Consider the following 115,343-nt stretch of genomic DNA (forward strand, 5'->3'; position numbering starts at 1 on the left):
ATCAGAAAATGCAAATAGATTACGAGCAAAAGCCACTCACTTTTTAAAAACGGAAGAAGGGAAAAAGAAAAGTAAAATGAGAGGACATGATATTGAAACCGTTTTTGGCCATCTAAAAAAGAACTTGAAATTAGATTCATTTCTTCTAAGAGGAAAAGATAATGTAAATATAGAAATGCTACTATTTACTATATCTTACAATCTGATAAAGTTATTAAAGTCCGGATTTCTATTAAGGGGAGAACAACTCATAGTTCTTCTTTATGCTTATTTATATCGACGCAATAAATGGTTGAAAATAAAAAACTCTTCATTTTTAAACTGTTTATGTTCATACGATTTAAAAATGAAGAGTATTTGGAATTTTTGATGGTTTTGCGACAGCCCCTTTTTTTTTAAAAAAAAAGAATATATTTTACCAAAAACACTAATAATCCCTTAATAAATGATAACGACTACTAGAATCCATAAATAGCCCTATCAGTACGGAAAATGCATTTTGGAGGGATCTCGAGTAAAAAATTGTCTATTTAGTGGACTGGATACGTTTTCTTTCATTTTTTATTCAAAAATAATTTATTGTTTTCCAATTGGTTAAAAAAATAATACAAAAAACTTTATTTTTTCTTTTGCATTGTTCGAAAACAATCTGCTATATTTGCAACGCTTTCAAGGAAAAGCAGCTCCCATAGCTCAGTTGGTTAGAGCATCTGACTCATAATCAGAGGGTCACAGGTTCGAGCCCTGTTGGGAGCACTTAATGGGGCTAACAATTGTATTGTTAGCCTTTTTTTTGCTTTGTAGAAAATAGATTAGTTATTTAATTCTAATTTATACTGAATATGTCGATTTTATTTACTAAAATTGCATCTTGCATAGTATCTATAATGCATACAGGAAAAAATTTAATGTCAACACTTTAGTTTTACCAATCCCTATGGAGAATACCGTCGCCCAAAGAATCGAGGCGCTTTCGAAAGTTCAACAAATCGACAGCGAACTAGATGCAATCCGCAAATTACGCGGCGACTTGCCGGAAGAAGTTCAAGACTTAGAGGATGAAATCGTACGTTTTGAAACTCGTATCGATAACCTTAATGCAGATCTTGGTAGCACAGAGGCAAATATTGAACAGTTAAAAGGTAAAATTCAAGATTTCAAGAAGCGTATTACATATCTTGAAGAGCAACAAATGAATGTTAGAAATAACAGAGAATTTGATGCCATCAACAAAGAGATGGAAATGCTTGATCTTGATATACAAGTTGCACAAAAGAAAATTCGTGATAACGAGGCTGATGGCAAAGTGAAGCGTGATAAAATCGTTAATACGAAAGAAGCTTTAGAAGAACGTAGAAAAGATCTACAAGCGAAGAAAGCTGAACTTGACGAAATTATGGCGGAAAGTGAAGTGGACGAGCAAAAGCTTTTGAAGCAACGTGATAAGGCAACGAAACATCTTGATGAGAGATTATTAAGATCATATAATAAGATTAGAGAGAATTCTTCAAATGGATTAGCTGTAGTATCTGTAAAAAGAGGTGCTTGTGGTGGTTGTTTCGCAACTGTTCCTCCACAACGTCAAGCAGATATTCGTGAGAAAAAGAAACTAATCGTTTGTGAGCACTGCGGTAGAGTTCTTACTGAAGTAGAAGTGATCGAGGAAGTTGAAGCAGCTCCTAAGAGACGTTCTACAAGAGGTAGAAAAGCTACGGCTAAGAAAAAGTAATTTCATTACTGACAAAAATAGCCCGATAATTACCTATCGGGCTTTTTTTGTTTATTTACTGTACTGACCCTTATTTTTTATTATTATGAAAATCATTTGCATTGGTCGTAATTACGTAGACCACATTGAAGAACTAAACAATGAACGACCAACTCAACCTGTTATTTTCTCTAAGCCAGACACAGCTGTTTTGAGAAATAACGCTCCTTTTTATTATCCAGAATTTTCTGAAGATATACATCATGAGGTTGAATTAGTAATAAAAATCTGCAAAGAGGGAAAATACATTCAAGAAAAATTTGCTCATCGTTACTACGACGAAGTTGCCCTTGGCATTGATTTCACGGCAAGAGATGTTCAAAAACAATTGAAAGACAAAGGACTTCCTTGGGACCTTGCAAAAGGTTTTAATGGCAGTGCACCTATTTCGGCTTTCCAACCCATATCCAATTTCGAATCCATTCAAAATATTAATTTTAGTGTAAAACTAAATGGAGAAGAAAAGCAGAATGGAAATTCAAAGATGATGCTTTGGAATGTAGATGAAATCATTTCATTCGTCTCAAAATATATTACGTTAAGAAAAGGCGATCTCATTTTCACGGGCACACCAAAAGGTGTTTCTCCAGTGAAAATAGGCGACCGTATTGAAGGTTTTATCGAAGATCAAAAATTATTAGACTTCGAGGTTAAATAGTATTTCTTATTTGTGCGTACTTTAAATTCACTCTTTCTTTTACTTTTTTGTTTTTGGATTACTTTGGGGTGCCAAAAACAACAAGAAGTAAAGGAAGAAATAGTAGAAGATAATACCAGCGTCGACATTGATTCTTTATCGAAGGAAGAACTAGATCATTTTCAACATATATTCGACTCTACATTTACTAAACTCCAAAAAACAAGACGATTTAATGGTGTTGTTTTAGGAGCAAAAAATAAACAAATCGTCTACAAAAAGGCATTTGGTTATAGAGATGTTAGGAGAAGAACAAAATTAGAAGAAAGTGATATTTTCCAATTGGCTTCAGTCTCAAAACAGTTTACCGCTAGTGCTATTTTAATGTTGGAGCAAGATTCTTTACTATCTATCAACGACTCCATCAATAAATTCTTTCCCGATTTTCCCTATCCTGGAATCACTATTAAGATGCTTCTTGATCACCGATCTGGGCTACCTAATTACATCTATTTAATGGACAGGGAATTGAAAGATAAACACACTCCTATCGACAATCAATTGTGCATAGATTATATGTACGAGCACAAGCCTGGCAAATATGGATCACCAGACGGTAGGTTCAAATATTCCAATTCAGGTTACATGCTTCTTGCTTCTATTGTCGAAAAGGTATCGGGATATCCATTTTCAACCTTCTTAAAAGAAAGAATTTTCACACCTTTACAGATGGATTCTACATTTACTTTCGATCCTGTAAAAGTACAACAAGATAATATCCCTTATGGACATACAGGCCGGGGCAGAAAGTTTGAAGAATACATGTTGGATGGTGTTTTGGGAGATAAAAGTGTATATTCAAATGTTGAAGATCTTTTCAAATGGCATAAAGCACTTTTAGGAGATTCAATCTTAAGTGTTGAAAGTAAAGAAAAAGCTTTTACCTTTCATAGCCCTAAACGAAAAAGTAAATATAACTATGGTTTTGGATGGAGGTTATTTAAACCTTCTGATGGAACAAAAGTTGTTTACCATGGAGGTTGGTGGAGAGGTTATTCTACCCTCTTTGTACATTATCCTGAGTCAGAAGCATTTTTAATTATCCTAACAAATAGAGTAAATCACTCTTATGTTAATACTAACCATGTTTTTGATGCATTAGAAATTCCAGAATTTAGAAGAAGATAAATTAGATAAGCCAGTGAATAAGCGTTGGAGTAAAGAAACCAGAGCATTATTGCAAAAGAAAAAACGTAAAGAGACTAATCGTTTTATTGTTGAAGGATATAAAAATTTGGAAGAACTTTTTAGGTCGCCCTTAAAAATTCATGCCCTTTTTTATACTGAAAAGCTAAATGCATTACTCAATGAGAATCTTATTAGTTCAATTTCTGTTGTTGATGAAACAACACCTGAATTACTAAAACAAAATGGCAACCTACAAACCAACGACACTGGACTCGCTGTAGTTGAAACTCCTACTTTCGATCTTCCCACAGCTGAAGAACTTCCTAATTTCTGCTTGGCATTAGATGATGTACGTGATCCTGGTAACCTTGGTACTATTCTAAGAGTGGCTGATTGGTATGGCATTAAAGACATCTTCTTATCAAAACAATGTACTGATCCATTTTCTCCAAAAGTTGTCGCTTCTACAATGGGGGCATTCAGTAGAATACAAACACATATTGTAGACCTTCCAGAACTTTTGAGGAAGTATAAAAATGAGGGCATCCAAATTATTGGAGCAGACATGGATGGTAAAGACATTCACCAATTTATTCCTGATCAAAAGTCTATAATGGTAATGGGAAGTGAATCACATGGTATTAGTGAAGAAGTACATCAAGTGCTTTCGACCAAAATCACCATACCAAAATACGGAGAAGCGGAATCTTTAAATGTTGCAATTGCTACAGCTATTATCTGCGATAATATAAAACGTGTTTGACATTTATTGTGAATTCTAAATGAATCATTTATAGTACGATTTATGTTAATACTATAGAATTACTTATAACATAATCAATACTATGAATATCAAATACTTTATCACTATAACTAATCATGCACCAAATTTTGACAACTCAAACATTGTTTCATTCGCACCAACTGGAGGTAACAGTTTAGCAACTTGGGTAAAATTGGATAAGAAATTTAAATGGGTAGATAAAGTATTAAAGATCAACACTGACGTATGTTTATATACAAATGAGGAAATCTCACTTGAAACAGCCGCTCATTGGGTTTTGACTGAGTTTAGGGTAATGGAAAAATTCATTTGGAAAGATACTGTAGCCTATTCACATCAGGAATTAATTAGCATGGCCAACTTAGAAAACAAGCTTCCTTGGAAAGATGTTGCTTTTGCTGATCGTTTGATATTCGATGAAAAATATCCTGAAAATTATCATTTCGCCAAAAAAGTAAATCCCCTAGCATTGTCTATTGACAGAAATATCAATAAGATGCTTAGAAAAGCGGATCGTTCAATACTCGTAAATAAAATTAATGACGAGCTCAATTTATTTATCATACCCTTCCATGACAACCTTGTATTTGAAGAAATTTTACATGTCATGAACAACCTTCTGATAGGTGGTCAAGATGATATTTATAAATTAGAAGCTCGTTTTCAAGAAGCTCAACATGTAGTTGGATTAAAAAAAGTTGGTCAAAAGATTATTCAAAACATCAAAATTTCAAATAAGAAAACGGGAAACTATATTTTTGGTGTTATCAATGCCAATCATCATAAAACAAAAAACCTTCTTGATTTTGCAATTGAAGATCTAGATGATGTATCCAACCACATCCATCAAATTATTGATGAATCGCTCAATCAATAATACAAAGAAGATCTAATTTTATCTTCTTACAAAAATCCAAAAGATATGTACGTCACTATGATGCAAAACTATTTCGTGTATATTTGTAACGCATAATCACAACAAACAATCTTTATAAAAAGTTATACAATACTTTACAAAAATGATTACAGAGTCATCCTCAAATTATAATAACCTTGAGAAGATGGATGTAAATACCCTTTTACATAGCATTAATCAAGAAGATCAAACTGTACCTTTAGCTGTAGAAAAAGCAATCCCTCAAATTGAAGCCTTGGTAAATGAAATTGTACCAAGAATGAAAAAAGGAGGAAGATTATTCTATATCGGTGCAGGAACAAGTGGACGACTAGGAGTTGTTGATGCTTCGGAATGCCCTCCTACTTTTGGTGTTTCTTTTGACTTAGTTGTTGGGTTGATTGCCGGTGGTGATGGTGCTATTCGTAAAGCCGTTGAACATGCAGAAGATGATGATCAACAAGCATGGGTGGATTTAGAAAACGAAAATATATCTGAAAACGATACTTTAATTGGTATTGCTGCCTCTGGTAGAACTCCTTATGTAATTGGTGGACTTGAGAAAGCAAATCAAAATAATATTCTGACGGGTTGTATTGTCTGCAATCCAGGTAGTAAAATGGCAGAAGTTGCTCAATTTCCAATTGAAACGATAGTCGGACCTGAATTTGTAACTGGAAGCACACGAATGAAAGCGGGTACTGCTCAGAAATTAATCTTAAATATGATTTCTACTTCAGTGATGATTCAGCTTGGAAAAGTTGTAGGCAACAAGATGGTCGACATGCAATTGACCAACCACAAATTAGAAGAAAGAGCAATTAAGATGGTGATGGACGAAATTAATGTCGACAGAGAAGTTGCTCAAGAATTATTGAGTAAGCACCCTTCTGTAAGACAAGCTACAGAGGCTTATAAAAATAAATCCTAAAACATCAGCCATTCTTTTTGTCTTTTGTGTATTTTTGATTGAACAACACTCATAATGATATATAAAGTGTTTTACTAAAAATGATAAATAAAAATCTCAACTTCTCATTTTTGATAAAACACTTTAAACCCCAATTCAAAATTGGACTAAAATTTAAGTCTAAAAATCTAATTAGGTCTAAATTTCAAAATTGAAACAATTCCATTACAGCTATGAAGAGATTAATTTAAACAAATGGAAGTTCTATAGTTGAAAAAAATTTATGTACTCCTATCATTATAATAATGGATATTGCGAAAGTGCTGTTTCAATTCTACTCTATATGAGTAAAAACATTGATTTTTTAAAAAACAAAAATAATTATTGTGACATTCGATGATTTTGAGTTAAATGACGATCTTTTAGACGGCATTTACTCCATGAACTTCAGGGAGCCCACTCCCATTCAAGCTCAGGCTATTCCTGCCATTTTAGATGGAAAAGACTTGATTGCTTGCGCTCAGACCGGTACAGGAAAAACGGCTGCTTTCTTACTTCCTATAATGGACCAAATTCATATGTCAGATTATGATGGAACAGAAACGCACACCATTATCATTGTTCCCACTAGAGAATTAGCTTTACAGATTGATTATCAGATCCAAGGATTATCCTATTATACTCCAGTTACGTCAATAGCTGTTTATGGAGGTGATTCAAGTACATTTTCAAATCAAAGAAATGCACTAAAAACGGGCGTTGATATCATTGTTGCTACTCCTGGAAAATTATTATCACATCTCAATATTGGTGCTAACGTTAGTAAGGTTAAAAATCTAATTTTAGATGAAGCTGACCGAATGCTTGATATGGGATTCTATGAGGATATTTTACAAATTGCTTCTCATCTACCGAAGCAGAGACAGAATGTGTTCTTCTCCGCTACAATGCCTCCAAAGATTAGAACGTTAGCAAAAAAGTTATTGCACAACCCCGTTGAGATAACGATTGCAATTTCGAAGACTTCAAAAAATGTCACTCAAAAAGCTTTTCTGGTTTATGAAAATCAGAAAAACTTAATGGTTGACTTCTTGGTGCAACAGGAAAATTATGAAAGTGTCATTATTTTCACTTCCACAAAATCTAAAGTAAAAGAGATCACAGATGCACTTACAAAACGTGGGTTAAGTGTTGAGGGAATAAGTTCCGATTTGGACCAGAAAGAAAGAGAAGATGTTTTGTTGAGATTTAAAGGACAACAAACAAAAATCTTAGTTGGAACGGATATCATTTCAAGAGGTATTGATGTGGATACGGTTGAATTAGTAATCAACTTTGATGTCCCAAAAGACCCCGAAGATTATGTGCACCGAGTAGGTAGAACTGCCAGGGCATCTCGTGAAGGTGAAGCAATCACATTTATCAACGAAAATCCTAAAGAACAACAATCTTTTGCGAAAATTGAAAATCTGATTCAATTAGAAGTAGAAAAACCTCAGAATCCAGCCTTTTTAGGACCAGGTCCATCTTACAACCCCATTGTAAAAAGGAATAATAATAACAGAAGAAAATTCCACGGAAAAAAGAAGAACTTCAATAACAATACTTCCGGAGGTAATAATAGTAATTCAAAGAAAAAATATCACAAAAAACCTTTTAAGAAAGGTCCAAATCGAAATAAAGGTAATTAAATCCTATTTTGTATTTCTTTCAAAAAGTTGGGGTTGTTTTCAAATGCAGTACCTATTACTACTATGTCAGCCCCAGCATCAAATTTTTCCATTACGGTTTCAACATCTCTGATTCCACCTCCCACAAATAACAATCCCTCCACTGCTTTTCTCACACCTTGAATCATTGTATTCGAAACAGGTGTTTTTGCACCACTTCCTCCTTCTAAATAAAAACTTCTCATCCCCATTAATTCTCCAGCCATTGCAGTACTTCTTGCAATATCATCTTTGTTATGCGGAATGGGTTGCGTGTTACTCATATATTGAACAGAAGTAGTCGCCCCACTTTCCACCAAAATATATCCTAAAGGAATCGCCTCAAGATTGGCCTCTTTTACCTTATGAGCAGCATGAACTTGTTGACCAATTAAAAAATCTGGATTTCTTCCCGATATCAAAGACATAAATAAAATTGCATCGGCATCAGGTGTGACTTGCATGGCATTTCCTGGGAACAAAATCACTGGCTTTTTCAATTGTTTTAAATCATTAACAGTTTTATTAAGAATATTTGAAGATAAAAGGCTCCCTCCAACTAAAAATATATCTGGCAGATGATTTTTATTGCCATTTTTTAAGAAAAAAAATAGTTCATTTGTCCACCGATCCGGATCGATCAAAACTGCAAGCGTTTTTTTTTGTGATTTTTTTCGATCCAAAAGAGCTTTTTCTGTTTTTAATTGCATTTGTTAATATAAGATGATTAAACAGGATTTGTTCTATTGTATGAATTTGATAAATTCGCATGTGTTTCAAATATAGAGGACAAAAATAAATAATCAGCACATCTGATTTTGTTATTTTCCCTCGAACAATTTAAAATTATATATTCGTTAATTAAGAACTATGAGTATCGCAATCAACAAGACCAAAATCGTCGCTACGATTGGACCAGCAACAAGAGATAAGCAAAAAATTCTTGAGCTTATTCACGCTGGAGCAGATGTATTTCGTTTAAACTTCTCACACGACGTACATTCTGCACATAAGCAAGTAATCGATTGGGTATCAGAGTACAACTCAAAATTCGGTCATAACATAGCTATCTTACAAGATTTACAAGGACCAAAAATCCGTATCGGTGAAATCGAAGGTGGAGCTGTTGAGATCGTTGAAGGCGAAAAAATTACTATTACAAACAATCCAGTTGTAGGTACTAAAGATAAAGTATCAACTTCTTACACTAACATCGTGAAAGACGTTAAAGCTGGTGACAACATTCTTATCGACGACGGTAACTTGTGTGTTCGCGTTGTTGAAGTTAAAGCAAACGAAATCATTTGTGAAGTTGTTTACGGAGGTAAATTAAAATCACGTAAAGGTATGAACTTACCTGATACTGATATCTCTGAAGCTTCTTTAACTGCAAAAGATAGAAGAGACTTAGAATTCGGTTTAGAGTGTGGTGTAAACTGGGTAGCTTTATCATTCGTAAGAAACCCTGAAGATATCACTTCAGTAAAAGAAATCATCAAATCTAAAGGTTCAAATGCTAAGATCATCGCTAAAATCGAGCGTCCTGAAGCAATTGCTAACTTTGATGAGATCTTAAAAGTAACTGATGCTGTTATGGTTGCTCGTGGTGACCTAGGTGTTGAGATCAACTTTGAAGATGTACCAATGCTTCAAAAAGAAATGATCCAGAAGTGTAACAGAGCTGCTAAGCCAGTTGTTGTTGCTACTCAAATGATGGAATCAATGATCAACAACCCTCGTCCAACTCGTGCAGAGGTAAATGACGTTGCTAACGCAGTAGCTGACGGTACTGACGCAGTAATGTTATCAGCTGAATCAGCAGCAGGTGACTACCCTATCGAAACTGTTCAAGCAATGGTTCGTATCATCACTGCTATCGAGCGTCAAAACGAGAAAATCTACAACAAAACGTATGACTTCGACCCTGAAAGCTCAGCGTTTAGCGGTAACTTAATTGCTCAAGCGGCGTCTAGCATTTCTGCTGACCTAGGTGCTAAAGCAATCATCGGTTTGACTACTTCTGGATTCACTGCTTCAAGAATCTCAAGACACCGTCCTAAGACAAATATCTTTATTTTCTCATCTGACAAGCAATTAGCGGCTACGCTTAATATTGTTTGGGGTGTGAAAGCATTCCATTATGTACCAAAAGGTTCTTCTGAAGAAACTTTCAAAGAGTTAGAAGAGATCTTAGTACAAAAAGGTTTCCTTGCAAAAGGTGATAAATTTGTAAACATCGCTGCTTTACCTCTTACTGAAACAGGTAAAACAAACAGCTTAAAAATCGGTACAGTAGAGTAATTCATTATTCGCTGTAAATAGATGCTGAAGGCCTTTTGAGTGGTTTTACTCAAAAGGCCTTCGTTTTTTAAATAAAATTCATTTTAATTCTTTCTTCATTGATGTGAAACAACGTTAAAAGACACTATTTATATGTATTCTATTGCCTTTTACGTTGGAAAATTAATGAAGGAATTCTTTTTTTGTATTCGGTAAGGCTTTTGCCTTTTAGTCGAATTAAAACACTTACGACAGACAATATGAAACTTCTGGATAAGTATATTCTTAAAAAGTTTTTTAAAACATTTATTTTTGTAGTACTGTTACTAAACATCATTGTTTGTGTAATTGATTACACTGAAAAGCAGGACGACTTTTTAAAACACGGATTAGATTTTGGGTATGTATTCCAAGAATACTATATAAACCTATTTATACACTGGGTAAATACGTTGAGTCCACTTTCTATCTTTATTGCTGTTGTATTTATGACTGCAAGACTTGCAGCACATTCAGAAGTTATTGCAGTATTAAGTAACGGGGTTAGTTACCCAAGATTCTTATTACCTTATGTTGTTGGTGCGTCTGCAGTAGGATTATTAATTTTTACTTTAGTAGGTTATGTAGTCCCTTACAATGCAAAAACAAGAGTAGCTTTTGAGATTGAATACCTAAAAAGCCCCTACTACTTTAACGAAAGAGACATTCACTACAAAGTAAGTGATTCAACTTACTTATATGTAGAAAGCTATAATAACAGAATCAAAAGAGGTTACAGACCTACTTTAGAAACATTTGATGGCAACAAGCTATTAGAAAAAATCTCTGCTAACAGAATTCAATGGGATTCTGCCAAACAAGAGTGGAAATTTGACAAATACGAAAAATATACTTTCAACCCTGATGGCACTCAGAAATTTGCAAAAGGGACTTCATTAACGAAGAAGTTAAATTTAGATCCTAAGTATTTTGAGAGTAAGTACAATCTCCATGAAACGCTTACAAATACTGAATTATCAGATTATATTGAACAAGAAAAAAGTAGAGGAGTTGCTAATCTTGGTGTATATGAAAATGCACTTTATGAAAGATACGCTTATCCTTTTGCCATCTTATTGCTTACACTAATGGGAGTTTGTGTTTCATCAGTTAAATCAAGACATGGTTCAGGTTATCTAATTGCCATGGGATTTGTTCTTGCATTCATTTACCTCCTAATGGTAATTATGAGTAGAGCAATTGCTGAGGCTGAAACCTTAAGTCCATTCTTAGCAGCATGGCTACCAAATATTATTTTCACTTTTGTAACTATTGGATTATACTTTAGAGTACAGAAATAAAGAAAAATAATTTACATAAAGAAGAGTCTAACAGATATGAATGTTAGGCTCTTTTTTTTAGATCAAACCTGAATACCCACTTAATCAGTAAGTGATTTTTAACATAAGAAATACGTGAGGTAATTCATTTGAATAATAACAGATGATTCATTATTTACAGGTTGAAAAGAAATATTCGTTTTGATCTTCTATTTAAGAATTTCCTCTATGTATAGATAAAAATATTAATATGAAAAACGCTGTTGTACTTTGGACTGGTGGTAAAGATTCTGCCCTCGCTTACTTCGAATTAAAAGACAAATACAATATTGTCAAGTTTGTGACTTTTGTACCTAAAACAGACAAAAAATTTGTTGCTCATCCTGTAGAGTTAATGAAAGCCCAATCCTCAAGTATCGGAGCTCAACATGAATTTGTGAGGGTTGGAGAACCTTTCAAAGAAGGATATATTGACGCAATGAAACAATTGAAGAAAGAAGGAATTGAAGTGGTGATTACCGGTGATATTTCAACAATTAATGGTCAACCTAATTTCATTGAAGAATGCTGTAAAGGGCTTTTAGAAATCGATATGCCACTTTGGGAACATGACCGCAGAGCATTACTCGACAAGTTTATTGAAAACAACTTCGAAATTTTGATTTCTCTATCTTATAAAAAAGATTTTGAAGAACATATTACAGGTAGAAAACTCGATAAAACATTAGTTGAAGAACTGAAAGTACTTCAAGATAAAACCGGTATTGATCCGTGTGGAGAAAATGGAGAGTACCATACCAATGTTCTTGATGCCCCCTATTTTAACGATAAAATTGACTTAGATTTCACTGTTGAAGAAAAAGAACATTACCATTCTATCAATATTGTGAATATTACGGTAACTCCAAAAAACTAAATTATCACTCCTAAATTAACTTTCAATTTCACCATCAATCTAAAACATAATTGGGTTGATGGTGAAATAAATTATAAATACTAGCTATATTACAATCCAATTTCAAACAAAACACTAACCCAAAAGTAAACTCTCATTTTTTTACAATAAATATTTCATACACAAAATGAGCAAACTATACTTTAGGTTAATAATTACCTTAATCAGCATTTCAGGATTATCCTTTCATCTTGATGCACAATCATTACCTTTCCCTCAATCTAGTGATGTAAGTGAATTGCACTCCACCACTTTTTTATTCAGTGAAACAAGATCAGGTGACACTGTAATCAACCTCGGTGATATTAATGGAGACGGTTTTAGTGACTATGCAGTGCATAATTATAATTCTTATGAAAGTTACTATCTCGTTCTTGGAAAAGCTGATTACCCCTCCAATGTCAATAATGATCATTTTTCAAGATTCCGAAACACTAACTACTTTAATTTCAATAAAATATATGGTGGTGGCGACATTAATAACGACGGTTATGATGATATTGTCATCTCAGATAAGTGGGACAACGATTGCAATGGTACCTTAACCATTTTATACGGTGGACCCTATGTGCCAGAAGTGATTACAAGAGATAATGTTGGCTTACAATTCAAAACCATTTTAGCTGATGAAGAAGACTACAATGACATTTCAATTACTAGGTTTGCAAATCATGCAGAAATCATCAAGGATATTAATAATGATGGATTTGATGATATTATAGTTACAGAAAACACACGTGGCGCATCGAGTATCTGTCCAAATGAAGTAACCAATAGAACTGATGATAAAAGCTATATTATCTTTGGTAAAGAAAACTTTCCAGATAGTCAAAGGCATATCAGTGACATTGAAGACAAGGTTGAATTCCATAATAAACGAGATAACAGGTCTGTTGACAACCTTAAAGTTCTTGGTGATATAAATGCAGACGGTTTTGATGATTTTGTTTGCTTAATGAAAGAACTAAATGATGAAAATAATGATGGGCATGATGGATATATCGCATTATTAATATTCGGCAAAGAAAATTGGATAGCAGGCAAATACGATATTGCTGACTTAATAGATAAAAAAGAGGCCATCTATCTAAATATAAAATATAGCGACAACCTTGAGTATATCAATTTTAATTTCAGTAAAATTGGAGATATTGACAAGGATGGTTATGATGATTTTGGAATTACATTTGCCTTTAAAGTGGTCACTGGCTTCTGGCATGAGAGGAAATCTATAGTCCTCTATGGCCATAAATCAATTGGGGAAAGTCAAATTGATTTAAAAGATATAAAAAGAGTTCAAGGTTTTGAAATTACAACCGATAGTCAATTCAGCCCTCTTTTTTCTAATAGCAGAGGAGATATAAATGACGATGGTTATGAAGATATTTTATTAACGGACCATAAGGGATCAACTTTTATAATTTATGGCTCTAGTTCTAAATATCACTATCCAAAAATAGTTGATTTTGGTAGTCACTCTACTGAAGCGAATATAGACGGAAACAGGGCTTTCAGAATAGATAACAGTGACAGTGATACTCATCATACCGCAGGAATTACATTTCTCGATGATTTTAATGGAGATGGTGTAAATGATATTGTGCAAGGGGCGATGAGTGATCAAAGTAAACCTCTATTTATTGGAAGATGTTATGTCGTTTATGGTGTGAAAGATGGAATTATTGCTTCAAATGACATCCTTCAAACCAACGCCTCGACTATCAATTTATTCCCTAATCCCGCTTCTGATTTAATAGAATTAAATATCAAAAATGATTTCTTGGGTGATATCGAAATTGAAATCTTTACATTAAAGGGGCAGAACGTCTTATCTTTTATACAAAGAAAAAATAATGAAAACCATCAATCTACCATTGATATAAGACATTTACTCCCTGCAACTTATATTCTCAATGTAAAAGCAGAAGAGACTATTTTCACAAAGAAGTTTATCAAAAAATAAAACTATTTAATACAATTTGAAGTAGAATTAACTTTTCAATCTTTCTCTTATATTAAGAACCTAGACCTACTGATTTTCAAAGACTTTATAGTTCAGTAAGCTTTATTAGTTCTTATACTTTGATTGAATTAGTTAATTCTACTTCCTTTTTATACCTTTGCCGCACAATTATTTAACACCACCTATACTTCCATAAATAATGTTCAACGAACAACTTAAACTTCATATCATTGTTTTTGTCTGGGGATTTACGGCAATCCTTGGGGTATTGATTGAATTAGATTCCTTCCAATTGGTATTTTATAGAACACTCATTGCTGCAGTTTCAATGTGGATTTTCATGAAATTTAAAGGTTGGGAATTGAAAGTGAATTGGAAAGACGCTACAAAACTATTATTAACGGGTGGCTTAGTAGCCTCACATTGGATCCTATTTTTTGCTTCTGCAAAAATCTCAAAAGTCAGTGTTTGCCTAGCTGGCATTGCTACTACAGCCCTATTCACCTCACTATTAGAACCTTTGCTAACGAAATCAAGTATTAAGCCTTATGAAGTTGTATTAGGCCTTTTTGTAATAGTAGGTCTTTACATCATTTTCCAATTTGAATTTGACCATGCTTTAGGACTCACTTTATCGCTTTGTGCTGCATTTGTTGGTTCACTTTTTAGCGTTTTAAATGGTAATTATGTGAAGACCATCTCCTCTCCTAAAATTACACTATACGAAATGATTGGAGGCTGTATTACTGCTTTTATTTGCCTTCCATTTCTTTCTGAAAGCGAGACACTTTTAGCAATTCCTTCAACCCTTGATATCGTTTATTTATTTGTATTAGCTGTAATTTGTACTACAATTGCTTATGCTGTTTGCGTTGAAATTCAAAAAAGTCTAAGTGCCTTCCAAGTAAACTTAACGGTAAACTTAGAACCTATTTATGGTATTATTCTAGCTTTAATTTTCTTTGGAGAAGAAGAAACAATGACGCCAGGGTTTTATGTAGGAGCGGGAATTATTTTACTATCTGTACTCTCCTATCCTTTCTTAAAACAAAATTATAACAGAAGATCTTCCAATAGAAAAAAATTACACGAAGAAGTTATTCAGAATTAATGAAAACAATTCTTGTGTTTTAGAGGTCTTACTTTTAACTTAAAAAAAACAATTAAAAACATGACCTCTAACTTATTTTTTTTAAAGAAATACGCTCTCTATTTCGTCTTATTACTTGTCTCATTTGCCTGTTCAACATCGGATGATGGTGAAGAAATTACGCAAGTCAATAAGACTTTAGTTTCACATGAAGAAAAGAGTAGTTTTACAGAATCTGAAATCAATGTATTAGCACTTTTAGGTGGATTAGGTGAAGTAGCTCCTTTAATACAAAGCGGATTCACAAGCTATAATGTACAATACAATACTACTGATAGAGATGGTAAAACAATAATAGCATCTGGCGTAGTTGCTTTCCCAACAGTAGAAGATCAAATCGACTGGGTTATCCTTAGTCGTGGTACTATACTTGCTGATAGTGAAGCTCCTTCTGTTTCCACTCTACCTTCTTATGAAATTGGTGCAGCTTTAGGTTTTGCTATTGTGGTGCCTGATTTAGTCGGTTTTGGATCTACAGCAGATTATCCTCAATATTATTTTATCAAAGATAAAACAGGTGAACAAACCAATGATTTATTAAAAGCTGCTCAAGAATTAGCATCAGAATTAAATATTACCACTACGCAGAGAGCTTTCATTACAGGATACTCTCAAGGTGGTTATTCTTCGTTGGCTGCAACGGAATACATTGAAAAAAACAACCCAGATCTTGAAGTTTTAGCCATACTTTCTGGAGCTGGAGGCTATAATTTATTAAGAGTAATGGAAGAAGTGCTGCAACAAGAAAGTTATGATTCTCCTTCGTTTTTAGCTTTAATTACGCAAACCTATTATACTTATTACGGCTGGGATCTTAATACTTTCCCTATTTTTCATGAAAATATCACGAACATAGACCAACTTCTTGATGGTAGTTATTCAACTTCTGAATTAAATACTTTACTACCCATGAAGTTAAGTGAGCTCTTTCATGAAGATTTCCTTACAAGTATGAATAATAAAGATACCTCCCATCCAATGTATCAACATTTAATGGAAAATTCTGTACATACAGTCTCGTCCAACTCCCCCTTTTATTTGTATCATTCTCCAAATGATGAAATCATCCCACCTGTGACAAGTGAAGAAACTCACAGTCTACTCCAACAAAATAACAATACTTCCACATATAAATTGATTGAAGGAGAAAGTCATTCAGATGCCGCAGTCTCAATGTTAGTAGAAGCATTTGGTGATATGACAACTGTACTAAATCAATAACGATAATTATTGTATTATTTACGTTTATATTGATTTTCATCAATGTTTAACTTTCACTTTGTTTGTATATTCATGTACTGATTAAGATATAAACATAAAGATCATGGAAATCAAAAATATATTAGTCCCTACGGACTTTTCTCCGGAAGCTACAAATGCTTTAAATGTTGCGATTCAAATTGCAAAAAAATGCAATGCAGCTATTTCATTATTGCATGTCATTGATGTCCCTACTATCAATCATTATGATAGTTTGTCGGTCTTTGGAGCAGGTGATATTGGCATGGAGGATCCTGAGGTTTACACACATTACACTAGAAAACTCTCTGAAATTGTCAACACAAAAGTAGATAAGATCGTTGAAGAAAACCCTGGTGTGGTAATTCAAAAACACATTGAGTTTGATTCTTTACAAAGGCACTTAGCTGATTTTGTAGTGAAAGATGAAACAGACTTGATCATTATTGGCTCTCAAGGAGTTAGTGGTATTGATGAAGTATTAATTGGTTCTAATACTGAAAAAATTATTCGTCACGCTAAAGTTCCTGTACTTACAGTAAAAAGAGAAGAGAAAAACTTCGGACCTAAGAAAATAGTTTTCGCTTCCGATTTCCATAAAATCAATGATAATGTCATCGCTTCATTAAAGCATTTCCAAGATCTATTTGATTCTAAAATTCATCTTGTTAAAGTTATCACTCCAAGTAATTTTGAAGCCACACCGTTCTCTATTGCACAATTGGAAGAATTTGCAAAGGAACATGAATTTAAAAACTACGAAGTGCATACCTTCAATGATTTTTCGGAAGAAGAAGGCATAAGAGGTTTTGCTCAGTTTATTGAAGCAGATATGATCTCATTGATTACACACGGTAGAACAGGTTTACAACATATTCTCTATGGTAGTATTGCGGAAGAAGTCGCCAATCATGCCATCAGACCTGTTTTAACTTTCAATAAAAAGTTAAAGACAAAATAGATTTTTATTACATTTGTCTTAATATAAAATAGTATAAGCTCGTTTCTTTCCGATTCGAGCTTCATTTTTCTAAAAGAGTATGAAAGTCAAAGAGGTAATAAAGATATTAGAAGAATTAGCACCAGCACAATACCAAGAGAGTTATGATAATGCTGGATTAATTACAGGAAGTGGTCAAGAAGAAGTACAAAACGTTTTAGTGACTTTGGATTGTACAGAAGAAATAGTAGAAGAAGCAATACAGAAAGGTTGTAATCTTATTGTAGCGCACCACCCCATTGTTTTCAAAGGATTAAAAAGATTAAATGGCAAAGATTACGTTGAGAGAACTGTCATCAAGGCCATCAAAAACGACATTTGTATTTTTGCGATTCACACCAACCTTGACAATATGATTCATGGTGTGAATAAGAAAATAGCTGATCTTATTGGATTAGAAAATGTAAAAATTTTAAGCCCTATCAAGAATAACCAATTATTCTTAAGTACTTATGTACCAGTTGCAGATATTGATAAAGTTCAAAATGCATTAGCAGTGGCAGGCGCTGGAAAAATAGGAAATTATGATGGGTGTAATTTCCAAATTGAAGGAAAAGGATCATTTACACCTAACGATAATGCTAATCCTGCAATTGGCTTTAAGGGTAAACCAGAATCTGTAAAAGAAATTAAAATCGAAGTACAATTCCCTTCTCACCTAAAAAGTAAAGTGTTATCAGCACTACAAGCTGCTCATCCTTATGAAGAAGTTGTCTATCAATTACAAACTCTAGAGTCTACTTCAAAAGAAATTGGATCTGGAATGTATGGTACATTACCTTCTCCGATTTCTGAAATGGAATTATTAAAGAAGTTAAAAGTAGTATTTAAAGCCGGAGTGATCAAACACACGCCATTACGAAATAAAATGGTAACAAAAGTAGCATTATGCGGTGGCGCAGGGAGTTTCCTTTTAAGAAATGCCATAGGTGTAAATGCTGATTTCTTTGTTTCAGGCGACTTTAAATACCATGAGTTTTTTGATGCTGAAGGAAAAATCGTGATTGCTGATATTGGACATTATGAAAGTGAACAATTTACTTCTGATTTACTAGTAGATCATTTAAGTGATAACTTCCCGTCTATATCATTCATAAAAACAGAAATCAATACCAATCCCGTTAACTGCTTTGTATAGAAAGCAAGAATCAAATAATGATGCATTAATTTCAGGCTAATACCCGGATGAAATTGAAAATAAATAAATATAGCATAATCATATCCACTCTCATTATTTTTGTGAGTGGATATTTTATTTTTCTTAATAAAGATACCGAAGGCACACCTTCCCCATTAGTCAGTCATGAGACCTATCAATACGATTCTCTTGAATTGATATCCTCTACTAGATTCCCTGTAGACCTAGCCCCTAAATCACTCATCCACACTCAAGACAACTCTAAAGTTTATGTACTATGTCTTGAGGCCCTATCTGTCATAGAAATTGATACTAAAACCAAAAAGAGAATCAGAACCCTCAATTTTAAACCTTCAGCAGGAATGGGCTTTGATTATAAAACAAGAAAATGGGTAAAATCCATTCAAGAAAAACCCGTAGAAGGTTTACTTACCCATAATGATCAATACTTATGGGTGAGTCTGCATAATGCTGATGGTATAATTGTTTGGGATTTAAAAGGAAACAACAATGAATCGAAAAGTTATAAAAGTGCCACGGTAGTTGAAAATGATCAAATTAATACAATTAAACTTCCGTTTTTTGATACAGAAACCACTCCCAAATTTTTGGTAAATGACTCCATCAACAATAGAGTAATTGTAAGTAATTGGCATGACAATTCATTAAGTATCATCGAATATAATGCACAAAATCCATCTCACTGGAAAACCTTAAAACATATTCCAACAAAAGTGACACCTCGAGGGTTAGTCGTTGATCAGAAAAATTCGACGCTATGGCTCGGAAATATGGCATCACACAACCTCCAAATTTTTGATTTAAAGACATTCGAACTTAAAACCACAATACAAGATGTCATCTCTCCAAGACATTTTGTAATAAATGATTCATTAATACTAATTTCTCAAAGTAGTAAGGAGATTATATCAGCATACGATCGAAAAACTTTTCAGAAGAAATTTCAGATAAAAACGCTTGATGATCCAAGGTCAATTGCTATTTCTAATAATGGACAATTCCTTTTTTGCACTTCTTACGGAGATAACAAACTAGAAATCTTTGATTTAAAAACTAAAAAGAGGCTCTATAGCCTTACATCGCATGGGGGACCAGTTGGCATCACACTGTTAGAAAGCAAAAAATCGATGCAAGCCTGGGTTTGTAATTATAAATTTTCAACTGTAAATGTCTTTACTTTTGATTTGAAATAATGATATTTACACATCACATATAAAACCGATTATCAAAGATAGTCACATTACTTAACCATATAATTAAATAATAGCCAAACTATGGCAGATAAATCAAGCATTTTTGATATGATTGGACCGATTATGATTGGTCCATCGAGTTCGCATACTGCAGGTGTAGTAAGAATAGGAAGAGTGGGGCACAAAATGATCGGGGGCACACCTGATAAAGCCGAAATTGTATTTTATAATTCATTTGCTCGAACTTATGAAGGGCACGGTTCTGACAAAGCTATCATTGCAGGACTTATGGGACTCAGTACTGATGATCCTGGAATAAAGCAGGCTTTTGATCTAGCAGAACAAGAAAAACTTGAGTATACTTTTAAGCCTGTAGGAAACGCTTCTGCTCATCACCCCAATACCATCCGTTTAATTCTTGAAAAAGACGGAAACAGATTAGAATTGGTTGGCGTAAGTAAAGGTGGTGGCATTATCTCAATTCGAGAGGTGAACGGGTTCACTTCTAACTTTAGTGCCAACTCTCCTACTTTGATCGTAACAGCCGATGACAGAAAAGGAGCGATCTCTTTTATTTCTATGTTACTCTCTCAAGAAGAGGTTAACATTGCAGAGATGACTGTTTCAAGAAGTGGCAAAAATCAAAAAGCGACTCAATTTATAGAAATGGATGAACGTCCAAGAGACATCACTCTTCAATACCTCGAAAGTATTAAATGGGTACATAAAGTCACTTTTTTACCAAATGTAGACGACTAACCTATTAAAGGTTAGTTTTTCTTTTTATATTTTGGATAAAATACAATCATCACACTTCATTTGTTCTAAAGACAAATTTTACAATGTACAAACATAAACTTCTAACTTTATTTTTTCTTTTAAATAGTGTCATAACCTATTCTCAAGACATGGTATGGACTTATCAGCAATGTGTTGAATATGCCATCGAAAATAACCTTTTCGTAAAACTCCAAAATTACGATGTACTGGAACGTACTGAAGAGTACGCTCAGGCTCGCTCTCAAAGATACCCTAACGTTACAGGGTTTTATTCTCATAGTTATAATAGAGGTTTAAATCCTGACCCTATTACCAACCGAAACGATATTCAAAATGTCAATACAGGTAGTATTGGAGCTCAAGTTGGTGTCCCAATTTTTAATGGATTTCGTATTAACAACACTATCAAACAATCTAGAAAGAATATTGAAAGTTCTGAACTGGGTAAAGAAAAGATAGAAAATGACATTATCATTCAGGTTACCGAAAATTATCTGGATGTAATTTATAAATATGAGAATATTGACATCTCCAAAAAGAGAGTGAAAACATTAGAAGAGCAAGTTGAAAGAACTAAAAAATTGGTAGATGCTGGGTCTTCACCTCTTTCTGAATTATTGGATTTAATGTCTCAATTTGCCGATACTGAGCGACAATTAACAGAGGCTGAAAATGCTTATAATATTGCTTTGCTAACGCTAAAACAGTCTATGCAATTGGACTTCTCTACTCCTTTTGAAATTGACATTCCGCAATTTCAAGATCCTGATACCACAGTACAATTCTCATCCAATTCAAACACTGTTTTTGAAGAATCAAAAAATATTATGCCTGAAATCAAACAAGCTGAAGCCAATATTGCAGCTTCTCAATATCAGGTGAAAATTGCAGAAGGAGCCTACTATCCTACTGTAAATTTCAATGGTAACGTTAATACAAGATATGCTTCAAACTATGTAAATCCATTGGACCCTACAGATAGTTCATTGGGCACACAGTTTGAAAATTTCTTTAGTCAGGCAGCAACAGTCCAACTCAACATCCCTATTTACAACAGAAGAGATACTAAAACTCAAGTTAATAAGGCCAAAATCACAACAATGAAAAATGAGGTTCAACTACAACAAGAACTAAATGACCTCAGACAGAAAATTGAGCAAGCTTATATCAATGCATTAAGTGCTCAAAAAACATATATGTCTTCTAAAAAATCAGTAGAATCTCTAGAAGAACAATTCAGATCCGTCAACAAAAGATTTGTTTCTGGTGCAGCAAACACAACTGATTATGTTGTAGCCGAAAACAACTTAAACATTGCGAAAGCAGAGCTAAACAGAGCTAAATACCAATTTATATTCTCTCGTAAAATCCTTGATTTCTATGAGGGCAAACAAATTATCTTAGAATAGAATTAATTTTAATCAAATGAAGAAACTATTATTTTTTGTATTCCTTATTTTTTCATCCTCTCCTCTATTTGCTCAAGAAACATCTGCTTTTGGCGTATGGAAAACAATTGACGATGAAACTAACGAAGCAAAAGCTTATGTAGAAATTTACAAGGTGGGCGATAAAATGCATGGAAAAATCACTAAACTTTTGATGGATCCTGAAGATACTTTGTGTGACAATTGTCCTGGCGATAAGAAAAACAAACCAGTATTAGGGATGGAAATTATCTGGGGAATGGAAAAAGATGGGGATCGTTGGATTGACGGTGAAATTCTCAAGCCTGAAAACGGTAAAGTCTATGATGGAAAAATCTGGGTTGAAGATGGAAAACTTCAAGTCCGTGGATATATTGGTTTTATGTATAAAACACAAACTTGGTTAAGAGTTGAATAAATCTATTCTTGATCAATACTTCAAAAGGTGTCTTTTCAATGTTAAAGGACACCTTTTTGTTTTTTAATATTCTGAGGAATCATAAATAGAGTTTAGTAAATCCCTTGATTTATCTTGTAGATAATGCTGCTCCGTAATTTGGGTGGTAGCGTGTCCTAAAAGCCTTGATGTAGTCAATAATCCAAATTTTTCTAATGAATTATAAGCAAATGTGTGTCTTAAATTATGCAGGCTTATTGAATACAATTCCCCTTCCTTTACCACCTCCTTCAGGTCACATTGGTACAAGAAGTCCGAAAAATATTTAGATAAACTACTTATATTGTTGTTCTTATACCCCAATAAAGCATCTTGCCTTCCTAATTGATTCGTTTCTACAAATTCCAATAAAAAATGGTATACTTCTGGCGGAATAGGCAAGGTCATCGTGTTATTTTTGCCTTTTAACCACACTTCCATTCTTTTCGTTTCAAAATTTATATCAGCTACTTTTAAATTTAACATAGAACTTCCCCTTAACCCCATATTAACACCAAGATGAAGTATTAATTGTTGTTTCTGATTAGCCTTGTTAAATAATACTTTGATTTGTTCATTAGAAAGACCAATACGATTCACCGATTGTAGAGAATCCTCAAACTTCTTTAAACCATTGATTTCTAATGCGATTTTATGTCTACTTTCATCACTTGAAGTATGTTCATAATAAGTTGCAAATCGTTTAATAGCTTTCAAGTATAAATTCAGGGTTGATATTTTTAAATGTGCTTGCTCCCTTAAAAACTTATTAACAGATAAAGCTGAAATGTTGGAATAGGTAGAAGAATTAAGCCATTCCAAATATAAACCGACAATATTAGATAACGTTTTTCCATAATGGGTCTTCCTCGTTAGTTTTGAATTTAAAGCAAGCCAATCTTCAAACCCTTTCGACCATTCATTTTGTAATAACGACTCCTTTTTATTTTCAATTACTTTATAAAAATTATTTTCATAGAGCCATACCAAGTACCCCTCTTTCTCTACCTCTAAATTTATTCGTCTTCCATACATTCTCCTTAATGCTTTTTGAGATGTGGTAAGCGCTCCTATTTCAACTTGTTTCTGTAAATAAGCTGTGTAATAATTAAAACTAGCCTTTGTTAATAATCCATTCCGAAATTCAACAATAAACTTCAAGAAGTAATTCATCTGTGTAATTGCCTTAGAAACAGTATTTAAAGCTTTCTTATCAGAATTACCTCCCTCTAAAAGATATGATCTATACCCTTTCAATAAAAAATCAATGGGCATTCCTTCATTATCCAACGCCAAAGAGGTTGTTTTTGTAATTATTTTATTATTCAATTGAATAAATTTTTATATTTAACACATTATATTATACAGTTATACAAATATAATAATTATTTACTTAACCGATTTATAAATTATTTAATGAATATAATACATATCATATGATATTTACTTCAATATATAAATTTATACTAGTAACAATTGAAGCCCCCTATTTATGAAAATTCAAGCTCCATTAAAGTTGATTTGAAATAAATTAATTTGGTTAGGAAGATCTAAATTTGAACTATTAGATTAATATCTAACAATATGAATAAACAAAAAAAGGGAGTCATTTCTGACTCCCTTAATTATGATATATATTATTTACGCTACTCTATTATATAGTTTCGTAAGTAAATTCATCCATAAATCCTGTATTGAAATCACCTGATTGGTAAACTTCATTATCCATTAATCTTAAATGGAAAGGAATTGTAGTTTTGATTCCCTCAATGATAAACTCTTGAAGAGCTCTCTTCATTCTCTTAATTGCTTCCTCTCTTGTTTCAGCTGTAACAATCAATTTCGCAATCATTGAATCGTAGTTTGGAGGAATCGAGTACCCAGAATAAACGTGAGTATCAACTCTTACACCTGGACCACCTGGTACGTGAAGATTTGTAATCTTACCTGGTGATGGTCTAAAATCAGCTGCTGGATCTTCAGCATTGATTCTACACTCGATTGAGTGTGCTTGTGGCGTATAGTTTTTACCAGAAATCTTCTCACCAGCAGCTACTTTAATTTGCTCTCTGATTAAGTCGAATCCAGTTACTTGCTCCGTTACAGGGTGTTCAACCTGAATACGAGTGTTCATTTCCATGAAATAGAAATCACCGTATTTGTCCACTAGGAATTCTACAGTACCTGCACCTTCGTAGCTAATTTTCTCAGCACCAGCAATTGCTGCTTGACCCATCTTTTCTCTCAATTCAGGAGATAAAGCTGGAGAAGGAACTTCCTCTGTTAATTTTTGGTGACGTCTTTGGATTGAACAGTCTCTTTCTGACAAGTGACATGCACTTCCGTAGCTATCGCCAATAATTTGAATCTCAACGTGACGAGGTTCAACAACGAATTTTTCAAGGTACATACCGTCATTACCAAATGCAGCTGCAGACTCTTGACGAGCAGAATCCCATGCTTTTTGGAACTCATCAGGACCGTTCACGATACGCATACCACGACCGCCACCACCTGCTGTAGCTTTTAAGATAACTGGGTATTTGATTTTTGCAGCGATTTCCAAACCTTGCTCTACTGAGTCTAAAAGACCCTCTGAACCTGGAATTGTAGGAACACCTGCTTCTTTCATTGTAGCTTTTGCAGTCGCTTTATCACCCATACGGTTGATCATGTCAGCTGATGCTCCAATGAATTTGATGTTATTTTCAGCACAAATTGCTGAGAACTGTGCATTTTCAGATAAGAATCCATAACCAGGGTGGATAGCATCACAATTTGTGATTTCTGCTGCCGCCATGATATTAGGAATGCTTAAGTAAGAATCTGTACTTGGTGCAGGACCAATACATACAGCTTCATCTGCAAAACGAACGTGCAGACTGTCTTTGTCAGCTGTAGAGTAAACTGCTACTGTTTTGATCCCCATCTCAGCACAAGTACGGATCACACGCAATGCAATTTCACCTCTATTCGCTATAAGTATTTTTTTAAACACGATACCTTCTTAGTTTAGTTAATAATAAGTATTAGTTGATCTAACTAATAATTAAGATGGATCTACTAAGAATAATGGTTGATCGTATTCTACTGGTGACATATTGTCAACTAAAATCTTAACGATTTTACCTGAAACCTCAGATTCAATCTCGTTGAAAAGTTTCATTGCTTCGATGATACAAACAACGTCACCTTTCTTTACAGAATCACCTACATTCACGAACATATCCGACTCTGGGTTCGGAGCAGTGTAGAATGTACCGATCATTGGAGATTTGATTTCAATGTAGTTAGAAGTATCTGCTGCTGGTGCCGCTGGAGCTTCTGCTACTGGTGCTGCCTCTGCTGCTGGAGCTGAAGCTGGCAACTCAGCTGATGGAGCTGGAGCTGCTGCTAAAGGAGCAACTGGAGCCGCTGCTAATACTGGTGCTGCAGGAGCAATAGCTGGTGCTGAAGCATCAACATTGCGTTTAACGTGAAGTTTGATTTCTGCAGTTTCTACATTTACTTCTTGCAAGCCTGAACCTGCAATAAAGCTGATCAGATCTTTTACCTCTGGTGCTTTCATAATGTGATAGTGTGTGTGTTTGAGAGAAGGCATAAGAAATAACCTTCTCTCAAACCTATTCGATTAAATACTAAAAAATTATTTTTTAACGCGTTCTGAGTAAGAACGATCCGTTGTATTTACTTTGATAACATCGCCTTGATTCACAAACAAAGGAACCATAATGTTCGCACCTGTCTCAACAGTTGCTGGCTTCAATGTGTTTGTTGCAGTATCACCTTTGATACCTGGCTCTGTATAAGTAACTTCTAACTCAACAAACTGAGCTAGTTCACAACCAACGACTTCTTCTACTTCTGCATGGAAAAGAATATCAACATTCATTCCATCTTGTAGCAAATCATTGTTTGGTACTTGTTCTGCAGGTAATGCTACCTCTTCCCAAGTAGTTGTATCCATAAAATGGAATCCCATATCATCTGCATAAGAATACTGATGTTGTCTTCTCTCAATACGGGCTGTTGTTACTTTATGACCTGCAGTAAAAGTATTATCAATCACTTTTCCTGTACGTATACTTTTTAGTTTAGTACGAACAAATGCAGGACCTTTACCTGGCTTTACATGTTGGAATTCGATGATTTGAAAAATATCATTATTGAATTCAATACATAAACCGTTTTTAAAATCAGCTGTAGATGCCATTATATATACTTTTTATTCTATTTCTAATAACTTAAAATTGGCGGGCAAAAAAAATTTCCAACCACAAAAATAAAAAAATTTATTAGTATGCCCACTTAATGTAAGCTGAACCCCACGTAAATCCACCTCCAAAGGCTGCTAAGACAAGATTATCTCCTTTTTTTAACTTATTTTCATAATCCATAAGACATAAAGGAATCGTTGCAGCAGTAGTATTTCCATATTTATGGATATTCATCATTACCTTATCTTCTCCCACATTCATACGTTTTGCAGTGGCATCAATAATTCTTTTGTTAGCTTGATGAGGAACTAAATAAGCAACATCGTCACCACTTAAACTATTTCTTTCCATAATTTCAGCGGCTGCATCTGCCATTGAAACTACTGCATACTTGAATACATGCATTCCTGCTTGATAGATGTAGTGCAAACGTTGGTCAACGGTCTCATGAGATGATGGCATTCTTGAACCACCTGCTTTCATATTCAAGTATTCTTCACCTACACCATCACTTTTCAGGACAAAGTCCATTACACCCTCTTCTTCTTCTGTAGGCTCAAGCAATACTGCACCTGCACCATCACCAAAAAGAACACAAGTAGTACGGTCAGTGTAGTCTACAATACTTGACATCTTATCAGCACCAACAATAACTACTTTTTTATATTTACCAGTCTCAATAAATTGAGCACCTGTGCTAAGAGCATATAAAAAACCAGAACAAGCCGCACCGATATCGTAACTAAAAGAATTGGAAGCTCCCACTCCTTTAGCAATAATGTTAGCAGTTGCTGGGAAGAACATGTCAGGCGTTACAGTTGCACAAATAATTAGGTCAATATCCTCAGGGTTAGTATTTGTTTTTTCTAGTAACTGTTTGACTGCTTGAATACCTAAATACGAAGTACCCATATTCTCGCCCTTAAGTATACGCCTTTCAGATATGCCCGTCCTCTCAAGAATCCATTGATCATTTGTATCAACCATTGTTTCCAGTTCTTGATTGGTAAGAACATAGTCAGGAACGTATCCTCCAACTCCTTTAATTGCTGCTTTTAATGCCATAGTAATATTGGTATTTCTTTTCTTTTTTTGGCTTTAACTTTTCGTCAAAATCAAATTTCAAAAAGCAAAGATAATCAACTCTTTTAAAATCCATATAAAGTATAAAAAAAAGCCAATCCTATTTTTAGGATTGGCTTGATTCTGTGTAGTTTAAAACTACTCAGCAGTTTCGTCTACATCTACAGAGTTATCGATAACCACTTGGCCACGATAGTACATTTTACCGTCTGACCAGAAAGCACGGTGTCTTACGTGTGCTTCACCAGTAGATTGGCAAAAAGAGATTGTAGGTTTATCCATCTTAAGGTGCGTTCTACGCTTACCTCTCGAAGCTTTCGAAATTCTCGACTTAGGATGTGCCATTTTTAATTCTTAAATATATATCATTTGAGTTTTTTCAAAATATCCCAACGAGGGTCAGTTGGTTTCCCTTCTTCTTCCTCATTGATTTCCTCCTCACTTTCTTCGTCATACTCCTCTTCTCCATATGATGAATAAAATAATTCATCCTCTTCATCCTCCTCTGGATGTAAACGCTTAGAAGGTAAGGACACTGCTATTAAATCATAGATTATCTGAGCAAAATCTAAATCTGACTCATTGAAAGGTATTTTAAATAAATCATCTTCCAACATTTCAAACTTATCTGAGAATTTAAAATATATCTTTTGAGTTTCCTCAAGCTGATAATCATACTCTCTTAAGCTCCTATCACTTAATAACACCACTTTTGCATTAAGAGTTAGATCAACATCGATCTGTGTTTCACTCTTAACAAGTTGCAATATCACGCTTCCAGTTATATTTTCCATCAATTCAGATTCAAATATTTCTAAAAGTTGTGATGTTAACTCGATCTCGAATTGGTGTTTACCATTTTTTAAACCTCCAATTCCTATTGTATATGCATTTTTCTTCTTCACCTTCACTGTGATTTGGCTTGCAAAATTACAAAATCAATTCATACTAAGAAAGTATTTTAAAGAAATAATCAAGAAAAATAAAAAATAAAGGTAAATGTCATGTATTTTTGCTCAGAATTAAGAAAAACACAACCTATCCCTAACGATTTATGAGACTTTTTTATCATAATGATATAAATCCTGATCAAAACGAAGTTACATTATCTCCCGAAGACAGTAAACATATTGTAAGGGTGTTACGAATGCAAAATTCAGAACAATTACATTTAATGGACGGTAAGGGAAATAGATATTCATGTACGATCATTGATGCTCATCAAAAGAAGTGTAAGGTTAAAGTCGACAACATAGAATCTTTACCTGCCACGGCATCACATATACATATAGGTATCGCTCCTACTAAAAACATGGATAGAATTGAATTCTTTTTAGAAAAAGCGATAGAAATTGGTGTTGGTAAAATTACATTCTTCTATTCAAAACATTCAGAAAGAAAACAATTAAAACTTGACCGTTTAGAAAGAATTGCTGTTTCAGCCATGAAACAATCAAGAAAATTTTGGTCTCCAGAATTGTCTATAGTCCCCAATTTCAAAGAGGTGATGAATATGGAGGCAGACCAAAAGTTTATCGCTTACGTCCCTACAAATAGTACTGAAAATTTATTCCAAAAGATTAATAAAGATCAAAATATCTTCGTTTTAATCGGACCTGAAGGAGGTTTTAGTGAAGAAGAAGCTGAACAAGCTAAAGAAAGCGGTTTTGAATGGGTTAGTTTAGGAAAAGAAAGACTACGAACTGAGACGGCAGGAATTGTTACCGCTCAAATTTTAAATATGGTCGATTTGAAATAAAAGATTTATTATATTGTATATACTAAGGTGAACTGAATCCATTTTAGTAATAAAAACAAAGCATCATAACTTTAAGATAACGAACCAATCCTGATGAAAAGAACTATCACATTTATACTTTTCCTAATTGTTCCCTTTTTAGCCTTTTCACAAGGTCATAGTAAATTTTCACTCAAAATTGCAAAAGTGAAATATACAGGAGGAGGTGACTGGTATGCCAACAAAACAGCTTTACCAAATCTTGCTGAATTCTGTAACGACAACTTAGGTACAAGCATTGATGTCGATGATGAGATTGTTGAAATTGGAAGCCCTGAACTATTTGACTACAGCTATATTTACCTAACGGGCCACGGCAATGTCGTATTTTCTGACTCTGATGTTGAAAATTTAAGAAGTTACCTTGTTAGTGGCGGTTTTTTACATATCGATGACAACTATGGGTTAGATAAATTTATCCGATTGGAAATGAAAAAGGTTTTTCCTGATCTTGATTTCATTGAAATACCTTTTGATCACCCTATATATCATCAAACATTCAGTTTTCCTGATGGCCTTCCTAAAATCCATGAACATGATGGAAAACCTGCACAAGGTTTTGGTATTTTATATGAAGGAAGGCTCGTTTGTTTCTACAGTTATGAATCTGATTTAGGAAACGGTTGGGAGGATGAATCCATCCACAATGACCCCGAAGAAGTAAGATTAAAAGCACTTCAGATGGGAGCCAACATAATTTCCTTCGCTTTGACAGACTTTTAAATCATTTTTCTTGTTTACTCACATTATTCCTATTTGATTTGCACTGTTTTTAGAAAATAAGAGGAATTATGACGTTGCAAGAAAGAATTAATGCTTTTGTAGCATTAGGAGATAAACTAAGAACTTTAGACGGAGACACTAAAGCTGCACTTACCCAACGAGCAAATGATGACAATGGATGGTTTGATGACTTATCTGTATCAAATGCATTGACAGGTATTGAAAAAATGCTTTCAAAAGAGGTATTGGAAAATTGGGTCAATGATTATTCAAGTTCTGACACTGAAAAACCAAATAAAGTATTAGTAGTAATGGCAGGAAACATCCCTGCTGTCGGTTTCCATGATGCTTTAAGTATTCTTATCTCAGGTCATATCTTGATGGCTAAATTAAGCTCTCAAGACACTTTTCTAATGACAACCCTCTTTAACTGGTTAAAAGAAATTGAGCCTAAATTCAATGATTTTATTGAAATATTAGACGCTCCAGTTAAAGAAATCGATAAAGTTATCGCTACAGGATCAGATAACAGTACAAGATATTTCATCAAATACTTTAGTAAGTACCCTAATATCATCCGCCATAATCGCTCATCAGTAGCCGTTATTAGAGGCGATGAAGACGAGGAAACATTAGCTAAGTTAGCGGATGATATCTTCTTATACTATGGTCTAGGATGCAGAAACATCAGTAAAGTGTATGCTCCTAAGGATTATGATCTTACAAAATTATTAAAAGCTTTAGAGCCAAGAGCTAAAGAAACAATCATCAATCACAAGTACGCCAACAACTATGACTACAACAAGTCGATTTATTTGGTAAATAAAGTGGAGCATTTAGACAATGGTGGTTTGATCTTTACGGAGTCAGAAGAAATGGTTTCCCCTATCTCAGTGCTTTATTATGAAACCTATGAAAATGGATTAGAGTTGAAAGCAAAATTAAGTGATGCTGAAGACAAAATCCAATGTGTTGTCACGGATGGACAATGGCTTGCTGGGTCGGAAGACTTCGGTCAAGCTCAATTCCCAAGCGTTTCTACTTATGCTGACAATGTAGACACAATGGAGTTCCTTTCACCAGTTGTAAAATAATTTATGCAAAAGATTATTCTTGCTTCCGTTTTAAAACCAGTGGATGACACTAGGGTTTATGAGAAGTTTGGAAAATCACTTGCAAAAATAAAGAATACTGAATTAGTCATTTTTGGAACAAAAAGTAATGATACTTCTCTTTATCATTTAGAGGAAAATATACGTTTTGAACCTTATGACATCAATGAAAAGTCTACTCGCAAAGATGCGGGTAGGCTTTTTTATGCTTTATTGAAAAAAGAAAAACCTCAGCATATTATTATTCATACCATTGAGTTACTTCCTTTTTTGATTGGGTATAAAATTCATCATAAAAATGTCAAAATTTACTATGACATATTAGAAAATTACTCCTTAAACTTCACTGCTCAAACTTATCACAAGAAATCCATTAAATATTTATTGGCACTTGGTGCTCAATTGATTGAAAAATTCTCTTTTCCCTTTCTCAATCACATTTTTTTAGCTGAAAAAGCCTATTTGAATGAAAAATCACTACCAGTTTCTAAAACTACTGTACTGGAAAATAAATATGTTCCTATCACCCCTCAATTCAACACTTTAAAATCAAACGAAAAAGTCATTACTTATTGCGGTACTTTATCAAAAGCTTTCGGGATCCTGGAATTTTTAAACTTTGTGGTCGTTCTAAGCAGTTGCAATTCACAACTAAACTTCAAATTCAAAATAATTGGAAAAGCTTATGAAGATGATACTGTAAAATTAATTAATGAATATGCCCAAAAGTATTCCATTGAAATCATTGGAATCACCTCATTTGTACCGCATTTAAAGATCGTAGAAGAAATGCAAAAATCAGACTTCGTGGCTTTACCCTATCCTACTAATGCCTCTACTAAAAATTGCATTCCAACAAAAATGTACGAATGCATGGCTTTGGAAATTCCGATGATCATTCAAGAAAATAATTTATGGAAGAGTATTGCCACTCCATATCAAGCTGGAATATTTCTTGACTTTAACTCTTTTAATAAAACAGAATTAGAAAATAAAATCATTCAACTGAATCCTTACCCAAATGGCTATAATAAAAATGCCCTTTGGACAACCGAAGAGCATAAACTTTTAAAAATTATAAAATAAAGAACATCCAATAAGATAAGCTTAGCACAGCACTTATCCCAATCAGCCAAAATGCTATACCCAAAGCTTTCTCTTGAAACTTATAAAACCATAACTTCTTTTTGAATTTCTTTTTCTCGGCTTCAGATGCCTCTTTAAAACGAAGCGGTTTCTTCTGAAGATTAGTACCCATATTTTTGGATGGAAACCTGCCAGTAGTCACCTGTCTGATTTCTCTTCTGTTGTTTTCTAAACTCTTAATTGCACTCGATTCAAATCCCATTTCGTTAAATTTTTAGTTATCAATAGTTCACCTCTATTCAGTATACAATAGTTCATTTTCATTCTACTGAAAACCTATTATCATTAAACGATAAAACATATTAACAGGTTCAAAAAATGAAATTTTTTCTTCGATAAAAACAATAAATAGTAGATTTAAAATTATGAAAAGTGTGGGCTAACTATTTATTTGCAATTCGCAATTATAATAGCATATATAACACCTTTACATGTTTAGTCATTCAGAAGAAAACTATTTAAAAACCATCTATCATTTATCCGAAAAAGATACGCCTGTTAGTACCAATGCCATTGCTGATCAACTGCGGACGAAAGCTGCGTCTGTTACTGATATGATTAAAAAACTCAACAGCAAAGGGGTAATTCATTATCAAAAATACAAAGGAACAACCCTAACTGAGGCTGGAAATAAGGCCGCCCTCCTAGTCATACGTAAGCATCGCTTATGGGAAGTTTTCTTATTAGAAAAATTGAATTTCAATTGGGATGAGGTACATGAAGTAGCGGAACAATTGGAGCATATTCAATCTCAAAGAATGATCGAACGTCTGGACCAATTCCTTGGTTATCCTAAGCATGACCCACATGGAGACCCAATTCCTGACAAAAACGGCGAATTTAGCAATCTAAAAGCCACAAAACTTTCCAATATTCCATCCAAAGGAAAAGCAACCGTAGTTGCTGTCAAAGATGGGAATAGTAGTCTTTTACAATACTTAGACAAAGTGGGAATTGGCATAGGAACTGAACTAGAAGTGGTAGAAAAAATAGAATTTGACCAATCATTAGAAATAATTATCAATGGTAGAGAACAAAAAATTATCTCTTCCATGGTATCTGAAAATATATTAGTACAATTATGAGTTTAGAAAGAATTGATATTCCATTATTAAAGGAAATAAGTGAAACTGCAGGTGCTCCTGGCTTTGAGAAAAAAGTAAGGCATTTACTTATTGATACCTTAAAGGATATTGTTGACGAATACTATGTTGACAATATGGGCAACCTCATCACCATCAAAAAATCCAAAAATGAGAATGCTAAGAAGTTTATGTTAGCAGCTCACATGGATGAAATCGGTTTTATGGTGAAACATATCGATGATAATGGTTACATCAGATTTCAAACATTAGGTGGTTTTGATCCTAAAACACTTACTTCTTTGAGAGTAAAAGTGCATGGTAAGAAAGACCTTTTAGGTGTGATGGGTTGTAAACCAATTCACTCTATGAGTGCTGCCGAAAGAGCCAAAGTAGTCACAAATGAAGAATACTTTATTGACTGTGGTCTTTCAAAAGAAGAAGTAGAAAAGCATGTGAAAGTTGGTGATTCAATCACTCGCTGGCAAGAGTTAGACATGGTTGGAGACTTGATTAATGGTAAATCCCTGGATGACAGAGTTTGTGTTTATGCACTTGTTGAAATCATGAAGGCATTGAAAGAGCAAGATACTCCTGTAGATGTTTACGGTGTTTTTACAGTTCAGGAAGAAGTTGGCTTAAGAGGTGCTCAAGTAGCAGGTCATGGTGTTTCACCAGATTTCGGAATTGCTTTAGACGTTACTGTAGCTAATGATATCCCAGGTCTTGCTCCACAAGATTATGTTACATCTATGGGTAAAGGTGCTGGTATTAAACATTTTGATGGTGGAACTATCTGCGATAGAAGAATGGTTGAACACCTTGAAAACGTAGCAAAAGAAAAAGAAATTCCTGCTCAACCTGAAGTACTTCCTTTTGGAGGGACTGATACGGCAAACATTCAAAGAATGCCTAAAAATGGTTCAATTGCAGGTGCTCTAAGTATTCCGATGCGTTACTTGCATCAAACCACTGAAATGGCTCACCCGACGGATGTAGTTGCAATGATAGACTTAGTCGTTCAGGCTATTCTTGAAGTTGAAAATGGAGACTGGAGTTATTAATTTATAGATTATAATAATAAAAGACCTCTTGAGAAACTTAATTTTCAAGAGGTCTTTTTTATTTTAATTGACGTTCATTAGTGATCAGTATCGCACTTAAGAACTCTGTTTCTGAAACTTGTTCCTTCATTAATAATTGATGGATTGTTGGATAATTTTCAAAATATACAGCAAATTTTGCCTTAAACAGTTTACTGTTATGAGGAATTCTTATATAATCTGGACAAGTTGCTGTTTTAAAATAAAAAAAACTTGTAGCGTACTCAATAAGGCCTTCGACTGCTCCTACTACTGCCCCAGCAATGATACCTCCTCCATATGTATAATTCACGCTTTTACCTGAAGACATATAATAAGCAAGTTTTATTTCTCCCAATGAAATTACATTTGCGAATCTTCTTGAATTCTCATAAGGTACACTTACATACTCCACTCCATCAGCATAAAAATAACTTACTTCTTCTGCCTTGTATTTTAACGTTCCTTGATCTGTTAAAATTTTAATTTTTTTACCATTCCATTCCGAGTAAGGTGTTATAATATCTCCATAAATCGTAACACCATAAGTAGATGGGTTTTCTTTATATATTAGATAGTCTGGACCATATTGAGCTTGAACACATGTACAACATGTTATAAGAAATAATATGTAGAATATCTGTTTCATTATAAATGATCAATTAAAAATATGTTTGCTTGTAAAAACAATAAATATATTAGATTTCATTTTAAGTATAATACAATCATCAATAAAGATTAACTGCAACCGATTGAATTGCTTTTTTGCATTTCACCATTTCAACGCTGCATTTCACCAAATAAAATTCATACACTGCTCAATTAAGGAGACATTTGATATATCATTAATCAAAACCTCAACTATTATGAACTTAAGTGTCAAATTAATTTTAGCATCTCTTTTACTTACTTCATTGTTTTCTTGTACTTCGGCTACAGATGAAATATCTCCTGAAGTTTCCAATTCTAACCGTTTACCAAGAATTGATAGCTCTCCTCAAAATGCATTCATGACGATTGAATTAGTACCCAATGGCGATGTATGTAACAATAACATCATTGCGAATGTAGAGCTTATCTCTTCTACAGGTTTTGAATTCAAACAAAATATTCAAGCAAAAGACGGCGTATTAACATTTTCATTGGACAACAATTTTGTAGGTGGAAGCTACGCAGTGACTTTCAAAACTATTGATGATGAAGAATTAATGGGTTCAACTTCATTTTATTTAACATCAGATGATTTGAAGAAAGAATATTACACTAAAACTGTTGAATATAGTAATTGTAATTTCTAAATTGAAAAACCTATTTCGAACAAAAGACACCCTGTAACTTTATTTATTTAGAATAACTTTTGTTCTAAGAGAAAAGACTTTTCTGAATCTAAGAGTGTTTTAAAATCTCAATTTGGTTTTGAAACACTCTTTCTTAATTTTTGACAGATGCCTTTAAGAAGTTTTTATTTTTTTACGATTGCATTTTATTATTTAGTCTTTTTCGTTATTGAATTCTTCACGGATTACAGAGCTGAATCAGATCATCAATGGTTAGGACTAAATTATTTGTTAGTACTTGCTTTAGCTACAACATTTTTAAAATGTTTTGGAGCCATTTTTTTTGCTAGGATTTCTAAATATGTATTGATCAAAAAAAGCAGTATTCTAGCTTTTATTATTCTTTTTTCAGGCTTTCTATTAATACTGTTCCTTTACAGTGAAATGACTTGGGTTTATCGTTGGAGTTATTTTTTAGAAGATTTCAGAGGTCCTTTTTATAATATCTACAACCTACAGGCTGCACTTATTCCTTATTTCATTGGCATCTGTATTGAGATTGTTTTTGAATACCTCAAACAATACAATGAACAACAAAGTCTAAAACTTGAAAAGACTAAGGCTGAATTAAGTTTTCTGAAGGCTCAAATAAGTCCTCATTTTTTATTCAATACTATCAATACTATTTTTTGGTTGATTATAAAAGATCCCAAAGGTGCCCAGGAGTTATTATTGAAATTAAGTGATATGCTCCGTTATCAATTGTATGAATGTGATCATGATTTTGTTCCTATTCAAAAGGAAATTGATTACCTCACTCATCTTTGTAAAGTGCAAGGTTACAGAAAAGGAAAGAAAGTAAAAATCACGACCGAATTTGATTGTGAAGATACTGTTTTTCAAATTCCACCATTATTATTTTTACCATTGGTGGAGAATGCAATGAAATATGTATCCCAAAAAGACGATAAAGAGAACTATATTTCTATTTTTTTAAGACAGAGAAGCAACCTTGTTAGTTTTGAAATTGTCAATTCTACAGACAATAGTCATATTGAATTAGAAGAAGACAAAAAGTACAGTGGTATTGGTCTTTCGAATATCAAAAAGCGACTTTCTCTTATTTATGGAAATAATTATAAATTCTCTACCTCTTTAATCAACAACGTATATTATGCAAAAATCGAATTCTAAGATCCGATGTCTCATTGTAGATGATGAAGAACTAGCACGTGATGGAATGGCTCATTATGTATCTCAAGTTCCTTTTCTAGAAACCATCGCTATTTGCGAAAGTGCCATGGAAGCTCAACAAGTTTTGGATGAACAACCTGTTGATTTATGTTTTTGTGATATTAATATGCCCTACCTTTCTGGCATTGATTGGGTAAGATCCATGAAAAACCCACCGATGGTCATCTTCACAACAGCTTATTCTGAATTTGCGATTCAAAGTTATGAAGTCAATACGCTCGATTATCTCTTAAAACCGATATCCTTTGATCGTTTTTATAAAAGTTGTCTCAAAGCAAAAGAAGCTTTCAATACGACTCAAAAAGAGGAAGAATTTGATGATTTTATTTTTGTAAAAGTAGATCTTCAAATCAAAAAAATTTGGTGTAAAGACATTAAGTATATTGAATCTCAAAACAACTACATTAATATTGTCACCACAAAAGGCAACTTCCTCACCCTACTTACTTTAAAAGAAGTCCAAGAAAACCTTCCTTCTTACTTTTTAAAAGTTCAAAAATCCTTTATCATCAATATTCATTTTGTAGAGGCCATTGAAGGAAATAGTGTTGTGATTGCTGACACCTTAATCAGCATTAGTAGAAATAATAAGAACGACATCTTCGATACTTTAACGCAAGGAAAGTTTATCCTCAAAAATTCTAAATGAAAAACACTCTACTCCATATAGTTCTATTTTTATTCCTTTTTGGGTGTACACATACTCCTATTGGTTACCTTATTACCAAGAATGACAAAGAATTGATAGGGTATTATGAAGAGAATGATAACATTGTTTTCAACATTAAGCACTCAGACATCATTAATTATCTAGACATTTCAGAAACGGATTTTTACACTTCACCTTACACTCCAAACTTTAATAACTGGGAAAAATACCTTATTAAGAAAGAAGATGTAGTTATTAATGAACTTCACTTAATTGGCTCATTTAATGATTACAAAATTGATTCTTCCTACTTAATGAAAAAGAAAGCTGATCATTGGGAGCTTATTGTACCCAAAAAGAAAATTTTACCTGCCAGTGGTGATTTCAATTTCATGGTTAATAAAAAATACCTCATTACCCCCAACCATTACAATTCTCTTAATACACATGTACCCGTTTTTGTTGAAAAAGATTTAAGACGAATGTATATCATATGGCTCATGTATATCATTGAGCCCAAAGAGCAAATGGGATATGTAACAACGGATGATAGTATTACATTCATTTTTAATCCAGAAGAATATTCGTTAAGTAATAATAACTATGGTGTACAATCAGCTTATGATCCCGACTTAATCGGTAAAGTACAAGTAGCTGGAAGTTTTAACTCATGGAGTGAATATTTCACGATGGAGAAAAAAGGGGAATTGTATTATTTCTCCTTACCTATTGATGAAAACATCAATAATTGGGGTGAATTTAAGTTCATCGTCAATGATCATAACTGGGTAAATCCTCCTTTTGAAGCAAGAAATAAATTAGGGCATTTTATGGGAATGCGTCATTACAATTTCACTTATAAAACCAACTACAATCATCAGGTTATGGGTTATAGTATTCAAAAAGACGATGTTATTTTTGAATGGAAGTTAAACGACAACGACCTTATGACCTATTATCAAAGATCGGAAGCTAGACAATTCAATATTAGAAATATGTATTTATATGCTAGTTTTCTAGAAAAGGAAAATAGTCATAAAATATTAATGGAAGAAGTTGGATATCGACATTACAGAATCGCATTTAAGAAAAATACATTTGAAAAAGGAAAGCATTACACTTTCAATTTTATGGTCAATGGACTACTTGAACTAACCCCAAATTATGGAGCTTCCAATCTTACAAGAACTGCTTTGTGGGATGAAACCCAAACAGTTCGATATGATTTTCTCCTTAATTGAATAACTAATCCGTAGGCAAGAAAGTAGGCAATAGCAATTTTGATTCTTTGTTTTTTGCCTTCAATGTTTTCAACCTAAACTTGGATACTGTGTTTCTAGACATTCCAATTTCATCTGATAATTGCTGAATACTAAATTCCTCATCGAAATTGGATATAATATAAGACAAATAGAATGCTTTGGTTAAATCAAACTTTAAGCTATGGAAAATTGTATTACTAGTGACAGACTCATTATAACCACACTTTGTGCATCGTTTTGAAAACTGTTTAGTCCCGTCAGAATAGGTATGATTACCACATTGTTTACAAGTAAAACCTCCTTTCCACTTTTGTTTTTCAAGATACCTTAAACACGATAATTGATCAGGAAAAAGTTCTTCAAATTCTTTATGGCTTAGCCTTTTATTTGTAAACCTTCTTTCCCTCTCTTGCTTGATCTCCCCTTTTAAGTTGTAGTTATTTACATCAAGAACACGATTAAGTTTGTCTAGCTTTTCTGTTTTATCCTGTAGTTCTTTATTCAGAGTACTCAGTTCAGCTTCTCTTTTCTGTAAAGAGGATGTCCTCTCTTGTACTTTCTCTTCCAACTCATTATTTACCTTCTCACTCAAAATCATTGTTTTCTTCTGTTCCTCAATGACTTTGTTTTGCATTTCTTCTTTTTCAGATTGATGCTGAATGATCTCCTTTTGAGCAATTCTTTCTCTTTCCTTTAAAAGTCTCAAACTATCATAAAGTCCATAAGAGAACAATAACATTTCTAGTAAAATAGAAATTCTAAGACTGTATAAAGTATATGTATTGAAAGGAACAATAGCATACCATTTTAAAAGCCAAATAAAGAAACCAAAGAAAAATATGATCAAGCCAAAGATAAAATAAGGAGATATTTTTTTGTATTCCCTATAGGCTTTGACAACAAAGTAGAGCAGCGTTAAAATTGTAGTAATTAACAATAAACCTCCCTCTTGTGTACTAAAGAACAGAAGAATTAAAAAGAAGATGACAGTTAAAGCTGACATCAGAATGTTCATTGCCTTTGAATAAAGCGGATTATCACTTTCATCAGAAATAATTTCCTTGATAAAAAAGGCCAATGACATCGTCATTCCAAAAATAAACAGAAGAGTTGAAAAAGAATTAACCCAAGGTGCATCAGGCCATACAAACTGAAATCCCATACCATCTCGCGAGGCCGAGTAAAGCATGATAAACACCAAGTGAATAACGTAAAATAAGTATTTCTTCTCTCTGATATTTGCAAAAAGCATTAAACTATAGACGATCATCAACGCGAAAGCACCATAGTACAAGCCAAAAAACAAATATTTAAGTGTGGATTCTTTTATAAATTCGTCACCATTGGTAAGATTAACTAATAAGTCGACTTTATGAGCGGATTGAATTCGGATATAAAGTGGCTGTGTATAATCGATGTTATCAGCAAGAGGAATAATGTAATTTGTATGTTTAATGTCCCTTTTATCGAAGTCATAATTATCACCCATAAAAATCTTTTCGACTCCACCTTCAACGGTAGGCAAATAGACAATCATATCATCAATGGTTTGATCATAAAATTCTATTAGCCATTCATAAGAACTAAAAGAGTCAATACTAATATTCAATTGTAGCCAGTAATTACCTTCTACATTGAATTTATCCTTACTGTGAGTGGTAGAAGTTTTGAAAGACGGTGATAACTCCAGAATTTCTTCATATGATAATTCCTGAGTGAGGTCCACCCAAAAAGGGATTTGACCTAAATCCAAAACCTTACTATACGCAGAATCATAAAGATGAATAACATCCTTATGATTCTGTCCATAAATTTCATTTTTCGATAAAAGAAATGCCGTAATTAATAAAGCAAATGTAAATAGTTTCTTATTTATCATACAGAGAAAAACGACCATGAGAATCCTAACTTAACTGTTGTAGGCAAATCTACAACATTTGATGATTCAAATGTACGTGAAATATTACTTCTATATATTTTTCTAGTAGAGAAAATATCAACAGCAGTAAGCCAAAGCCTACCTTTTCCCTCATATATACTCTTTGAAACCGAAGCATCAACTCCGGAAGCAGGGGTCATTGTACCATTGTAGCGTATAGTTTGTGATAGGTAGTACCCCGTTAATCTAACTCTAAAGCCATTTAAAAGATTGGCTTTGTATGTCATCTTACCATTGAACATTGTCTGTGACAATGGAAAATCTCCAGTTCTAGTATTATACATATCATGGTAAAGATCACCTGAAAGAATAATACGATGTTTTTTACTTAACTGATATTGAACATAGATATTTGTACCAACTGTATATTTATCAACGATATTGGCAAAAGTTGAATAAATTGTATCTCCTTTGTTCTCGAAAACTCTTTCTACTCCGTCAATTGTACTTCTGAAAAACACCCCACCTCTTGTTGAGAAATTGTCTTGATGATTTGTTACATCAAGCACTAATTTTTGTTTCTTTTGAAGTGTTAGATTAGGGTTACCCGAACTAATGAATAAAGGGTTACTATCGTTAATCGTAGGGTTCAGCATCCACTCTGGAGGTGTATTCATTCTAAAAGAATAAGCAATTCGTCCCATCCAGTTTTCATTAAACTTTTTATTCAAGCTTGCATTAGGGTTAAAAACCCAAAAGTTATTTTGAGTACTGAAAGTATCTTCAAGATTTTCAATATCAGAATTGATCACTGAATTTTCTGCTATACCTCCCACGTTTAAAGTTAGATCATTCACAAACTTATACTTGTATTGGAAATAAGCCGTGAACTTTTGGTTTAAATAGTCTGTATTTTGATAACCTAAACCTCTATTGGTTTCCTCACCATCTTCATCTCTATTATAAAAACGTTCGGTGTTGGTTTGTATTTTTGTCTGATTTCTAAAACCAGTAGTTAAGATACTACTTGGATTAAATGGATGAACATATTTTACGTTTGCAAATAGGTTTTTACTTGGTCGATCTCTTTCAGTTAATCTTTCATCATTGTAACGTAGTTCATCTGTATCCAAATACAATGTATTTGTTTGGTTCGTATTTAATTGATCATAGTCATCGATAGAAAATCGAATTGTAGTTAAAAACTTTCGACCCTCCGTCATAAAATGCTTATCATAATTCAATTGAGCCTGTAATCTTTTCGTTAGCCTATTATTTGAAGCCGTACGATAATTAATTCTAGGATTAATATTATCAGGATCTATATTTTGAACAAGTTCTTCTTCTTCACTTTCAGTCGTGTTTTCTCTGTGAGAATAACTCAGATTAAATCGAAGTTTATCGTTCACTGACAATGCATAAGAAGATGACCAATTGGCATTGAACATTTTTAAACCTTGAGTATACTCACTCTCATTTTCACGAGTATTTGAACCATAATTTAATCGTTCTGAAGAATTTTTGTAAGGAAGTTCGTTTTGAATGTAGCGAACATTGACTGTGGTAGACCATTTGTCGCCTGATCTTGAAATATTAAAACCGGCTTTTGCTTGTGTAGGCATACCACCTTCTACATAAATTCTGGCATTGTTACCGAGTTTTACATTTTCTTTCAATACAATATTAATGGCTGTAGTCGCTGAAGTATATTCAGCTGGAGGATTGTTAAGAAGTTCAACCCTTTCAATTAGTTGCATAGGAATATCTTCCAAAGGGTTTTCTAAGCTGGATTCTTCCCCGTTTACGAGAATCACCACCTGTTCACCGTTTGAGGTGACTTCACCATTTTCGTCCATTGTAATAGAAGGCATACCCGAGACAATATCTTCCATATTGGCTCCCCCACCTTCTTCAACATTAAAACTCATTCCGTCTGCCGTCATATTGACAGACTCTTTTTCGGCTGTAACAGTTACACCTTCCAATTCTGTAATGGTTGATTTAAGTAGAATTTGTCCCAACGAGATATCTAAATCATCATTTACAGTAATAATCCTGCTATTTAATTTATAGCCGGTGTAATGAAACTGAAGCTCATAGTCTCCTTTTTCCTTTACTTCTAGCGTAAATTTTCCATCAAAATCAGTGCTTACAATTGCAATAGTTGCATCAGCTTGCTTACAAGAAACATTCACAAACGGTAATGATTCTTTCGTGTCACCATCTATAACTTCTCCTGAAATGTTTTGAGAATAAGCTGTTAAGATAGATAAATGAAAAAATGTAATTGTTATAAGTAGTAATCTAAACATCATCTAGTAATTAATAATAATTTATTTAGTCTTCGCAGTAGTAATTATGATAAATTTAAGATATAATTGAAATAACTGTATTACAATGACTTATTATTTAATAAATTCTAACAAAAAAGAATACCCTAGATAGTCAACTACCTAGGGTATATGAGTTAATGTAACTTACATCCTAATCAAATCCATGATAAACACATTCTTGAATTAGGGATAATTAGGTTTAATCAGGAAAGTAGCTAACCGAAACTCCAAAAACTTCGGTTAGTTACCTATGATCATATATAGGTTTTAGTACATAGTTTTAGCAATTAGCATCTCATTGGTTTTGTTTTCAGCTAAGTTGTTAAAGGTTCCTTGCTCTATATCGTGGTGAAAAGGAGGTTTAACGCTCCTTTTCTATAAAGTATTTGTTTAGTCCAGTGTAAATTTATGTTTATACTCAATCTTATCTTATTTTTAATTGGCTTGTAGCTCTCCAATTTTCGAAGAGTAGTTGCCCACTCTTCGATAAATTAGAAATAGATAAAATGATAGTTTCTATGTTAGTAGTAGATATATTAAGTGATAATGATTTATGGTTTTAGTTTTAGCTAAGTTTTAAGACTCTATCTGGTTTTGTTTTTAGTATTTAATCTTCCTCTCATTAATAGTACAGCAAATCAATTATTGATATAATATCTTTATCTGTTTCACATTTCAAGTATACTAGCTTCAGTTGTTTTTTGATTCATTTTTCTTGATTTTTCATTGAAAAAACCGAAAAAATGGACACAAAAAAAACATTATAACAACAACAATAAAAACAATCAAAAACACTAAAAAATAGGCTTATCCGCATTGTTATGAAGGTTTATAACCACAATAAAAACAATTCAAAAAAAATATGATAAATCTAAAAAAATCAGTAGTACACCATGTTATTCACTATGTACAACACCTAGGTTACGATCAATGAACTTTATTAAATATTTTATAATACCTATTATATCTTACCATTCATTCTAAGTCAAAAAAGGAACTCCTTATAAAAAAATAGAGCCTCTACTTCAGATTGAAGTAGAGGCTCTATTTTTGGTTGACTATAATCCTAAAGTTTTACCCTTTTCAAGCGAAGTGCATTAGAGATTACAGAGACAGAACTAAAACTCATTGCTAATGTTGCGAGCATTGGACTTAATAGAATCCCAAAAAATGGGAATAAAATCCCTGCCGCTATTGGCACACCTAGCACATTATAGAAGAATGCGAAAATTAAATTCTGTTTTATATTCAACATTACTTTCTCACTTAACTTTCTAGCTTTGGTTAAATTTGAAAGATTACCTTTCAATAAAGTAATTTCAGCACTCTGAATGGCAATGTCGGTACCATCTCCCATTGCTATTCCAATATTTGCTTGGGTGAGAGCTGGTGCATCATTTATTCCATCCCCTGCCATGGCTACATGAAAGCCTTTACTTTGTGCATCTTTGATGTAGTTTAATTTATCTTCAGGAAGGCAATTCGCTTGATAAGAAGTTATCCCGACTTGGTCAGCCACATATTTTGCGGTAGCTTCATTATCTCCAGTGAGCATGACCACTTCTATCCCCTCTTTTTGCAATGCGTTTACTTGCTGTTGAGCATCTCTCTTAATTGGGTCTGTTATGACAATACCTCCAAGCAACACTTTATTTTTTGAAACATAAACGATCGTTGCTCCCTCTACTAAGTGTCTATTTACTTTTTGAAGTTCCTCATGCCCTAAATTTTCAAGGTCAACAAGTTTTTGATTTCCTACAGCAATTTCATCGTTTCCTATCAATGCTTTCCCTCCTTTTCCTATCAAATATTGATACGCTTTTACACCAAGAATATCCATGTTTTCTTGCTTCACTTTTTCCACAATAGCTTTAGCCAAAGGGTGATTGCTATTTTGATCAATACTAGCGGCATAAGTAAGGATCTCCGATGAAGATGTACCATTGAAACAAAGTACTTCCTTTACACTCGGTTTTCCTTCTGTTAGCGTACCGGTTTTATCAATCATCAAAACATCTACCTTACTGAAGTTTTGTAACGCCTCTGCATCTTTAATTAGAATACCATATTGTGCACCTTTTCCGGTTCCAACCATAATAGACATTGGAGTGGCAAGTCCTAGAGCACATGGACAGGCAATCAGTAAAACGGCAACTGCATTAACTAAAGCATAGGTGGCTGCATTTTCTCCATTGTATAAGAAAAACCAAATGAAGAACGTAAGAATAGAAACACTGACAACAATCGGAACAAAATAAGTGGATATTTGATCTGCAATTTTCTGAATGGGAGCTCTAGATCTACTTGCGTCATTGACCATACTAATGACTTTTGAAAGAAGTGTCTCGCCCCCTACTTTCTCAGCTTTCATCAAAAATGAACCATTTATATTAATCGATCCACTGGTCACCTTATCATTTATGGTAACGTCAACAGGAATTGGCTCTCCAGTAATCATAGATTGGTCCACTATGCCATTGCCTTCTGTAATACTACCATCAACTGGAATTTTCTCCCCTGGCTTTATTTTTACAAGATCACCTTTCTCAATATGTTCAATGGCTACTTTAAACTCTTTATTATTTCTAATAATCGTAGATGTGGCAGGGGCCCATTGAAGAAGTGCTTTTAGTGCTGAGTTGGTTTGAGCATGCGCTCTAAGTTCCATAAGTTGACCAATCATCACAAGTAACAAAATGCTACATGTAGCTTCAAAGTAAACATGTACCGCTCCGTTCTCTTTAAATTGATCAGGAAAGGCACTAGGGAATAAAAGAGCTATCACACTAAAACCAAAGGCGACCATTGTTCCTATACCAATTAAAGTCCACATATTAAGGTTTCGGGTCACGATAGAAGACCAGGCTCTTTTAAGAATAATGTTGCCGGTATAGAACACCATAGGTATCGTGAGTAGAAATTGTATCCAATTCCAAGCGGTTTGTGACATAAGGCTCAACATTGCATGATGTATGGGTGGAAATAGATGTCCAAGCATTGCAATGCTCACCACTGGGATTGTCAACAAAAGGCTTAATTGGAACCTTTGTTTCATATCTTCATAAGCCTCATTTTTCTCTTCCTCTAATTCAGGAATAACAGGTTCCAATATCGTTGTACAAATAGGACATTCACCGGGTGCATCATGTAATTCGTCAGGATGATTCGGGCAGGCATATTGAACGGCTGGTTTCGCTTCAGGTATTTTTTCTAAAGGCATTCCACAAACTGTACAATCTCCCGGATCATCAAAAAGCTTATCTTCCCCCTCACACATCATAGGACAATAATATTTACCAGCATCTTCAGAAGAAAATTGAGGGACTTCATATTCAATTTTTGGGATTTCATGTGTGATTTTAAAAGCAAATTGACTTGCATCAACATCTTTAGCTGAAAGCTGTTCTTTTACCTCATAGCCTGCTTCTCCAATTATCTTATTGACGCACTTCTGACATGCTCCTTCGGTGACGACCCTCAGGATATTTCCATCTATTACTTCCCAATCAATCACTCTTGGGTCTTTATCTAGAAGAGGTTGTACTTTGGCTTCACAAGCCTTACACCCCAATGTAGTATCTAACGTTAATTCTCTCATCTGCTTATTGCGATTAGTATACTACAAATATAAGGTGGGTTATGGTTTTTGTTTGTATAGAATTTTTGTAAAAATGTGTAAGATCTTTCCCCAAAAAAAGTCAGTACCTTTTGAAAGCTACTGACTCTTTGATAATCGTTAGTATTGAATTGACCTTGCTATTTCTTTTAATGGAATAAAAACAGGAACATTTTTCTGTTTTAGCCTCGTCTCAACCTCACTTAATTCTCTTATGAAAATATCATTCAAATCTTTCAAGTATTTTTTGGTTGATTCAGAATAGTTGGTCTTCTCAAAATTATATTTCGTATTGTATAAAGTAGAAACATTGGTAGGTTTAAAGAACATCTCTCTTTCCATTCTATACCTAAACATATCTTTGATTGTCATTCCATTTTCCCAATCAATTTCATTATTATGAACCTCTTTAGGATTTACTCTTACTCTTAATGGAACCATATAACTTGGAACTTGAGCAAAACTATGGTGATCGGCCGAGTGAGCAACAGATACATCCCATATGATCATCGTGATTTCCTGAATTAAGTTATCCTTCAAAAGAATTTCATCAGCTGAAGTAAATGTAGGTAACCACTGATTAATATGCCCTGCCCATTCCTTGATAATCAATAATTCTTCATCACTAATGACATTGACTACTTCAGTTACAAATTTCTTTATGACATTATAGTACTCAAGAAGGAAGGTGTAATAAGGTGAATCAAACTTTTCAATTTCTTTAGAATAGTGATACCCATTATAACTGTCATTTCCTTCAATACCACTATAAGCACAAGCCACAAGTGATCTTTGACCATCTCCGTCACCAAGGAAACCAGAATAAGGAAACTTTTGATCATTTTCAACCGGAGAAGCGGTAGAGTTTAGTACTACTTTATTAAGCACCAATGTATGTTCAAAATGGGGCAAAAGTAGTTGCAATACGATAGTATTAATTGGAAGAGAAGATTTACTAATCGCATTGATACAGTCAAATGGAAAATGAAGTAGTGCATGTTCTGACAAAATCAATTTGTAAGCCGCTCCTTGCATAGCATATACCTTTGCGATCGACCAAAGGTCTGCATCAGTAGGTTGAACTATTTTCTTATCCCCTTCAAATTGATCTACATAAATTAGTTTTGCCTCAAGAACATTGTTTACCTTTTCAAATACTACAATTGTACCTGTAGCATAAATTCCTTCAAAAGGCTTCGTAAAAGACATTAATGAAAAGTCGATAATGTAGTATTCCCTTTCATTATGATCTAGTGGAAGAAAATCATTAAAAATAGCTTTTTTTTGATCGCTTAGTCCTTTAATTAAAAACTTACTGAATACGCCCGCACCTAAATAATGATTGAAATCTTCATCGCTGATTTTATGAAGTCCTTTGTGTTTATAAGCATAGTGAAGTGCTTTCGGCCAATAGGTCCACATGTTCTTTACATATCTACGACCTATTTTTTTCTTCCATTCCTCTTTTTCTTTCCTAGGAAGTCTTAGTACTGCGGGCGCTTCACCTTTTGGATTTCTAGGTGAAGGTTGTGGCCATGGCCCCTGCCTTTGGTATAAAAAAGCTTCTTTCGGTAGGTTTACGTTTTTTTTAGAGTCGGATGTTTGTTGATGAGCTAAGCCCGATAATTCATCTAAAGTCTGCATGTTGAAAGTATAAATAAGTTGTAATACACATTTAATACAAAACTAGCTAGAATAATTTTACCATAAAATAGTGAATATTCATTCTCTTTTTATATGCAATCTATATTACAACTCACCCTTTTACATTAGATCACTGAAAAACAGTAAGTTGATTCTTATTTATTGTATTTCTCTTTTCATTTCACCACACTTCAACATCATATCACCGTAATATGGATTAAGAACATCTTTTGTAGTTGAAAGCCAAGATGCACCTTGATCATGATTTGCCATTGGGCAATATAAGAGGAAGACTTTCTCATTGGAAGGTAACCCTAAACGTGTAATTACGTCTGTCAATAACTTAGAAACTGAAACTAAATAACGTCTTCTTGTATCAATGTTATCTGCTTTTTGCATTGCTAACACATCTTCTTTCAGAGTTTTTGATTTTTTCATCCAATAATGATGAGCCTCACCTTTCAATCCTTTCATTTGAACCAAATCCAATTTTTCTGAGAAATCCCCTAGCAATTCTTTTGCTTTATCATCATCACTTGCAACGAGAGCATCTTTCATCAAAATATAGGCTTGGAATGCTTGTTGGAGTTGAGACTGAAATACAGGTGAAACACCTTCTTCAAATTTTGATTTACCATCAGAATACATTTCTTCACTTGACATTTCTCCTTTATGTGGATCAATCATACTTGGTTTCCCCTTAAGCTGAGCGGCAGCATCTACCGTGTAAGTACCTTGAGTGACTACATGTTCTCCCATTTTCAATCCTTCTGTAATGATATAAGCATTGGATAGATTTGTCCCTAAAGTTACTTCCCGCATTTCAAAAGTAGGTTCTTCTTGGTTCTCAACTTTCACATAAATGATGGATCTTGGACCTGTCCATAATACAGCTGATTTAGGAACAACAATTACGTCGTCTTTAGTGGGCAATTTGGCTTTTAAATTTCCTGTTACAAACATTTCCGGTTTCAAAGTTCCTTTATTATTCATAACGTTTCCTCTTATAGATGCCACTCGTGTTTGAGGGTTAATAAAAGGGTCAATAAAGTTGATAGTGGTTTTAAACTCTTGACCAGGGTATGAGGATACCGAAAAAGTAACCTTATCACCTACTTTAATCCACGCCAAATCACTTTCATAGGCGTCAAACTTCACCCAAAGGCGGGAAAGATCTGCTAAATCATACATAATTTGACCTTCCATCACATGGTCTCCTTCCACCACATTCAATTTTGTAATAACCCCCGATATATCTGCTCTAATGACAAACTCAGTCATTACTTTTCCTGATTGATCAATTTCATTGATTTGTTTTTCTGTCAATTTCCATAATCTCAATTTCTCTTTGGCAGCACGTAATAGTTGAGGATTGGTTTCTTTTACCTTTTTGGCTTCAAAATACTCCCTTTGAGCTGTTACTAATTGAGGGGAATAAATTGTTGCGAGCTTCTGTCCTTTTCTTACTCTTTCTCCAATATAATTCACAAAACTTTTCTCAATTCTACCGGAAATATGTGATGCTTGAGAATAGGTTCTTCTTTCATCAACAGCCAACTTTCCTTGTAAAACCAATTCTTTCTCAGGTGAAGATTGAATCACCTCCGTAGTTTGAATGTTTGCAAGTGCAACGGCTGACTTGGACAAAGAAATGTGAGAGAAGTCTTGCCCTGCATCTGAAGTTGAAGCTGGTATCAAATCCATTCCACAAATTGGGCAATCCCCTGGTTCATTTTGGCGTATTTGAGGATGCATAGAACAAGTCCAAACCTCTTCTTCCGAATGTTGATGTTTGTCTTCATGTGTACTTTCTTCTCCACTAAAAAACAACCAACCACTCATTAACCCGACTATAAACACGAGTAATAATGAGCCATAAGATTTTATATATTTTTCCATTGTAATTTCTTTTTAATTGATGCCTGAAATGATTAAACGCCTTGAAGGAAATCGATTTTGGCCAGCGCATCATTTTTACTTTGTTCAGCTTTATGAATTTTGAATTGGTACTCTAAACGTTGCATTTGTAAGCGTAACAATTCAATAAAGGCAGATCCTTGTGTATTTTGTCCAACGGTATAGATTTCACGTTGAATTTTTATTGCTTGATCCACTTTTGCTATTTGCTGATCAATTAAGTTGATATCTCTTTTTGCATCTTCCCTCTGATTTTGAGCTTTCAAATATTCTGATTGAAGTGCATTTTGTAATTCTTGCTTCTGTAATTTGATCGATTGGTTGTTCAAAACTAGCTGTTCTTTTCTGCCGTTGTATTTTTTAGCATTAAAAACAGGAATAGACAAACCGATCATTGGCATTACAGCATTATTTCCGGCATTATCAGATTGCATTTGAGTGTTGCCAATGATACTATAATCTAAAGCGATTTTGATTTTTGGCGATGCTTCTTTTGCTACAGATTGAATTTCGGCGTTCACCACTTTTTGATTGGCCTCTAATTCTAACAACAAAGGGTTATTTCCCAATGAAGTCGAGTCTGGATTGAAAATCAATTGGTCTGACAATTCTATTTTCTTCGTTGGATGATTAAGTACTAAACCAAATTGTTGGTTGAATAGTGTACTATCCGCAATTAAAGCATTAATCTTATTTTGAGCTTCTTCTATTTGCATCTGTACCCTTAATACATCTACCAAAGAACCTTTTGCATTTTCATATTGTGTTAAGGCAATTGATTCAAAACTCTTCAAGATCTCAAAGTTATATCGAGCTGACCCAAGATCTTTTTGATTCTGAAGCATTTGAAAGTACAAAGCCCTCACTGTATATTTTACTGTATTTTCTGTTTGATGCTTTTGCTGTTCCGCTTTTTCAACTTTATGATTCACTACATCGTATTGTTTCGCTCTTGTACCAAACCAAGGCAACATTATTCCCGCTGAAACTTTATGATCAATCGGTCCATTTCTCGTTTCAATTGGAGACACTCCATAACCGTACATTACGTCTAAGTTGGAAGTGGCTTCGCCTTTTATGATCTCTTTTTCTGAGGCTACAGCTTGAATATTCTGGTTTTGAGCTTGAATACCAAAGTTATTTTCCAACGCAACAGAAATGTAATTATCCAAGAATGGGTTTTGAGCATTTCCTGTCAATGCAAATAGCAATAAAACCAGTGTTATACTTTTTTTAAGTTGTTTCATTTCTTTACAATTTCAAATTATACTTACTGATTTTCATTAGTTGTGATGGACTTTGACAAGGCTCCTTCTTTGACAGCACAATATAATGTTGGTACCACAAAGAGAGTCAACAGAGCAATGGTCATTCCACCAAACCCAGGAATTGCCATGGGCTTCATAATATCGGCTCCTCTGCCTGTAGAAGTTAAAATTGGAATGAATGCCAATAATGTGGTCGCTGTTGTCATCAAACTTGGTCTGATTCTTCTCATTCCACCCTCTAGTACTGCTTTTCTGATTTCTTGTACGGATTGAGGTGCGTTTTTTGAAAAGGATTGATCAAGGTAAGTAGCGATAAGCACTCCATCATCGGTTGCAATACCAAACAATGCGATAAAACCCACCCAAACTGCAACACTTAAATTGACTGTTCCAATGTCAAAAAGTGCTCTCATATTTGTACCCAAAAGGGTGAAATCAAGAAACGATGGTTTGCTGTACATCCACAACATCAAAAAGCCTCCACTGAAAGCTACTATTATCCCTGAAAAAACCATCAACGTCGTTTTCACTGAATTGAATTGCAGATAAAGGATGAAGAAAATAAGCATCAAACAGATCGGCATTACAATAGAAAGTCGTTCTGATGCTCTTAACTGATTTTCATAATTTCCAGAAAATTTATAACTGACCCCTTTAGGTACAACCAAATCGCCATTTTTAATTTTTGCTTCAATATAAGCTGTCGCTTCCTCAACTACCTGCACTTCTGAATAGTCAGGAAGTTTGTCCAATAGTACATAACCGGTTAAGAAAGTATCTTCACTTTTGATACTTTGAGGACCCGCAGTATACTTTATTACCGCCAATTCTTCCAAAGGAACTTGAATGCCTAATGGAACATTAACTAAGAACTTTTTCAACACATCAGGATTATCTCTATATTCTCTCGCATATCGAAGGCGGACAGGGAAACGCTCTCTACCTTCTACAGTATACGTCAATGGCATTCCACCAATCACCATCTCCAAAAGCATTTGCATGTCTTTGACATTCATACCATAACGGGCAATTTTCTGGCGATCAATTTCGATTTCCAAATAAGGTTTTCCAACAATACGGTCAGCAAAAACAGCTTCTTTTTTAACAGAAGGCACTTCCTTTAAAAGTTGCTCTAACTGAATTCCAAAGCCCTCTATTGAAGCTAAATCTGGACCATAAACTTTAATTCCCATAGGAGCCCTCATACCCGTTTGAGTCATAATAAGCCGTGTTTCAATTGGTTGCAACTTAGGAGCAGAAGTTAGTCCAGGCAACTGTGTCACTTTTACAATCTCTTGCCAAATATCATCGGGAGATTGAATTTCATCTCTCCATTGTCTGAAATATTGACCATTAGGATCTTCAATTAAATTGCCATTATCATCTTTGAGGTACTTTCCGTCTTCATCCACCTTAAACCTTAATCGGTTCCCTTTTTCATCTACCTTATACTCTGTTTTATAATTGATAATGTTCTCATACATTGATAATGGCGCCGGATCTAAAGGTGATTGGGTTCTCCCTGCCTTTCCAACAACCGATTCAACTTCAGGAATACTTTTCACGGCCATATCCATCAATTGAAGGTTTTTCTTTACCTCTGAAACCCCTGCATTAGGCATAGTTGTGGGCATCAATAAAAAACTTCCTTCTGACAAAGACGGCATAAATTCAGAACCAATCCCTGGGAAAGCCTTACTCATATTTTGGTAAGCTCTTGAGGAGGTTACATCCACATTCATTGAAGAAAAAATACTTTGAATGGGTGAAAATAGAGTTGCAAATCCCTGCCAGGCTGAAATTCCTGAAAAGACAATAAAGAAGACAATCGATAAAAATGTGATTTTATGATCTAAACATTTTGAAAGGATTTTGGGGTAAATTTTAATGAAAAGCTGAAAACCTCCTAATATCAAAATAATCAATCCTGCGACAAAAATAAAATTCTTAAAGTCACTTTCTTGAGCTCCGAGTGGTAACCAATCCATTGCCAATAAATAGATGATAAGGAAAGCCACTATTCCACTTTTTATTCGATCATAATTTACCTCTGAGATGTATTGCTTCAGTTGTTTTTCAAATAGTGAATAAAGCGAAACGAGTACCACACCAAAACCTAAAGTGAACTTGATGAAAAGTAACCCAACACCTATCATCAGAGAAATTATTTTAAAGAGGAATGCCCCCTTTTTCTTTTGGTCTGATTTGAAGAAATAATAGGCAAATGATGGTAAAAAGATTAGTGCTACCACTACAGAAGCACATAATGCAAACGTTTTGGTATAGGCCAAGGGAGTAAAGAGTTTCCCTTCTGATGCTTGTAAAGTGAAAACAGGAATAAAACTAACTACGGTAGTCGCTACTGCAGTAACGATCGCTCCGGAAACCTCCTCTGTTGCATCATAAATTACTTGTATCAGCTTTCGTCCTTTTCTATGATCAAGATGCTTAATCAAGTTTTCGGACATTACTATACCTATATCGACCATGGTTCCTATTGCGATGGCAATTCCACTTAATGAAACAATATTGGCCACAATGCCCATATATTTCATTACTACAAAAACCATCAAAACTGAAATAGGCAATAAACTTGAAATCAAAACAGATGCTCTAAGATTCCAAACCATGATCAAGACTACAATGACGGTGATTAAAACCTCTTGTATTAAAGCCTCATTGAGCGTACCAATTGTTTCTTTGATCAGAGTAGAGCGGTCATAAAAAGGGACAATGGTGACTTTACTTAGCGTTCCATCCTCCAATATTTTCTGAGGCAATCCAGATTGGATCGAATTGATCTTATCTTTTACATGATCAATCACCAGCATTGGGTTTTCTCCAAAACGAGCCGTTACGACTCCTCCTACTGCCTCTGCACCTTCTTTATCCAAAATACCTCTTCGATCTGAAGGACCTTCAACTACTTTGGCTACGTCTTTTATTCTAATGGGAATATTATTATTGACCTTCACAACACTTTCTTCAAGGTCACTTAGGTCTTTGATGTAGCCAATTCCTCTCACAAAATATTCTGCACTATTGACCTCAATTGTACGTGCTCCTACATCTAAATTTGAATTTTGGACAGCATTCATCACTTGCTGTAGCGTAACATCATATGCTTTCAAAGCATTGGGATCCACATCAATTTGATACTCTTTTACGAAACCTCCAACGGATGCAACTTCTGCCACTCCATCAGCAGACATAAGAGCGTATTTCACTAAGAAATCTTGAGTGGATCTTAGTTCCTCTAAATTCCAACCGCCTGTTGGATTTCCTTCTTCATCTCTCCCCTCTAAAGTATACCAAAACACTTGACCAACAGCTGTTGCATCTGGACCTAAAGTGGGTTGAACACCTTCTGGAAGTGTATTAGGTGGAAGGCTATTGATTTTTTCTAAGATTCTAGTTCTTCCAAAATAGAATTCAACATCATCTTTGAAAATTATATTGATGGAAGAAAACCCAAACATTGAGTTACTTCGGATACTCTTCACACCCGGAATGCCCAGCAAACTCGTAGTCAATGGATATGTCACCTGATCTTCTATATCTTGAGGAGATCGGCCGGGCCAATTGGTAAATACAATCTGCTGATTATCTCCTATATCTGGAATAGCATCAACTGCTACAGGATCATAGGGTATATAGTTATTAATTGCTGTTTTGAATGGACTATGAATTAAGCCCCACAATACAAACAATAATAAAACGACAATCGTCACTACTCTGTTATAGAGGAAGAAACGAACGATTTTATTAATCATTTTATCTATTTAGTTTAAAGAAAGGCCCAATAAAGCCTCAATAATAAAAATAATACATTTCACTCGTCTTAAAACTTATGTAAGACGGAAAATGCTTCTTTAAACTAAAATAACTTGATAGGAAATATTGATAGGAACGGTCCTATGGTTTGGAGGGGATTTCGACTCACAAAAAGAAGGAATTAGGTGTACTTCTTTTTCAAGGTTTGTGGTCGGTAGAATAAATGTATAAGCAGATTCCCAAAGGTTCTTCATCATTTCTTGATAGGAGAAGGTTGGCACCTCTACGATATCAATGACTTGATCAAAATGACTTTCTACTTTTACATGATGCTTATTGTTTTTACAACAATCCGATTTCATTTTCATATCCATACTCATTGCACAACACTCGTGAGAGGGTTGCATATTGATGGCTTTTAAAACACCATTACAAATATGAGCATTGCCCACTATTCCAATAGTGCCTAAAATCAATATCAATGATAAGAATATATTTTTCACGGATTTAAGCATATTCAAATTTCAAAGTTTATCCTTAAATATCAAATTTAATTTTTGTTAAGATGATTTTGTATTGAGATTTGAATATGCCTATGTTATTTAGAAATCAGGAGATTTCTTTTGATTTATTGGGCACGAATGATGCTATCGCTTAACATTCGCGCCAGTGCTATTTCTGTAAATTTATAGCGCAAGAGTTAAGCGACAGCGTCTCTTGTGCTTTAAAGATCTTAAGAAGTCTCTGACTTCTAGGTTAATAATGATGTAGTAATATTTATAATTCAAAAACAGCAACTGAATTGACAATATCTCCACCAAGAAATAAAAAACCGTCTTTCTCAACAATTGCCCCTGCCTCTTCTACTACTTTCCCTTCCTCATCTGTAAACACTCTAATAATTTCTCCTTTATCTGAGACTTCCATTACTAATCCATATTTTTCAGGTTTCGGTTTCATAAAATCAGGCATCGCAAAAACCATTTGCTTCATCCAAGGTTTCGGGTGGATATTGTCCAATTGTTGGTTTCTTTTTGTCGTAAAACCTAGCCAGTAATTGCCATTCGAACTCTGTTTTAAGTTGTTTGGAAAGCCCGGTAAATTATCTAAAAACACTTCCGATTGTCCTTTCTTTTCACCTTTAATCCAATATCTTAATATTCTGTATTTTGAGGTTTCTGAGACTAGAATAGATTGCTCATCCTTGCTGACTACAAGACCATTTCCGAAATAATTCCCTGATGATATCACCTCCGTTTTCTTAGTTTTGGGATCAAAACAATACACTCCTCCATCAGGTTTCATTTCTAAAATAAGCTGATTGATGGTAGCAATAGAAGTCTCCATGTGTGACGAAAGATTATTAAAATAGATTTTTCCATCTTGTGCTATATCAAGCCCTGAGCCCATCAAAATTGGTTTCCCATCAGGAGTTTGGGTCAATAAAGTATCAAGAGAGTGATCGGCATTGACTTTCAACAAGCCCACTCCATTCATCAATAGAATCATTTCGTTGTTAGCATTAAAATGCATTCCAGTGACCCATTTATCAGTCTTGATATACTCTTCTACATTCAATAAAGAATCGATTTTTAGGATAGCTCCTCCTGTAAAATCATCATTACTATTGTGAGTACCACAATACAAATTCCCTTCTTGGTCCATCGCAAAATCTTCTGCACCTGAAAAGCCTAAAAGTGATACCGTCTTGGAGTCGGTAAGTTGGTTTGTTGATTGTAATGTGCTAATATCAACTTCTGTTGCTGTTGGCGTCCATTTATTGGGGTGAATCGCACAACTTGAAAGAAGGAAGTTGAATAATAGGATAGAATAAAATGGTAATGCTTTCATAGTACTTTTTGATTTTTAGTGTACCACAAAAGTGACCAACAAGGATTAGTGAAACATTTACATATGTAATTTTAATCCAATTTGCTTTTCAATATACCCTTTCGAATTCTGCTTAATTGAGTGGCAGAAATTCCTAAATAGGATGCAATATGATATTGAGGAATTTGCCGTTCTAAATTAGGAAACTCTTTTTGAAAAATTATATAACGTTCCTCTCCTTCCAATAATCCCATTTCCAATTCCTTTTTTTCCTTTTCTAAAAAATAATGTTCCGCAATTCTTCTCCCTAACTTCTCTAAGACGTGATGTTTTGAATACAAAGCTTCAATATCTTTGTATTCTGCTTCAAGAATTTCACAATCCGTCAATGCTTGCTGAGGAATCAAATTGGGAGTATTTGTTAAAAGCGATGTATAAGGACCAATCAATGATGGCCCTACAAAAAACTGTTTATTGTACTCTTTCCCTTCCTCGTTGAGATAAAATGCACGTATCACTCCTTTCATCAAAAAACCAACCTTATGAGCATATTCTCCTTTTTGTGAAAAGAAATCATTTTTCTCCAATGAACGCACACTAAAACATGCAAACAATTCCGACAAAACATCTTCTTTGAGGTCGCTACTGATAAGCCGACAATAACTAAAAAAATCCTTTTTCATAAATAGCAATTAGAACCAATTGGAAGGTAAAAATAAGCTATTTTTTGAAAAAGGATTTTATCTATTTACTAAGAATGTATTAAACGATCTCTTCAATCGAAGATACATATTCAATATTCAGTTTATCGATCACAAGGTCTTTATATTTTTCTTCTATTTGTGCCCTGCCTGCTTTTACCGATGCTTCAAACCAAGGTAAATTTTGAGGAAGGATTTTCACATGATTGACTAAACCGTACTCTTCATACATTTCTCTTTTCCAAAACACAAAATACCATTCCATTGAAGGCTGATGAAATACTCTAAGGCTTTGTTTATCGAACAGGAACTTGTCTACTTGATCAAACAGTGAGAAGTTTAAGGTGATAAAATGAAAGACTTTTTTAAAATCCTCAATTGGAATATATTCTTGTAGTGCTTCACATACTAACAGGTTTTTCTCTTGGATAAAGTAGACTTTTGTGTATTCATCCTTGTAAAGGCAGTCAAAAAGAGTATTTCTTGTTGTTTTTAATTCACTTGGTGTAGTTACCATGATAAGATTTTTAAAAGATTATAGTTTTATTCCCATTACCAAAACATCATCTGTTTGCACTTTGTTCCCTCTCCATTTTTCAAAAGTGAGGTCTATGATTTTCTGTTGTTTTTCTAGTGGATAATCTGCGATTTTCAACAAAAGGTTCTTGAAATTTTTCCTTTTAAACTTTTCATTATCTTGTCCACCAAACTGATCAATGATACCATCAGTAGACAAATAAATCATGTCTCCCTGTTCAAATTCCAATTGATGATTCATCAACTTTGCTTGTCTTTTGGAAAACTCACCAATGGAATAGGGAGCCCCTTTGTATTCTTCAATAGTTTGAGAAGAAACATGATATAGTCTTTGATGAGTCGATGAAAAATAAATCTTATTAGATGATTTCTCCTTCATACAAAAAGTGATATCCAAACCGTCCTGAATTTTCTTTACACCTTCATTCTTGTTCAAATAATGAAAAAGACGTTCATCCAATTTCTTTAATAAAATATCTGCACGGTTGCTTTTATTTTCCTTTAAAATTGACTCTAATAATGAATTCACAATCAAAGTCAGAAAAGCCCCAGGAACACCATGTCCAGTACAATCAATCACTGCCAAATAGTTGAAGCGATCATCTTCGTCTGCATAATAGAAGTCTCCACTCACCACATCTTTTGGTTTATAAAGCACAAAGGAGTCAGGATACAAACGATGCACTTTCTGATCTGATGGAAGAATTTTCTGTTGAATGCGTTGAGCATAGTTGATACTTTGCTGTACCCGCTTATTCACTTTATCAATCTCATCCTTGGCTTCGGTCAGTTTCTCATTAGCATCTTGGAGAAAACCGATGGTCATTTCAGTCATTTGCTTTTGCGACTCGTATTTCTCCTCTAATTTCCGAAGTTGTTCAGTTAAATCTTTTACACTGTTTTCATTGATACTGGTAGCCTGCATAAGTCAGAATTTTAAATGTACAGATTAGTAACTGACTTTTGGTGAATTTTGTTTAAACAAACATCATCAAAATCAAGCTTTAGACAACAAAAAAGTCATTCCCAGTAATTTGAGAATGACTTCCTTGTTGATGTTAGTGAATTACTACATCGCATATTCAATGATTGGCTTAATGAAAGTAAGCTTACCATTTTTATATTTTAAAAGATCTTTACGTCCACGTCCTAAAGCTGTTCCTTCATAATCTGCTAAGATTAATTTCTTCTTACCCGCTTTTTTTACAGATAAAGTAATAAACTTAAAAGGAGAGTCTTCAGGAGTTATGATGATTGAATCTTTTCCTGCTTCAATTTTTTTCTTGATAAAAGACAGATATGGATATAAGTAATCACCTTCATCTAATCTTTTCTTTTGCATGTATTGTCTAGTTTTGATAACGATTCCTGTAGTTATCGCAGCACCGGCAGCAATAGCAGTAACTAGTGTTGTTGCTTGTCTTCTTTTCATGGTTTTTAAAAATATTATAGTTTCCTAACAAATAATATTACGTCTTTCAGTAATAATTAGTTTTGTGATTAAGTTTTATTTTATGTTAAGTACTATGACAAAAGTATATAACACTAATTCATATTATTTTTGGCTTAGTACTTCAACAGAAATTGTACATTTATAAGATGCCTCAACTTCTTGTTTATAAAAAAAGGTATCAATATTAACTACTGATACCTTATATAATTTTATCCTATAACAATTTAACCTTTTATTGCTTCAGAACCAACTCTATTGACCAACTCTTCTCCTTTTTCAAAGGCTGTTAAGTTACCCAGTGTCACTCTTGCAATTTGAGTTAAAGCTGTATCCGTGAAAAAGGCTTGGTGACCTGTTACTAATACGTTAGGGAATGACATCAAATTCAGCATTTTTTCATCTCTGATCAATGTTTCTGATAAGTCTCTGAAGAATAATTTTTCTTCTTGCTCATACACGTCAATACCAAGGTAACCTAAATGACCTTTTGATAAAGCACGAATAGCTGATTCTGTATCAATTAAACGACCTCTTGATGTGTTGATCAACATCGCTCCTTTCTTCATTCTCCAGATAGAGTGATCATTGATGATATGATGTGTTTGAGGCGTTAATGGACAGTGCAATGAGATAATATCAGAATTTTCTAACAACTCATTTAATGTCACATATTCTAAAACACCTTCTTTTTCAAATTCTTTGTTAGGGTATAAATCAAAGCCCACTACTTTACAACCCATACCTTTCATGATTCTAGCGAAAATCTGACCGATTTTACCAGTACCAATTACACCAACAGTTTTACCGTAAATATCAAATCCCGTTAATCTGTCTAAAGAGAAATTACCTTCACGAACACGGTTGTAGGCTTTGTGTGTTTTTCTATTTAATGTAAGAATTAATGCTAATGTATGCTCTGCAACTGCATAAGGAGAATAAGCTGGTACTCTTAACACTTCAATACCTTGCTTCTCTGCCTCAATCAAGTCAACGTTATTAAAACCAGCACAACGTAATGCAATTACTTTGATACCAAATTCACCTAACATTTTAACTGTTTCTGTATCTACTACATCATTCACAAATACACATACAGCATCAAATCCTCTTGCAAGTGGAGCAGTCTTCACTCTTAAGCGGGATTCAAAGAAAACTAATTCGTGTGTAGTATTTACTCCTTCAAGTTTAAAAAACTCTTTATCGTATGATTTTGTACCAAAGACAGCAACTTTCATATTAATCTTATTTTTTTAAGTGAATTTTTATATGTAATAGTTATTACTTTACCATAGGAAACAAATAAAGTACCACGGTGAAGTAATTGATACAATTTACATTATTATTGGATAACAAAATAGGACTTTTGACAACTCCCTTTCGTTGAAATGACACTTTAAAACTTTGTTATCAGTAATTTACAATCGAGATCAAAAAGGATATGTTTAGTATTCAACTATTTACAATAGTGTCCAAAAGGCCCTTTATCACCTTTATTTTTTTGTGAATAAAGGTGAAATTTTCAATTTAAAAAGTGATTGACATTCCACTCTTCACCAACTTCCCAACAGATTGCTCTGGAATATTCAAGACAATACCGCACATGTAAGCGTGAGCATAAAGCTCGTTGTCTAAAATACTTGGCTGTAACTCCTTTCTTTTATTTAAAAATGCTTTTTGAAAACCTTTCATGGCTTCACCTGTAATGGAGTCTCTTGTAGGTACAGGACAACGCTCACAAGGCTTATACCCTCTCAATTCAGTATCATTGATGAAGAACGACCTCGGTTCACTTTTAGAAGGCCCCATCAAGTTATCTTCTCCAAAAGCAGATTCGTTATCTATAATAAAGTTCATTCTCATTCTTCGCTCCACCTCATCAACAGATAAATCAAACCACTCGCCCACTTTCTCCAAAGTCTGTATCGAAACCAACGATGCTCCTACATTTCCTCCACTATGATCAGGAAAACCAGTCTTGGCATTTTCTAAAACATAAACTTCCTCTTCAAAATAGTCTGACAAATACTGATTCATTTGTGTATAATCTCCTTCTAGCACAAATGAACCGATTCCAACTTTAGAACTTGATATCTCTACTCTGAGATCTTCCAAGTCATACTTTGTTCTTAGTTTATGGATTGTAGGATATTTTTTTCCATTGACGGTTCTACCATCACTTTTGCGGTGAATTCCCCACCTTCTATCCCATTTTAACGTTGCTCCTTCAGAGATTTCAACCTCATCCAGTACTATTGAGTCCAATGATTTAATTGGAAATACATTTATTTTCTTTAATTCCATAAGGCATTTTTCTATTTTTTTGCCCAAATAAGGGCTTTTTCATTAAAAAACGTAAAATAATACGTATTTCATGAATCCTATTTCTATTCAATAACGTTTAATACAAAAACGTATTTCACTTTTAAACCTAAAGCCATGAAGCATTTAATTCTAAAGAAGGAAATCCAACTTGGTAAAGTTATGGCAGTTCCTGAAACAACAAAAATGCCGTTAACATTAAGTGAATTGGTCAACTACATGAGTTTTCCAACAAACAAATTCGCGCTATTGGCCTTAAGCCAACTATTCAAGGATAAAGATAAATTTATTCAGGAGAATTTTAATACAAAATTCAGTGCAGATCAACTTTTAGTTGAAGCAGGGTATTCCTTCAAGCACACAGCAGAAAAAGATGCTCAAAAGTATCTTGAGGAGGTAGAAGAAGCTTGGACGGATTTCCTTAGAAAAATGAAAAGTGCATTAATGAATGTACGCTATCGTTTTCTAGAACAGAGAGTAGACATTAATCCCTCAAAACTATATCAATAAATTGTGACTTGCTTGTTTTCAAAAGAAAGGTTGTCTGATTATAAAAAATCAAGGCGACCTTTTTTTTTGGTCGCCTGTCGATGAATGATTTCTATATGTTTTTATGCTGCTTTGTTTTTTTCTCTTAAGGTTTCCAATGTGTAGTAAAAATCCTTTTTTGAATGGATTTCCGGCATTTTCTCAAACAATATATAAAACTCTGAATCTGACATTTCGGTAATTTCTTCGTTGATTTTGCCAAGGTATTGAGCATACAACTTTGCACTCTCCGTAAGTTCTACTAATGCTTGTTGATCAACGCAAGTATAGTTTTCTGACTTGTAAAGCGGTTCCATCCATGTATTACCATTTTTCTGAAGAAAGAATTCGAAATTAATGTTACAAGAATCATTTAATTTCGCCGATATAGTTTTAGTGATAAGTATATTCATAGTAGTAGAGTTTTAAGCTTTTTATTTTTGCGGAATACAAAATTGACGGTTATGTAATATCACAACACAAAAAGCTGTTTTCACATTGTTATTGTATATATATTACACAATTAATAGACGTAATACCCTACCCTTTGTTCTTAGAAAATTACTATATTCGATTTTATTGACATCTATTTTCTAGCATTTACAAATAAAGGTTAATAAAGTAACTTTTTGTACCCTATGAACCTTTTGTCATCCATTGATAATAGACAATATTTATTTTGTAAAACCTATGATCATTACATCATCCACTTGTTCTTCATCTTGTTTCCAGCTTTCGAATTGGGTTTTCATAAACTGTTTTTGATCTTTAATTGGAAGTGAAGAACATGCTTCAAGAATCTTTCTGAAATTAGGACTCTTTAATTTTTTACCTTTTGGACCGCCAAACTGATCCGCATAGCCATCAGAATAAATAAAGAACATTTTCTGCGATGAATACTCAAAGGTATGTGTCTCGCATGTTGAGAAAGTTGAAACACCACCTACACCTCTTGATGTACCTTTGATGATCTGATGCTTATTATTATCTACTATAGTCATAGACATCCCTGCCCCTGCATATTGGACTGTATTATTCTTATTATCAATCAAACAAACAGAAACATCCATGCCATCCATATTTCCCGACTTCTTCTGCCTTAAAATACTTGACAAACGAGCATGCAATTCCTCTAGAATTTTAGAAGGATAATAGATTTTTTGAGAGTCTACAATATACTCCAATGCTGTCTCTCCTACCATACTCATAAAACCACCTGGTACACCATGACCTGTACAATCGGCTGCAATCAAGATTCCTTTTGAGTTATCTATATTTTTAAACCAGTAGAAATCACCTGAAACAATATCTCTTGGTTCAAAATAAACAAAAGAGTTAGGCAAAAATGTCTTGACATGTGCCCAACTTGGTAGGATAGCTTTCTGAATGCCTTTCGCATAATTGATACTATCCATTATATCTTGAGACTTTGCTTGAAGTAAGTTATTGATACGGTGAATCTCCTTAGATTGTAATTCCAATTCCGATTTTTGGATATGCAATGTATGGTTAATCACCTTCTTATTTTTATTTTCTTTATATAGGTAGTAGATAAAGAAACTCAAAATGATAATCAAAATAAAAGAACCAAACATAATGATGGTATGTCGCTCAATAATAATTTGATTAATCTCCTGATCTTTTTTTAGAATTTCATTCTCTTTCTCTCTTTGAGCTACTAAATACCTTACATTAATTTCCGCCAATTTCAAACGAATTTCTTCATTGAAGATGGAGTCTTTATAGTTCTCAATTAGATCATCATATTCTAATGCTTTTTTGTATCTTCCCTTTGCTCTTTCTATTGTTTTTAACTCCAAAAATGCATTTAAGGCCATGTGCTTAGCTCTAATATTAACAGATATATTGGCTGCTTTTTCTGCTAATTCTTTTGCCTTATCATAATTTGCTTGATTTCTATAGATTCTTGCCATATCAATTAAGGTGCCCACCATTGTATCAGCATCTTCATTATTCTTTTGATTTAAGTCTAAAGAAAGTTTTAGATACCTTAATGCTTCCTCATATTGGCCTGTTTCAGCATAAACTGTCCCCATATCTGAGTAAGTCACGATCTGACCATACAAGTCATTTTCTTTTTTTCTTAAGTCTAATGCTTCATTAAAACTATCCACTGCTTTTTTAAAGAGCTCCGTCGCAAAATAAACCCTGCCATAATTCGTCAATACATAACCAAGCATTCGTTTATCTGATAATTGCTTGCTGATTACCTCCGCCAGTTCAAGATGAATAATGGCTTCATTATAATTATGCTGATAGATGTTGACACTCGCAATGTTGATATGGGCATACCCTTCATCTTCTAGAGATTGGATGGTAGTCGACTTTTCTAAAGCTTGCATAAACAAGTTCATTGCATTCTGGTACTCCCCTCTATTTCTCAATGCAATACCTCCATAACTGATTGCACGGATTTCATATTTTTCAAACTGATTTTGTTTACTTAAATCTTCCGCAATTTTGGCGTATAAATAAGCATTATCAGGTGATACGTTTCGGTACAACCAAGCTAATTTCAAAGCCGTTCCGATTCTGACAGAATCAGATGTTTCCTTACTTTCAAACACAGTCAATAAGCTGTCGAACTGAGGAATTTTATCCACTGTTTTTGGGTATGAAAAACATAAAGTTGAAATAAGTACAAAAGATACAGTAAAGAAAGTTTTCATTTAGAATAGCCTAAAGACACCACACCAAAAATTGAATGTTAGCATCAAAAAATTAACAGATAAAAAAAGATGAAAATAGATCAAATTACTAATTCAAAATCAGCATATTATTACTATTTCCGATCACATTGTACACAATCATTTATGATATTGATTGAGCACTTAAAAATAAATAAAATAACATTACCCCAAAACAAAAGCCCAATATTAGTACTAATATTGGGCTTATATAGAAGAACTAAAGCGTTTTATTGCTTTAATCCTAAAGTATTATTGTCAAAGACTAACCTTTTCTTTCGATTGCTTTTTTAGCTGCCGCAACAACGTCATTTGCAGTTAATCCATATTTCTCCATTAATTGAGCAGGAGTACCTGATTCACCAAATGTATCATTTACTGCTACGAACTCTTGTGGAGCTAATAAGTTTCTAGTTAAGCAAGCTGATACGCTTTCGCCTAAACCACCTGCAATTTGGTGCTCTTCAGCTGTTACTACACAACCAGTTTTAGATACTGACTTCAAGATTGCCTCTTCGTCTAATGGCTTAATAGTGTGAATGTTGATGATTTCAGCAGAGATACCTTCTTCTGCTAATTTCTCTCCTGCTTGAATAGCTTCCCAAACTAAGTGACCAGTTGCTACGATAGTAACATCAGTACCTTCGTTTAACATTACCGCTTTTCCGATTTCGAATTCACCTTCTGGCATGAAAACAGGAATTGACGGACGTCCAAAACGTAAGTATACAGGACCATCATGTTTCGCTGCTGCGATTGTCGCTGCCTTTGTTTGGTTGTAATCACAAGTGTTGATTACAGTCATGTTAGGCAACATTTTCATCATACCAATGTCTTCTAAAACTTGGTGAGTTGCTCCATCTTCTCCTAAAGTAAGACCTGAGTGAGAAGCGGCAATTTTAACGTTCTTTCCAGAGTAAGCGATTGATTGACGGATCTGATCGTAAACACGGCTTGTTGAGAAATTGGCGAAAGTACCCGTAAAAGGAATTTTACCACCAATTGTCATACCTGCTGCTACGTTGATCATGTTTGCTTCAGCGATACCCATTTGAAAGAATCTCTCAGGGAAATCATTTTTGAATGCATCCATTTTTAGAGAACCTGTTAAGTCAGCACATAATGCTACTACATCCTCGTTCGTTTTACCTAGCTCATGTAAGCCCGCACCAAATCCTGAGCGCGTATCTTTTTTCTCTGTGTATGTATACTTCTTCATTTTAATGTTTGAAGCGATTTATGATTCTTTCAAATAAATTCGGATACAAATCTAAGGTTTGTCTTTAATCGGACAAAATTATTTCGACTACAAAAGCGTATATTGTGAAAATGTTGCATAATGAGACGTTCAGAACCCCTATTAATCCTCTTTTTTTTGAGGAAAAGATCAATTTTGATAGTACTATTTTAAGTATTGGGTCTTGCTTTGCCCAAAATATTGGCCAACGACTTCAAGAAAATAGATTCAATATCACCATTAATCCTTACGGAGTACTTTACAACCCAGTAAGTATTTTTGATAATTTACTTCAGGCTTTTACCGATACTGAAAAAGTGGATGAACAGATGATCATTGAAAACGAAGACTTTTTCAAACACTTCAATTTTCATTCGGATATCTCAGGTTTAAGTCAAGAGGACTTAATTGATCAAATCAAGAATATCCAACAATCCACCCAGAACACTTTACAGAAAGTGGATTTTCTCATTATCACTTTAGGTACTTCTTTTGTTTTTAAGCACAATGAACACCAACAATTAGTAGCAAATTGTCATAAAGTACCATCAAAACAGTTTACGCAAGAGTTATTAGAAGTAGACCAAATGATGGAGAAGTTTAGAGAGCTGCACACCCTACTTCCTCAAAGTTGTAAAGTCATTTTTACAGTCTCTCCAATTCGCCATTTCAGAAATGGATTAGTAGATAATAGTCTAAGTAAATCCATATTGAGATACTTCACTCATCTAGTAACCTCAAAATATGAAAACTGCTTCTATTTCCCTGCCTATGAAATAATGTTAGATGAATTGAGAGATTATCGTTTTTATACTGATGATCTTGTTCATCCATCAAAGTTGGCTCAAGACTATATTTGGTCTTATTTTGATCAGGCCTTAATTCATGAAAAAACCAATTCAACAAGACAAAAATTAGATAAAGTACTCAAAGGTTTAAATCACAAACCTTTCAACCCTCAAAGTACACCACATCAAAAGTTTCTTCTAAAATTACTAAATATCAGTAAGTCTATAAAAGAGGTCAATGTTAAGGATTTAATAACTGAAATTGAACAAAGAATCAATTAAATAAGTCGGTTAAAAATAATTCACAATTGATATTTTTATATTATTTAAATAGTAACCTCTTTTGGGGCCAATATTATAATAACATGTTTACACTACCGAACATGTTGACTACAATCCAATATAATTTCTAAAGAATACTATTTAAATGAACATCAAAAAATTACTGATCACCTCCGTCCTTATGGGGACGAGTATGCTGAGTGCTTTTGCTCAGTTTACAGAAGACAAACCCAAAGTTGTTGTAGGAATTATTGTTGATCAAATGAAGTACGATTATATCTCAAGATATTGGGATAGCTTCGGACAAGATGGTTTTAAAAAACTAGTCAACGATGGTTATAACGTCAGAAACGGTCAATATAATTACGCCCCAACCGTAACAGGACCAGGCCACGCTTCTGTTTATTCGGGTACTTCACCTGCGTACCACTCTATTGTCAATAATAATTTCTATGATAGAGAATTACGTAAATCAGTCTATTGTGTAGATGACAAGAGATACCAAACAGTAGGATCTGACAGTAAGAATGGTCAAAAGTCACCATATCGTCTTGCGGTAACTAACTTATCAGATGAATTGAAATGGGCGAGTAATTTCAGATCAAAAGTGGTCACTGTTTCTATTAAAGATAGATCTGCCGTTCTTCCCGCTGGACATAAAGCAGATGCCGCTTATTGGTTAGATGAGAAAAATGGTAATTGGATTACTTCTTCTTTTTATATTGATCAATTACCTGATTGGGTAACGGCTTTGAATGAAGGTAAAAACAGACCTATCGATCAATATATGAAATCTGACTGGACGCTTTCTTTGCCTATCGAGGAATACACTGCATCAACAGAAGATGATACACCTTACGAATCTTTATTCCCAGGAAAAGACAAACCGACTTTCCCTTACAGTATCAAAAAAGCCGTTGTAGCTGATAGAGTAAGAGCAAAGACGGGTAAAAAATACGATATCATAAAAGGTACTCCTTACGGTAATACTATTGTAACTGAAATGGCAATGAGTGTTATTGACAATGAAAATATGGGGCAGGATAACTTTACTGATTTACTAGCAGTAAGCTACTCTTCTACCGATTATGCAGGTCACGCTTATGGTCCTCAGTCTATTGAAGTACAGGATATGTATATCAAACTAGATCAGGAAATTGCCACTTTAATTAATCATTTAGATGAAAAAGTTGGTAAAGGCCAATATGTTATTTTCTTAACTGCCGATCACGCTGGAGCTCAAAACGCTGCATTTATGCGTGATAGAATGAATTTTGAAGCGAAAAATATCAAGAGTAAAGAAGATACCGAATACATTGAAAAAGCTTTAAACGCTCGATTCGGTGAAGGTAAATATGTTGCCTCTAACTACTCAGGTCAACTTTATTTGGATAGAGAATTCATTAAAGAAAAAGGGCTTGACTTAGAAGAGGTTCAAAAAGCGGCAGCAGAAGCATTTATGGAAATGCCTCAGTATACTCATGCATTATTGGGTAAAGACCTTGAACGTAATGAGTATTCTCAAGGATATAAAGGTTTAATTTACAACGCTTTTAACCCTAGATTCTCACCAGATGTATTTGGTGTTCTAAGATCACATTATGTAGATTACGGACCTGCCGGTACTACACATTTTTCTCCTTATAAATATGATACTCATGTTCCTATTCTATTCTATGGTTGGAATATTAAAGCAGGAGAAACACATGCACCTCACACTGTAACTGAGATCGCACCAACAATATGTTCATTCTTGAATATGAACTATCCTTCAGGTTGTTACTCTAATCCTATTTTGATTCCTTTGAAATAGATTCTAAATACCACAAAAAATGGCTATAAGGTTTATCTACCTTGTAGCCATTTTTTATTGATTTGCTATCTCTTTCACTTCAACAGTAGAAAGTCCTGTTCCCTCAGCTACTTGTTCTATCGACAAACCCATAGATAAAAACTTCTTTGCACTTTCAACTTTAGCTTTCTTCTCTCCAATTTCAATACCTTCATCGACTTTATTTTGAAGAGTATTAGTATAATCTCTAAAACGCTTTAAGTCATCATCATATCTATCTTGATCGACTTTAGGTAATGCTGTATACTCAGCTAATTTAAGTACTTTTTTAAAAATACGTTCTTTTAAAATAAGTGGCATTTCATCAAACGAGTCTAAGTTTCTTAATAAATAGAGCCATTTATCAAAATTGGATTCCAAATCTTTTTCTTGTTTTTGAAACTTTGGCAACTCTAGATACACAAACTTTAATTTATCATAAAAGACTTTATTCTTTTGATTCTTTAATTCGACGATATGATGAAAATCTTCTTCATTTTCATCAAAGATAAAATTCATAATAGAGACTACATATACAGCCTTCAATTCATAATCCCATGACATTCCCCTTTCAGCCTGTTCTTGTAGGGGGAAACTAGAATAATAAATCGTTCTATCCTTGAAAAATTTCTGAGAAGCTCTCTGCAATTCAACAATAAACTTTTCACCTTTTTCATTCTCACAATATAAATCATAAATAGCCTTACGGTCTGTATCATTTTTTGGAAGATGTTCAGTTGACTTATAAGTCAAATCCTTGATTTGATCTTCTGCAGGTAATACAGCATTTAAAAAATTGATAAGAATATCCTTATTAGATTCTTCACCAAATATCTTCTTAAAACCGAAATCCGTAAAAGGATTTATATAGCGTGAATTACACATGTTTTTATTTGTTTATTGAATAAGATACTATTTAAAAGTATTGAACTTCCACAACAATTAAAAAATGGCTATCAGATTTTTAACCTAATAGCCATTTTTATATATAATATTTTAGAAAGGAGGATCATTTGACGGAGGAGGTGCTCCTCCATCGTTATCTCTATTCAGTTTTGAAGGAAGCGTCTGAAACTCTTGTCCTCCATCGTCTCCACCTTCATTAAAATCAATATCTGGAGGCATGGCATTCATCTGATCAAAGGTCACTTCACCTGGCATACTACCACCTGCTTCAGGAAGACTTGATGGAATAGCAGGAGCACCAGCAAAACCACCGTGCATGCCTGACATCATATCTTCAGTTGACATAAATGAGCCATCTTCCCAATCAGCAAACTTGGTATACTGACCAATAAATTTCAAGCGAACATTTTCCAAGCCACCACTACGGTTTTTAGAAATGATCACCTCACCCATACCTTTAGTTGAGTTACCCTCTTCATCTTCATCCAAACCATAATATTCAGGACGATATAAGAACATTACCATATCAGCATCTTGCTCAATAGATCCCGATTCACGAAGATCGGAAAGTTGTGGTCTCTTGTCTCCTCCTCTGGTTTCAACAGCACGGCTCAACTGAGAAAGTGCAATAACAGGCACATTTAATTCCTTCGCAATTTGTTTCAATGATCGGGAAATAAAGGCAATTTCCTGTTCACGGTTACCCTTAGATTTACTATCACCACCACTCATCAGCTGAAGGTAGTCAATCACAATCATTTGGATATCATGTTGCGCTTTTAACCTTCTACATTTGGCTCTTAATTCAAGTACCGTAAGTGCTGGCGTATCATCAATATAGATTGGTGCTGAAGACAAACTAGATGTTTTATCTACTAGACGTCTCCACTCCTCATCCGTAAGATTACCTTTCTTCAATTTTTCACTTTCTAACTCTGCTTCAGCGGAAACCAAACGTTTTACCAACTGTGCTGCAGACATCTCCAGTGAGAATATAGCGGTAGGTTTTCCAAAACCAACTGATGCGTTTCTACAAGCCGATAATATAAAGGCTGTTTTACCCATTGCTGGACGAGCGGCAATAATGATCAAATCAGAAGGCTGCCACCCTGAAGTCACCCTATCAAGGTTCGTAAATCCAGAAGGAACACCAGTGAAATCATTATCATTGTCTCTTAATTCTTCCAGTTCATGGAATACCTCCTTCACTACTTCATTCATGCCCATGTAGTTTTTACGTACATTTTCTTCTGACACTTCAAAAAGTGAGGTTTCCATCTTATCTAAAAGATCAAAAACATCAGTGGTATCTTCATATGCTTTGATTTGTATCTCATTAGAAACGTTGATCAGTTTTCTTTTGATCGAATATTCCTGTAAAATACGTGCATAGTGAAGAACATTGGCAGAAGAGGTTACACTCTGTGTAAGACGAGCTATATAACTCACTCCTCCCACTTTCTCTAACTCTCCTGTTTTTCTAAGTTCTGTCACAATCGTCATATGATCAACAGGTTCACTTCTATTGAAAATCCCTACGATTGCATTATATATATATTGATGTGCTTCTCTATCAAAAGTATCCGTCTTCAGCACCTCAATAACTTCGTTGAGGGCTTCCTTCTCTAGAATTAATGCACCTAAGGTCACACGTTCCAACTCGTGATCACATGGTCTTTTTTTAGCATTCATTAATTCTAGACCTACATTGTCTGGTTTATTTTGATTAAAAGCAGATTGAATTAAACTACTTTTACTACTAGACTTCTCCATGGGTACAAAATTAAGGAGATTTATTCTAAAATTTAGGTTTTATTCGAATAGATCTTCAAATAAGTGTCATATCGTATACTAAATTATTGATCTTAAAAAGATTCCTATAACAACTTGTTAATGCTACATACAATATTTCAATAATCAAATACGGATTATCATTATTTCTAGATGAACAAATTAGATGTTATTTATAAAGATTTACAATATGATGGATTGATTTCAATATGAATAGTAGTCTATTCATCAAAATTTAATAAATTTGCACTTCAAAAGTAAAAGAAGGGCTTCCTTTTTATTTTTACTTTGAATACATCATATTATTTGAATTATTTTATTCTACAATAGATATACATGAGAGTTCATTTTATTGCAATAGGTGGAAGCATTATGCACAACCTAGCAATCACATTACAGCAAAAAGGTTACAACGTGAGTGGTTCTGATGATCACATTTATGAACCTGCATATTCTAACCTTAAGGAATTCGATTTACTTCCTGCTGAAATGGGATGGCACCCTGAAAAAATTACAAACGATATCAACGCTGTAATTTTGGGTATGCACGCTCAAAAAGACAATCCAGAATTAGTAAAAGCTAAACAATTAGGACTTAATATTTATTCTTTCCCTGAATATATCTACTCTCAGACTAAGAATAAGCAACGTGTTGTAGTGGCTGGAAGTCATGGTAAGACGTCTGTAACATCAATGATCATTCATGTTCTTAACTATTGGAATATCGAATGTGATTATCTTGTAGGAGCTGCGTTGAAAGGTGTAGAAAGACCTGTAAAAATTACAGATAGTGCTCCTGTAGTAATCCTTGAAGGTGACGAGTATTTATCTTCACCATTGGATGCAAAACCTAAGTTTTTAAATTATCATCATCACATTGGAGTAGTTACTGGGATTGCTTGGGATCATGTTAATGTATACCCTAAGTATGAAGAGTACGAAAAACAATTCGAATTATTTGTCGAAAACTCTCCAAAAGCAGGTGTAATTATTTATAGTGCTGAAGATAAGGCTTTAAAGAAATTAGTCAAGAGACTTGATATCTCAGGTGATGTTGATGTTATCCCTTACGATAAATTAAAGTCGAAGGTAAAAGATGGCAAAACAATTATCACTGCAGGACATGTAAACACTGAAACGAAAGTATTTGGTGATCATAATTTACAAAATATGTCTGCTGCAATGGAAGTTTGTAAGCGCCTGAACGTAAGCAAAGACGAATTCATAGAAGCAATAGCTTCGTTTGAGGGTGCTGCTTTGAGAATGCAGTTGATCAAAGAAACTCCTGATACGAAAGTATTTAGAGACTTCGCTCATTCACCATCAAAAGTGCAAGCCACTGTACATGCGGTAGCAAAACAATATCCAAAAGAAAAGCTTGTGGCTTGTTTGGAATTGCATACCTTTAGTAGCCTTACTTCATCTTTCTTGTCAGAGTATGAAAAAACACTGAAAGAAGCTGATATTCCATTGGTTTACTTTAATCCTAAAGTGGTTGAAAACAAAGGATTAAATTCAATCACAAAAGAAGATGTATTCAATGCTTTCAAACAAAAAAATGTAGAAATTTTTACGGATGAGAAAGCACTTCAGAAAAGATTATTAGAGATTGACTGGAATAAGAAAAATCTATTATTAATGTCTTCTGGACAATTCAACAAAATGCCAATTGATGAGCTAGTGGAAGAAATTACTAAATAGTACTTTTCACTACCAATAATAATACAAGGCGTTGGGTTGATTTCAATTCGAAAATACAACCTAACGCCTTATTTTTTTAAGACCTATGAAAACAAATATTTCACTCCTACCTTACCACACATTTGGTGCTAAAGTAAATGCTGATTTCTTTACGACTTTTTCCAATAAAGAAGAATTAACGACTATCCTTGATCAAAAACCTAATGATCAAAACTTCATTATCCTTGGAGGTGGAAGCAATATACTTTTCACGAAAGATTTCCATGGTTTAATCATTAAAAATGAAATTAGCGGCTTTGAAGTCATCTCCGAAGATGATCATCATATTACATTAAAAATTGGTGCCGGTGAAAATTGGCATGATACGGTAATGCAAACAGTGGAAAAGGGTTGGCAGGGCATTGAAAACCTTGCTTTGATTCCTGGAACTGTTGGGGCAAGCCCTATACAAAATATTGGTGCCTATGGCGTTGAAGTAAAAGATGTAATACAAAAAGTCGAATTTTATCATTTTGATAAAAAAGAAACATTTGAATACAGCAATCAAGAATGTGCGTTTGGATATAGAAATAGTATTTTCAAAAATGAGCTAAAAGGTAAAATTGCTGTTCTTTCCATCACTATTCAGCTAAATAAAAATTGGAACTTCAATACAAGTTATGGTGCTATTGAAGACGAAATTGAGAATCAGGGTATCGAAAACCTTACTCCTCTTGATTTAGCCAATGTGATCATCAAAATTCGTGAATCAAAATTACCAGACCCTAACGAAATTGGTAATTGTGGCAGCTTCTTCAAAAACCCTGTTTTGCCAAAAGAAGATGCTTTAAAAATCATTGAAAAACACCCAGATGCACCTCATTATATTGTAGGTGAAGAAGCGATCAAAATACCTGCCGGATGGTTGATTCAAACGGCTGGATGGAAAGGGAAATCTTTAGGTAATGTAGGAACATACCCTAAACAAGCATTGGTACTCGTCAACAATGGTGGAGCAACAGGTGAAGAAGCTTGGGCTCTAGCACTTCAAATTCAAAAAGATGTAAAATCGCAATTTGGTATCAGCATCGAACCTGAAGTGAATATACTATAGATGAGACCCATAATATCCAAAATATTACCCGCCTTTGGTGTTATTCTCTTTATTTTATTAATGGGAACAATTGGTTTTATGGCAACGTCAAGTACTCCTGTCGATCCAATTGATGCATTCTTTATGACTGCGATTACCATTACAACCATTGGCTATGGTGAAGTAATCCCATTAGACAACAATCCCGTTGGAAGATTTTTTGCTATTTTTATAGCGTTCAGTGGAATTGGTACTTTTACATATATTGCCACTTCTTTGTCGGCTTTCTTTTTGGAAGGACACATACAGGAGGAGTTTATCAAAAGAAGAAGTTTACGTATGATCAACAAACTAGACAAACATCTTATTATTTGCGGTTTAGGAAGAGTTGGACTTAAAATCGCTGAAGAGTTAGATAAAAAGGAAAAAGCTTTCGTGTTTATTGAAAACGACAATCAAGTTTATCTAAAACATAGAAAGGTATATAAACACGCTTACGGTATTGTGGGTGATTGTACCGTTGATGATACATTAATTTCAGCTGGAATTGAAAATGCAGAGGGTGTATTTGTCTGTACTAACGATGACAATATCAACCTTGTAACTACTCTTTCGTCAAGGCAACTTAACCCTACAGCTAGAATTGTTTCTGCTAATAAATTCCCTTCCTTCAAACAGAAATTAAAATCAGTAGGTGCAGACGAGGTAGTATCTCCCCACTCTATTGGAGGTAGAAGAATGGCAATGGAAATGCTTCGTCCAACTATCACTACTTTTATCGATGCCATTAGAAGAGAAAAAACCGACTTTTTCAGACTCGAAGAAATTCATGTCAACGAATCATTTGCCGGTCAAAAACTTGAAGCTTTAGAGATCCATAACTTGCCTTCTACCCTTATTTTGGCCATTAGAAACAATGAGGATTGGCAATTTAAGCCCGACGTCAATACAGTGCTTCAAAGTGAATCTGTATTGGTGATTATGACAAATTCGGAAGAAAAAGCGTATATTCAAGAACGCTTATCAAAAGTATAGATGAACTACAGGAAAATATTTTCAACATTTATTTTTATCTATCTTCTTATTTTTAGTTTTGCTGGAGTAGCTCAAGATAAAGATAGACCACAAACGCTCGCTCATTCTGATGAGGATGAAAACTTTATTACCCAAACTTCCAAAAAACAAATTCTAACAGGCTTTGGATACGGTCTTGGTTTCGCCTATCAAAATCGTAATTTGGGTTTTACAAATAGTAATATTTTAGTCGACGCTTTTGGTACTTTATATGCAGGATATTTCATTATAGATGAGCTAATGATTGGAGGTTTCCTCCATGGAGGGTTGAGAACTTTATCTTTTACCTACGATAATAAAAACATCGAAACTTTCATTGGTGGTGGCCCAAGAGTAAGAAAATACCTAAAAAATGGTATTTTTGGAGAGTTATCTTATGCAAGAAGTAAAACGCGTTTGACTTATACTGTTCAAGACAATACGGCAAAGTTTGATGGATATGGTAATGTATACGGTATAAGTCTTGGGTTTGGTAATTTTTGGACTCCAAGAATTTCTCTTGAAATTGTCCTCAATTACTTCTACATAGAAAGTCATTATGATATTTATACAGTACCTAATACTTCAAGCAATTTTAGTATTACAGCAAGTATCAGCTTTGCCACAAAGAAAAAACATAAAATTCAATGAAGCCAACATTTGGACTTTGTATATATAGTACCCTAGCGGTAAGAGGAGAAGCTGCACATTCATCAGAAATGACAACACAGTTGTTATATGGTGAATTGTATAAAGTTTTATCCGTTGATGAAAAAGAAGAGTGGATCAAGATTAGAATGCTCAAGGATAATTATGAAGGTTGGATTACTTACGGCCAACATAACGAAGTAGCCCCAGAGTATGCTGAAAGGTATAGAAAGGAAGAGCATCCCGTTGTTACCCGATTGATCTACCCTATTTTTGACAATCAAAAAACCATACATTTGTCAGTAGGATCAACATTGCCTTTTCATTATGAAAAATGCAACTCTATGCAATTAAAATATGCTCAATTGCACAGTGTTCTACCTTCAAAAAATGAAGAGCACCCCATTACTACAGCTGAGAAATATATGGGAGTCCCTTATTTATGGGGAGGTCGCTCAATTTTTGGAATTGATTGTTCTGGTTTTGCACAAACAGTCATGGGTGCACATGGTATTCTTCTACCTAGAGATGCTTACCAACAAGCTGAAATTGGAACTAAAGTCTCTTTCTCCGATGCTAAAGCAGGTGACTTAGCCTATTTTAATAATGAAAAAGGGAGAATTACGCATGTTGGAATTGTTTCAGGAGAAGGTAAAATTATACATTCTTCCCATTTTGTAAGAGAAGACATTTTGAATACAAAAGGAATTTTCAGTAATCGTGAAGGTAAGCAAACGCATGAACTATCACATATTATGAGGGTTTCTAAAAGTATTGTTTAAGTTTGAGGAATACTCTTTAATTCACTTCTAACATAAAGTATTCATTAAAAACCTCTTACAAAACCTACAAATAGGCTTTTTTCAGCTATTTATAGGTTTTTGATTTGGAATAAATATTTAATAATATTAAAATTGTATAACATCAATTTGTTACTGCAAATAAAAGGTTAATCATGTTCTCGCCGATTTTTACCCAAAATCATGAGAAATTTTAGTTAACATCACTTATTGATGAAATTACTTTCAACAATTTAGCCGGAACTAGCCGTGGCCATCATGATTTTGATGGCTTTTTTTATTTTTTAAAATTGGATTAAAACATAAAAATTCTTTTCTTACGGATCAAATAAAAACAGGTTCTCTATTGATCCTTCAATATCCCCCTCTTTATAAGCATAGTAATAACCCATTGACTCTAACTTCTCTTTTATTTCTTCCCCTAAACTCCCCCCATTTTCAAGACATTTTTCCATATCATTAGGTTACAAAAACTGGTGTTCCTTTCCACTTATGATTTGCAAAGGAAAACGAGGGAAAGTATTTAACAAAATCACTATTTACTATATTTTGAGGGCTAATAGTTTCAATCTGATATTTACCTACAGAAGAACCCAAAAAGTTGATATTTATATAATCCTGTTCCTCAAAATCAGCTTCAACACCAAGAATATCTCTACTATTTCCCTCCCACCAAACCTCTCTAGAATAACTTGTTAAGTAAAAAAAAGATAGCAACTTCCAAAAAAGAAAGACAGTGATGCTCACCAAAAAAGCAGACCAAGTATACCGTTTTTTCATAATATTGATAAAAAGGAAATGTACCCAAATCAAACAAAGTAAAACCAGCATTATGGTTAAGACTATTGAAATAATCATAAATACATGCATTCAGTTAAAAAAGGAAACTTCATTCCATGATAAATTAAAAAATAATTTAAGTACTACAATTTTTAACTAGATTAATTCCTCTTAATTATAAATCAAAATGTAATGAGGGGAAAATTACTCTTAATTCATGTAATGATATATATTTCAAAGAAAAACAGCACAAGAGACTTCTCTTTGGCTAAAATCATACTACTATTCGTTAAATCAGTACCAATTATATTCATCTGTAAAAGGGATATTTGTTTGAAGCATGAATTATTTCAACAAATATTTTTTATATGGCAACGGTAGCGACACAACAGGAACAACAATCCATTTCATTAAAATCAATTCTAGCTGTTTTTTCAGCAGGAGCCTTCTTTTTTTATAGCTTCATACAAATGACGCTTTTTAGTACTGAAGCGATGAAAGGTTTTTTCATGGACAAATTGGCATTAAGTACAGTTTCAGAATTTGGATCTTTTGCAGGTACTTTTCTTTACGGAACGGTATTATTATTAATTCCTGTTGGCGTACTTCTCGATAAAGTTTCTGTCAAAAAAGTGGTATTAAGTATGTGTGCCGTTGCCGTGGTTAGTGTTTTTGGAACTGCATTAACTGATAACGTTTTAATTGCCTCTGTCCTACGATTCACACTTGGAATAGCACATTGTGTAGCATTTATGGCTCCTTTCCGATTAGCTCCAAGATGGTTTCCTTCTTCTAAACTAGCCTTAGTTTCAGGTCTTTTAGTGACATTTGCGGTTTTTGGAGGTTGGGTTTCAGGCTCACCTGTTTTAATGCTTTTGGATCATTTCGGAGGAGATACAACCATGCTAATCAATGGTGGCATTGGTATTTTCATTCTAGTTTTGATTGCTCTTTTTGTTAAAGACAGTCCTTCTGAAGAGGGTGTTCGTAATGAAAACGAAAACGGTTTATCATTGATAGAAGGATTAAAGTTGGCCGCTTCAAATTCTCAAAACTGGCTAGCGGGTCTTTACATCGGTTTATTAAACCTTTCTGTTCTTCTACTAGGAGCAGTTTGGGGAACCACATATCTTAAATTCGTCAATCCAGATTTTTCAGAAGCTACTTCTACTGGTATTATTGGGATGATTTTTATCGGGACTATGATCGGTTCACCTTTGTGTGGATGGATCTCTGATCAATTACAATCTAGAAAGAAAGCCATGCTGGGAGGCGGTATTTTATCATTAATTATTATGCTGCTGATCATGTTCCCAATTTCCACTGGAGCCACTTACTTTTATACCTTGTTTTTATTATTAGGGATTATCACTGCAGCTCAAACAATTGGTTACCCCGTAATTGGTGAATCAAACAGTGATGAAGTTTTAGGTACAGCAAATGGTTTATCGGCAGTTGTATTAATGGGTATTGGAGCTGTTGGGCAACCTTTATTCGGATGGTTAGTTTCTTATTTTGGTGGACATGAAAATTCAACTCCAGAAGTTTTACAGACAGCTTTTCAAGCTGCAATTTGGGTGATGCCGATAGCTTTTATATTGGCTTGTATCTGTTCAATTGTATTAAAAGAAACATTCAAGAAAGTATAACACTTTTGTCATTGCATATAGTGAGAGACATGTATCAAACATGTCTCTTTTTTATTTTCGTAAGATTTCACACTCCATTTTCATCTAAATAAATCGTACATTTGCTCAAAATAGAATGACAGATTATTTATGATGAATTTATATAAAGTTGGTGGTGCTGAACTGAATCAGACTCCATTGGATTGGAACAACAACTTTCAGAATATATTACAGGCGATTAATACAGCCAAAGATGAAAATGTAAGCATTTTATGTCTTCCTGAATTATGTTTATCAGGGTATGGATGTGAAGATGCTTTTTACTCTCCCAATACCGAACAGCAATCTCTAAAATTACTAGGTGATTTATTGCCTCATACCAAAGATATTGTTATTTCAGTTGGGCTTCCATTACGACATAAAAACAAATTATATAATACTGTTGCTTTGATTGCAGACCAAAAGATTTTAGGGTTTGTGGCAAAGAAACATTTAGCAGGAAACGGCATTCATTATGAACCAAGATGGTTTACGCCTTGGGAAGGTGGTGAGGTTTCAGAAATCAAATTAGATCAATCATACGAAAATACTTTAGGTGCATCTACTTTCCCTATCGGGGATTTATTATTTGATGTGAATGGCATTCGTATTGGTTTTGAGATTTGCGAAGATGCATGGGTAGCCAATCGACCGGGTCGTTCTCTTTATCAAAATGGGGTTGATATTATTCTAAACCCCTCTGCTAGTCACTTTGCTTTTGATAAATTGGATGTTCGTAAGCGTTTTGTATTAGAAGGTTCAAGAGCCTATGGTGTGGGATATATTTATGCCAATTTATTAGGTAACGAATCTGGAAGAGCGATTTATGATGGTGGTGTAATGATCGCCTTATCAGGAAATCTATTAGCAATCAGTAAGCGCTTTTCTTTCAAAAACTGTAAAGTTACAACAGCTACTTTTGATTTGGATATTGCCCGTTTAGCTCAAATTCAGAGCCATACTTCTAATACGGGAACTTCTAATATTGAAGTGATTAATTCTGACTTTACCATTCCTCAAACGGTACCTGAAAAGCATTCTCCTTCTGAAGCATCATGGGAGCATTCAAAGTATATTAAAGAGGAAGAATTTGGACGAGCGGTAGCCTTAGGTCTTTTTGATTATATGCGTAAAAGTTATTCAAAAGGCTTTGTAGTTTCACTTTCAGGTGGCGCTGACTCTTCAGCCATCGTGACGTTAATTCACTTGATGATTGAGATGGGCGTTGAAGATTTAGGATTAGAAGGGTTTAAAGAAAAATTAGGTTACTTCAATTCTTTAAAGGACTGCAACTCTATCAAAGAAATTTGTAATAAAGTATTGACTACTGCTTACCAACCGACTGAAAACAGTGGTGATGTGACATTCAACGCTGCAAAGTCATTAGCGGAAGCAGTTGGAGCTACTTTCTACAATGTAAATGTCAATCCAATGTTCAAAGGTTATTTAAATGCCATTGAAAAAGCCATTGACCGTGAATTGACTTGGGAGCAAGACGATATTACTTTACAAAATATTCAAGCGAGAGTTCGTGCCCCTTCGGTTTGGATGTTGGCAAATATCAACGGAGCCTTACTCCTCTCTACTTCCAACCGTTCTGAAGCTGCCGTGGGTTATGCTACTATGGACGGTGATACGAGTGGAGGTTTAAGCCCAATTGCAGGTATTGACAAGAATTACTTGAGAAGCTGGTTGAGATGGATGGAAAAAGACGGTTTGGATGGTAAATGGAACATCCCTGCACTTTCATTCGTCAATGAACAACAGCCTACTGCTGAACTTCGCCCTGCCGATTCTAAACAAACGGATGAAGCGGATTTAATGCCTTATGATGTATTGGAAGAAATTGAAAAATTAGCCATTCGTGATAAGAAATCACCGCAAGAATGCCTTCTTTTCGTTCAAGCTAATCACCCTGACACTCCTAGAGAAACTGTACATCAATGGATTACGAAGTTCTTTAGACTATGGAGCAGAAATCAATGGAAACGTGAGCGTTATGCTCCTTCTTTCCACTTGGATGACAAAAACCTTGACCCTAAGACTTGGTGTAGATTCCCTATTTTAAGTGGTGGGTTTGCATCTGAGCTTTCTGATTTGAAATAAAAAAACATCATTCCCTTTTTTTACCAATTCATGGGGAATGTACATTAATATCACAAGGGCTAAAACCCTTATTCTGGGCGGGCAGACACTTAGGTCTGCCCCTACGGAACAATTCAATTAACTTCTAATTATTATAAATGAAATTTCAATTAACCAATTTATTAATCCTGCTCTTTGCTTTGGCGACTTTCGCTCAGGAAAAAGAAGAGAAATGGGATATTACGAAACCTCAGCGTGAGGTAAAAAGTGTAGACTTCGAGACAGATGAAGGCACATGGATGAATTTGGATATCAGTCCTGACGGAAAAACTATCGTTTTTGATATGTTAGGCGATATTTACTCAATGCCGATTACCGGAGGTGATGCAAAGTTACTTCGTGGTGGTTTGGCTTGGGAATCACAACCTAAGTTTTCTCCTGATGGAAAGAAAATTGTTTTCACTTCAGATGCAGGTGGTGGTGACAACATTTGGGTAATGGACAGTGATGCTCAAAATCCTAAGCAAGTCACTAAAGAAAAATTCCGTTTGACCAACAACCCTACTTGGAGTGAAGACGGACAATACATTATCGCTCGTAAGCACTATACCTTCACAAGATCTTTGGGAGCTGGTGCATTATGGATGTATCACATTTCTGGTGGTGAAGGTATCGAATTGGTTCCTCGTAAAAATGAGCAACAGGATATCAACCAACCTGTCGTTTCTGCGGATGGGAAATACATGTATTATGTTGAAGACGTTTATCCAGGTGGCTTCTTCCAATACAATAAAGATCCAAACAGTCAGATTTACATCATTAAGTCTTACAACAGAATCAATGGTGAAATCAAAACTGTAGTTAGTGGTCCTGGTGGAGCCATCGGTCCAATGCCTTCTCATGATGGTAAAAAATTATCTTTTATCAGAAGAGTTCGTGACAAATCGGTTTTATTTATCCATGATTTTGAAATGAACAGTCAACGTCCACTTTTTGATCAATTAGAAAAAGATCAACAAGAAGCTTGGGCGATTTTTGGACCTTCTCCAAAATATGCATGGACTCCCGATGATAAATACATTGTACTTTGGGGTAAAGGCGGACAAATTTGGAAAGTAGATGTTGCGACTGGCAAAGGGGAAATCATTCCTTTTAAAGCCAATATTCACCAAGAATTCACTGCATCACTTCGATTCAAACATGAAGTGGCTCCAGATCAATTTACAGCAAAGGCATTGAGAAATGTAATCACTTCAAAGGATGGTAAGAAGATCTATTTCCATGCTGCAGGTTATTTATATGAAAAGAAATTACCTAAAGGAAAACCGGTTCGATTGACTTCTCAAACAGATGCTTTCGAATACGAGCCTCATATTTCACCTGACGGAAGTAAAATGGTTTATACTTCTTGGTCAGATAGCGAAAAGGGTAAAATTCATTTCATTGATTTAACCGCTAAAAAAGTAAACCCTACTACTTTAGAATTACCAAAAGGTATTTACCGTAGACCTCAGTTTTCAAAAGACAATGAAACGATCGTTTTTATTAAAGAAAGAGGGAACAATCAACAAGGCTATGCTTATACAAAGGAAACTGGCATTTATACAGTAAATATTAATGATATAAATACATTAAAAAGAGTAGTTGAAGAAGGAGATTTCCCTCAGTTTAATGTAACTGGCGATCGTATTTTCTATCAAACAGGTGGTTTCTTCTTTGGTAGTTTAAAGAAAGCTTTCAAAAGTGTTGATTTAAACGGCCAAGACAAAAGAGTGCACTTCACTACTAAATATACCAATCAGTTTGTACCATCTCCAGACAACAAATGGATTGCATTTACAGAGTTATTTAAAGTCTATATTGCTCCAATGCCAATGGCTGGAAAAGCAATTGATTTATCATCTGGCACAAAAGCAGTTCCGGTAGCACAAGTGGCTAAAGATGCAGGTTATAATATTCATTGGTCTGGTGATAGCCAAAAATTACATTGGTCATTGGGTAACGAATACTTTACGACTTCACTTCAAGAAGTTTTCTCTTTTGTAGAAGGTGGAAATGAAAAAGCAGTAGAGCCAAAATCGGAAGGTATTGAAATCAACCTTGAATTAGAAAGTGCTAAACCTTCTACATCTTATGCACTAACAAATGCTAGAGTCATTACGGTTAATGCTAAAAATGAAGTGTTAGAAAATGCTACTATTCTTGTAAAAGAAAATAGAATTGTTGCGATTGGAACTGATGTACAAGTTCCATCAGGAGCGAAAGTGATTGATTGCAAAGGGAAAACGATTATGCCGGGTATTGTGGATGCCCACGCTCACTTGGGTGCTTTCCGTTTGGGAATGAGTGCACAACAAAACTGGCCTTATTATGCCAACCTTGCTTACGGTGTAACGACAACACACGATCCTTCTGCTAACTCTGAAATGGTATTCAACCAATCAGAAATGGTGAGAACAGGTGCTATGGTTGGTCCAAGAATCTACTCTACAGGTGTGATTCTTTATGGAGCAGATGGTGATTTCAAAGCCAATATCAACTCATTGGAAGATGCTCGTTCGGCAATCAGAAGAACAAAAGCATGGGGAGCTATTTCTGTAAAGTCTTACAATCAGCCTAGACGTGAGCAAAGACAACAGGTGATCAAAGCTGCGGAAGAAGAAGGAATCATGGTGGTTCCTGAAGGCGGTTCAACTTTCTATCATAATATGACGATGATTTTAGATGGTCATACTGGTGTAGAACACAACATTCCAATTACTCCTGTTTTCAATGATGTTCAAAATCTTTGGGCAAAAACGGAAGTGGGCTACACTCCTACTTTGATTGTGAACTATGGCGGTATTAATGGAGAATATTACTGGTACCAACATACCAACGTTTGGGAAAAAGAAAGATTATTGAACTTCACGCCTAGAGCAATTATTGACAGCCGATCTAGACATAGAACGATGGTTCCAGAAAGCGAATACAAAATTGGTCATATCGCCACTTCTGAATCTGCAAAAATGTTATCAGATAAAGGTGTAAAAGTAAACCTTGGTGCTCACGGTCAAATTCAAGGTATCGGTGCACACTGGGAACTTTGGATGTTAGCACAAGGAGGAATGTCTCCTTTAGAAGCCATCCGTTCTGCTACCTATAATGGTGCTCATTATTTAGGATTAGATGCTGATGTGGGTTCTTTAGAAGAAGGAAAACTAGCAGATCTTATTATTATGGATAAAAACCCATTAGAGGATATTCATAATACTGAATTTATCGATAAAGTAATGATCAACGGAGAGCTTTATGACGCTGAAACGATGCATAATGTAAATGGTGAAGAACGCCATAAATTCTATTGGGAAGAGGAAAGCTATAATGCTTCTTTCCCTTGGCATGAAGCTTCACAAGGCTTTACGGTTCCAAAATGTGGATGTAGTTTGCATTAGAACCTAACCTTATATATAAGAATGCCCCTTTGTCTGATTATCCAAACAAAGGGGCATTTTTCATAAACCCACGACTTAATTCGTGGGCCGTTGATGGAATACTTCTTTATAACGTCATGAATTCAGAAAGAGCTTTCTTTACCTTCTTGTGATCAAAACCCACCTCATTTATAAAGTCTCGAGTTTCCATCAAGGCGAAACCTAACAAATTTAATCCTCTCCAGCTATTGACATCATTTGCACTTTCACTGTCCTTCGTCAAACCTATCCCCCATATAGTATCTACAGGACTCGCCTCCACTAAAACTCTTGATTGAGTGTTTAAAAGATATTTTCCTAAATCTTGATTTTGAGTAAATTTATAAATATTCCCTTTGGTGACAATTTCATATCGATATTGTTTCCATAAAGATTCATCAAAGTTTCTCACTTTCCTCCCTAAAGCCTTCGCTTCACCAGGCTTTTTACAATTGATAATTTGATTATAAATCTCCGTATCATTAAATAGTTTAGCCTTTTGAGCCATCATCCAATGCTCAGTAGATTTAAAAGTAATTCCATCCACTTCAAAGTCACTTTCAAACCACTGACTAAAACAGAAATTACCTACTTCTTGATTTTTTGATTTAGTATGTCCCCAAAAGAAGAGATATTTTACAGATTCATTATTATTGACTTTGTTCTGAAGCCACTCCAAACTATAATTTGCTTTCATTTTATGTTTATGATTAGTTTATTATGGCATAAAGTTAAATATTCCTCTGCTATTATTACTCCTTAACGCTTTAATTCCTTCCAAATCTTCCGATTAAAAAATTATTTTCCTACCTTTGCGTGCTGATTTACACGTACTAGCTCTGTAAGACAGTTGTTAATCCACGTACTAGCTCTGGATTTTCATTAATCATTTATCATAAATCTCTTGCGTAATAGCACTAGCGTAAGGGCGTAAACAGTGCTCATATATTATTATGTCAGAACAATCACAAGACTTCAACTGGGACGAGTTTGAAAACTCACAATCGGCATTCGGCGATGGTTACTCAGCAGCAGAAAAAGAAGAAATGCTTAAAATGTACGAAGGTACATTAAACCAACTTAATGAAAAAGAAGTTGTTAAAGCATCTGTAGTATCTATTACTGATCGTGATGTAGTATTAAACATCGGTTTCAAATCTGATGGTTTAGTTCCTTCAAACGAATTCCGTGACACTCCAGACCTAAAAGTAGGTGATGAAGTTGAGGTATTTGTTGAGCAACAAGAAGACAATAACGGTCAACTTGTTCTTTCTAGAAGAAAAGCAAAAATCGTTCGCGCTTGGGAGAATATCCAAAATGCTCTTGATAACGACGTTGTTATCGAAGGTGTTGTTAAGCGTAGAACTAAAGGTGGTCTTATCACTGATATTTTCGGAATCGAGGCGTTCTTGCCAGGTTCTCAAATTGATGTGAAGCCTATCCGTGACTTCGACGTATTTGTAGGTAAGAAGATGGAATTGAAAGTAGTTAAAATTAACTACGCTAACGATAACGTTGTTGTTTCTCATAAGATCCTTATCGAGAAGGATTTGGAAGAGCAAAAACAACGCATCTTGAACAACCTAGAAAGAGGTCAAATCTTGGAAGGTGTGATCAAAAACATGACAAACTTCGGTGTATTCATCGATTTAGGTGGTGTAGATGGTCTTCTTCACATTACAGACATCTCTTGGGGACGTATCTCTCATCCAGAGGAAGTATTGCAGCTTGACCAAAAAGTTAACGTTGTTGTACTTGACTTTGATGATGATAAGAAGCGTATCTCATTAGGTATGAAACAACTTACTTCTCACCCTTGGGATTCTCTTGGTGCTGATGTTGAAGTTGGAGCTAAAGTTAAAGGTAAAATCGTAAACGTTGCTGATTACGGTGCGTTCTTAGAAATCATGCCAGGCGTTGAAGGTCTGATCCACGTTTCTGAAATGTCATGGTCACAACACTTACGTAACCCTCAAGACTTCATCAAAGTTGGTGACGAAATCGAAGCAGTTGTATTAACTATCGATCGTGACGAGCGTAAGATGTCATTAGGTATCAAGCAATTGACTGAAGATCCTTGGACTAAGAAAGATCTTTTAGAGAAGTATGCTGTAGGTACTAAGCACTCAGGTGTTGTTCGTAACTTAACTAACTTCGGTTTATTCCTTGAGTTAGAAGAAGGTATCGACGGTTTAGTACACGTTTCCGACCTTTCATGGACTAAGAAAATCAAGCACCCATCTGAATTCATCAAGCAAGGTGAAAAATTAGATGTTGTTGTTCTTGAAATCAACCCTGAAGAGCGTCGTTTAGCGTTAGGTCACAAGCAGTTAGAAGAGAACCCTTGGGAACACTTCGAAACAGTATTTACTCCTGATTCTGTACATAAAGGTACAATTATCTCTAAGTCAGATAAAGGTGGTGTGATCGAGTTACCTTACGGTATCGAAGGATTCTCAATCTCTAAGAACCTTAAGAAAGAGGACGGATCTAACCCTGAAACTGGTGAGTCATTAGACTTCAAAGTTTTAGAATTCTCTAAAGAGGACAAGAAGATCATCCTTTCTCACGTTCACGTTTACAACGAGTCAGCAGCTACTTCTGCTCCTAAGAAAGCAGCTTCTAAGAAAGGTGGTGCGAAAGCAGCTCCAGCATCAAACGAAGAAGCTACAACTTCTTTAGGTGATTTAGATGCTCTTGCAAACTTGAAAAGTCAAATGAAAGACAAAAAATAATTAAGACTACTTAATTATAAGTCTTTTATAAGCTATAGGTCCCTCCTAGTTACGACGGTAACTGGGAGGGTTATTTTTTGCCCAAGATTTAATGCTTGAAAACTAATTTCTTTTTTTCTAATCAATCTTTCTACAAGATTCATAAGGTCTACTTTCAAGTTCCCTTAAGAGCCTAATATTTAATTTACACGTTTAATTAAACGAATATTTAAAGTGTTTCTATTTTTCAAAACACTAAGCAAAAGACTACACTATGTTATATGTATAACCTGATAGTATTTGCTTTTACACCTCCTATCACTCAATGTATTTGAATTCAATTACTTAAAATGTATTAAACACTGCACTCCTATTTTGTTAAAAAGAGAAGCTAAACCTCCATTTCACACTTAATTTCTCTTAAATACCTACTAATTCAGTAGAATATAAATGAATAATTACTCATTATGTTAATTTTATAATGATAAATGTAATATCACAACCTTTATACAGTATATTATTTTACATATTCAAGATTGAACAAAATTAACAACATGTAATTCATATTAAATTATATTAATTTTTACAAAAACCAATGTTAAGCCTAAGTAAATTAACGTTTGTTTGATAGTTGTAATTCGCTCATTATCAGTTATATATAATTTTACAGTGATTAAGTTGCATTAATTATGGTAATTATTGTAAAAATATAGCATAGTTTTGCCCTCGAAATCTAATTCAAATTTATTTATCTAATTAAACAAACTTATTCTTTTATGAAAAAGTCGTTTATGTTACTTCTGTCATTCATAGTTTCATTATCTCTTTTTGCACAAGAGGTATCTACAACTATTGAAGGTAAAGTTATTGACGGAGCAACTGGTGAAGCAGTTATCGGTGCTTCAATTGTACTAAAAGGAACTACTGTTGGTACAATCTCTGATTTCGATGGAGAGTTTAAATTAAAAACTTCAAGAAACGGTAAGCAAACTGTTATCATCTCATTTGTTGGCTTGACAACAATTGAGAAAGAGGTCACACTTAATGGTACAGCAGTTAACTTTGGTGAAATTACTTTGGCATCTGATGCTATTGGTCTAGCAGAAGTAGAAGTTATCGCTTCGGTTGCTATTGATCGTAAAACGCCAGTAGCTGTATCAACAATTAATCCTGAGAGATTAGAAACAAAATTAGGAACTAAAGAATTCCCTGAAATATTAAAATCAACTCCTGGTATCTATGCTACAAAGCAAGGTGGTGGATTTGGTGATGCTCGTGTGAACATTCGTGGTTTTAACTCAACTAACGTTGCCGTTATGATCAATGGTGTTCCAGTAAACGACATGGAAAATGGTACTGTATACTGGTCAAACTGGGCAGGTCTTTCTGATGTAGCTCGTACAATCCAAGTACAAAGAGGTTTAGGTGCTTCTAAAGTTGCTGTTCCTTCTGTTGGTGGTACTATTAACGTTATCACAAAAACTACAGACGCTGAAAAAGGTGGTTCATTGTACTATGGTATTGGTAATGATGGTAGACAGAAAATGAGTGTCAACTTATCAACTGGTAAAATGGACAATGGTTTTGCTGTAACTTTTGCAGGGTCAAGAACTACTGGTAACGGATATGTAGATGCAACAGCATTTGAAGGTTATTCTTACTTTATGAATATTTCGAAGGAGATCAATAAAAATCATATGCTTTCATTTACTGCATTTGGTGCTCCTCAAGTTCACGGTCAAAGATCTGGTAGAGATGAGGGCGTTGTTGACTACCAAAAATATGGAAGAAGATACAATCCAGATTGGGGCTACTTAGATGGTCAAGTGTACAACATGAACACTAACTTCTATCACAAACCACAAATCTCACTAAACCACTACTGGAAAATCAATGAGAAATCTAACGTCTCAACTTCAATTTACTACTCTCTAGGAACTGGAGGTGGTACTGGTTTATTAGGTGATGATAAATCAAATAATACTGATTATAGAAGAAATGATGGTTTGATTGACTTTGAAGCAATCAGAGATGATAATATTGCAGCAGCTGCAAGAGGTGAAAGTGCATCAACTATACTTAGGTCTTCGAACAACAATCATACTTGGGTAGGTGGTATATCAACGTATGACAATAAGTTAACGGACTACCTAACAGTAATGGCAGGTATTGATATTAGATACTATTATGGTGAGCATTACCGTCAAGTGGAAGATTTATTAGGCGGCACTTACTTTACAAGTGATGACAATATCAACGACCTTGGCAGAAAAACTGTTGTTGGAGATAAAGTAGGTTACAATAACGATGGTGAAGTATGGTGGACAGGTGCTTTTGGGCAATTAGAATACTCTAAAGACAAATTATCTGCTTTTGTTTCTGGTGCAATTTCAAACACTTCTTATACAAGATATGACTACTTCCAATATACACCTGAAAATCAAGAATCTAAAACACTTGACTTCCTAGGTTTTAGTGGTAAAGGTGGTGTAAACTACAATTTAACTGACAACCATAATGTATTCTTCAATACTGGATATATTTCAAGAGCTCCTTTCTTCGGAACTGCTTTCCCAGGTCACCAAAATATTCCTAATGAAGATGCAGAGAACGAAAAAATCTTATCTTTTGAATTAGGTTATGGTTACCGTTCTGCAAAATTGAAAGCAAATGTGAACATCTACCATACAAAATGGCAAGATCAATCATTTAGAGTTCAAGCTGGTCAGGAAGGTAGTGCTAACATCTTAGGTCTGAATTCAACTCACCAAGGTATTGAAGTTGATGCTAACTACAAAGTGAATCATAAGTTAACATTCACTGCAATGCTTTCAATTGGAGATTGGCAATATGACAATGATATCAGAGACATTCCTGTATTTGATGACAACAACAACATTGAAGAATATATCAATGTATACCTGAAAGATATCAAAGTAGGTAACTCTGCTCAAACTACAGCAGCATTAGGTGCTAACTATGAATTAATCAAAGGTTTAAGAATTGGAGCGGACTTCAACTTCTTCGGCGACAACTATGCTGATTTCGACCCAACAGATCGTACAGATTCAGAAGATAGAGCACAATCTTGGAGATTAGAAGATTACTCAGTTGTTGATATGAACATCAACTACAAATTCAAACTTGGTAAGTTAGATACTTCTATCTTCGGTAACATTGACAACATCTTTGACACTACCTATATCACTGATGCAACTGATGGAACTGATCACACTGCATTATCTGCAAGACAAGTTTACTACGGTTGGGGTAGATCTTGGAGCATGGGTATGAAATTAAAATTCTAATCTGAAACCATTCAATTTATTCGAAAAATGAAAAAATCATTAATATATATTCTTGCTATTGTTGCTGGACTTTATTCATGTGATCCTTACAAGGATTTGAATGATTCAGTAAAACAAGATTTATCAGATCAAAGAGATGATGAGTCTATTCCTGATGCATTTGAAATTTCATCAGAGGATATGGTTTTCTTCAGTGTGAAAGAAGCTCAAGATTCAATTCCTAATTACCTTAAGGAAAACTATACTGCAAGTAAGTTCACTGACGGTAGAATTGTTGAGGTGACTTATACAGTTGAAATGAAAAACATGACTCCTAAGAGTTTCTTTACAGACAGCGATTACGCTATTGCTGGTAACGAGTTTTGTAAAGAAGAGGCAGGTTGGTCTATTGACACATTGAAATTTGAAGATGCAGAAGTAGAAATCACATTAGAAAGTGCTGATTATACTTACCTAGGTTTTAGATTCCCTAACTTCAGTGATGATGACTATGATGAAGGTGCTTACTTAGGTTACACTTACTCAAGCAGAATTGAAGCAATGATCAGTGATGTTCTTGAAACACAACGTAGTGCCGATAGAACAAAATCTACTGCTGTAATCTTTGATGTGTATGATGGTGATACGTTTACAGATACTTTAGTATTCAAAGCTGATACTTTAAAAGGATGTGCATACCACTTCTTACCTTCAGATGATGTAGAAGCTAAGATCACAACAATCTTCAATTCTAAATACCCTGATCAAGCAAAAGACTCTCAAAGTGCAGCAGTGTACAAAGTGGGTGACATCGGAGGTGAAGTAATGGAGTATTCTGAATTTTTCCAAAAAGACGAAACTTCAGTTTGGAAAAAAATCGCTGAAGAAGACTTGACTCAAGAATACTATACACTTGCAAAAGAAGATTATGATAGCTTCGGTTTCAAATATCCTAACTTCTCTAGCTCTGTAAAACAAGAGAATTACCTTCCAAGATTCTTAGCTGGTAAGTTCCCATATGCTCAAGAGAACGATAACATTAGAATCAAATATGATTACTATAGCGGAGGTACTACTGAGCAGATTGTTGAATATACTTTCATGGAAGGAGCTTGGAAACAAGTTGCTCCATATGCTGAAGAAAGTACAAATATGGACAAATTCAAATACAAGCATGACGAAGCTTCTTGGGCTCACTCACAAACTGTTGTAATTGAGCTTAAAGATGCAGACTACGAATTAACTGGAGATGATAAGTACAAAAACTTTGGTTGGGGTGACGAGCCAGGTGAATACAATGGCAAAGAAGTTGACAACATCAACGATGCTAAAATCATCCATATCTTAACAGAAAACTATAGTGACTTAGCAAAACCTGATCAAGAAGTGTCAGTGTCTTACAAATTCTACAATGGTTCACATAGTGTACAAACAAGACTATTTATTTATGACGCTACCTTAGAAACTTGGGTACGTATATAATCTAGCCATTGGCTAATCATAATTTATCCTACTACTCTACTTTTACTTAGTAAAACGTGAGTAGTAGGATTTTTTTAACCAAAGAATTCCATTTGTACTTCTTACCTATTACAGCGAGAGCACTAATTATTTATTACATTAGAAAAAAACATAAGCTACTTACTCCTTTACTATCCAAATTACAACACTAATATTCAATATCTTACATGGCATTTCGTTGTGTTATGGAACTATATAAAGTCTTCATGTAACTTTTTCGTGTTATCCTTTTGAAATTCTACAAACTATACACCTACCTATCGAAGAAATACTTTTAAATATTTATATTAGGTTAAAATTTTAAAGAGAAAATTTTTCAAAAAATTAACTATAAAAATTACTCTTCAATTATTAATTAACTATTTCTTATGAAAAAGGCTACATTGCTGCTTCTATGTACTATAGCAAGTCTTTCGCTTTATGCACAGGAAGTAACTACTGTAATTAAAGGTACCGTAATTGAAAAAGATGTTGCTCAACCTGTCATAGGTGCATCTATCGTAATCGAAGGTACAACTATTGGAACTACATCAGATTTCGATGGGAATTTCATTCTCAAAACCTCCAAATCTGGTGACGCCAACCTAATTATTTCCTTTATAGGATTACAATCTATCAAAAAGCAAATCTCATTAAATGGTAAAGAAACCGACCTTGGGCAAATGGAAATGGCTTCTGATGCAATTGGATTAGCAGAAGTGGAAGTAGTAGCCTCTATTGCCGTCGACCGTAAAACTCCTGTAGCTGTTTCAACGATTAAGCCTGAGGCATTAGAAGAAAAATTAGGTTCACAAGAATTTCCAGAAATCTTAAAGTCAACACCTGGCGTTTATGCTACAAAAGCAGGTGGTGGGTACGGTGATAGTAGAATAAACCTAAGGGGTTTTTCTTCTGAAAATATAGCGGTAATGATCAATGGAGTACCAGTCAATGATATGGAAAATGGAGCGGTTTTCTGGTCAAATTGGGCTGGTTTAGCAGATGTTACAAGATCAATGCAAGTTCAAAGAGGATTAGGAGCATCAAAAGTTGCAGTACCGTCCGTTGGAGGTACAATTAATATTTTAACGAAGACAACAGACGCTGAAAAAGGCGGAAATATTTTCTATGGTATCGGTAACAATGGATACAATAAAGTTGCTTTCACTGCTTCAACAGGTTTGACTGACAATGGTTGGGCAATTAGTATTTCAGGAGCAAGAACAGCAGGAAATGGTTTTGTAGATGGGACGCAATTCGAAGGATATTCTTACTTCGCTAACGTTTCAAAAGAGATCAATAAAAGCCATCAACTTGCCTTTACAGTCTTTGGTGCACCACAGGTACACGGGCAAAGGAGAAATAAGATGTTGTTATCTGATTTTAAGGAATCAGGAAGAGGAATTGTCTACAATGGAGATTGGGGGTATCGAAATGGACAAGTAGCCAATGTAAGAGAAAACTTTTACCACAAACCTCAAATGTCATTGAACTGGTATTGGAATATCAACGAAAAAATGGACCTCGCTACCGTAATATATGCTTCTATCGGTAATGGAGGCGGATCTGGAGGTGCTGGTATTGATAAATTCTCACCTAACATCAATAACCCTTGGAGGAGAGATGGCGTGATTGACTTTGATCGTATTGTCGATGAAAATATCGCTAAAGGCCGAGAAGGTTCGGAAACTGTTTTATATAACAGTGTCAATAATCATAAATGGTACGGCGGATTAGCCACACTTACTACCCAACTTTCAGAGCATATTAATTTTACTGGAGGCCTTGATATTAGATATTATGAAGGAAATCATTATCGTGAATTAAGAGACCTTCTTGGAGGTCAATTTTATACAGACCCATCCGTTGGAGGTGCAGAAGCTGGAGCTGTCGGTGCTGATCCTAGAGCTGTAAAGGTCGGTGATAAGATACAATATAATAACGATGGTAATGTTTGGTGGCAAAGTATAAATGCTCAAGCCGAATATTCTAAAGACGAACTTTCTGCATTTTTATCTGGGTCTATTTCGAATCAATCCTTCAAAAGAATTGATTACTTCCAAAAACGACCTGAAAATCAAGAAACGGAATGGCAAAACTTCTTTGGTTTCAATATAAAAGGTGGAGCTAATTATAATCTAACTGATGTACATAACGTATTTTTCAATGCCGGTTATTTCTCTAGACAACCTTTCTTCAATAGTGTTTTTCCAACATTTACCAATGATGTCAACGAAGGAGTTGTAAATGAAAAAGCACTCAGTTTTGAATTAGGTTATGGCTACAGAGGTAAATTAATATCAGGTAATATTAATTTCTATCACACTACTTGGAAAGATAAATACTATAGAGCATCGGTTCCTGTTGGTGGTGTTTCTTTCTCTGCCAATATTCCTGGTATCGACGCCGTACATATGGGTGTAGAAGTTGATTTTGTCATAAGACCAACCGATAAATTGAATATCACAGGTATGTTATCCGTAGGAGATTGGAAATGGGATAAAGATGTATTAGGCGTCCCTATCTTAGATGACACACAACAAGTTGTAGGTGAAGTGAATGTATTTGCCAAAGGTATTCATGTTGGTGATGCTGCACAAACTACAGCCGCTTTAGGTTTTAACTATAACATTATGGCGGGGTTAAAAGTAGGTGCAGACTGGAATATTTATGATCGTCTATTTGCAGATTTCAATGTTACCCAAATTGATTCAGAAGAAAATAGACAAGATGCTTGGCAAGTCCCTACTTACAACCTATTTGATTTAAATGCGAGTTACAAATTCGGTATTGGTAGCCTTGATGCAACATTTTACGCAAAAGTAAACAATGTATTCAACATCAAATATGTTTCTGATGCCTTTGATGGTGCTTCTCGTGATTGGGACACTGCCCTAGTGTTTTATGGAGCAGGCACTACTTGGACAACTAGTATCAAATTAAACTTCTAGTCATTTATACTCAAGATTATGAAAAGCATTTACAAATATATTGGGATAAGCTTAGCCTTGATATCAATCAATGCTTGTGATCCTTTAAAAGATATCAATGATCAAATTGTTGACGGAAGGCCGTCTAGTAATACAGATTATACACTTGTCGAGGACGATTACGATTTATCATGTAGTGAGGCTGTACAACGATTTAAAAGTTTCAGTAATGATGTACCACCTGATAATGACACATGTGGAGTGGCTCAAATTTTGAATCAAAAATTCCTAGGTGTCGAAGGTGATATTCTTAATGCAACGTATGACTTTTATAACCCTCTTTACAAGGGAACAACGGTACAGTATACAGCCACACAAGCAGATTATGATCGCTTCGGTAATTTCAATAATCTCAACCTCACGCAATCCATTATAGTTTGTGACTCTGTCTTTACACTTACATCAGGAAAACAAGCTGTTAAAACAGATATAGTTGCACTTACTGCTAATTATTACGATGGTAGAAATACAGCAAATGACACTTTAATTGAATATGTCTCTTTCGGAAGTCCTATATGGCATCAGATTTATGTCTTGCAAACCAATGATTATCAATTGATGGATCAGGCCACTAATCCAAATTATTTCACGAGCAAGAGTACAGCTATTGATCGAATTCCGGTGTGGTTAAAACTATACAGTGATCCATTTGCAAGTGCAGGAGACACAAGAATTATCCAATATATCGTTAGAGAGTTTGACGACGATAATAATGCTCAGTACAAAGATTACCTCGCTCAGTTTGATTACAATGGAGCAGAATGGGAGAATATCACTGATACTTCTCCTCAAACTTCGGCATTTAAATGGTCTGCTGAGACTTCTGATTGGGCAATATCACCTGTATATACTTTTATCAGACAGCCTGATGATACCGAACCTACTGATGGGAAAACGTATACACTTCAAGCTTCTGATTATACTTCAGTAGGTGAATCATTCCCTAACTTTGATACTAGAAATAATTCCCAAGAAGATATTGACAGAAAAATCGGTACTATTCTGAATTCTCAATCTGAAATAACTATAGAGGAAAATGATAATATCAAAGTTATCTATGCAGTCTACCCTGCTGGCAGTGCACCTACAGAGGGAGTATATAAAGCTACACTTTAATTGATAAAAGACATTCATAAGAATTATGCTCAAAAAACTATAAATGAGCACTTTAAATAATAGATAATTTTATCGCAGTTTCATTTTCGCAACTTTATTTTAAAAGTCATCTTCACTAAAAAATGGAGATGACTTTTCTTTTCTCAGTTTACTGTTATAATATTTGATTATGTTTATCATTAAAAGTATAAATAAAAACTAATGATTTATTTTCTTCATATTTGCGATGTAACCATTTAAAAACCTATTGCATATGAGTACATTAGAATTAGTTAGTAGAACAGAAGAAAAGAAAGTTAAAGTACCTGTAAAAATTGCTGTTGCTGAAGGAGATAGCATCGGTCCTGAGATCATGAGAGCCACTTTGAACATCTTAAATGAGGCAGGTGCTGAAGTAGAACCAGAGTTTATTGAACTCGGTGAAAAAGCATATTTAGCAGGAAAAACATCAGGTATCGACGAAGATGCTTGGGATATCATCAAGAATAACAAAATCATCCTAAAGGCTCCTATTACAACACCACAAGGAAAAGGATACAAGAGCTTAAATCTTACTCTAAGAAAAACATTGGGTTTATTTGCCAATGTCAGGCCTGTAGAAGCCTACTCTCCTTTTGTTCCTACTCACTTCCCAAAAATGGATGTGGTTATCATAAGAGAAAACGAAGAAAACTTATATGCAGGAATCGAACACAGACAAACCCAAGATGTATATCAATGCTTAAAACTAATTACTAGACCGGGTTGTGAAAGAACCATCAGATACGCTTTTGAGTACGCAAAAGTTTACAATCGAAAGAAGGTAACATGCATGGTTAAAGATAATATCATGAAAATTACCGATGGATTATTCCATAAAGTATTTGATAAAATCGCTCAAGAGTATCCTGAAATTAAAAACGAAGTACAGATTATTGATATTGGTTCTGCCAAACTTGCGGCTCAACCAGAAGATTATGATGTAATGTTTGAAGCAATTCATGGTTCTGCCCCAGATATAGCCGGTAAAAACATCGCCAATCCTTCAGGACTTTTAAATGCTGCTATCTCAATGCTCGCTCACATTGGACAAGCTGAAATTGGAGACAAGATCAAAAATGCTTGGTTATGTACGATCGAACAGGGTTATCATACTGCTGATATCTATAGAGAAGGCGTCAGTAGAAAGAAGGTAGGCACCGAAGAGTTTACAAATATCATTATTTCAAATCTTGAACGCATACCTAACCTTCTCCAAAAAAGTTTTAGTAGCTCGGGAAACAGAATAATAAATATTCCTGACTATATCAGAAAAGAGCAGAAAAAGGAATTGGTGGGTGTTGATGTATTTTTAGATTGGAAAGAAGCTGATCCTGATAAGCTTGGCAGTGTACTATCAAGACTTGACATCTATCAACTAAAGCTAAAAATGATTACAAATAGAGGTGTAAAAGTTTATCCAGAAGGATTAAGCGAAACGTATTGCACTGACCATTGGAGATGTAGGTTTGTGAGTAAAAGTGCCATTATCAATAAAGATGAGCCTGATTATAAGGCCATTGAATTTGAACATATCTTGGCTTTACAATCCGTATTACATCATCTAGGTTACGATGTTATTAAAACTGAGAATCTTTATGAGTTTGAAGGTCATAGAGGTTTCTCTTTAGGCCAAGGCGAGTAAGCAAAAATAAACCCACTGAACGTGTATATCATACTGCATTCAGTGGGTATTTTTATGGTAAATAACCAAAAAATTATAGTTTCACTTATTCAACAATTAGGTTTTGATGTTCTACCATAAAATTAAAGGCTAATTCCTCTAATGTCATTCCATTTACAATTGCACCCCATGGACCATGACCTCTCCCTTCAATACCATAAAAAGAATAATTCGATTTCCTGTTAAATAATTCTTCTCTCAAAGCGATTCCTTCTGCATAGTCTACTGTTGTATCTTCCATACCGTGTACAATAAGAAAAGAAGGAAGTGAAGTTGTTTCAAAACGATTCACCTCTTTTACTTGATTAAGCATATCAACGCCTAATTTACTTCCCCAAAAATCAAGTATTGTTTTAATTGAATAATTGTCATTTTGATTTATAGAAGAAATAGTTGGGTCAACAGTATCTGAAATTTCTTTATTATAATCTTCTTGATTTGTCACGCCTAAACTTGTCGCTATAATTGCACCAGCTGATCCTCCTCCAACAGTTATATATTCTGTATTGATACCATACTTTGATGAATTACTAACAACCCATCTTAATGCCGCTTTTGCATCCCTATGGGCCGGATAAAGAGACAAAGCTGCATTTTGCTCGGCTGTTTCTAAATTTGTTTGTACATAGTCGATCCATTCTTGTGGTACAGTTCCGATATCACCCCTTAACCTGTAATTGATAGAAAAAGCCACCCATCCCCTTTTGGCGTAAAATTGAGCTAGATTGACAATATTTATATCTTCTTTTGAACCTCCAATAAATCCACCTCCGTGAATTAATACTACAGCAGGTCGATTGGTTACAGTGTTTTGAGGTTCATAAATATCTAATTTCAAATCAATCGCTTCAGAGGCAGTAGAATTAATAAATTGATGACTCAAACCTTGAGCATATACTACATTTTCTGTGACTATTACATTATAATTTTCAGTCAGCTTTACCGTTGGGGCTAATTGAGTATCTATAGGTTGAATCTTTTCTTCCTCTGAAGTACAACTATAGAATAAGATGATAAAGAGTAATAAATACTTTCTCATTGTTGTTTGCTTTATAAATAATCAAAAGGGCAAAGCTAAGCGTTTTTCATTACTCTAATATTAATTTTTGAAATTATTCTAAGTAGTCATATAAACAAATAGAAGTTCTTGAATAAAAAAATCTCGATGAGGTATCTATTTAAAGATATCCCACCGAGATTTATATTCTTATTTGTATCAAAAGTACTTTGTATACTCAAAGCATCTTTCGAATTACAAAATCAATTCTAATTAAGAATTAACTAAAAGCTTAGATGATGGCTTGAACTTCGTTAAGTTGATGCCTTTTACTGCTGCTTGGTACTCGACTAAATCAGGAGTTCTACCTAAAATAGTTGAAAGTACTACTACAGGAGTAGATGATAATAATGACTCACCTTTCTTCTCAGAAGAATCTTTTACAACTCTACCTTGGAATAAACGAGTTGAAGTTGCCATTACAGTATCACCTGGCTCAGCTTTCTCTTGGTTACCCATACAAAGGTTACAACCAGGACGCTCTAAGTATAACATGTTCTCATACTTCGTACGAGCAGCACCTTTTGGAGCATCATCATCGAATTCAAAACCAGAGTACTTTTGAAGCACTTCCCAATCTCCTTCTTCTTTTAACTCATCTACAATGTTGTATGTAGGAGGAGCTACTACTAGAGGAGCTTTGAATTCAACTTTACCATGTAACTCTTCAATGTTTTTCAACATTTGAGCAAGAATCTTCATGTCACCTTTGTGAACCATACATGATCCAATGAAACCTAAATCAACTTGTCTGTCTCCACCGTAGTAAGAAAGAGGTCTGATTGTATCGTGTGTATAACGCTTCGATACGTCTTCGTTGTATACATCTGGATCGGCAATCATTGGTTCAACGATCTCATCCAAGTCAACTACTACTTCAGCAAAGTACTTCGCGTCAGCGTCTGGAGTCAATGGAGGTTTAGCACCTGACTTCACCTCTTCGATTCTTGTATTTGCCTTATCGATCAAGCCTTGAAGCACTCCTTTTTCATTGTCCATACCCTTCTCAATCATGATCTGGATTCTAGACTTAGCGATTTCTAATGACTCTACTAATGTTTCATCTTCAGAAATACAGATAGATGCTTTCGCTTTCATTTCTGCAGTCCAGTCAGTGAAAGTAAACGCTTGGTCAGCTGTCAAAGTACCAATGTGTACCTCAATTACTCTACCTTGGAATACGTTGTCACCACCGAATTGCTTCAACATTTGTTGTTGTGTTGCATGAACTACATCACGGAAGTCCATATAAGGCTTCATATCACCTTTGAAAGTCACTTTTACTGACTCAGGAATTGGCATAGTTGCCTCACCTGTTGCCAATGCTAATGCTACTGTACCTGAGTCAGCACCAAAAGCAACACCTTTTGACATTCTTGTATGAGAGTCACCACCGATGATGATATCCCAATCAGAAACAGTGATGTCATTCAATACTTTATGAATAACGTCAGTCATTGAGTGGTAAACGTGTTTAGGGTCACGAGCAGTAATCAAACCGAAGTCGTTCATGAATTTCATCAACTTAGGAATGTTCGCTTGTGCTTTCTTATCCCAAACAGAGGCAGTGTGACATCCTGATTGATAAGCACCATCAACAATTGGAGAAATAACTGTAGCAGCCATTGACTCTAATTCTTGAGAAGTCATCAAACCAGTAGTATCTTGAGAACCAACGATGTTTACTTCTACACGAACGTCTGAACCTGAGTGTAAAGTAACACCTGGAGTAGTTCCTACTGCATTTTTATTAAAGATTTTTTCAACCGCAGTTAAACCTTGACCATCAACTGAGATTTCTTTTGATGGAGCAAATACTACTGGAGCCTCAACTCCTAAAGTCTTCGCTGCGAATGATTGTAATTTCTTACCGAATACAACAGCATAAGAACCACCTGCTTTGATAAACTCAACTTTTTGTGGAGTTAATGAAGCTGAGATGTCGATTAATTCTTGATCTCCGTTGTATAATTTTTTAGTCTTAGTGTTGATTGTTAGCACCGTACCAGTTTCTACTGAGTAAGTTTGCTCTAATACAGGCTCACCATCAGCGTCTAAAACTGTTTTACCGTCAGCATCTTTTTGCTTCACCCAGTTTTGAAGGTCAATACCAATACCACCTGTTACTCCTACTGTAGTTAAGAAGATTGGTGAAATACCGTTTGTACCAGCAATAATTGGAGCGATGTTTACAAATGGAACGTATGGGCTACCAGGGATACCTGTCCATAATGCCACGTTGTTTACACCAGACATTCTTGAAGAACCTACACCCATAGTACCTTTCTCAGCGATTAACATCACTCTCTTGTCAGGGTGCTCTTCTTTTAATGCTTTTAATGCTGCTTGTTGCTCTTTGTCGTGTTCGAAGATACATTGTCCGTGTAATTCACGGTCTGATCTTGAGTGAGCGTCAGCACCAGGAGAAAGTAAATCTGTAGAGATATCTCCCGTTCCAGCAATAAATGTTACGATTTTGATTTCCTCATCAACTTCAGGAAGTTTTGTGAAGAATTCAGCTTGTGCATAGCTTTCTAAAATATCTTTAGCGATAGCGTTACCTTCTTTGAAAGCAACCTCTATACGCTCCATATCCGCTTCATATAAGAAAACTTGTGTTTTCAATACTTTTGAAGCCTCCTCTGCAATTTTAGCATCAGCACCTAAAGCAAGGTCTAAAAGTACTTCGATAGAAGGACCACCTTTCATGTGTGACAATTGCTCAAATGCAAACTCAGAAGAAATCTCAGCTACAGCAACTTCTCCAAGAATAATCTCTTTTAAAAACTTCGCTTTTACACCTGCTGCACTTGTAGTACCAGGTAATGTGTTGTAAATAAAAAAGTTAAGTGAATCTTCACGGTATTCGTTACCAGTGTCTTTGATTTGTTCAATTACTTCTGAAAGTAATTCTGCGTCATCGATCGGTTTCGGGTGAAGTCCTTGCGCTTTTCTCTCTTCAATTTCCTTGAGGTATTCGTTATATCTGCTCATAAAAATTCTCTTTGTGGTGTAAAAGGTAGTTTATAAGTTTGTTTTATGTAAATTAGTAAAATATGTATATTACTGATTACTCGTTAGATAAATAAAATTATCTGTTTTTTCGCAGTGCAAATTTACAAATAAAATTTAATATTTATCCCCTAACCTAGTATAATCGGATATCATACCACTTAATATCCAACTCTATTTTTAGAATTTAAACCAAAATCGTATTAATAAATTATTACAATTTTGAAGCAATATTCATTTATAAAGAACTTACGTGAATTGAATTAATGGTTGAAACTAAACGTTAATCAAATTTGAAGAAAGTTCTTTATTAAGTATTACTACGTAAATTTACGTAAAAAATCTATCAATTCAAACCAAATACAGAAGTGTATTACATATCTTACACCTATCCATTGATTCTGATTCAAATTTAGTAATAAACTCTTTTAATTTTTATTAAAAACAAAAAAGAGAAGCTTTTTTCAAACTTCTCTTCCTTATTTATTTTAATTCTAAAGCAACTACATTCTCCACGTGGTAAGTGTGAGGGAACATATCTACAGGCATTACCTTTGTCACTTTGTATTTCTCATCTAATAGTGCTAAATCTCTCGCTTGCGTTGCTGGGTTACAACTAATGTAAACGATTCGCTTTGGAGCTACTTTCAAGATTTGAGCAACTACCTTTTCATCCATACCAGCTCTCGGAGGGTCAGTGATGATCACATCAGGTTCTCCATGCTTCTTGATGAATGATGGCACCAAGATATCTTTCATATCTCCGGCAAAGAACTTACAGTTTTCAATACCGTTCAAATCTGTATTGACTTTTGCATCTTTGATCGCATCTTTTACATACTCAATACCAATCACCTCTTTTGCTTTTTTAGAAACAAATTGAGCAATTGTACCTGTACCTGTATAAAGGTCATATACTTTTTCCTCACCTGTCAACTCTGCAAAATCACGAGCTACTTTGTATAAATTGTAAGCTTGTTTTGAGTTTGTTTGATAGAAAGATTTAGGTCCCACTCTGAAACGTAACCCTTCCATTTCTTCCTCAATGTAAGGTAAACCATGGTAAGTAATTACATCTAGATCATGGTAACTATCATTTCTCTTACCATTAATCACATATAATAAAGATGTAATTTCTGGGAATTGTTCTTTTACATGATCCAAAAGAGCATTACGTTTCTCTTCGTCATCTTTAAAGAACAATAACATCACCATAATATCACCTGTTGAAGAAGTTCTGATGACCATATTTCTTAAGAAACCATCTTCTTCTTTTTGATCATATACTGTATAATCATTCTTTACAATGAAATCATAAACAGATTTTCTGATATCATCAGAAGGTTTATTTTGAAGGTAGCAATTGTTTAAGTGTAGAATCTTGTTCCACATACCTGGCAAGTGAAGTCCTACACCTCTTTTCTCAATTCCATCAGTATTGGATTCCATTTCTTCTTTTGTCAACCAACGGTTACCCGTAAAGGTAAATTCCATTTTGTTACGGTATTCAAAAGTTTCTGCAGAAGCAAAAATTGGTGTAATTTCAGGTAGCTCTACCTTACCGATTCTTGACAACTGATCTACTACTTGCTTTTGCTTATAGTGCAACTGCCATTTGTAATCCAACATTTGCCACTTACACCCTCCGCAAGTACCAAAGTGCTCACAAAACGGCTCAATTCTTTGATCAGAATATTCATGGAATTGAATAGGACGCGCCTCCATATAGGCTCTTCTCTTCTTTGTCACTTGAAGGTCACAAACATCGCCTGTTACTGCACCTGTCACAAAAACAGTCATGTTGTCTTCTGTTTTTGCAATTGCTTTTCCTTCACTTCCAACATCAATGATATTGACGTTTTCTAAAACTATATTTTTTTTTCTTCTTGCCATTATCTAAAGATAAACCTATTTAATCAACAGCTTTTTTACTGTAAGCGGATCTTTACAGCGCAAAAGTATATCACTTAAGGATTGATTTAAAACTGGATGAACAAAGTTTGGTAATATTTCTGTTAATGGTTCTAATGTGAACCTTCTTTCCTGTATAAAAGGGTGAGGCACTTTTAAATTTTCATCTGAAACCACCTCGCTTTCAATAAACAATATATCAACATCAATAATTCTCGCTCCCCACTTTTCTTTCCTCACTCTCCCTAACTTATGCTCAATATTTTGAGTTGTATTTAATAAATCTTGTGGACTCATCGTTGTTTTACAAACCAAAACTTGATTGTAATAACTCGGTTGATCCTCCTTTCCCCATGCTGCTGTTTCATAGAAATGTGAAAGGCTTAAAACCTCTCCAATATCATTATTAATTTCCATTACAGCCTGACGAAGAGTTTCTTCCTTATTACCAAGATTAGCCCCTAACAAAAGGACAATATTCTTTTCTGACATTTATTCGTTTTAAAATTTCGCACAAAAATAAGAATAATTAGAAAGGATACCCTATACCGATGTTAAATTCAGTAGTCCCTTTTCCAAGAAAATCATACCCTGCCACAAAACGATCTCCTTCCCTTCTTGCTGGGTCATAGATCTTCGTCCCTACATCTAAACGAATAAGCAAGAACGAAAAGTCAATTCTAGCCCCAAGTCCTGCTCCAATTCCAAATTCTTTCCAAAAACGAGTGACATCAAAGTTTCCTCCAGGTCTCGTATTATCTTCTTCCAACAACCATACATTCGTCGCATCAACAAAAAAGGCCCATTGGAAAAGTTGTGATATTTTATAACGCCATTCTACATTGAACTCAATGATCATATCACCGGGCTGCTCAAAACTGTAGTTAAAAGACCCATCTTCATTTTGAGGAGGTGTGTAAGAACCTGGCCCCAATCGTCTAGGTCTCCATGCCCTATTACTGTTACCCCCTCCAGAGAAGAAATATTTTTCATAAGGTAAGGCTTCTACTTCACCATAAGATTTTGCAACACCCATATGTAACCTTGAGGCAAAGAAGTGTTTTTTCTTACTTCCAATTGGTGTCACTTTACGGTAATCAAAATAGAATTTAAAAAACTTGTAGTAACGAAGTCCATAAATCGCCCCAGGTTCACTACCAGACCATTGATTTACTAAATCGAGAATATTACCCCCTACTTCTCCAAAAAGCTTCATATAAGACGCTTTAGAAGAACTGGTCATGTAATCTCCCCTCATGCGTGACATACTGAGGTGGGTACTTGAGACAAATGAGTTATCAAATGAATAGTGTAAGGTGTTTCCTTGTTCCGCTAATTGTTGTAAACGCACTCTGAAATCATTACTCAAAAATGGTGTTCTGACAACATTCAAATCCGCTAGAGACAACTCAAATAAATCTTCTTTACGGTTTCTCCAATCGTATCCAAAAAGCCCTTTTAAATTGAGACGTGTATATTCGGGTCTACTTACATAAGAAACATCCGCCAGCACTTTCGTTTTGGCATTTCTGATATAATAAGACTCATTGAATCGATTATAAAATGGAATTAATGGTCTTGGAATATTTAAGATTGTACTAAAACCATATTCAGTACCATTATAAATTTCGTTGCTGCTTTCTGATACACTGGCTTGTGCTTCTAATGAAAAACGACCTCTAAACTCTATTGACTCAGCACCTCTAAAAACGTTTCTTGATTTTAGAGAAACACTTGCAAAAGGTCCTGGTAAGGATCGGCTCACATTTAAACCTGTTTCAAAAGCATATTGGTACTTATCAAATGAACTTGGATAAATAAAAACATTCAAAGAATCTTTGCCCGTTTTTACATATTCTATGTTTACAAATTTAAAAGCATCCATTTGACTAAGAAAACGCCTTGTATCATTGGATAACAATTCGTTGTAAGGCGTACTTTCTTTTAAGGCTAATTTGCCATCTAAGATTTTAGGTTTATACTTTTTCGCATGCTGAATGTATGTAACATCCTCATATTCCACAGTGTCCGAAAGTACAGGATCAGTAGGGTCCGTTTCAAAAGTAATATCATTGATATGATATCTTGTATGTCGTTCTCCTGACTTTGGAGCATCAACTAAAATTAATATATCTACCTTGCCTTGAACATTATTTGTATCCACCTCATAATGAATATAGTTTGAAGCAAAATCAAAATAACCACTATTTTTCAATACTTTGGTTAATCTACTTCTTTCCAATTGTAAACTATTTTCAGAATAAGGACCATTCTCCTGCAAATAACTTTTTTTACTGTAAGTCAAAAGCTCGTTGTAAATACTGTAACTAGGCGTTTTGTATTTGACCGAATTAACTTTCCATTGTGACTCCTCATTAATGATATATTTTTCAGTAATCAATCGGTAATCTCTATAAATAACCGTATCAACATCCAAATCTACAGAGGCATTCAAATACCCCTTAGCATGTAGTGTCCTTTCGAGAAGTTTTTGAGTATTTTGGGATTCTTCTAAATCAAAATAAGCAGGGGGTTCTCCGGCTGAACGCATCCACCAGTTTCCTTTCTCTACTCTTTCAGCGATTTTTTCTGTTTTGCTGATTGATTTCGATTTTACTTTTCTTAATTTTTTAATGCCACGAACAGAATCTCTTACCGTTTGTCTTTCCACTTTTTTCAGTTCCTTATAAACTAAATATACATCTTGCTGATAAAGACTATCCAAGTATGTTCTGTTATCAATCACATCTTCCTTCCACTCATCTTCCATCGCTTTAATAACTTCCTCAAAATATTCAGTCATATCAGCATACTTAATACTATCCTTTTGATAGTTTCTTTTGTAATATTTCTCACCCCTCATATAAAAGTAAAGAGGCAATCGAATATCCGACTTGAATAAAGATCGATTTGGTTTTAAACGTATGTATGAATAAAGAGTGGATTTATCTATCGCTTTTGAACCTTCAATTTTTTGATCTACCAAAAGACTTCTATCCTGTTCCAAATTTTTATAAGAAACACAACTTGAAATCAACAATAGGTTTGAGAAGAAGATGATAAATATGTATAAATGATTTCTCAAGTGAAGTATTTACAACAGTGAAAAAATATATCTTTTCAGATACTTAGCCTTAATTTAAAAAGCAAATATACCTATTAAAAGCACTTTTTATATTCCTTGAATTGAAATATCACTTTCAAATAGGAAAGTTTTAAATTATTAATGATAAATTAGAAATAAAAAAGCATTAAGCAAGAATTGAAATGAACTCAGAAGCACTAAAAATTCATAAAAAGAAATTCCCCAATATTAATCCTAATTCTTGGGAACACCCCACTGATAAATTAGCGTTATCTGCATTACAAAAAATGCCTGGTTTTGACACTCTACTAAAATTCATTATTAGTAATACCACTGAAAAGTCATTAAGAATGATGACATTAGCTTCATCAGTGAGAGTTAATGGCCTTCAGTTTCCAAAAGTTTATGAGTTATTAATTGAAGCTTGTCAGATTTTTGACATTAAAGATATTCCTGAATTATATATTTCTCAGAGTCCAGTGCTTAATGCTGGTGCAATTGGGGTTGAAAGACCTTTTATTGTACTAAACTCAAGCATGGTAGAAACCTTGAATCAAGAAGAACTTCTTACCGTAATAGCACATGAATTGGGGCATATTCTATCTGGTCATGTTTTATACCACACTTTATTACAAGTTCTACTAAAACTATCAATTATGGACATTGGTATTCCCCTTGGAAAAACGGCCATATTAGGATTGATAATGGGACTAAAAGAATGGGAACGTAAAAGTGAACTTTCTGCCGACAGAGCAAGCTTGCTAGCTTCTCAAAACCCTGAAACTTGTATTCATCTTTTGATGAAAATTGCAGGTGGAGGTATGATTGAAGAAATGAACTTAGGTGAATTTTTAAAGCAAGCGGAGGAATATGAAAGACAATCGGGTATTATGAATAAAACCCATAAGTTTTTAAACACAGTCTTTGAATCTCACCCATTTCCAGTCACACGAATTGCAGAATTATTAAAATGGGTACAAAGTGGTGAGTATGAAAATATTTTGAATGGAAACTATGATAATTCTCCAATCTCAAAAGACAGCACTAAAACGTATAATTTCCAAGAAGACTTCAAGGATTATACCGACCCTATCAACGAAAAAGTAAAAGATGCCACTGATTTTGTGAAGGGCATTTTAAATAAAAAGAGTTTCAAATAATCAACTTATAACGTAAAACTCATAAAACAATAAAGCCTTGGAAATCGATTTCCAAAGCTTTATTGTTTTATTGCTTATAAGTAATGATTAAGTCATCAATACTGCTTTAAAGTTATCTAAGTTCTTCAATGCTTGACCTGTACCACGCACTACAGCTCTCAATGGATCATCTGCAACGTGAACTGGAAGCTTTGTTTTAATCGATAAACGCTTGTCTAATCCTCTCAATAAAGCTCCACCACCTGTTAAGTGAATACCTCTATCATAAATATCTGCTGATAGTTCTGGTGGTGCAGTTTCAAGAGCTCTTAATACTGCTTCCTCGATTTTTGAGATAGATTTATCAATAGCATAAGCTACTTCAGAGTAAGTTACTGTTATCACCTTTGGAATACCAGTCATTAAGTCTCTACCTCTAACCTCAAAAGGCTCAATTTCTTCATCTAACTCTGTCAATGCAGAACCTACCTCTACTTTGATTTTTTCAGCAGAACGCTCCCCTATTAATAGGTTATGCTGACGACGCATATAATCCAAAATATCTCTTGTGAATACATCACCGGCAGTTCTAATTGACTGATCTCCAACAATACCAGATAAAGCAATGACCGCAATTTCGGTCGTACCTCCTCCAATATCTACGATCATACTACCTACGGGTTGTTCAATATCAATACCGATACCTATTGCAGCTGCAATCGGCTCAGGAATCATATAAACCTCTTTTGCTCCTGCATGTTCTGCTGAGTCACGAACGGCACGTTTTTCCACCTCGGTGATACCAGAAGGAATACAAATTACCATACGGTGAGAAGGAGTAAAGAATTTTTTCCCTTGGTTGATCATACGTATCATACCACGTATCATCTGCTCTGCAGCGTGGAAGTCAGCAATAACACCATCACGAAGAGGACGAATAGTTCTGATGTTTTCATGCGTCTTCTCGTGCATTTGCATTGCTTTTGTACCAACAGCAATGACTTTTCCATTCTGACGGTCTAATGCAATGATTGAAGGCTCATCTACAACTACCTTGTCTTTCTGAATAACGAGTGTGTTGGCAGTACCTAAGTCAATTGCCAGGTCGCTAGAAAAGAAATCAAACAATCCCATATATTATTATTTCAGTATATTTCTATTATTGGTCCAATAAAAAAGATCACAATCACCTCATTTTTGATGAAGTTCTGCACAGTTTTAAGGTCAGTTTATCCATTAACTTTGCAAATCTGCAAAAACTACCTCTAAATAGAAAGTAAGAGTACAAATTACATTCGTTTTTTTACATCTGTTTTGTAATTTCTCTATGTATTTTAATTCTATCTCCTTATTATTGGAGGTATTTAAGAACGAAACATAAAATTCATCAGATGCACATTGAAGAAATCTATCAATTAGAAAAAAGTGACCGCCTAGATTTGGAAGCTCATAATATTACTCCAGAAGCAAGCGATTTTATTTTTTCTCTTAATGAGTTTGAATTCTTTAAATCTATTTATGATCAAAGTGAAGAAAGTAATTCTTCTCTTTTCCCTCCTTTTACAGCTTTTGAGTTACAACAAGTAAAAGCAATACTTGATAATATTGACTTCAGTAAAGGAAAGAGGACTCCTGTATACAATGCTATTCAAGAAGTAATCCAAAAAGCAGAACAATTGTCTTTTTTCAAGGATTTAAGTGAAAAACTAGATGAAATAGAAACAGATTGGGAATACGAGGACGAAAACCGATGGGAACTGATTGATTCTCTGAAAAACATTAGTGTTCTTTTCATGATGAATGAGATTGAAAGAGAATTTGGCGATAGTGAATTAACATCGGCGACTACGCTTTCCGATCAAGAATTTGAGTTTTTGTCTATTATTCATGAAGACGAGACAAAGAACAAGAAAGAGGTGAAAATTGGCAATCTCACTTTTAACCTTGCTCAGTTGGATTATGTTCGTGAAATCATCACTACACTTGAATATCCTGAGAACACTCCATTGGACATGGATCAAGAGCATTTCATTCTAAATATTTTAGAAAAGTGCTCACACCTCAATGATGAGGAGCCTAATGAGTTCCACACCTTTAGTATTCAAGAGTTGTATGAGATTGAATCATCAAGCGGCACAACGAATGATGACAATTCTATTTTTGCAGACAATAATTTTTCAAAAGCTGAATTAAAACTTCTGGATGCTGTATTTAATGATAAAACATTCGTTAAAATAGGCGATTCAAAATACAATAAAAAACAACTCAACAGTTTAAAAGAAGCCTTTACTGAAGAGATTGAATGGGAAAGCATCAAGAAGTATTTCTCTGAAAGTCAACAGGAATTAATTACTCATATTTTATTGGTTTATGAGAATCAATTCTTACTTGAAGAGGAAGAAGAAAGTGAGGAAGGTAAAATAGATATTGAAGTCTTTTATCTAATGGATCAGATTGAAAGAAACGAGATGGACAATATTGGTTCTTCAATTGGAGATCTGATTTTCACGGATCCTCAATATGAACTATTAGATGCTATTTATAAAAATAAACCATCATTCGAGAATCAACTTTTGAAGATTAGTTTAAAAAGAGATGAATTGGATAAAGTGGCTAAAATATTTGATCAATTACCGCTCTATCAATCGGGTAAGATGGTGATTTCGCTACCTAAGAAAGCAAAATTCTTTGTAGATGATCTCATTAACACCGCAATAGCAAATGATCCTAAAATCTAGGAATGATAATAAAAAAAGAAAGGAGAGCAATTAAGACTCTCCTTTTTTTATTCTTCTAAAATATGCATATGAATTGGCAATTTGATTACTTCTTTGAAGTCCTCACCAGATTCTTGCATATCTTCATCATCTTCTTCGTAATACCAATTTACTTCAACTTCATGCCCACTCGCTTTTAAAAATTCTAGTTTTCTAAAAACTTCTACTAGACATTTTGAAGAACTTGTATTAAAGTATTCTAATCTCACATCGAACTGCGTTTTCGTCTGTGGTTTAGTGTTATATTCATCCAACCATTCAAATAATGGTCTGTAAAACTCTATCGAATTTTCAGGAATCGATCTACCTGATATTAAAAAATAACCACTCTCATATTCCATTTGTATAAGAGGTGTTTTAGGAGTATCTTTTTTAAGAAAATCTTTCATCTTCTAGTGCGATTATACGGGTACGCTTACTTTGATTGTAAAAAATGAGTTTCTATTATCGTTAGTGATAAAATCATAGTCCAATTTTTGACCAGATTTACGAGCTATATCAATTATGCCTAAGCCTGCGCCTCCTTGCTCTGAAAAATCACCATTACTGAGAACTTTGCGGTAACGCTTCTTAAGTTCTTCTACAGATAGATTGTTAATAGAATCTATTTTTTCTTTTAAAAATTCCGCGGTCTCAATAGGAACATAATTACCTGCTATAATATAATAGGCATCTTTTCCTTTAGATAGCAAGAACATGACAATATTGTGGGAAGGATCGTTAACAGTAGTGGAATCAACCCCCTCAAAATGATGAAATATATTTTGAAGGATTTCTACAGCAATCACATTAATTCGGCGCTGTAGCTTCATTAATGATTCATACTCAGACAAAGTATCTTCCACTCTACTTAAAATCTCACCGAGAATATCGTCATTCATCATGCCTTTAAATGCAAATAGTTCTTCTCCATTCGCACCTCGCATTTTTTGGTATAGTGTATCGACTTCTGAATGCACTTTCAATAGAGTGTTATCCAATTTTTAACTATGTACTCATTTCATCATATCAAAATGAAATGTTATAATTATACAATTACTTCATCTTAATTTGATATTCAAAATGTTTCTTTAAAAATAATTACAAAATTTAAATATTTACCAATTTTGTGCCCTCATTTGTAAATTCTACAACCCCAATTTTGTATAAATAACCCAAAATCTGTTTGAATTGTTTTTTACTCATTTGGAATTCACGCATAATATCTTTCGGATGACTCTTATCGTTAAACGGCATCGACCCCCCTTTTTTTCTCATTAATAGAATTAGTTCTTTTCCTTTTCTGTCAACATCATCTGAGTGATAGCCTTGTTTTGTTAGCGAAAGATCGAGTTTTCCGTCGGGTCGTATGGCAGAAATAAAACCTTTAATCTTACTCCCTTCTTTTAAAGGTTTAAATACTTTATTCTTATATAGTAAACCTCTCCATTTTTTGTTGACAATACATTCATACCCAAGTTCTACTTCATGAGCTATGTATAAAAAAACTTCCTGATCAGTATAAAAAGATGAAGTATCTCTGGATAAATATTTATACAATTTCGTAGAAGCAAAAACCCTTCCTGTTTTCCTATCCAGGTCAATATATACTGTATAATACTTCTTTTTTCTGAGAGCTTCTTCCTGTTCTGCAAAAGGAACGAACAAATCTTTGGATATTCCCCAATCCAAGAAAGCTCCCATTCGGTTGGTATCTTTACATGGTAGAGTTACAAAGTCGCCCACAATCCCTTTCGGTTTTTCATGTGTCGCAACCCACCTTCTATCTTGATCTGTATAAATAAAAACTGTTGTGGTTTCCCCCACTTTCAACTCTCCTTTTGCTAACCTTTTAGGCATAAAAACGTCGCCATCTTCCGTTGCAAAGAAATAACCAAAATCTGTTACTCTAGCAACTTCCAATTCGTTATATACGCCCACGAGTACCTTACTCATAATTAATATCTATTAATGTTAATATCTCTTTAAAATCACTTGGTAGTTCTGCTTTTATCTCCGTCAACTTTTGTGTTATGGGATGTACAAAACTATACTTCCAAGCATGTAACCATAATCGGTCTAATTGAAACTTCTCCAAGAACATATTATTATGGCGATGGTCACCATACCTTCTATCACCAATGATAGGATGATTTTCTCCTCTCAAATGAAGTCTGATTTGATGTGTCTTCCCTGTATAAGGTCTTGACAAAACTAAAGTGTACCTTGAGGTTGGATAAGGCCCCACTGGAATAGGCAACTCTACTCTCTCCAATGGTTCTATATATGTTTTAGCCGACTTATAGACTTTATCGTACCTGTTTTTGATATCTTTAGTCAACATCTTACTTTCCAATAAATGTCCTCTTACTATGGAAAGGTACTCTTTTTTAACTTCTCCACTTTCGTTATTCAACTCTTGAAATTGTTGACACATTTCTGAACTGAATGCAAAAATCAACACTCCTGAAGTAGCTCTATCCAATCGATGACATGGATACACATATTTACCCAACTGATCTCTTAATAAATACATTGCAAACTCTCCTTCACGTCCTGTTAGTTCTGAAGGGTGTACCATTAAGCCTGAGGGTTTATTGATGGCTACAAAATGTTCATCTTGATATAAGATTTCCAACATTTATTAATTTAACCTAAAGAAATTTCAATTATTAAACATAGACACCTTACCTTACGTTATATTAAAGTGTTTATATTTGCAAAAAGACAAATATACAGTTAACTCTTCAATATTTTCATTATTGAAGCTTTAATACAGAAACATTACGAAATTAAATTATACAAATTATACTTATGCTAATAAAAATATTAATTGTTGTCGCTGCATTTGTATTTCTTTTCAAAAGATATTCTAAAGTCATTATTAAGTTCTTAATGGGTATCTTAAGCAAAAGATTGATGAAGATGCAACAGCAACAAGCACAAAACAATCCATATTTTAACCAACAACAACAGTCTAATCCTTCTTATCAGCAA

General features: G+C 34.4%; 93 protein-coding genes and 1 tRNA gene (1 of these 94 running past the window's edge). 51 read left to right on the plus strand and 43 right to left on the minus strand.

All coding sequences use genetic code 11. The annotated features are described in order from the left end of the window. The 9 genes from IC221_RS11535 to IC221_RS11575 form a co-directional block, all read left to right on the plus strand. The coding region (locus tag IC221_RS11535) for a transposase (RefSeq protein ID WP_188169123.1) at positions 1-370 on the plus strand (370 nt) is incomplete at its 5' end. A 312-nt stretch (positions 371-682) separates the two neighbouring features. Then, a tRNA-Ile gene (locus IC221_RS11540) sits at positions 683-756 on the plus strand. Positions 757-937: 181 nt separating this feature from the next. Beyond that, positions 938-1,729, plus strand: a complete 792-nt coding sequence (locus tag IC221_RS11545) for a zinc ribbon domain-containing protein (RefSeq protein ID WP_188169124.1) — start codon at positions 938-940, stop codon at positions 1,727-1,729. A gap of 85 nt (positions 1,730-1,814) precedes the next feature. Next, positions 1,815-2,426, plus strand: coding sequence for a fumarylacetoacetate hydrolase family protein (locus tag IC221_RS11550; RefSeq protein ID WP_188169125.1), 612 nt, complete (start codon positions 1,815-1,817; stop codon positions 2,424-2,426). Positions 2,427-2,489: 63 nt separating this feature from the next. Then, positions 2,490-3,593, plus strand: a complete 1,104-nt coding sequence (locus IC221_RS11555) for a serine hydrolase (RefSeq protein ID WP_188169126.1) — start codon at positions 2,490-2,492, stop codon at positions 3,591-3,593. Positions 3,594-3,606: 13 nt separating this feature from the next. Continuing rightward, the gene (locus IC221_RS29900; RefSeq protein ID WP_188169127.1) at positions 3,607-4,356 is read left to right on the plus strand and encodes an RNA methyltransferase; all 750 of its coding nucleotides are present in this window, start codon (positions 3,607-3,609) and stop codon (positions 4,354-4,356) included. Between the two features lie 82 nt (positions 4,357-4,438). After that, a complete protein-coding gene (locus tag IC221_RS11565; RefSeq protein ID WP_188169128.1) occupies positions 4,439-5,254 on the plus strand; it encodes a hypothetical protein in 816 nt (271 codons plus the stop codon). Positions 5,255-5,396: 142 nt separating this feature from the next. Then, positions 5,397-6,203 (plus strand): N-acetylmuramic acid 6-phosphate etherase, encoded by an 807-nt coding sequence (murQ, locus tag IC221_RS11570; protein ID WP_188169129.1) that lies wholly within the window; start codon positions 5,397-5,399, stop codon positions 6,201-6,203. Between the two features lie 365 nt (positions 6,204-6,568). Further along, positions 6,569-7,873 carry a DEAD/DEAH box helicase gene (locus IC221_RS11575; RefSeq protein ID WP_367397766.1) on the plus strand — a complete coding sequence of 435 codons (1,305 nt, stop codon included), beginning with the start codon at positions 6,569-6,571 and terminating at the stop codon, positions 7,871-7,873. Here IC221_RS11575 and IC221_RS11580 read toward each other — a convergent pair. Then, a complete protein-coding gene (locus IC221_RS11580) occupies positions 7,870-8,601 on the minus strand; it encodes a geranylgeranylglyceryl/heptaprenylglyceryl phosphate synthase (protein ID WP_188169130.1) in 732 nt (243 codons plus the stop codon). The two genes, IC221_RS11575 and IC221_RS11580, sit on opposite strands and share 4 nt — an antisense overlap. 160 nt (positions 8,602-8,761) lie before the next feature. Between IC221_RS11580 and pyk the strand changes: the two genes are divergently transcribed. The 12 genes from pyk (at position 8,762) to IC221_RS11640 (ending at position 22,774) form a co-directional block, all read left to right on the plus strand. Further along, positions 8,762-10,192 carry a pyruvate kinase gene (pyk, locus tag IC221_RS11585; RefSeq protein WP_188169131.1) on the plus strand — a complete coding sequence of 477 codons (1,431 nt, stop codon included), beginning with the start codon at positions 8,762-8,764 and terminating at the stop codon, positions 10,190-10,192. A 239-nt stretch (positions 10,193-10,431) separates the two neighbouring features. Further along, on the plus strand, positions 10,432-11,511 hold the full coding sequence (locus IC221_RS11590; protein ID WP_188169132.1) for an LptF/LptG family permease: 1,080 nt from the start codon (positions 10,432-10,434) through the stop codon (positions 11,509-11,511). A gap of 229 nt (positions 11,512-11,740) precedes the next feature. Further along, on the plus strand, positions 11,741-12,406 hold the full coding sequence (locus tag IC221_RS11595) for a diphthine--ammonia ligase (protein ID WP_188169133.1): 666 nt from the start codon (positions 11,741-11,743) through the stop codon (positions 12,404-12,406). A gap of 166 nt (positions 12,407-12,572) precedes the next feature. Further along, positions 12,573-14,408 (plus strand): T9SS type A sorting domain-containing protein, encoded by a 1,836-nt coding sequence (locus IC221_RS11600; RefSeq protein WP_188169134.1) that lies wholly within the window; start codon positions 12,573-12,575, stop codon positions 14,406-14,408. A gap of 199 nt (positions 14,409-14,607) precedes the next feature. After that, a complete protein-coding gene (locus tag IC221_RS11605) occupies positions 14,608-15,519 on the plus strand; it encodes a DMT family transporter (RefSeq protein ID WP_188169135.1) in 912 nt (303 codons plus the stop codon). A gap of 60 nt (positions 15,520-15,579) precedes the next feature. Further along, a complete protein-coding gene (locus tag IC221_RS11610) occupies positions 15,580-16,779 on the plus strand; it encodes a S9 family peptidase (protein WP_188169136.1) in 1,200 nt (399 codons plus the stop codon). 103 nt (positions 16,780-16,882) lie between these two features. Continuing rightward, positions 16,883-17,758 carry a universal stress protein gene (locus IC221_RS11615; protein WP_188169137.1) on the plus strand — a complete coding sequence of 292 codons (876 nt, stop codon included), beginning with the start codon at positions 16,883-16,885 and terminating at the stop codon, positions 17,756-17,758. A 79-nt stretch (positions 17,759-17,837) separates the two neighbouring features. After that, positions 17,838-18,935 carry a Nif3-like dinuclear metal center hexameric protein gene (locus IC221_RS11620; protein ID WP_188169138.1) on the plus strand — a complete coding sequence of 366 codons (1,098 nt, stop codon included), beginning with the start codon at positions 17,838-17,840 and terminating at the stop codon, positions 18,933-18,935. Positions 18,936-19,036: 101 nt separating this feature from the next. Continuing rightward, positions 19,037-20,149, plus strand: coding sequence for a YncE family protein (locus IC221_RS11625; RefSeq protein WP_188169139.1), 1,113 nt, complete (start codon positions 19,037-19,039; stop codon positions 20,147-20,149). Between the two features lie 81 nt (positions 20,150-20,230). Continuing rightward, on the plus strand, positions 20,231-20,908 hold the full coding sequence (gene sdaAB / locus IC221_RS11630; protein ID WP_188169140.1) for an L-serine ammonia-lyase, iron-sulfur-dependent subunit beta: 678 nt from the start codon (positions 20,231-20,233) through the stop codon (positions 20,906-20,908). Positions 20,909-20,991: 83 nt separating this feature from the next. Next, positions 20,992-22,338, plus strand: a complete 1,347-nt coding sequence (locus IC221_RS11635) for a TolC family protein (protein ID WP_082026452.1) — start codon at positions 20,992-20,994, stop codon at positions 22,336-22,338. A gap of 16 nt (positions 22,339-22,354) precedes the next feature. Continuing rightward, a complete protein-coding gene (locus IC221_RS11640; RefSeq protein ID WP_044203688.1) occupies positions 22,355-22,774 on the plus strand; it encodes a DUF2147 domain-containing protein in 420 nt (139 codons plus the stop codon). A 63-nt stretch (positions 22,775-22,837) separates the two neighbouring features. Here the strand turns inward: IC221_RS11640 and IC221_RS11645 are convergent, their stop codons facing one another. The 7 genes from IC221_RS11645 to IC221_RS11675 all read right to left on the minus strand — a co-directional run bounded on the left by IC221_RS11645 (position 22,838) and on the right by IC221_RS11675 (position 28,997). Beyond that, positions 22,838-24,121, minus strand: a complete 1,284-nt coding sequence (locus IC221_RS11645; protein WP_188169141.1) for a site-specific integrase — start codon at positions 24,119-24,121, stop codon at positions 22,838-22,840. Between the two features lie 325 nt (positions 24,122-24,446). After that, entirely contained in the window at positions 24,447-25,790 is a 1,344-nt protein-coding gene (gene accC / locus IC221_RS11650) for an acetyl-CoA carboxylase biotin carboxylase subunit (RefSeq protein ID WP_188169142.1), read from the minus strand. A gap of 51 nt (positions 25,791-25,841) precedes the next feature. Continuing rightward, positions 25,842-26,360 (minus strand): acetyl-CoA carboxylase biotin carboxyl carrier protein, encoded by a 519-nt coding sequence (gene accB, locus IC221_RS11655; RefSeq protein WP_044203737.1) that lies wholly within the window; start codon positions 26,358-26,360, stop codon positions 25,842-25,844. 78 nt (positions 26,361-26,438) lie between these two features. Further along, positions 26,439-27,005, minus strand: coding sequence for an elongation factor P (gene efp / locus IC221_RS11660; RefSeq protein WP_044203683.1), 567 nt, complete (start codon positions 27,003-27,005; stop codon positions 26,439-26,441). Positions 27,006-27,087: 82 nt separating this feature from the next. After that, a complete protein-coding gene (locus IC221_RS11665) occupies positions 27,088-28,074 on the minus strand; it encodes a beta-ketoacyl-ACP synthase III (protein ID WP_044203681.1) in 987 nt (328 codons plus the stop codon). A gap of 156 nt (positions 28,075-28,230) precedes the next feature. Next, positions 28,231-28,437: a 50S ribosomal protein L32 gene (gene rpmF / locus IC221_RS11670; RefSeq protein ID WP_044203678.1), complete on the minus strand. Its 207-nt coding sequence runs from the start codon at positions 28,435-28,437 to the stop codon at positions 28,231-28,233. Between the two features lie 20 nt (positions 28,438-28,457). Next, entirely contained in the window at positions 28,458-28,997 is a 540-nt protein-coding gene (locus tag IC221_RS11675; protein WP_188169143.1) for a DUF177 domain-containing protein, read from the minus strand. Between the two features lie 149 nt (positions 28,998-29,146). Here IC221_RS11675 and IC221_RS11680 point away from each other — a divergent pair, with 149 nt between their 5' ends. From IC221_RS11680 to IC221_RS11695, 4 genes are all read left to right on the plus strand, one after another. After that, positions 29,147-29,851 carry a 16S rRNA (uracil(1498)-N(3))-methyltransferase gene (locus IC221_RS11680; protein WP_188169144.1) on the plus strand — a complete coding sequence of 235 codons (705 nt, stop codon included), beginning with the start codon at positions 29,147-29,149 and terminating at the stop codon, positions 29,849-29,851. A gap of 93 nt (positions 29,852-29,944) precedes the next feature. Then, on the plus strand, positions 29,945-30,613 hold the full coding sequence (locus tag IC221_RS11685; RefSeq protein ID WP_188169145.1) for a DUF4159 domain-containing protein: 669 nt from the start codon (positions 29,945-29,947) through the stop codon (positions 30,611-30,613). A 68-nt stretch (positions 30,614-30,681) separates the two neighbouring features. Further along, a complete protein-coding gene (locus IC221_RS11690) occupies positions 30,682-31,707 on the plus strand; it encodes an acyl-CoA reductase (protein WP_188169146.1) in 1,026 nt (341 codons plus the stop codon). Between the two features lie 3 nt (positions 31,708-31,710). After that, positions 31,711-32,811, plus strand: coding sequence for a glycosyltransferase (locus IC221_RS11695; RefSeq protein ID WP_188169147.1), 1,101 nt, complete (start codon positions 31,711-31,713; stop codon positions 32,809-32,811). Here the strand turns inward: IC221_RS11695 and IC221_RS11700 are convergent. Next, positions 32,801-33,073, minus strand: a complete 273-nt coding sequence (locus IC221_RS11700; RefSeq protein WP_044203664.1) for a hypothetical protein — start codon at positions 33,071-33,073, stop codon at positions 32,801-32,803. The genes IC221_RS11695 and IC221_RS11700 overlap by 11 nt on opposite strands. A gap of 229 nt (positions 33,074-33,302) precedes the next feature. Between IC221_RS11700 and IC221_RS11705 the strand changes: the two genes are divergently transcribed. After that, positions 33,303-33,956 (plus strand): metal-dependent transcriptional regulator, encoded by a 654-nt coding sequence (locus tag IC221_RS11705; RefSeq protein WP_188169148.1) that lies wholly within the window; start codon positions 33,303-33,305, stop codon positions 33,954-33,956. Next, positions 33,953-35,017 (plus strand): M42 family metallopeptidase, encoded by a 1,065-nt coding sequence (locus IC221_RS11710; RefSeq protein ID WP_044203661.1) that lies wholly within the window; start codon positions 33,953-33,955, stop codon positions 35,015-35,017. The genes IC221_RS11705 and IC221_RS11710 overlap by 4 nt, the downstream gene beginning before the upstream one ends. 58 nt (positions 35,018-35,075) lie before the next feature. Here IC221_RS11710 and IC221_RS11715 read toward each other — a convergent pair whose 3' ends face one another. Continuing rightward, positions 35,076-35,684, minus strand: a complete 609-nt coding sequence (locus IC221_RS11715) for a hypothetical protein (RefSeq protein ID WP_188169149.1) — start codon at positions 35,682-35,684, stop codon at positions 35,076-35,078. A gap of 217 nt (positions 35,685-35,901) precedes the next feature. Here IC221_RS11715 and IC221_RS11720 point away from each other — a divergent pair, with 217 nt between their 5' ends. From IC221_RS11720 to IC221_RS11735, 4 genes are all read left to right on the plus strand, one after another. Further along, positions 35,902-36,333 (plus strand): hypothetical protein, encoded by a 432-nt coding sequence (locus IC221_RS11720; protein ID WP_188169150.1) that lies wholly within the window; start codon positions 35,902-35,904, stop codon positions 36,331-36,333. A 147-nt stretch (positions 36,334-36,480) separates the two neighbouring features. After that, positions 36,481-37,506 (plus strand): sensor histidine kinase, encoded by a 1,026-nt coding sequence (locus IC221_RS11725; RefSeq protein WP_188169151.1) that lies wholly within the window; start codon positions 36,481-36,483, stop codon positions 37,504-37,506. Beyond that, complete coding sequence (locus tag IC221_RS11730; protein ID WP_188169152.1) at positions 37,487-38,215, plus strand: LytTR family DNA-binding domain-containing protein; 729 nt, start codon at positions 37,487-37,489, stop codon at positions 38,213-38,215. The genes IC221_RS11725 and IC221_RS11730 overlap by 20 nt, the downstream gene beginning before the upstream one ends. Further along, a complete protein-coding gene (locus IC221_RS11735; protein WP_188169153.1) occupies positions 38,212-39,456 on the plus strand; it encodes a hypothetical protein in 1,245 nt (414 codons plus the stop codon). Before IC221_RS11730 ends, IC221_RS11735 begins: the two co-directional genes overlap by 4 nt. Before the next feature lie 4 nt (positions 39,457-39,460). On the opposite strand, the gene IC221_RS11740 is transcribed toward IC221_RS11735, so the two are convergent. The 15 genes from IC221_RS11740 to IC221_RS11810 form a co-directional block, all read right to left on the minus strand. Next, entirely contained in the window at positions 39,461-41,356 is a 1,896-nt protein-coding gene (locus IC221_RS11740) for a 7TM diverse intracellular signaling domain-containing protein (protein ID WP_188169154.1), read from the minus strand. Further along, positions 41,353-43,668 carry an outer membrane beta-barrel family protein gene (locus IC221_RS11745; RefSeq protein WP_188169155.1) on the minus strand — a complete coding sequence of 772 codons (2,316 nt, stop codon included), beginning with the start codon at positions 43,666-43,668 and terminating at the stop codon, positions 41,353-41,355. The genes IC221_RS11740 and IC221_RS11745 overlap by 4 nt, the downstream gene beginning before the upstream one ends. Positions 43,669-44,755: 1,087 nt before the next feature. Beyond that, positions 44,756-47,287, minus strand: a complete 2,532-nt coding sequence (locus tag IC221_RS11750; RefSeq protein ID WP_188169156.1) for a copper-translocating P-type ATPase — start codon at positions 47,285-47,287, stop codon at positions 44,756-44,758. Positions 47,288-47,425: 138 nt separating this feature from the next. After that, positions 47,426-48,949 (minus strand): hypothetical protein, encoded by a 1,524-nt coding sequence (locus IC221_RS11755; RefSeq protein ID WP_188169157.1) that lies wholly within the window; start codon positions 48,947-48,949, stop codon positions 47,426-47,428. 159 nt (positions 48,950-49,108) lie between these two features. Then, entirely contained in the window at positions 49,109-50,848 is a 1,740-nt protein-coding gene (locus tag IC221_RS11760; RefSeq protein WP_188169158.1) for an efflux RND transporter periplasmic adaptor subunit, read from the minus strand. A 32-nt stretch (positions 50,849-50,880) separates the two neighbouring features. Beyond that, positions 50,881-52,113, minus strand: coding sequence for a TolC family protein (locus IC221_RS11765; protein WP_188169159.1), 1,233 nt, complete (start codon positions 52,111-52,113; stop codon positions 50,881-50,883). A gap of 23 nt (positions 52,114-52,136) precedes the next feature. Next, positions 52,137-55,907, minus strand: coding sequence for an efflux RND transporter permease subunit (locus IC221_RS11770; protein WP_188169160.1), 3,771 nt, complete (start codon positions 55,905-55,907; stop codon positions 52,137-52,139). Between the two features lie 99 nt (positions 55,908-56,006). Beyond that, positions 56,007-56,411 (minus strand): hypothetical protein, encoded by a 405-nt coding sequence (locus IC221_RS11775; protein WP_188169161.1) that lies wholly within the window; start codon positions 56,409-56,411, stop codon positions 56,007-56,009. A 274-nt stretch (positions 56,412-56,685) separates the two neighbouring features. Further along, the gene (locus tag IC221_RS11780; protein WP_188169162.1) at positions 56,686-57,759 is read right to left on the minus strand and encodes an SMP-30/gluconolactonase/LRE family protein; all 1,074 of its coding nucleotides are present in this window, start codon (positions 57,757-57,759) and stop codon (positions 56,686-56,688) included. Between the two features lie 71 nt (positions 57,760-57,830). Then, positions 57,831-58,421: a Crp/Fnr family transcriptional regulator gene (locus IC221_RS11785; protein WP_188169163.1), complete on the minus strand. Its 591-nt coding sequence runs from the start codon at positions 58,419-58,421 to the stop codon at positions 57,831-57,833. A 79-nt stretch (positions 58,422-58,500) separates the two neighbouring features. Next, positions 58,501-58,956, minus strand: coding sequence for a hypothetical protein (locus IC221_RS11790; protein WP_063850802.1), 456 nt, complete (start codon positions 58,954-58,956; stop codon positions 58,501-58,503). 18 nt (positions 58,957-58,974) lie between these two features. Beyond that, a complete protein-coding gene (locus IC221_RS11795; RefSeq protein WP_188169164.1) occupies positions 58,975-59,901 on the minus strand; it encodes a PP2C family protein-serine/threonine phosphatase in 927 nt (308 codons plus the stop codon). Positions 59,902-60,045: 144 nt separating this feature from the next. After that, complete coding sequence (locus IC221_RS11800) at positions 60,046-60,408, minus strand: hypothetical protein (protein WP_044203587.1); 363 nt, start codon at positions 60,406-60,408, stop codon at positions 60,046-60,048. A 245-nt stretch (positions 60,409-60,653) separates the two neighbouring features. Next, positions 60,654-61,664, minus strand: coding sequence for a 2-hydroxyacid dehydrogenase (locus tag IC221_RS11805; protein ID WP_188169165.1), 1,011 nt, complete (start codon positions 61,662-61,664; stop codon positions 60,654-60,656). Between the two features lie 289 nt (positions 61,665-61,953). Further along, a complete protein-coding gene (locus IC221_RS11810; protein ID WP_188169166.1) occupies positions 61,954-62,730 on the minus strand; it encodes an MOSC domain-containing protein in 777 nt (258 codons plus the stop codon). Positions 62,731-62,865: 135 nt separating this feature from the next. Between IC221_RS11810 and IC221_RS11815 the strand changes: the two genes are divergently transcribed. Continuing rightward, positions 62,866-63,258: a hypothetical protein gene (locus IC221_RS11815; RefSeq protein ID WP_062618223.1), complete on the plus strand. Its 393-nt coding sequence runs from the start codon at positions 62,866-62,868 to the stop codon at positions 63,256-63,258. Between the two features lie 101 nt (positions 63,259-63,359). On the opposite strand, the gene IC221_RS11820 is transcribed toward IC221_RS11815, so the two are convergent. From IC221_RS11820 to IC221_RS11830, 3 genes are all read right to left on the minus strand, one after another. Continuing rightward, positions 63,360-63,689: a hypothetical protein gene (locus tag IC221_RS11820; protein ID WP_188169167.1), complete on the minus strand. Its 330-nt coding sequence runs from the start codon at positions 63,687-63,689 to the stop codon at positions 63,360-63,362. 261 nt (positions 63,690-63,950) lie between these two features. Beyond that, positions 63,951-65,966 carry a tetratricopeptide repeat protein gene (locus IC221_RS11825; RefSeq protein ID WP_188169168.1) on the minus strand — a complete coding sequence of 672 codons (2,016 nt, stop codon included), beginning with the start codon at positions 65,964-65,966 and terminating at the stop codon, positions 63,951-63,953. A 283-nt stretch (positions 65,967-66,249) separates the two neighbouring features. After that, positions 66,250-67,203 (minus strand): transketolase family protein, encoded by a 954-nt coding sequence (locus IC221_RS11830; protein ID WP_188169169.1) that lies wholly within the window; start codon positions 67,201-67,203, stop codon positions 66,250-66,252. A gap of 110 nt (positions 67,204-67,313) precedes the next feature. Here IC221_RS11830 and IC221_RS11835 point away from each other — a divergent pair, with 110 nt between their 5' ends. Together IC221_RS11835 and pafA are read left to right on the plus strand one after the other, a co-directional pair. Continuing rightward, positions 67,314-68,291: a GSCFA domain-containing protein gene (locus IC221_RS11835; protein WP_223241362.1), complete on the plus strand. Its 978-nt coding sequence runs from the start codon at positions 67,314-67,316 to the stop codon at positions 68,289-68,291. A 145-nt stretch (positions 68,292-68,436) separates the two neighbouring features. Next, positions 68,437-70,104, plus strand: a complete 1,668-nt coding sequence (pafA, locus tag IC221_RS11840) for an alkaline phosphatase PafA (protein WP_188169171.1) — start codon at positions 68,437-68,439, stop codon at positions 70,102-70,104. 54 nt (positions 70,105-70,158) lie between these two features. On the opposite strand, the gene IC221_RS11845 is transcribed toward pafA, so the two are convergent. Both IC221_RS11845 and dnaB read right to left on the minus strand, forming a co-directional pair. Next, a complete protein-coding gene (locus tag IC221_RS11845; RefSeq protein ID WP_188169172.1) occupies positions 70,159-71,007 on the minus strand; it encodes an Rpn family recombination-promoting nuclease/putative transposase in 849 nt (282 codons plus the stop codon). A 111-nt stretch (positions 71,008-71,118) separates the two neighbouring features. Next, positions 71,119-72,801, minus strand: a complete 1,683-nt coding sequence (gene dnaB / locus IC221_RS11850; RefSeq protein ID WP_188169173.1) for a replicative DNA helicase — start codon at positions 72,799-72,801, stop codon at positions 71,119-71,121. Positions 72,802-73,155: 354 nt separating this feature from the next. Between dnaB and murC the strand changes: the two genes are divergently transcribed. The 5 genes from murC to IC221_RS11875 all read left to right on the plus strand — a co-directional run bounded on the left by murC (position 73,156) and on the right by IC221_RS11875 (position 78,075). After that, positions 73,156-74,520 carry a UDP-N-acetylmuramate--L-alanine ligase gene (gene murC / locus IC221_RS11855; RefSeq protein ID WP_188169174.1) on the plus strand — a complete coding sequence of 455 codons (1,365 nt, stop codon included), beginning with the start codon at positions 73,156-73,158 and terminating at the stop codon, positions 74,518-74,520. Between the two features lie 85 nt (positions 74,521-74,605). Beyond that, the gene (gene murB, locus IC221_RS11860; RefSeq protein WP_188169175.1) at positions 74,606-75,613 is read left to right on the plus strand and encodes a UDP-N-acetylmuramate dehydrogenase; all 1,008 of its coding nucleotides are present in this window, start codon (positions 74,606-74,608) and stop codon (positions 75,611-75,613) included. Next, complete coding sequence (locus IC221_RS11865) at positions 75,614-76,627, plus strand: TrkA family potassium uptake protein (protein WP_188169176.1); 1,014 nt, start codon at positions 75,614-75,616, stop codon at positions 76,625-76,627. Next, complete coding sequence (locus IC221_RS11870; RefSeq protein ID WP_188169177.1) at positions 76,628-77,296, plus strand: hypothetical protein; 669 nt, start codon at positions 76,628-76,630, stop codon at positions 77,294-77,296. Continuing rightward, positions 77,293-78,075 (plus strand): C40 family peptidase, encoded by a 783-nt coding sequence (locus tag IC221_RS11875; RefSeq protein WP_188169178.1) that lies wholly within the window; start codon positions 77,293-77,295, stop codon positions 78,073-78,075. The genes IC221_RS11870 and IC221_RS11875 overlap by 4 nt, the downstream gene beginning before the upstream one ends. A 335-nt stretch (positions 78,076-78,410) precedes the next feature. Here IC221_RS11875 and IC221_RS11880 read toward each other — a convergent pair whose 3' ends face one another. After that, the gene (locus IC221_RS11880; protein WP_188169179.1) at positions 78,411-78,548 is read right to left on the minus strand and encodes a hypothetical protein; all 138 of its coding nucleotides are present in this window, start codon (positions 78,546-78,548) and stop codon (positions 78,411-78,413) included. Between the two features lie 4 nt (positions 78,549-78,552). Further along, positions 78,553-78,873 carry a hypothetical protein gene (locus tag IC221_RS11885; RefSeq protein WP_188169180.1) on the minus strand — a complete coding sequence of 107 codons (321 nt, stop codon included), beginning with the start codon at positions 78,871-78,873 and terminating at the stop codon, positions 78,553-78,555. Positions 78,874-79,241: 368 nt separating this feature from the next. Between IC221_RS11885 and IC221_RS11890 the strand changes: the two genes are divergently transcribed. The 3 genes from IC221_RS11890 to IC221_RS11900 all read left to right on the plus strand — a co-directional run bounded on the left by IC221_RS11890 (position 79,242) and on the right by IC221_RS11900 (position 86,059). Further along, on the plus strand, positions 79,242-80,522 hold the full coding sequence (locus IC221_RS11890) for an MFS transporter (RefSeq protein ID WP_188169181.1): 1,281 nt from the start codon (positions 79,242-79,244) through the stop codon (positions 80,520-80,522). A 132-nt stretch (positions 80,523-80,654) separates the two neighbouring features. Then, positions 80,655-82,646 carry an NAD(+) synthase gene (nadE, locus tag IC221_RS11895; protein WP_188169230.1) on the plus strand — a complete coding sequence of 664 codons (1,992 nt, stop codon included), beginning with the start codon at positions 80,655-80,657 and terminating at the stop codon, positions 82,644-82,646. Positions 82,647-82,783: 137 nt separating this feature from the next. Then, positions 82,784-86,059: an amidohydrolase family protein gene (locus IC221_RS11900; protein WP_188169182.1), complete on the plus strand. Its 3,276-nt coding sequence runs from the start codon at positions 82,784-82,786 to the stop codon at positions 86,057-86,059. 106 nt (positions 86,060-86,165) lie between these two features. Here IC221_RS11900 and IC221_RS11905 read toward each other — a convergent pair whose 3' ends face one another. Then, entirely contained in the window at positions 86,166-86,774 is a 609-nt protein-coding gene (locus IC221_RS11905) for an NADAR family protein (RefSeq protein ID WP_188169183.1), read from the minus strand. A 256-nt stretch (positions 86,775-87,030) separates the two neighbouring features. On the opposite strand from IC221_RS11905, the gene rpsA reads away from it, so the two are divergent. From rpsA to IC221_RS11935, 6 genes are all read left to right on the plus strand, one after another. Next, positions 87,031-88,812, plus strand: a complete 1,782-nt coding sequence (gene rpsA / locus IC221_RS11910; RefSeq protein ID WP_188169184.1) for a 30S ribosomal protein S1 — start codon at positions 87,031-87,033, stop codon at positions 88,810-88,812. A 755-nt stretch (positions 88,813-89,567) separates the two neighbouring features. Continuing rightward, positions 89,568-92,099: a TonB-dependent receptor gene (locus IC221_RS11915; RefSeq protein WP_188169185.1), complete on the plus strand. Its 2,532-nt coding sequence runs from the start codon at positions 89,568-89,570 to the stop codon at positions 92,097-92,099. Between the two features lie 27 nt (positions 92,100-92,126). Beyond that, complete coding sequence (locus IC221_RS11920) at positions 92,127-93,560, plus strand: hypothetical protein (protein ID WP_188169186.1); 1,434 nt, start codon at positions 92,127-92,129, stop codon at positions 93,558-93,560. Positions 93,561-93,967: 407 nt separating this feature from the next. Beyond that, the gene (locus IC221_RS11925) at positions 93,968-96,529 is read left to right on the plus strand and encodes a TonB-dependent receptor (RefSeq protein ID WP_188169187.1); all 2,562 of its coding nucleotides are present in this window, start codon (positions 93,968-93,970) and stop codon (positions 96,527-96,529) included. Positions 96,530-96,547: 18 nt separating this feature from the next. Beyond that, on the plus strand, positions 96,548-97,684 hold the full coding sequence (locus IC221_RS11930; protein WP_188169188.1) for a hypothetical protein: 1,137 nt from the start codon (positions 96,548-96,550) through the stop codon (positions 97,682-97,684). Between the two features lie 253 nt (positions 97,685-97,937). Next, complete coding sequence (locus IC221_RS11935; protein ID WP_188169189.1) at positions 97,938-99,347, plus strand: NADP-dependent isocitrate dehydrogenase; 1,410 nt, start codon at positions 97,938-97,940, stop codon at positions 99,345-99,347. Positions 99,348-99,432: 85 nt separating this feature from the next. On the opposite strand, the gene IC221_RS11940 is transcribed toward IC221_RS11935, so the two are convergent. The 5 genes from IC221_RS11940 to IC221_RS11960 all read right to left on the minus strand — a co-directional run bounded on the left by IC221_RS11940 (position 99,433) and on the right by IC221_RS11960 (position 108,373). Then, positions 99,433-100,425 (minus strand): alpha/beta hydrolase, encoded by a 993-nt coding sequence (locus IC221_RS11940; protein ID WP_188169190.1) that lies wholly within the window; start codon positions 100,423-100,425, stop codon positions 99,433-99,435. A gap of 231 nt (positions 100,426-100,656) precedes the next feature. Further along, positions 100,657-103,437 carry a bifunctional aconitate hydratase 2/2-methylisocitrate dehydratase gene (locus IC221_RS11945; RefSeq protein WP_188169191.1) on the minus strand — a complete coding sequence of 927 codons (2,781 nt, stop codon included), beginning with the start codon at positions 103,435-103,437 and terminating at the stop codon, positions 100,657-100,659. 501 nt (positions 103,438-103,938) lie between these two features. Then, entirely contained in the window at positions 103,939-105,348 is a 1,410-nt protein-coding gene (gene rlmD, locus IC221_RS11950) for a 23S rRNA (uracil(1939)-C(5))-methyltransferase RlmD (RefSeq protein ID WP_188169192.1), read from the minus strand. Between the two features lie 15 nt (positions 105,349-105,363). Further along, positions 105,364-105,858: a 2-amino-4-hydroxy-6-hydroxymethyldihydropteridine diphosphokinase gene (gene folK, locus IC221_RS11955; RefSeq protein WP_188169193.1), complete on the minus strand. Its 495-nt coding sequence runs from the start codon at positions 105,856-105,858 to the stop codon at positions 105,364-105,366. A 37-nt stretch (positions 105,859-105,895) separates the two neighbouring features. Continuing rightward, the gene (locus IC221_RS11960) at positions 105,896-108,373 is read right to left on the minus strand and encodes a BamA/TamA family outer membrane protein (protein WP_188169194.1); all 2,478 of its coding nucleotides are present in this window, start codon (positions 108,371-108,373) and stop codon (positions 105,896-105,898) included. A gap of 260 nt (positions 108,374-108,633) precedes the next feature. Here IC221_RS11960 and IC221_RS11965 point away from each other — a divergent pair, with 260 nt between their 5' ends. Continuing rightward, positions 108,634-109,611 (plus strand): M48 family metallopeptidase, encoded by a 978-nt coding sequence (locus IC221_RS11965; protein WP_188169195.1) that lies wholly within the window; start codon positions 108,634-108,636, stop codon positions 109,609-109,611. Positions 109,612-109,698: 87 nt separating this feature from the next. Here IC221_RS11965 and IC221_RS11970 read toward each other — a convergent pair whose 3' ends face one another. Further along, entirely contained in the window at positions 109,699-110,724 is a 1,026-nt protein-coding gene (locus IC221_RS11970) for a rod shape-determining protein (RefSeq protein ID WP_044203537.1), read from the minus strand. A gap of 257 nt (positions 110,725-110,981) precedes the next feature. On the opposite strand from IC221_RS11970, the gene IC221_RS11975 reads away from it, so the two are divergent. Continuing rightward, positions 110,982-112,328 carry a hypothetical protein gene (locus IC221_RS11975; RefSeq protein ID WP_188169196.1) on the plus strand — a complete coding sequence of 449 codons (1,347 nt, stop codon included), beginning with the start codon at positions 110,982-110,984 and terminating at the stop codon, positions 112,326-112,328. 47 nt (positions 112,329-112,375) lie between these two features. Here the strand turns inward: IC221_RS11975 and IC221_RS11980 are convergent, their stop codons facing one another. The 4 genes from IC221_RS11980 to IC221_RS11995 all read right to left on the minus strand — a co-directional run bounded on the left by IC221_RS11980 (position 112,376) and on the right by IC221_RS11995 (position 114,987). Continuing rightward, positions 112,376-112,756: a DUF1987 domain-containing protein gene (locus tag IC221_RS11980; RefSeq protein ID WP_188169197.1), complete on the minus strand. Its 381-nt coding sequence runs from the start codon at positions 112,754-112,756 to the stop codon at positions 112,376-112,378. 12 nt (positions 112,757-112,768) lie between these two features. Beyond that, the gene (locus IC221_RS11985; RefSeq protein WP_188169198.1) at positions 112,769-113,326 is read right to left on the minus strand and encodes a SiaB family protein kinase; all 558 of its coding nucleotides are present in this window, start codon (positions 113,324-113,326) and stop codon (positions 112,769-112,771) included. A 130-nt stretch (positions 113,327-113,456) separates the two neighbouring features. Then, positions 113,457-114,302 (minus strand): S1 RNA-binding domain-containing protein, encoded by an 846-nt coding sequence (locus IC221_RS11990; RefSeq protein ID WP_188169199.1) that lies wholly within the window; start codon positions 114,300-114,302, stop codon positions 113,457-113,459. After that, positions 114,295-114,987 carry a pseudouridine synthase gene (locus IC221_RS11995; protein ID WP_188169200.1) on the minus strand — a complete coding sequence of 231 codons (693 nt, stop codon included), beginning with the start codon at positions 114,985-114,987 and terminating at the stop codon, positions 114,295-114,297. Before IC221_RS11995 ends, IC221_RS11990 begins: the two co-directional genes overlap by 8 nt. 173 nt (positions 114,988-115,160) lie before the next feature. Here IC221_RS11995 and IC221_RS12000 point away from each other — a divergent pair, with 173 nt between their 5' ends. Further along, positions 115,161-115,343 carry the 5' portion of a hypothetical protein gene (locus tag IC221_RS12000; protein WP_188169201.1) on the plus strand. 72 nt of this gene lie beyond the right edge of the window, so 183 of the gene's 255 nt are visible here — the first part of the coding sequence; the start codon lies at positions 115,161-115,163; its stop codon lies off the right edge, out of view.

This window comes from Flammeovirga sp. EKP202 (assembly GCF_014534745.1).
Taxonomy (GTDB): Bacteria; Bacteroidota; Bacteroidia; order Cytophagales; family Flammeovirgaceae; genus Flammeovirga.

What these genes read in the sequence shown, in the direction of transcription:
- IC221_RS11545 (WP_188169124.1), top strand. Translation starts at nt 938, where the DNA reads ATGGAGAATACCGTCGCCCAAAGAATCGAGGCGCTTTCGAAAGTTCAA.
- IC221_RS11550 (WP_188169125.1), top strand. Translation starts at nt 1,815, where the DNA reads ATGAAAATCATTTGCATTGGTCGTAATTACGTAGACCACATTGAAGAA.
- IC221_RS11565 (WP_188169128.1), top strand. Translation starts at nt 4,439, where the DNA reads ATGAATATCAAATACTTTATCACTATAACTAATCATGCACCAAATTTT.
- murQ (WP_188169129.1), top strand. Translation starts at nt 5,397, where the DNA reads ATGATTACAGAGTCATCCTCAAATTATAATAACCTTGAGAAGATGGAT.
- IC221_RS11580 (WP_188169130.1), bottom strand. Translation starts at nt 8,601, where the DNA reads ATGCAATTAAAAACAGAAAAAGCTCTTTTGGATCGAAAAAAATCACAA.
- pyk (WP_188169131.1), top strand. Translation starts at nt 8,762, where the DNA reads ATGAGTATCGCAATCAACAAGACCAAAATCGTCGCTACGATTGGACCA.
- IC221_RS11590 (WP_188169132.1), top strand. Translation starts at nt 10,432, where the DNA reads ATGAAACTTCTGGATAAGTATATTCTTAAAAAGTTTTTTAAAACATTT.
- IC221_RS11595 (WP_188169133.1), top strand. Translation starts at nt 11,741, where the DNA reads ATGAAAAACGCTGTTGTACTTTGGACTGGTGGTAAAGATTCTGCCCTC.
- IC221_RS11600 (WP_188169134.1), top strand. Translation starts at nt 12,573, where the DNA reads ATGAGCAAACTATACTTTAGGTTAATAATTACCTTAATCAGCATTTCA.
- IC221_RS11605 (WP_188169135.1), top strand. Translation starts at nt 14,608, where the DNA reads ATGTTCAACGAACAACTTAAACTTCATATCATTGTTTTTGTCTGGGGA.
- IC221_RS11610 (WP_188169136.1), top strand. Translation starts at nt 15,580, where the DNA reads ATGACCTCTAACTTATTTTTTTTAAAGAAATACGCTCTCTATTTCGTC.
- IC221_RS11615 (WP_188169137.1), top strand. Translation starts at nt 16,883, where the DNA reads ATGGAAATCAAAAATATATTAGTCCCTACGGACTTTTCTCCGGAAGCT.
- IC221_RS11620 (WP_188169138.1), top strand. Translation starts at nt 17,838, where the DNA reads ATGAAAGTCAAAGAGGTAATAAAGATATTAGAAGAATTAGCACCAGCA.
- sdaAB (WP_188169140.1), top strand. Translation starts at nt 20,231, where the DNA reads ATGGCAGATAAATCAAGCATTTTTGATATGATTGGACCGATTATGATT.
- IC221_RS11635 (WP_082026452.1), top strand. Translation starts at nt 20,992, where the DNA reads ATGTACAAACATAAACTTCTAACTTTATTTTTTCTTTTAAATAGTGTC.
- IC221_RS11640 (WP_044203688.1), top strand. Translation starts at nt 22,355, where the DNA reads ATGAAGAAACTATTATTTTTTGTATTCCTTATTTTTTCATCCTCTCCT.
- accB (WP_044203737.1), bottom strand. Translation starts at nt 26,360, where the DNA reads ATGAAAGCACCAGAGGTAAAAGATCTGATCAGCTTTATTGCAGGTTCA.
- efp (WP_044203683.1), bottom strand. Translation starts at nt 27,005, where the DNA reads ATGGCATCTACAGCTGATTTTAAAAACGGTTTATGTATTGAATTCAAT.
- IC221_RS11665 (WP_044203681.1), bottom strand. Translation starts at nt 28,074, where the DNA reads ATGGCATTAAAAGCAGCAATTAAAGGAGTTGGAGGATACGTTCCTGAC.
- rpmF (WP_044203678.1), bottom strand. Translation starts at nt 28,437, where the DNA reads ATGGCACATCCTAAGTCGAGAATTTCGAAAGCTTCGAGAGGTAAGCGT.
- IC221_RS11680 (WP_188169144.1), top strand. Translation starts at nt 29,147, where the DNA reads ATGAGACTTTTTTATCATAATGATATAAATCCTGATCAAAACGAAGTT.
- IC221_RS11685 (WP_188169145.1), top strand. Translation starts at nt 29,945, where the DNA reads ATGAAAAGAACTATCACATTTATACTTTTCCTAATTGTTCCCTTTTTA.
- IC221_RS11690 (WP_188169146.1), top strand. Translation starts at nt 30,682, where the DNA reads ATGACGTTGCAAGAAAGAATTAATGCTTTTGTAGCATTAGGAGATAAA.
- IC221_RS11695 (WP_188169147.1), top strand. Translation starts at nt 31,711, where the DNA reads ATGCAAAAGATTATTCTTGCTTCCGTTTTAAAACCAGTGGATGACACT.
- IC221_RS11700 (WP_044203664.1), bottom strand. Translation starts at nt 33,073, where the DNA reads ATGGGATTTGAATCGAGTGCAATTAAGAGTTTAGAAAACAACAGAAGA.
- IC221_RS11705 (WP_188169148.1), top strand. Translation starts at nt 33,303, where the DNA reads ATGTTTAGTCATTCAGAAGAAAACTATTTAAAAACCATCTATCATTTA.
- IC221_RS11710 (WP_044203661.1), top strand. Translation starts at nt 33,953, where the DNA reads ATGAGTTTAGAAAGAATTGATATTCCATTATTAAAGGAAATAAGTGAA.
- IC221_RS11715 (WP_188169149.1), bottom strand. Translation starts at nt 35,684, where the DNA reads ATGAAACAGATATTCTACATATTATTTCTTATAACATGTTGTACATGT.
- IC221_RS11720 (WP_188169150.1), top strand. Translation starts at nt 35,902, where the DNA reads ATGAACTTAAGTGTCAAATTAATTTTAGCATCTCTTTTACTTACTTCA.
- IC221_RS11725 (WP_188169151.1), top strand. Translation starts at nt 36,481, where the DNA reads ATGCCTTTAAGAAGTTTTTATTTTTTTACGATTGCATTTTATTATTTA.
- IC221_RS11730 (WP_188169152.1), top strand. Translation starts at nt 37,487, where the DNA reads ATGCAAAAATCGAATTCTAAGATCCGATGTCTCATTGTAGATGATGAA.
- IC221_RS11735 (WP_188169153.1), top strand. Translation starts at nt 38,212, where the DNA reads ATGAAAAACACTCTACTCCATATAGTTCTATTTTTATTCCTTTTTGGG.
- IC221_RS11740 (WP_188169154.1), bottom strand. Translation starts at nt 41,356, where the DNA reads ATGATAAATAAGAAACTATTTACATTTGCTTTATTAATTACGGCATTT.
- IC221_RS11745 (WP_188169155.1), bottom strand. Translation starts at nt 43,668, where the DNA reads ATGTTTAGATTACTACTTATAACAATTACATTTTTTCATTTATCTATC.
- IC221_RS11750 (WP_188169156.1), bottom strand. Translation starts at nt 47,287, where the DNA reads ATGAGAGAATTAACGTTAGATACTACATTGGGGTGTAAGGCTTGTGAA.
- IC221_RS11755 (WP_188169157.1), bottom strand. Translation starts at nt 48,949, where the DNA reads ATGCAGACTTTAGATGAATTATCGGGCTTAGCTCATCAACAAACATCC.
- IC221_RS11760 (WP_188169158.1), bottom strand. Translation starts at nt 50,848, where the DNA reads ATGGAAAAATATATAAAATCTTATGGCTCATTATTACTCGTGTTTATA.
- IC221_RS11765 (WP_188169159.1), bottom strand. Translation starts at nt 52,113, where the DNA reads ATGAAACAACTTAAAAAAAGTATAACACTGGTTTTATTGCTATTTGCA.
- IC221_RS11770 (WP_188169160.1), bottom strand. Translation starts at nt 55,907, where the DNA reads ATGATTAATAAAATCGTTCGTTTCTTCCTCTATAACAGAGTAGTGACG.
- IC221_RS11780 (WP_188169162.1), bottom strand. Translation starts at nt 57,759, where the DNA reads ATGAAAGCATTACCATTTTATTCTATCCTATTATTCAACTTCCTTCTT.
- IC221_RS11785 (WP_188169163.1), bottom strand. Translation starts at nt 58,421, where the DNA reads ATGAAAAAGGATTTTTTTAGTTATTGTCGGCTTATCAGTAGCGACCTC.
- IC221_RS11790 (WP_063850802.1), bottom strand. Translation starts at nt 58,956, where the DNA reads ATGGTAACTACACCAAGTGAATTAAAAACAACAAGAAATACTCTTTTT.
- IC221_RS11795 (WP_188169164.1), bottom strand. Translation starts at nt 59,901, where the DNA reads ATGCAGGCTACCAGTATCAATGAAAACAGTGTAAAAGATTTAACTGAA.
- IC221_RS11800 (WP_044203587.1), bottom strand. Translation starts at nt 60,408, where the DNA reads ATGAAAAGAAGACAAGCAACAACACTAGTTACTGCTATTGCTGCCGGT.
- IC221_RS11805 (WP_188169165.1), bottom strand. Translation starts at nt 61,664, where the DNA reads ATGAAAGTTGCTGTCTTTGGTACAAAATCATACGATAAAGAGTTTTTT.
- IC221_RS11810 (WP_188169166.1), bottom strand. Translation starts at nt 62,730, where the DNA reads ATGGAATTAAAGAAAATAAATGTATTTCCAATTAAATCATTGGACTCA.
- IC221_RS11815 (WP_062618223.1), top strand. Translation starts at nt 62,866, where the DNA reads ATGAAGCATTTAATTCTAAAGAAGGAAATCCAACTTGGTAAAGTTATG.
- IC221_RS11820 (WP_188169167.1), bottom strand. Translation starts at nt 63,689, where the DNA reads ATGAATATACTTATCACTAAAACTATATCGGCGAAATTAAATGATTCT.
- IC221_RS11825 (WP_188169168.1), bottom strand. Translation starts at nt 65,966, where the DNA reads ATGAAAACTTTCTTTACTGTATCTTTTGTACTTATTTCAACTTTATGT.
- IC221_RS11830 (WP_188169169.1), bottom strand. Translation starts at nt 67,203, where the DNA reads ATGAAGAAGTATACATACACAGAGAAAAAAGATACGCGCTCAGGATTT.
- IC221_RS11835 (WP_223241362.1), top strand. Translation starts at nt 67,314, where the DNA reads ATGTTGCATAATGAGACGTTCAGAACCCCTATTAATCCTCTTTTTTTT.
- pafA (WP_188169171.1), top strand. Translation starts at nt 68,437, where the DNA reads ATGAACATCAAAAAATTACTGATCACCTCCGTCCTTATGGGGACGAGT.
- IC221_RS11845 (WP_188169172.1), bottom strand. Translation starts at nt 71,007, where the DNA reads ATGTGTAATTCACGCTATATAAATCCTTTTACGGATTTCGGTTTTAAG.
- dnaB (WP_188169173.1), bottom strand. Translation starts at nt 72,801, where the DNA reads ATGGAGAAGTCTAGTAGTAAAAGTAGTTTAATTCAATCTGCTTTTAAT.
- murC (WP_188169174.1), top strand. Translation starts at nt 73,156, where the DNA reads ATGAGAGTTCATTTTATTGCAATAGGTGGAAGCATTATGCACAACCTA.
- murB (WP_188169175.1), top strand. Translation starts at nt 74,606, where the DNA reads ATGAAAACAAATATTTCACTCCTACCTTACCACACATTTGGTGCTAAA.
- IC221_RS11865 (WP_188169176.1), top strand. Translation starts at nt 75,614, where the DNA reads ATGAGACCCATAATATCCAAAATATTACCCGCCTTTGGTGTTATTCTC.
- IC221_RS11870 (WP_188169177.1), top strand. Translation starts at nt 76,628, where the DNA reads ATGAACTACAGGAAAATATTTTCAACATTTATTTTTATCTATCTTCTT.
- IC221_RS11875 (WP_188169178.1), top strand. Translation starts at nt 77,293, where the DNA reads ATGAAGCCAACATTTGGACTTTGTATATATAGTACCCTAGCGGTAAGA.
- IC221_RS11880 (WP_188169179.1), bottom strand. Translation starts at nt 78,548, where the DNA reads ATGGAAAAATGTCTTGAAAATGGGGGGAGTTTAGGGGAAGAAATAAAA.
- IC221_RS11885 (WP_188169180.1), bottom strand. Translation starts at nt 78,873, where the DNA reads ATGAAAAAACGGTATACTTGGTCTGCTTTTTTGGTGAGCATCACTGTC.
- IC221_RS11890 (WP_188169181.1), top strand. Translation starts at nt 79,242, where the DNA reads ATGGCAACGGTAGCGACACAACAGGAACAACAATCCATTTCATTAAAA.
- nadE (WP_188169230.1), top strand. Translation starts at nt 80,655, where the DNA reads ATGAATTTATATAAAGTTGGTGGTGCTGAACTGAATCAGACTCCATTG.
- IC221_RS11900 (WP_188169182.1), top strand. Translation starts at nt 82,784, where the DNA reads ATGAAATTTCAATTAACCAATTTATTAATCCTGCTCTTTGCTTTGGCG.
- IC221_RS11905 (WP_188169183.1), bottom strand. Translation starts at nt 86,774, where the DNA reads ATGAAAGCAAATTATAGTTTGGAGTGGCTTCAGAACAAAGTCAATAAT.
- rpsA (WP_188169184.1), top strand. Translation starts at nt 87,031, where the DNA reads ATGTCAGAACAATCACAAGACTTCAACTGGGACGAGTTTGAAAACTCA.
- IC221_RS11915 (WP_188169185.1), top strand. Translation starts at nt 89,568, where the DNA reads ATGAAAAAGTCGTTTATGTTACTTCTGTCATTCATAGTTTCATTATCT.
- IC221_RS11920 (WP_188169186.1), top strand. Translation starts at nt 92,127, where the DNA reads ATGAAAAAATCATTAATATATATTCTTGCTATTGTTGCTGGACTTTAT.
- IC221_RS11925 (WP_188169187.1), top strand. Translation starts at nt 93,968, where the DNA reads ATGAAAAAGGCTACATTGCTGCTTCTATGTACTATAGCAAGTCTTTCG.
- IC221_RS11930 (WP_188169188.1), top strand. Translation starts at nt 96,548, where the DNA reads ATGAAAAGCATTTACAAATATATTGGGATAAGCTTAGCCTTGATATCA.
- IC221_RS11935 (WP_188169189.1), top strand. Translation starts at nt 97,938, where the DNA reads ATGAGTACATTAGAATTAGTTAGTAGAACAGAAGAAAAGAAAGTTAAA.
- IC221_RS11940 (WP_188169190.1), bottom strand. Translation starts at nt 100,425, where the DNA reads ATGAGAAAGTATTTATTACTCTTTATCATCTTATTCTATAGTTGTACT.
- IC221_RS11945 (WP_188169191.1), bottom strand. Translation starts at nt 103,437, where the DNA reads ATGAGCAGATATAACGAATACCTCAAGGAAATTGAAGAGAGAAAAGCG.
- rlmD (WP_188169192.1), bottom strand. Translation starts at nt 105,348, where the DNA reads ATGGCAAGAAGAAAAAAAAATATAGTTTTAGAAAACGTCAATATCATT.
- folK (WP_188169193.1), bottom strand. Translation starts at nt 105,858, where the DNA reads ATGTCAGAAAAGAATATTGTCCTTTTGTTAGGGGCTAATCTTGGTAAT.
- IC221_RS11965 (WP_188169195.1), top strand. Translation starts at nt 108,634, where the DNA reads ATGAACTCAGAAGCACTAAAAATTCATAAAAAGAAATTCCCCAATATT.
- IC221_RS11970 (WP_044203537.1), bottom strand. Translation starts at nt 110,724, where the DNA reads ATGGGATTGTTTGATTTCTTTTCTAGCGACCTGGCAATTGACTTAGGT.
- IC221_RS11975 (WP_188169196.1), top strand. Translation starts at nt 110,982, where the DNA reads ATGCACATTGAAGAAATCTATCAATTAGAAAAAAGTGACCGCCTAGAT.
- IC221_RS11980 (WP_188169197.1), bottom strand. Translation starts at nt 112,756, where the DNA reads ATGAAAGATTTTCTTAAAAAAGATACTCCTAAAACACCTCTTATACAA.
- IC221_RS11990 (WP_188169199.1), bottom strand. Translation starts at nt 114,302, where the DNA reads ATGAGTAAGGTACTCGTGGGCGTATATAACGAATTGGAAGTTGCTAGA.
- IC221_RS11995 (WP_188169200.1), bottom strand. Translation starts at nt 114,987, where the DNA reads ATGTTGGAAATCTTATATCAAGATGAACATTTTGTAGCCATCAATAAA.